Annotated in this window: 122 protein-coding genes, 2 pseudogenes and 2 riboswitches (2 of these 126 running past the window's edge); of the genes and pseudogenes, 99 read left to right on the top strand and 25 right to left on the bottom strand. The window is 44.7% G+C overall.

The features are described from left to right. The 3 genes and pseudogenes from adhP to HUG20_RS16890 form a co-directional block, all read left to right on the top strand. A protein-coding gene (gene adhP / locus HUG20_RS16900) for an alcohol dehydrogenase AdhP (protein ID WP_200085846.1) crosses the window boundary here: on the top strand, positions 1 to 768 show its 3' portion. The gene continues 249 nt to the left of window position 1, outside the view; 768 of the gene's 1,017 nt are visible here — the last part of the coding sequence; its start codon lies beyond the left edge, outside the window; its stop codon occupies positions 766 to 768. A gap of 40 nt (positions 769 to 808) precedes the next feature. Then, positions 809 to 2,329, top strand: coding sequence for an acetaldehyde dehydrogenase ExaC (exaC, locus tag HUG20_RS16895; RefSeq protein WP_200085845.1), 1,521 nt, complete (start codon positions 809 to 811; stop codon positions 2,327 to 2,329). Positions 2,330 to 2,416: 87 nt separating this feature from the next. After that, positions 2,417 to 2,554: pseudogene (locus HUG20_RS16890) on the top strand (DUF779 domain-containing protein); the annotation flags it as partial. Between the two features lie 777 nt (positions 2,555 to 3,331). On the opposite strand, the gene HUG20_RS16885 reads toward HUG20_RS16890, so the two are convergent. Then, positions 3,332 to 3,454, bottom strand: a complete 123-nt coding sequence (locus tag HUG20_RS16885) for a hypothetical protein (protein ID WP_343073217.1) — start codon at positions 3,452 to 3,454, stop codon at positions 3,332 to 3,334. Between HUG20_RS16885 and HUG20_RS19830 the strand changes: the two genes are divergently transcribed. The 11 genes from HUG20_RS19830 to HUG20_RS19675 all read left to right on the top strand — a co-directional run bounded on the left by HUG20_RS19830 (position 3,399) and on the right by HUG20_RS19675 (position 12,246). Next, complete coding sequence (locus HUG20_RS19830; RefSeq protein ID WP_343073220.1) at positions 3,399 to 3,761, top strand: hypothetical protein; 363 nt, start codon at positions 3,399 to 3,401, stop codon at positions 3,759 to 3,761. The genes HUG20_RS16885 and HUG20_RS19830 overlap by 56 nt on opposite strands. Before the next feature lie 191 nt (positions 3,762 to 3,952). Next, positions 3,953 to 4,276, top strand: coding sequence for a hypothetical protein (locus HUG20_RS16880; RefSeq protein ID WP_200085844.1), 324 nt, complete (start codon positions 3,953 to 3,955; stop codon positions 4,274 to 4,276). A gap of 696 nt (positions 4,277 to 4,972) precedes the next feature. Beyond that, on the top strand, positions 4,973 to 6,241 hold the full coding sequence (locus HUG20_RS16875) for a hypothetical protein (protein WP_200085843.1): 1,269 nt from the start codon (positions 4,973 to 4,975) through the stop codon (positions 6,239 to 6,241). Between the two features lie 120 nt (positions 6,242 to 6,361). Further along, entirely contained in the window at positions 6,362 to 7,033 is a 672-nt protein-coding gene (locus HUG20_RS16870; protein ID WP_200085842.1) for a hypothetical protein, read from the top strand. 60 nt (positions 7,034 to 7,093) lie between these two features. Continuing rightward, a complete protein-coding gene (locus HUG20_RS16865; protein WP_200085841.1) occupies positions 7,094 to 7,585 on the top strand; it encodes a TcaA second domain-containing protein in 492 nt (163 codons plus the stop codon). Between the two features lie 27 nt (positions 7,586 to 7,612). Then, positions 7,613 to 8,446, top strand: coding sequence for a TcaA 3rd/4th domain-containing protein (locus HUG20_RS16860; RefSeq protein ID WP_200085840.1), 834 nt, complete (start codon positions 7,613 to 7,615; stop codon positions 8,444 to 8,446). 492 nt (positions 8,447 to 8,938) lie between these two features. Continuing rightward, the gene (locus HUG20_RS16855) at positions 8,939 to 9,220 is read left to right on the top strand and encodes a hypothetical protein (RefSeq protein ID WP_200085839.1); all 282 of its coding nucleotides are present in this window, start codon (positions 8,939 to 8,941) and stop codon (positions 9,218 to 9,220) included. Positions 9,221 to 9,377: 157 nt separating this feature from the next. Continuing rightward, a complete protein-coding gene (locus HUG20_RS16850; RefSeq protein ID WP_200085838.1) occupies positions 9,378 to 9,752 on the top strand; it encodes a hypothetical protein in 375 nt (124 codons plus the stop codon). A gap of 48 nt (positions 9,753 to 9,800) precedes the next feature. Next, positions 9,801 to 11,096: a transposase gene (locus tag HUG20_RS16845; RefSeq protein ID WP_200085837.1), complete on the top strand. Its 1,296-nt coding sequence runs from the start codon at positions 9,801 to 9,803 to the stop codon at positions 11,094 to 11,096. Between the two features lie 220 nt (positions 11,097 to 11,316). Continuing rightward, positions 11,317 to 11,778 (top strand): DUF4328 domain-containing protein, encoded by a 462-nt coding sequence (locus HUG20_RS16840; protein WP_200085836.1) that lies wholly within the window; start codon positions 11,317 to 11,319, stop codon positions 11,776 to 11,778. Positions 11,779 to 12,114: 336 nt separating this feature from the next. Beyond that, positions 12,115 to 12,246: a hypothetical protein gene (locus tag HUG20_RS19675; protein ID WP_281392444.1), complete on the top strand. Its 132-nt coding sequence runs from the start codon at positions 12,115 to 12,117 to the stop codon at positions 12,244 to 12,246. Between the two features lie 878 nt (positions 12,247 to 13,124). Here the strand turns inward: HUG20_RS19675 and HUG20_RS16835 are convergent. Then, positions 13,125 to 13,977 (bottom strand): annotated as a pseudogene (locus HUG20_RS16835) (helix-turn-helix transcriptional regulator). Positions 13,978 to 14,393: 416 nt separating this feature from the next. Here HUG20_RS16835 and HUG20_RS16830 point away from each other — a divergent pair. From HUG20_RS16830 to HUG20_RS16805, 6 genes are all read left to right on the top strand, one after another. After that, positions 14,394 to 16,124 (top strand): DUF5011 domain-containing protein, encoded by a 1,731-nt coding sequence (locus HUG20_RS16830; RefSeq protein ID WP_200085835.1) that lies wholly within the window; start codon positions 14,394 to 14,396, stop codon positions 16,122 to 16,124. An 865-nt stretch (positions 16,125 to 16,989) separates the two neighbouring features. Beyond that, on the top strand, positions 16,990 to 17,703 hold the full coding sequence (locus HUG20_RS16825) for a CpaB family protein (protein ID WP_200085834.1): 714 nt from the start codon (positions 16,990 to 16,992) through the stop codon (positions 17,701 to 17,703). Positions 17,704 to 17,721: 18 nt separating this feature from the next. Then, positions 17,722 to 18,870, top strand: a complete 1,149-nt coding sequence (locus tag HUG20_RS16820; protein ID WP_200085833.1) for a CpaE/TadZ family protein — start codon at positions 17,722 to 17,724, stop codon at positions 18,868 to 18,870. Positions 18,871 to 18,897: 27 nt separating this feature from the next. Further along, complete coding sequence (locus tag HUG20_RS16815) at positions 18,898 to 20,271, top strand: TadA family conjugal transfer-associated ATPase (RefSeq protein WP_200085832.1); 1,374 nt, start codon at positions 18,898 to 18,900, stop codon at positions 20,269 to 20,271. After that, positions 20,249 to 21,175: a type II secretion system F family protein gene (locus tag HUG20_RS16810; protein ID WP_200085831.1), complete on the top strand. Its 927-nt coding sequence runs from the start codon at positions 20,249 to 20,251 to the stop codon at positions 21,173 to 21,175. Before HUG20_RS16815 ends, HUG20_RS16810 begins: the two co-directional genes overlap by 23 nt. 4 nt (positions 21,176 to 21,179) lie before the next feature. Beyond that, positions 21,180 to 22,112 (top strand): type II secretion system F family protein, encoded by a 933-nt coding sequence (locus HUG20_RS16805; RefSeq protein ID WP_200085830.1) that lies wholly within the window; start codon positions 21,180 to 21,182, stop codon positions 22,110 to 22,112. 158 nt (positions 22,113 to 22,270) lie between these two features. On the opposite strand, the gene HUG20_RS16800 is transcribed toward HUG20_RS16805, so the two are convergent. Then, a complete protein-coding gene (locus HUG20_RS16800; RefSeq protein WP_200084121.1) occupies positions 22,271 to 23,746 on the bottom strand; it encodes a transposase in 1,476 nt (491 codons plus the stop codon). Between the two features lie 262 nt (positions 23,747 to 24,008). Here HUG20_RS16800 and HUG20_RS16795 point away from each other — a divergent pair, with 262 nt between their 5' ends. The 19 genes from HUG20_RS16795 to HUG20_RS16705 all read left to right on the top strand — a co-directional run bounded on the left by HUG20_RS16795 (position 24,009) and on the right by HUG20_RS16705 (position 40,562). Then, positions 24,009 to 24,218: a hypothetical protein gene (locus HUG20_RS16795; protein ID WP_090399096.1), complete on the top strand. Its 210-nt coding sequence runs from the start codon at positions 24,009 to 24,011 to the stop codon at positions 24,216 to 24,218. A gap of 135 nt (positions 24,219 to 24,353) precedes the next feature. Beyond that, entirely contained in the window at positions 24,354 to 25,778 is a 1,425-nt protein-coding gene (locus HUG20_RS16790) for a VWA domain-containing protein (RefSeq protein WP_200085829.1), read from the top strand. A gap of 54 nt (positions 25,779 to 25,832) precedes the next feature. Next, a complete protein-coding gene (locus tag HUG20_RS16785; protein ID WP_200085828.1) occupies positions 25,833 to 27,524 on the top strand; it encodes a YtxH domain-containing protein in 1,692 nt (563 codons plus the stop codon). Positions 27,525 to 27,537: 13 nt separating this feature from the next. After that, complete coding sequence (locus tag HUG20_RS16780) at positions 27,538 to 28,146, top strand: YwiC-like family protein (RefSeq protein ID WP_200085827.1); 609 nt, start codon at positions 27,538 to 27,540, stop codon at positions 28,144 to 28,146. 28 nt (positions 28,147 to 28,174) lie between these two features. Continuing rightward, entirely contained in the window at positions 28,175 to 28,876 is a 702-nt protein-coding gene (locus tag HUG20_RS16775) for a hypothetical protein (protein ID WP_200085826.1), read from the top strand. Between the two features lie 25 nt (positions 28,877 to 28,901). Then, on the top strand, positions 28,902 to 29,366 hold the full coding sequence (locus HUG20_RS16770; RefSeq protein ID WP_200085825.1) for a DUF4234 domain-containing protein: 465 nt from the start codon (positions 28,902 to 28,904) through the stop codon (positions 29,364 to 29,366). Continuing rightward, the gene (locus tag HUG20_RS16765) at positions 29,350 to 29,733 is read left to right on the top strand and encodes a TadE/TadG family type IV pilus assembly protein (RefSeq protein WP_200085824.1); all 384 of its coding nucleotides are present in this window, start codon (positions 29,350 to 29,352) and stop codon (positions 29,731 to 29,733) included. The genes HUG20_RS16770 and HUG20_RS16765 overlap by 17 nt, the downstream gene beginning before the upstream one ends. After that, positions 29,730 to 30,383: a Tad domain-containing protein gene (locus tag HUG20_RS16760; protein ID WP_200085823.1), complete on the top strand. Its 654-nt coding sequence runs from the start codon at positions 29,730 to 29,732 to the stop codon at positions 30,381 to 30,383. Before HUG20_RS16765 ends, HUG20_RS16760 begins: the two co-directional genes overlap by 4 nt. 18 nt (positions 30,384 to 30,401) lie before the next feature. Beyond that, on the top strand, positions 30,402 to 30,908 hold the full coding sequence (locus tag HUG20_RS16755; protein ID WP_200085822.1) for a hypothetical protein: 507 nt from the start codon (positions 30,402 to 30,404) through the stop codon (positions 30,906 to 30,908). A 99-nt stretch (positions 30,909 to 31,007) separates the two neighbouring features. After that, positions 31,008 to 31,982, top strand: a complete 975-nt coding sequence (locus HUG20_RS16750; protein ID WP_200085821.1) for a DUF6612 family protein — start codon at positions 31,008 to 31,010, stop codon at positions 31,980 to 31,982. 131 nt (positions 31,983 to 32,113) lie between these two features. Next, a complete protein-coding gene (locus tag HUG20_RS16745) occupies positions 32,114 to 32,740 on the top strand; it encodes a hypothetical protein (protein WP_200085820.1) in 627 nt (208 codons plus the stop codon). Between the two features lie 473 nt (positions 32,741 to 33,213). Beyond that, positions 33,214 to 34,476, top strand: coding sequence for a hypothetical protein (locus tag HUG20_RS16740; protein ID WP_200085819.1), 1,263 nt, complete (start codon positions 33,214 to 33,216; stop codon positions 34,474 to 34,476). Positions 34,477 to 34,728: 252 nt separating this feature from the next. After that, entirely contained in the window at positions 34,729 to 35,832 is a 1,104-nt protein-coding gene (locus tag HUG20_RS16735) for a hypothetical protein (RefSeq protein ID WP_200085818.1), read from the top strand. Positions 35,833 to 35,848: 16 nt separating this feature from the next. After that, positions 35,849 to 36,127, top strand: coding sequence for a hypothetical protein (locus HUG20_RS16730; RefSeq protein ID WP_200085817.1), 279 nt, complete (start codon positions 35,849 to 35,851; stop codon positions 36,125 to 36,127). A 105-nt stretch (positions 36,128 to 36,232) separates the two neighbouring features. Further along, positions 36,233 to 37,321: an IS630 family transposase gene (locus HUG20_RS16725; RefSeq protein ID WP_200085816.1), complete on the top strand. Its 1,089-nt coding sequence runs from the start codon at positions 36,233 to 36,235 to the stop codon at positions 37,319 to 37,321. A 1-nt stretch (position 37,322) separates the two neighbouring features. Continuing rightward, positions 37,323 to 37,610 carry a LamG domain-containing protein gene (locus HUG20_RS16720; protein ID WP_200085815.1) on the top strand — a complete coding sequence of 96 codons (288 nt, stop codon included), beginning with the start codon at positions 37,323 to 37,325 and terminating at the stop codon, positions 37,608 to 37,610. A gap of 378 nt (positions 37,611 to 37,988) precedes the next feature. Next, positions 37,989 to 38,282 (top strand): hypothetical protein, encoded by a 294-nt coding sequence (locus tag HUG20_RS16715; protein WP_246476456.1) that lies wholly within the window; start codon positions 37,989 to 37,991, stop codon positions 38,280 to 38,282. Positions 38,283 to 38,425: 143 nt separating this feature from the next. Then, a complete protein-coding gene (locus HUG20_RS16710) occupies positions 38,426 to 39,799 on the top strand; it encodes a vWA domain-containing protein (protein ID WP_200085814.1) in 1,374 nt (457 codons plus the stop codon). 91 nt (positions 39,800 to 39,890) lie between these two features. After that, entirely contained in the window at positions 39,891 to 40,562 is a 672-nt protein-coding gene (locus tag HUG20_RS16705) for a DUF4328 domain-containing protein (RefSeq protein WP_200085813.1), read from the top strand. Positions 40,563 to 40,685: 123 nt separating this feature from the next. Here the strand turns inward: HUG20_RS16705 and HUG20_RS16700 are convergent, their stop codons facing one another. Together HUG20_RS16700 and HUG20_RS16695 are read right to left on the bottom strand one after the other, a co-directional pair. Then, entirely contained in the window at positions 40,686 to 42,005 is a 1,320-nt protein-coding gene (locus HUG20_RS16700) for a DUF5068 domain-containing protein (protein WP_246476455.1), read from the bottom strand. A 51-nt stretch (positions 42,006 to 42,056) separates the two neighbouring features. Further along, positions 42,057 to 42,509: a prepilin peptidase gene (locus tag HUG20_RS16695; protein ID WP_200085812.1), complete on the bottom strand. Its 453-nt coding sequence runs from the start codon at positions 42,507 to 42,509 to the stop codon at positions 42,057 to 42,059. Between the two features lie 141 nt (positions 42,510 to 42,650). Here HUG20_RS16695 and HUG20_RS16690 point away from each other — a divergent pair, with 141 nt between their 5' ends. From HUG20_RS16690 to HUG20_RS16675, 4 genes are all read left to right on the top strand, one after another. After that, the gene (locus HUG20_RS16690; RefSeq protein ID WP_200085811.1) at positions 42,651 to 43,088 is read left to right on the top strand and encodes a hypothetical protein; all 438 of its coding nucleotides are present in this window, start codon (positions 42,651 to 42,653) and stop codon (positions 43,086 to 43,088) included. 185 nt (positions 43,089 to 43,273) lie between these two features. Next, the gene (locus HUG20_RS16685; RefSeq protein WP_200085810.1) at positions 43,274 to 43,816 is read left to right on the top strand and encodes a hypothetical protein; all 543 of its coding nucleotides are present in this window, start codon (positions 43,274 to 43,276) and stop codon (positions 43,814 to 43,816) included. Positions 43,817 to 44,454: 638 nt separating this feature from the next. Further along, the gene (locus tag HUG20_RS16680; protein WP_200085809.1) at positions 44,455 to 46,788 is read left to right on the top strand and encodes a hypothetical protein; all 2,334 of its coding nucleotides are present in this window, start codon (positions 44,455 to 44,457) and stop codon (positions 46,786 to 46,788) included. Positions 46,789 to 47,272: 484 nt separating this feature from the next. Continuing rightward, the gene (locus HUG20_RS16675; protein WP_200085808.1) at positions 47,273 to 47,794 is read left to right on the top strand and encodes a hypothetical protein; all 522 of its coding nucleotides are present in this window, start codon (positions 47,273 to 47,275) and stop codon (positions 47,792 to 47,794) included. Between the two features lie 257 nt (positions 47,795 to 48,051). Here HUG20_RS16675 and HUG20_RS16670 read toward each other — a convergent pair whose 3' ends face one another. Continuing rightward, positions 48,052 to 49,527 (bottom strand): transposase, encoded by a 1,476-nt coding sequence (locus HUG20_RS16670; RefSeq protein WP_200084121.1) that lies wholly within the window; start codon positions 49,525 to 49,527, stop codon positions 48,052 to 48,054. 262 nt (positions 49,528 to 49,789) lie between these two features. Here HUG20_RS16670 and HUG20_RS16665 point away from each other — a divergent pair, with 262 nt between their 5' ends. Continuing rightward, positions 49,790 to 50,770 (top strand): DUF6612 family protein, encoded by a 981-nt coding sequence (locus HUG20_RS16665; protein ID WP_200085807.1) that lies wholly within the window; start codon positions 49,790 to 49,792, stop codon positions 50,768 to 50,770. A gap of 53 nt (positions 50,771 to 50,823) precedes the next feature. On the opposite strand, the gene HUG20_RS16660 is transcribed toward HUG20_RS16665, so the two are convergent. Both HUG20_RS16660 and HUG20_RS16655 read right to left on the bottom strand, forming a co-directional pair. After that, positions 50,824 to 51,654, bottom strand: a complete 831-nt coding sequence (locus tag HUG20_RS16660) for a DUF4352 domain-containing protein (protein ID WP_200085806.1) — start codon at positions 51,652 to 51,654, stop codon at positions 50,824 to 50,826. Positions 51,655 to 51,696: 42 nt separating this feature from the next. Then, on the bottom strand, positions 51,697 to 52,140 hold the full coding sequence (locus HUG20_RS16655; protein ID WP_200085805.1) for a DUF4064 domain-containing protein: 444 nt from the start codon (positions 52,138 to 52,140) through the stop codon (positions 51,697 to 51,699). Positions 52,141 to 52,824: 684 nt separating this feature from the next. On the opposite strand from HUG20_RS16655, the gene HUG20_RS16650 reads away from it, so the two are divergent. The 8 genes from HUG20_RS16650 (at position 52,825) to HUG20_RS16615 (ending at position 58,108) form a co-directional block, all read left to right on the top strand. Beyond that, a complete protein-coding gene (locus HUG20_RS16650) occupies positions 52,825 to 53,019 on the top strand; it encodes a hypothetical protein (protein ID WP_200085804.1) in 195 nt (64 codons plus the stop codon). Positions 53,020 to 53,096: 77 nt separating this feature from the next. Further along, entirely contained in the window at positions 53,097 to 53,396 is a 300-nt protein-coding gene (locus HUG20_RS16645; protein ID WP_200085803.1) for a hypothetical protein, read from the top strand. A 101-nt stretch (positions 53,397 to 53,497) separates the two neighbouring features. Next, positions 53,498 to 53,986: a DinB family protein gene (locus HUG20_RS16640; RefSeq protein ID WP_200085802.1), complete on the top strand. Its 489-nt coding sequence runs from the start codon at positions 53,498 to 53,500 to the stop codon at positions 53,984 to 53,986. 126 nt (positions 53,987 to 54,112) lie between these two features. Continuing rightward, positions 54,113 to 54,219, top strand: a riboswitch (TPP riboswitch). Positions 54,220 to 54,389: 170 nt separating this feature from the next. Beyond that, positions 54,390 to 55,004, top strand: a complete 615-nt coding sequence (locus HUG20_RS16635) for a thiamine phosphate synthase (protein WP_200085801.1) — start codon at positions 54,390 to 54,392, stop codon at positions 55,002 to 55,004. Beyond that, entirely contained in the window at positions 54,991 to 56,103 is a 1,113-nt protein-coding gene (gene thiO / locus HUG20_RS16630) for a glycine oxidase ThiO (protein ID WP_200085800.1), read from the top strand. The genes HUG20_RS16635 and thiO overlap by 14 nt, the downstream gene beginning before the upstream one ends. A 13-nt stretch (positions 56,104 to 56,116) precedes the next feature. Beyond that, positions 56,117 to 56,320: a sulfur carrier protein ThiS gene (gene thiS / locus HUG20_RS16625; RefSeq protein WP_200085799.1), complete on the top strand. Its 204-nt coding sequence runs from the start codon at positions 56,117 to 56,119 to the stop codon at positions 56,318 to 56,320. A 2-nt stretch (positions 56,321 to 56,322) separates the two neighbouring features. Then, complete coding sequence (locus tag HUG20_RS16620) at positions 56,323 to 57,087, top strand: thiazole synthase (protein ID WP_200085798.1); 765 nt, start codon at positions 56,323 to 56,325, stop codon at positions 57,085 to 57,087. Continuing rightward, positions 57,080 to 58,108 (top strand): ThiF family adenylyltransferase, encoded by a 1,029-nt coding sequence (locus tag HUG20_RS16615; protein WP_200085797.1) that lies wholly within the window; start codon positions 57,080 to 57,082, stop codon positions 58,106 to 58,108. The genes HUG20_RS16620 and HUG20_RS16615 overlap by 8 nt, the downstream gene beginning before the upstream one ends. Positions 58,109 to 58,132: 24 nt before the next feature. Here the strand turns inward: HUG20_RS16615 and HUG20_RS16610 are convergent, their stop codons facing one another. Beyond that, complete coding sequence (locus HUG20_RS16610; protein WP_200085796.1) at positions 58,133 to 58,441, bottom strand: hypothetical protein; 309 nt, start codon at positions 58,439 to 58,441, stop codon at positions 58,133 to 58,135. A gap of 150 nt (positions 58,442 to 58,591) precedes the next feature. Between HUG20_RS16610 and HUG20_RS16605 the strand changes: the two genes are divergently transcribed. Beyond that, entirely contained in the window at positions 58,592 to 59,494 is a 903-nt protein-coding gene (locus HUG20_RS16605; RefSeq protein WP_246476454.1) for an NAD(P)/FAD-dependent oxidoreductase, read from the top strand. Positions 59,495 to 59,596: 102 nt separating this feature from the next. On the opposite strand, the gene HUG20_RS16600 is transcribed toward HUG20_RS16605, so the two are convergent. The 3 genes from HUG20_RS16600 to HUG20_RS16590 are packed head-to-tail and all read right to left on the bottom strand — an operon-like array spanning position 59,597 to position 60,563. Then, on the bottom strand, positions 59,597 to 59,833 hold the full coding sequence (locus tag HUG20_RS16600) for a helix-turn-helix domain-containing protein (RefSeq protein WP_200085794.1): 237 nt from the start codon (positions 59,831 to 59,833) through the stop codon (positions 59,597 to 59,599). After that, a complete protein-coding gene (locus HUG20_RS16595) occupies positions 59,834 to 59,971 on the bottom strand; it encodes a hypothetical protein (protein WP_200085793.1) in 138 nt (45 codons plus the stop codon). After that, positions 59,961 to 60,563 carry a sigma-70 family RNA polymerase sigma factor gene (locus tag HUG20_RS16590; RefSeq protein WP_200085792.1) on the bottom strand — a complete coding sequence of 201 codons (603 nt, stop codon included), beginning with the start codon at positions 60,561 to 60,563 and terminating at the stop codon, positions 59,961 to 59,963. Before HUG20_RS16590 ends, HUG20_RS16595 begins: the two co-directional genes overlap by 11 nt. Before the next feature lie 380 nt (positions 60,564 to 60,943). Between HUG20_RS16590 and HUG20_RS16585 the strand changes: the two genes are divergently transcribed. Beyond that, positions 60,944 to 61,150, top strand: a complete 207-nt coding sequence (locus HUG20_RS16585) for a hypothetical protein (RefSeq protein WP_200085791.1) — start codon at positions 60,944 to 60,946, stop codon at positions 61,148 to 61,150. Positions 61,151 to 61,182: 32 nt separating this feature from the next. Here the strand turns inward: HUG20_RS16585 and HUG20_RS16580 are convergent, their stop codons facing one another. Continuing rightward, positions 61,183 to 61,461 (bottom strand): spore coat protein, encoded by a 279-nt coding sequence (locus HUG20_RS16580; protein WP_246476453.1) that lies wholly within the window; start codon positions 61,459 to 61,461, stop codon positions 61,183 to 61,185. A gap of 68 nt (positions 61,462 to 61,529) precedes the next feature. Further along, entirely contained in the window at positions 61,530 to 61,784 is a 255-nt protein-coding gene (locus HUG20_RS16575) for a hypothetical protein (RefSeq protein ID WP_343073186.1), read from the bottom strand. A 205-nt stretch (positions 61,785 to 61,989) separates the two neighbouring features. On the opposite strand from HUG20_RS16575, the gene HUG20_RS16570 reads away from it, so the two are divergent. The 3 genes from HUG20_RS16570 to HUG20_RS16560 are packed head-to-tail and all read left to right on the top strand — an operon-like array spanning position 61,990 to position 67,418. Continuing rightward, positions 61,990 to 64,380, top strand: a complete 2,391-nt coding sequence (locus HUG20_RS16570; protein ID WP_200085789.1) for a 3-hydroxyacyl-CoA dehydrogenase/enoyl-CoA hydratase family protein — start codon at positions 61,990 to 61,992, stop codon at positions 64,378 to 64,380. Between the two features lie 54 nt (positions 64,381 to 64,434). Next, positions 64,435 to 65,613: an acetyl-CoA C-acetyltransferase gene (locus HUG20_RS16565; protein ID WP_200085788.1), complete on the top strand. Its 1,179-nt coding sequence runs from the start codon at positions 64,435 to 64,437 to the stop codon at positions 65,611 to 65,613. Positions 65,614 to 65,633: 20 nt separating this feature from the next. Beyond that, positions 65,634 to 67,418: an acyl-CoA dehydrogenase family protein gene (locus HUG20_RS16560; protein WP_200085787.1), complete on the top strand. Its 1,785-nt coding sequence runs from the start codon at positions 65,634 to 65,636 to the stop codon at positions 67,416 to 67,418. An 87-nt stretch (positions 67,419 to 67,505) separates the two neighbouring features. Here the strand turns inward: HUG20_RS16560 and HUG20_RS16555 are convergent, their stop codons facing one another. Both HUG20_RS16555 and HUG20_RS16550 read right to left on the bottom strand, forming a co-directional pair. Continuing rightward, positions 67,506 to 67,805 carry a hypothetical protein gene (locus HUG20_RS16555; RefSeq protein WP_200085786.1) on the bottom strand — a complete coding sequence of 100 codons (300 nt, stop codon included), beginning with the start codon at positions 67,803 to 67,805 and terminating at the stop codon, positions 67,506 to 67,508. A 297-nt stretch (positions 67,806 to 68,102) separates the two neighbouring features. Next, a complete protein-coding gene (locus tag HUG20_RS16550) occupies positions 68,103 to 69,029 on the bottom strand; it encodes a prenyltransferase (RefSeq protein ID WP_200085785.1) in 927 nt (308 codons plus the stop codon). A gap of 153 nt (positions 69,030 to 69,182) precedes the next feature. On the opposite strand from HUG20_RS16550, the gene HUG20_RS16545 reads away from it, so the two are divergent. From HUG20_RS16545 to HUG20_RS16535, 3 genes are all read left to right on the top strand, one after another. Beyond that, entirely contained in the window at positions 69,183 to 69,536 is a 354-nt protein-coding gene (locus tag HUG20_RS16545; protein ID WP_200085784.1) for an arsenate reductase family protein, read from the top strand. A gap of 24 nt (positions 69,537 to 69,560) precedes the next feature. Next, on the top strand, positions 69,561 to 69,944 hold the full coding sequence (gcvH, locus tag HUG20_RS16540) for a glycine cleavage system protein GcvH (RefSeq protein WP_200085783.1): 384 nt from the start codon (positions 69,561 to 69,563) through the stop codon (positions 69,942 to 69,944). Between the two features lie 84 nt (positions 69,945 to 70,028). After that, on the top strand, positions 70,029 to 70,880 hold the full coding sequence (locus HUG20_RS16535) for a VOC family protein (protein WP_200085782.1): 852 nt from the start codon (positions 70,029 to 70,031) through the stop codon (positions 70,878 to 70,880). A gap of 45 nt (positions 70,881 to 70,925) precedes the next feature. Here HUG20_RS16535 and HUG20_RS16530 read toward each other — a convergent pair whose 3' ends face one another. After that, on the bottom strand, positions 70,926 to 71,837 hold the full coding sequence (locus HUG20_RS16530; RefSeq protein WP_200085781.1) for a DUF4349 domain-containing protein: 912 nt from the start codon (positions 71,835 to 71,837) through the stop codon (positions 70,926 to 70,928). Between the two features lie 570 nt (positions 71,838 to 72,407). Continuing rightward, positions 72,408 to 74,060: a M20/M25/M40 family metallo-hydrolase gene (locus tag HUG20_RS16525; RefSeq protein WP_200085780.1), complete on the bottom strand. Its 1,653-nt coding sequence runs from the start codon at positions 74,058 to 74,060 to the stop codon at positions 72,408 to 72,410. A gap of 206 nt (positions 74,061 to 74,266) precedes the next feature. Further along, a riboswitch (SAM riboswitch) is annotated at positions 74,267 to 74,375 on the top strand. Positions 74,376 to 74,580: 205 nt separating this feature from the next. Between HUG20_RS16525 and HUG20_RS16520 the strand changes: the two genes are divergently transcribed. The 3 genes from HUG20_RS16520 to HUG20_RS16510 are packed head-to-tail and all read left to right on the top strand — an operon-like array spanning position 74,581 to position 77,162. Then, entirely contained in the window at positions 74,581 to 75,603 is a 1,023-nt protein-coding gene (locus tag HUG20_RS16520; RefSeq protein WP_200090560.1) for a methionine ABC transporter ATP-binding protein, read from the top strand. Continuing rightward, the gene (locus HUG20_RS16515; protein WP_281392441.1) at positions 75,596 to 76,279 is read left to right on the top strand and encodes a methionine ABC transporter permease; all 684 of its coding nucleotides are present in this window, start codon (positions 75,596 to 75,598) and stop codon (positions 76,277 to 76,279) included. Before HUG20_RS16520 ends, HUG20_RS16515 begins: the two co-directional genes overlap by 8 nt. Positions 76,280 to 76,292: 13 nt before the next feature. Beyond that, the gene (locus tag HUG20_RS16510; RefSeq protein WP_200085779.1) at positions 76,293 to 77,162 is read left to right on the top strand and encodes a MetQ/NlpA family ABC transporter substrate-binding protein; all 870 of its coding nucleotides are present in this window, start codon (positions 76,293 to 76,295) and stop codon (positions 77,160 to 77,162) included. 462 nt (positions 77,163 to 77,624) lie between these two features. Here HUG20_RS16510 and HUG20_RS16505 read toward each other — a convergent pair whose 3' ends face one another. Continuing rightward, complete coding sequence (locus tag HUG20_RS16505; protein ID WP_200085778.1) at positions 77,625 to 77,870, bottom strand: hypothetical protein; 246 nt, start codon at positions 77,868 to 77,870, stop codon at positions 77,625 to 77,627. A 45-nt stretch (positions 77,871 to 77,915) separates the two neighbouring features. Between HUG20_RS16505 and HUG20_RS16500 the strand changes: the two genes are divergently transcribed. The 17 genes from HUG20_RS16500 (at position 77,916) to HUG20_RS16425 (ending at position 93,981) form a co-directional block, all read left to right on the top strand. Then, positions 77,916 to 78,275 carry a carboxymuconolactone decarboxylase family protein gene (locus HUG20_RS16500; protein WP_200085777.1) on the top strand — a complete coding sequence of 120 codons (360 nt, stop codon included), beginning with the start codon at positions 77,916 to 77,918 and terminating at the stop codon, positions 78,273 to 78,275. Between the two features lie 326 nt (positions 78,276 to 78,601). Further along, positions 78,602 to 79,393: a Fe-S cluster assembly ATPase SufC gene (gene sufC, locus HUG20_RS16495; protein WP_200085776.1), complete on the top strand. Its 792-nt coding sequence runs from the start codon at positions 78,602 to 78,604 to the stop codon at positions 79,391 to 79,393. A 19-nt stretch (positions 79,394 to 79,412) separates the two neighbouring features. Then, a complete protein-coding gene (sufD, locus tag HUG20_RS16490; RefSeq protein WP_200085775.1) occupies positions 79,413 to 80,720 on the top strand; it encodes a Fe-S cluster assembly protein SufD in 1,308 nt (435 codons plus the stop codon). A 2-nt stretch (positions 80,721 to 80,722) separates the two neighbouring features. Continuing rightward, entirely contained in the window at positions 80,723 to 81,955 is a 1,233-nt protein-coding gene (locus HUG20_RS16485) for a cysteine desulfurase (RefSeq protein WP_200090557.1), read from the top strand. Continuing rightward, entirely contained in the window at positions 81,945 to 82,379 is a 435-nt protein-coding gene (sufU, locus tag HUG20_RS16480; RefSeq protein ID WP_200090558.1) for a Fe-S cluster assembly sulfur transfer protein SufU, read from the top strand. Before HUG20_RS16485 ends, sufU begins: the two co-directional genes overlap by 11 nt. 50 nt (positions 82,380 to 82,429) lie before the next feature. Beyond that, positions 82,430 to 83,827 (top strand): Fe-S cluster assembly protein SufB, encoded by a 1,398-nt coding sequence (sufB, locus tag HUG20_RS16475; RefSeq protein WP_200085774.1) that lies wholly within the window; start codon positions 82,430 to 82,432, stop codon positions 83,825 to 83,827. A gap of 186 nt (positions 83,828 to 84,013) precedes the next feature. Continuing rightward, complete coding sequence (locus HUG20_RS16470; RefSeq protein ID WP_200085773.1) at positions 84,014 to 84,178, top strand: hypothetical protein; 165 nt, start codon at positions 84,014 to 84,016, stop codon at positions 84,176 to 84,178. Positions 84,179 to 84,504: 326 nt separating this feature from the next. Further along, the gene (locus HUG20_RS16465) at positions 84,505 to 84,951 is read left to right on the top strand and encodes a hypothetical protein (protein WP_200085772.1); all 447 of its coding nucleotides are present in this window, start codon (positions 84,505 to 84,507) and stop codon (positions 84,949 to 84,951) included. A gap of 723 nt (positions 84,952 to 85,674) precedes the next feature. Continuing rightward, positions 85,675 to 85,917, top strand: a complete 243-nt coding sequence (locus tag HUG20_RS16460; protein ID WP_200085771.1) for a hypothetical protein — start codon at positions 85,675 to 85,677, stop codon at positions 85,915 to 85,917. A 479-nt stretch (positions 85,918 to 86,396) separates the two neighbouring features. After that, positions 86,397 to 87,797 (top strand): bifunctional metallophosphatase/5'-nucleotidase, encoded by a 1,401-nt coding sequence (locus HUG20_RS16455; RefSeq protein ID WP_200085770.1) that lies wholly within the window; start codon positions 86,397 to 86,399, stop codon positions 87,795 to 87,797. A 274-nt stretch (positions 87,798 to 88,071) separates the two neighbouring features. Then, entirely contained in the window at positions 88,072 to 88,377 is a 306-nt protein-coding gene (locus HUG20_RS16450) for a YunC family protein (RefSeq protein WP_200085769.1), read from the top strand. Positions 88,378 to 88,430: 53 nt separating this feature from the next. Continuing rightward, positions 88,431 to 89,387 carry a thymidylate synthase gene (locus HUG20_RS16445; RefSeq protein WP_200085768.1) on the top strand — a complete coding sequence of 319 codons (957 nt, stop codon included), beginning with the start codon at positions 88,431 to 88,433 and terminating at the stop codon, positions 89,385 to 89,387. 13 nt (positions 89,388 to 89,400) lie between these two features. Further along, positions 89,401 to 89,889, top strand: coding sequence for a dihydrofolate reductase (locus HUG20_RS16440; RefSeq protein WP_200085767.1), 489 nt, complete (start codon positions 89,401 to 89,403; stop codon positions 89,887 to 89,889). Between the two features lie 71 nt (positions 89,890 to 89,960). Then, positions 89,961 to 90,821: a sporulation protein YunB gene (gene yunB / locus HUG20_RS16435; RefSeq protein ID WP_200085766.1), complete on the top strand. Its 861-nt coding sequence runs from the start codon at positions 89,961 to 89,963 to the stop codon at positions 90,819 to 90,821. Between the two features lie 69 nt (positions 90,822 to 90,890). Continuing rightward, positions 90,891 to 91,865 carry an Abi family protein gene (locus HUG20_RS16430; protein ID WP_200085765.1) on the top strand — a complete coding sequence of 325 codons (975 nt, stop codon included), beginning with the start codon at positions 90,891 to 90,893 and terminating at the stop codon, positions 91,863 to 91,865. Between the two features lie 518 nt (positions 91,866 to 92,383). After that, a complete protein-coding gene (locus HUG20_RS20035) occupies positions 92,384 to 92,470 on the top strand; it encodes a hypothetical protein (protein ID WP_425504125.1) in 87 nt (28 codons plus the stop codon). 155 nt (positions 92,471 to 92,625) lie between these two features. Next, positions 92,626 to 93,981 carry a sodium-dependent transporter gene (locus HUG20_RS16425; protein WP_200085764.1) on the top strand — a complete coding sequence of 452 codons (1,356 nt, stop codon included), beginning with the start codon at positions 92,626 to 92,628 and terminating at the stop codon, positions 93,979 to 93,981. Positions 93,982 to 94,550: 569 nt separating this feature from the next. On the opposite strand, the gene HUG20_RS16420 is transcribed toward HUG20_RS16425, so the two are convergent. Continuing rightward, positions 94,551 to 95,546, bottom strand: a complete 996-nt coding sequence (locus HUG20_RS16420; protein ID WP_200085763.1) for a M23 family metallopeptidase — start codon at positions 95,544 to 95,546, stop codon at positions 94,551 to 94,553. A gap of 209 nt (positions 95,547 to 95,755) precedes the next feature. Here HUG20_RS16420 and lipA point away from each other — a divergent pair, with 209 nt between their 5' ends. The 3 genes from lipA (at position 95,756) to HUG20_RS16405 (ending at position 98,205) form a co-directional block, all read left to right on the top strand. Further along, positions 95,756 to 96,676 (top strand): lipoyl synthase, encoded by a 921-nt coding sequence (gene lipA, locus HUG20_RS16415; RefSeq protein WP_200085762.1) that lies wholly within the window; start codon positions 95,756 to 95,758, stop codon positions 96,674 to 96,676. 15 nt (positions 96,677 to 96,691) lie between these two features. Continuing rightward, positions 96,692 to 96,964, top strand: coding sequence for a YutD family protein (locus HUG20_RS16410; protein WP_200085761.1), 273 nt, complete (start codon positions 96,692 to 96,694; stop codon positions 96,962 to 96,964). A gap of 179 nt (positions 96,965 to 97,143) precedes the next feature. Further along, positions 97,144 to 98,205: a tetraprenyl-beta-curcumene synthase family protein gene (locus HUG20_RS16405; RefSeq protein ID WP_200090556.1), complete on the top strand. Its 1,062-nt coding sequence runs from the start codon at positions 97,144 to 97,146 to the stop codon at positions 98,203 to 98,205. Positions 98,206 to 98,290: 85 nt separating this feature from the next. Here HUG20_RS16405 and HUG20_RS16400 read toward each other — a convergent pair whose 3' ends face one another. Then, positions 98,291 to 98,569 (bottom strand): hypothetical protein, encoded by a 279-nt coding sequence (locus HUG20_RS16400; protein WP_200085760.1) that lies wholly within the window; start codon positions 98,567 to 98,569, stop codon positions 98,291 to 98,293. A gap of 53 nt (positions 98,570 to 98,622) precedes the next feature. Beyond that, positions 98,623 to 99,609, bottom strand: a complete 987-nt coding sequence (gene glpX / locus HUG20_RS16395; protein WP_200085759.1) for a class II fructose-bisphosphatase — start codon at positions 99,607 to 99,609, stop codon at positions 98,623 to 98,625. 306 nt (positions 99,610 to 99,915) lie between these two features. Between glpX and HUG20_RS16390 the strand changes: the two genes are divergently transcribed. Next, positions 99,916 to 100,362, top strand: coding sequence for a DUF86 domain-containing protein (locus HUG20_RS16390; RefSeq protein ID WP_200085758.1), 447 nt, complete (start codon positions 99,916 to 99,918; stop codon positions 100,360 to 100,362). Continuing rightward, on the top strand, positions 100,362 to 101,144 hold the full coding sequence (locus HUG20_RS16385) for a TIGR01457 family HAD-type hydrolase (RefSeq protein WP_246476452.1): 783 nt from the start codon (positions 100,362 to 100,364) through the stop codon (positions 101,142 to 101,144). The genes HUG20_RS16390 and HUG20_RS16385 overlap by 1 nt, the downstream gene beginning before the upstream one ends. A 9-nt stretch (positions 101,145 to 101,153) precedes the next feature. On the opposite strand, the gene HUG20_RS16380 is transcribed toward HUG20_RS16385, so the two are convergent. Continuing rightward, positions 101,154 to 101,636: a phosphatidylglycerophosphatase A family protein gene (locus tag HUG20_RS16380; protein WP_200085757.1), complete on the bottom strand. Its 483-nt coding sequence runs from the start codon at positions 101,634 to 101,636 to the stop codon at positions 101,154 to 101,156. Positions 101,637 to 101,751: 115 nt separating this feature from the next. Between HUG20_RS16380 and yutH the strand changes: the two genes are divergently transcribed. The 4 genes from yutH to thrB all read left to right on the top strand — a co-directional run bounded on the left by yutH (position 101,752) and on the right by thrB (position 106,239). After that, entirely contained in the window at positions 101,752 to 102,765 is a 1,014-nt protein-coding gene (gene yutH / locus HUG20_RS16375) for a spore coat putative kinase YutH (RefSeq protein WP_200085756.1), read from the top strand. 181 nt (positions 102,766 to 102,946) lie between these two features. Continuing rightward, entirely contained in the window at positions 102,947 to 104,281 is a 1,335-nt protein-coding gene (locus HUG20_RS16370) for a homoserine dehydrogenase (RefSeq protein WP_200085755.1), read from the top strand. Beyond that, complete coding sequence (thrC, locus tag HUG20_RS16365; RefSeq protein ID WP_200085754.1) at positions 104,247 to 105,323, top strand: threonine synthase; 1,077 nt, start codon at positions 104,247 to 104,249, stop codon at positions 105,321 to 105,323. The genes HUG20_RS16370 and thrC overlap by 35 nt, the downstream gene beginning before the upstream one ends. Further along, positions 105,316 to 106,239 carry a homoserine kinase gene (thrB, locus tag HUG20_RS16360; RefSeq protein WP_246476451.1) on the top strand — a complete coding sequence of 308 codons (924 nt, stop codon included), beginning with the start codon at positions 105,316 to 105,318 and terminating at the stop codon, positions 106,237 to 106,239. Before thrC ends, thrB begins: the two co-directional genes overlap by 8 nt. 39 nt (positions 106,240 to 106,278) lie before the next feature. On the opposite strand, the gene HUG20_RS16355 is transcribed toward thrB, so the two are convergent. Next, positions 106,279 to 106,521, bottom strand: a complete 243-nt coding sequence (locus tag HUG20_RS16355; RefSeq protein WP_200085753.1) for a NifU family protein — start codon at positions 106,519 to 106,521, stop codon at positions 106,279 to 106,281. Positions 106,522 to 106,741: 220 nt separating this feature from the next. On the opposite strand from HUG20_RS16355, the gene HUG20_RS16350 reads away from it, so the two are divergent. Continuing rightward, the gene (locus tag HUG20_RS16350; protein WP_200085752.1) at positions 106,742 to 107,044 is read left to right on the top strand and encodes a DUF1462 family protein; all 303 of its coding nucleotides are present in this window, start codon (positions 106,742 to 106,744) and stop codon (positions 107,042 to 107,044) included. A gap of 33 nt (positions 107,045 to 107,077) precedes the next feature. Here HUG20_RS16350 and HUG20_RS16345 read toward each other — a convergent pair whose 3' ends face one another. Beyond that, positions 107,078 to 108,160, bottom strand: coding sequence for an NAD(P)/FAD-dependent oxidoreductase (locus tag HUG20_RS16345; RefSeq protein ID WP_200085751.1), 1,083 nt, complete (start codon positions 108,158 to 108,160; stop codon positions 107,078 to 107,080). Positions 108,161 to 108,972: 812 nt separating this feature from the next. Here HUG20_RS16345 and HUG20_RS16340 point away from each other — a divergent pair. From HUG20_RS16340 to HUG20_RS16305, 9 genes are all read left to right on the top strand, one after another. Then, a complete protein-coding gene (locus tag HUG20_RS16340; protein ID WP_114372651.1) occupies positions 108,973 to 109,209 on the top strand; it encodes a YuzB family protein in 237 nt (78 codons plus the stop codon). A gap of 224 nt (positions 109,210 to 109,433) precedes the next feature. Next, positions 109,434 to 109,673: a hypothetical protein gene (locus tag HUG20_RS16335; protein ID WP_200085750.1), complete on the top strand. Its 240-nt coding sequence runs from the start codon at positions 109,434 to 109,436 to the stop codon at positions 109,671 to 109,673. 28 nt (positions 109,674 to 109,701) lie between these two features. Continuing rightward, complete coding sequence (gene dapF / locus HUG20_RS16330) at positions 109,702 to 110,553, top strand: diaminopimelate epimerase (protein ID WP_200090553.1); 852 nt, start codon at positions 109,702 to 109,704, stop codon at positions 110,551 to 110,553. Between the two features lie 214 nt (positions 110,554 to 110,767). Beyond that, positions 110,768 to 111,964 carry an acyl-CoA dehydrogenase family protein gene (locus HUG20_RS16325; protein ID WP_200085749.1) on the top strand — a complete coding sequence of 399 codons (1,197 nt, stop codon included), beginning with the start codon at positions 110,768 to 110,770 and terminating at the stop codon, positions 111,962 to 111,964. A gap of 187 nt (positions 111,965 to 112,151) precedes the next feature. Further along, complete coding sequence (locus HUG20_RS16320; RefSeq protein ID WP_200085748.1) at positions 112,152 to 112,400, top strand: hypothetical protein; 249 nt, start codon at positions 112,152 to 112,154, stop codon at positions 112,398 to 112,400. 22 nt (positions 112,401 to 112,422) lie between these two features. After that, positions 112,423 to 112,971, top strand: coding sequence for a CaiB/BaiF CoA transferase family protein (locus HUG20_RS19670; RefSeq protein ID WP_281392440.1), 549 nt, complete (start codon positions 112,423 to 112,425; stop codon positions 112,969 to 112,971). A gap of 2 nt (positions 112,972 to 112,973) precedes the next feature. Then, entirely contained in the window at positions 112,974 to 113,609 is a 636-nt protein-coding gene (locus tag HUG20_RS19665) for a CaiB/BaiF CoA transferase family protein (RefSeq protein WP_281392439.1), read from the top strand. A gap of 61 nt (positions 113,610 to 113,670) precedes the next feature. Beyond that, the gene (locus HUG20_RS16310) at positions 113,671 to 115,176 is read left to right on the top strand and encodes a leucyl aminopeptidase (RefSeq protein WP_200085747.1); all 1,506 of its coding nucleotides are present in this window, start codon (positions 113,671 to 113,673) and stop codon (positions 115,174 to 115,176) included. Positions 115,177 to 115,282: 106 nt separating this feature from the next. Beyond that, on the top strand, positions 115,283 to 115,343 hold the 5' end (the start) of the coding sequence (locus HUG20_RS16305; protein WP_200085746.1) for a DUF3870 domain-containing protein. Its footprint extends 263 nt past the window's final position; 61 of the gene's 324 nt are visible here — the first part of the coding sequence; it begins with the start codon at positions 115,283 to 115,285; its stop codon lies off the right edge, out of view.

Raw genomic sequence — 115,343 nt, 5'->3', positions numbered from 1 at the left:
GGGGTCCCTTGGCTTTATTCAGCATGTGGTGAATGCGAATATTGCCTTGTAGGTAAAGAAACACTTTGTCCAGACAGGCTATACTCCGGTTATTTGGTAGATGGGGCTTATGCGGAATACTGTAAGGCTCCGGGGAACTATGTTGTTAAAATTCCAGACGAACTTGACGCTGTTGAAGCTGCGCCAATTTTATGTGCCGGAGTGACGACTTACAAAGCGTTGAAAGTATCAGGTGCCCAACCTGGAGATTGGGTAGCTATTTATGGTATTGGCGGACTTGGGCATATTGCAGTGCAATATGCAAAGGTGATGGGATTTAACGTTTATGCGGTTGATATTCAGGATGATAAGCTTTCCCTTGCAAAAAAATTAGGAGCAGATAAAACGGTTAATAGTGCAAAAACGAATCCGGATGAGTCTATTCAAAATGATATTGGGGGTGTCCAGGCTGCGATCAGTGTAGCAGTTGCCCAGAAACCGTTTGAACAAGCCTATCATTCTATAAAAAATGGCGGGACATTGGTAGCTGTTGGTTTGCCCAGCGATGAACTTCCTGTGCCCATTTTTGATACGGTTGCCAATGAAATCACAGTAAAAGGCTCCTTTGTTGGAACGCGAAAGGATCAACAAGAAGCGTTAGCATTAGCGGCTCAAGGAAAAATTAAGGCTAACATTTCAACAGAATCTCTAGATAATATAAATGAAATATTTGAGCGAATGGAACAAGGGAAGATTGATGGAAGAGTTGTACTAAAAATTAGTGAATAGAGAAAGAAATTTGTGTGAACGTCATCAAGGAGGTTTTTATATGCATTACGCAAAACCGGGAACGGCCAATGCAATTGTTGATTTCAAGTCGCGCTATGATAATTTTATCGGCGGGGAGTGGGTCGCGCCTGCGGATGGGGAATATTTTGAAAATGTTAGTCCCGTCAACGGTCAGGTTTTCACGGAGGTTGCACGTTCAAAAGAAGCGGATGTCAGCCGAGCGCTGGATGCCGGCCATGAAGTGAAAGCCGGATGGGCCGCTACTTCCGTGGCGGATCGTTCTCGTATCTTGAACAAAATCGCGGATCGCATGGAAGAGAATATGGAAAAACTCGCTGTTGCGGAAACATGGGATAACGGCAAGCCGGTTCGTGAGGCGTTAGCGGCGGATATTCCCAACGCGATTGACCATTTTCGGTATTTTGCCGGTGTGATACGTGCTCAGGAAGGCGGCGTATCGCAAATTGATGAGGATACGGTGGCGTATCATTTTCACGAGCCCCTCGGGGTAACCGGGCAGATTATTCCCTGGAATTTTCCCCTCCTCATGATGTCTTGGAAAGTGGCGCCAGCGCTAGCCGCCGGAAACTGTACGGTTTTAAAGCCTGCTGAACAGACCCCCGCCTCCATCAATATTTGGCTTGAGATTGTGCAGGATCTGCTCCCGCCCGGTGTGCTCAATGTCGTGCAAGGCTTTGGCCTGGAAGCCGGAAAGCCGCTCGCCCAAAGCGATAAAGTCGATAAAGTGGCGTTCACCGGCGAAACGACGACGGGACGAATGATTATGCAATACGCGTCCGAAAACATTATTCCGGTCACGCTTGAGCTTGGTGGGAAATCACCGAACATTTTCTTCGCCGATGTCATGGACAAGGACGATGGCTATCTTGATAAAGCGCTGGAAGGATTCGTCATGTTTGCCCTCAATAACGGGGAGGTCTGCACGTGCCCGTCACGCGCGCTCATCGATGAATCCATCTACGACGCATTCATGGACCGTGCTTTGAAAAAGGTAAAAGAAATCAAGGGCGGCGATCCCCTGGATACGAATACGATGATCGGGGCACAGGTATCTGAAGAACAGTTGGAAAAAATCCTTTCCTATTTTGATATCGCCAAGCAAGAAGGTGCCGAAGTCATCACCGGTGCCAATCGCAAAAAATATGAAGGCGATCAGGCTGATGGCTATTATGTCGAGCCGACGATTTTCAAAGGTCATAACAACATGCGCGTCTTCCAGGAAGAAATTTTTGGCCCTGTCGTTTCCGTGACAACGTTCAACGGCCACGATGAAGCACTAGAGATTGCGAACGATACACTGTACGGCCTTGGCGCGGGTGTTTGGTCACGCAACATCAACACGGCCTATCGCTTCGGCCGCGCGATTCAGTCCGGGCGCGTCTGGACGAATTGCTTCCACGCGTACCCGGCGCACGCGGCCTTTGGCGGCTATAAAAAATCTGGGATCGGGCGCGAAAACCATCTCATGATGCTTGATCACTATCAACAAACGAAAAACTTGCTCGTCAGCTATAGTGAAGAACCGCAAGGATTGTTTTAAAAAGGAGGAATCCCTATGGTGGAAAGCGTCCGTGCCGCTGACGAGACGATCTGGTAGCTACACTCTCGAAAAGAAGCACGGACTGCTTTTCACCTATCAGGTGAATGCTGTGACGGCCGTTCTCTGATGTGTTTTCCAAAAGATGAATAAAGTGACATTTATCGCTGTGATATTGGCGGCATGTCCTTCTATATCGCGAAGGATCAGTATGAGTATTGGAAACACATGTAAGTTTAAAATATAGTCGTGAGGCTTTCCCCTACACCAAGTGTAGATCAAACCATCGAGGAAACAGGGGAAGCCGTCCGTCATTTCCGAAAACGTCGAGATGATGAATTTGAATATAATAAAAGTTTTGGTACAATCTTTCTTCCACAAAAGCGCTCGATTCAGGAAGATTTATCTCTTTCATGATCACGATTTGGCTTTTTTCCAGATCGTACGACCAACCAGATGATAAAACTAACGAAGGATACAAAAGTAAAAAGAGCAATATTGGCAGTACCTATAATACCCACTTTATCCCTCATTCACTGTTCCAGATTTGTCCCTGATTGCTTAAGACATGATTAATTTTCACGGGAAGAGTCCGAGGTTTTAAGTTTTTTCTTTCTTATAACCTCTGTCACAGCAATACCTATCACAATATAGCCTGTCATCAGCCATCGATTAGTTCGGTCTGTGAATCCCGGATCGTATACGAACAAAAACAAAGTAAGAACAACGCCGATAAGAAGAAAAATGTCTCGATACCATATTTTTCCTTCCCGCCAGTTGCCTGATAATAATTCAAAACCCTTTATCAAAAAGAAAAGACCAAAAAGGATCGTTACCATTAACCAAATCGGCATAGAATTTGGAGGGAGTGCGATGAGAAGAATAACTGCGTATACGAGCGTTGCACCCCTGAGCCATTTTAAAGTCGTTTTGTAATACTTTTTATTTTTTTGAACATCGATAGTAACACCTCAACAACCACGCCTGCATACACTATCAAAATTATTATAATGAGGGCGATTTCTCAGAAAGTGTAGCCCCAAGGATTATATATATAACTGGAGCAGCAGGCGTGATCAAAAATATGAGCCTAACTGCAATAGAAGGCATACCTATATATTCAGCTATTCCCCCGCAAACGCCTACGATCGCTTTATCTGTACTCGATTTTTGCAGCTTTTTCAATATGGACCCTCCACAAGGTTTATTTACAAAATCATTTAGTCAAGTATTTCCCCTACTTAAGAATGGAATAAACCCTTTTTTCAACTTAAATGGAGGTAATGATGATGTAGCCGGGGTGGAACACAATGGCCTATGGGATCCGATTCTGTCCGTTATACTGTTCACCCACTCCCTCCTTGCAGAAACATGTTTGAGGCTGGTTGGGACATCGATCCTGCATAACAAGCGAAACTATGATGAGGGAATATGAGGCGTATGTTTGTGCGATTCATGATTTCATGAAGGAGCAAAAAAAGAAGATGCCCACGGATAAACCGGATCATCTCCATGCTTTTTTGGTCCGCAATTTTGGTAATTGAAGCGTAGAAGTGGACTTATCATTTACATATCGATTAGCAGAACGCCTTTGGTTTTACTAATGGGGCATCCTGCTAGTGCAGCGTGTCGGAAATAAGCGATTACAACGACGACCGGGAGACCGGATTAGGGCTTCAACCTGGGATTAGTGATCGATTGGATGAAATGTCCACAGCCCGAGATAAGGTATCAAAGGCTATCGTCAATGATCGAATGTCTTCTTGCGAAGCAGGATTCCCCGGTCCCCATGAAACGGTTCATGGGGACCGAAAACGAAAGCCAATCGCTCGTTCGGTCGCCATGAGGCAGCCATGCCAACCGAATTCTTTCGATACAAGCCTTTTTGGCAATCATGAAGCGGCTATGGCGCCCGAACGTTTTCGGTTCAGGCCATTACAGTCGTCATAAAACGGTTATGGCGACCGAACACGAGAACCGACCGCTTTTTCGGTCGCCATGAAGCGGTCAATGGTCCGCTAGGGAGCCAGAAGCGTTGACGCCGAACTTCTTCCAAGTGTCCCCGTGATCAGGTCATTCAGCCACCTTGCATAGGGCAATGATGATTGGCAATGACCGCTACGGAAAAACACGACGCTTTCCGTGGGCCCCAAGCTCAGCCTCCCCGGAAAAAAGACGTTCGCTTTTTTCCTGCGGGGTCTTCGCTCTGCGCTTTCCCACAGGCGTCTACGTGTTTTTCCTTCGCTCGCTAGTGTTATTCCCATATTTAATCACGACTATCACCCATTGATGTTAGTGTTGACCTCGGTTTAATTTGAAAAATTCTTCATTACTATTTAAAAAAAGTATCATAGGTTATATCATGATTTTTCCACAAAAACGCATGAGCGAATTATTTACAATCTAAACCTGGATGATGAAAAAAGCATTAGTGTCAAAAGCCGTAGAGTTTTTACAAAGTATTCGTGTTGCGAATGGCTTTCCGTGCTGATTACTTCCAATTATTGTTGCTTATTCCTGTATATTTAAGCTATCATTTAAATATATACTGCCATTAAATTGAAGCATTGCTTGCTCGAGTGAACGCGACGTTGAGTGAGGAGTAACACTTTAAAAAGAAATACAATCGAAAGGGCATAGAGTCAAATGGACAATCACGAAGATATGAATTTTTATTGGTCAAAAAGAAGAGGAATTCTCATCATTGCCGCATCACTTTTTTTCGCAGCACTGATGGGCGTGGTAACTTACCTTTTATATTCAACGCCGGGTTTTTTATTTACTCTTTTTGCGCTACTTGGCTCAGCGTTAACTTTGTTCTTTTTATTTGGAACTGTGGCAGTATTGAAACGCATAATCTTCAACTTTGATCCTGTGATGACCATTTATGAACATTCATTTCTTCATTATGTTGGCAGCGAAGTGATCGAAATACCATTTAGGGATGTTTGTACAATATATTATATGAAAGATCATGGAAATAACGCTGTAGGCTTTATCTTTTTTGACAACCAATATTACTATGAAAGGCTTCCCAAATCACTGAAGGCGGCAAGATCCATTAATAAAGCGACAAACCATAGCGATGTGCCATTGGTAAATTTTAAATGGGGTCAGGTCAAGCATGGGAAGAAGTTGACTAAAGAGCTAGAGAAAAGGATGCCACATGCTGAAATTAAAAATGAAGGTATATCCAGGGAATCGAAGCCGAGATCGAACCCGAAAATTTATTTATTTGGATTCTTGAAAAGGCTTTTGGCCCTGTTTATAGCAAGTGTTGCCTTAATTATGTATGAGATAATGATCAATGATGTACAAGCGAGTACATTGGATGATTATAATCCTATATATATTAACGTATCTGATGAACCGATTTTTTTGTTCTCGCAGATTTTGGTTTTCTTCATTGTTTTTTTATGGTTGGAGACCATTTTTCAAAAGAACCATCCTTCAACCGTTCGTATATTATCGCTTGCTTCTACCGTGATTTTTATTTTTTCCCTTCCGTTCATATACTTGGGGATCCATTCATATGATCTCGTTTCGGAAGAGGGCGTTTATGCATCTGAATATTGGTCGTTTGCTGACCCCGTATTTAGAGGTTGGGAAGAGGTTTCCAGTCTAACGGTGGATTATAACGTTACGACGAATGATGTAGACGAACCGGATAACGTTTATCCCCGGATCTCTTTCAATTATGATGATGGCTCTTACACGGAATTTATAAACACCGGCAACAGTGCAGAGGTCAATGACTTTACCGGTTTTGTTGCGGCGCTTGAGATAGCTGAAGAACAGAACATCCCGATGTCAGTTGAACAACCCTTGAATGATGAACTCGTGGAAGTCATTGAAGATGAAGTCGGTTGGTCTGATGAGGAAAAAGAAGAAATTTACAACCTTTATTCTCCCTAACGCGTAATTCACGTACGGAATGTTTTTGCTCCATGAGCCACTAATATGCTTGCATATATCTTATGAAAAGTCTATCTTAGACGATAGAATAGTAATTATTTACATATTGGAGGTTTATCAATGAAACAGTATCGGTACATATTGTTCGTGGTTTCTGCGTTATTGTTGGCGGCATGCGGGGATTCCGAGGAAACCGATGCCGAGCCGGAGAATGGCAATGATGAAACGGCAACAGAGGGTAGTGAGAACGAGAGGGAGGACACCGGCAATGAGGAAGAAGATGCTGCCAATGAAGAAGGGGAAAATGGTGAAGGTGTAGAGGCCTCTGATCCTGATGTGTCGGTTGATGAGGATAATGCAACTGAGGAAGATGAAGGGGGAAATGGTCAGGGGGTAGAACCAGGCGATCCCAATGATACAAATTTGGTCGAATTTCAACGCATCAATTGGATGATGGGATCCCCTGAACGAGAACCAGAGCCGGGCATTTGGCTATATACAGAAGACGATCATACCGAAGGCGATGAAGATACGTTTGATTTTGACGAGCATGATGTTTTGCACTATCAAACCGATGATTATATGGGGCATACCCTTCGGGCGCAGCAAATCATCCTTGAAGATGACGACACAGCCAGAATTATTGTTGATATCCACAGTGAACCGAATGACAGTGACGATGAAGAAGATTACGAAATGCCAAGGCAACATCTGAATGTAGAAAAAGATGTGCTAAGAGATAAAAGCTTTATCGTGGAAGTGGAAGATGGGGAAGAGCTAAACATTGAATAAAACAGTCAAATTCCATGACTGTTTTTTCATTTCGCATTTATTTGGAGGGGAGGAGATCCTGTGACAAAAAAGAATGTTTTTATCATTAGTGGCGGTGTTGCACTTTTTTTAATCATTGGTATTGGTATAGCGATTGGTGTTTCCGGGTCGAATGATCCGCAACAACTCACCGAAGATTTTCATGATGCCATCCAGGAAAACGATGTAGATGCTTTTAAAGATGTGGTCGAGGTTGATTCGGATATGGCATGGCCAGACGAGCAAATCGAAACCACGTTAGAGATGATGCATGAACCTGAATATTTTGAGGAAACGATGCAAATTCTCAATATTCAAGCCAGTTATTATGAAGATGAAGACATGATGCCTGCGGGAGAGGTTAATATCCATGAGCTCTTAAATATGGGGGCATTTTATATTGAAGAGGAGGATAATGTTTTAGGTAACAGCTATAACCTTCGTGTTCGTCCTTATCACCTACAGGTTTCCGCTGATGCCGATGCCGACATCCATTTTTTAGGCGATGCATATAAGATCGAAGAAGATGGATAGGAAACATTAGGGACGTATGGTCCGGGCGTGTATTCGATTCAGGGTGAATCGGAATCGGCGTACGCGTCAAATCAAGAGGAAAGCGAAATCACGCTCTTTGATCAAGAGAATTTTGAAGTGGAACATTCGATGAATTTATCCGGTGATCCTATATCCGTTGAATCGACGATGCCGAATACGGTGGTTTTTATTGATGGCGATGAGGTTGACCAGATTGAAGAGGAGGACCTGGAGGATTCTGAAGGGATGCTTCAAAGTGATGAAGGAAAAGAGATTGGCGATGTCAGCGCCGGTCACGAGATCCATGGAGAAGTAGAACTCCCTTGGGCAACAGCCACATCTGACCCTGTGGAAGTCGAAGAGGATACGAATACCTATACGATTACACCTGACCCTGTTTCGGAAGAAGAGACCGAAGAAGCTCTCACTCAAGTGATCAATGACTACATGACGGATCGTATGGAAGCGCTCACCGAGCAAGATATGGACGTTTTGGATACCGATGCCATATCCGAAGAAATTGAATCAGATATTGAATCGGATGTTCAGGACTATGATGACGAGAATTATTTAGAAGGGGACGTGTTAGGCACCCGTATTGATTTTGGTGACGTAGACTATCGATATGCTGATGGCGGCACTCATACGCTTTCGATACCTGTAGAAAGTCATGAAGACACGAGACAAAACCGGGAAATCGGAGGCGATGAGGATTTCAGCGAGGATCATCAGCAACTTATTGTCCAAATGATCTATGAGGATGATACATGGATCGTAGATGAAGTAGATTATGACAACACAGTCATGCCTGACGAGCCATACATGACCGGTGATCGAGTGGTAGAAACGGAATTCGACTAAACCTTATTGGAAGAACCCTTCTCTTTGGTATTGAATAACACCAAGCGCCGCATTCCTCTTCTATCTCCATTGAGTAAGAAGGGAGGGGGCTAGGCGCTTTTTTCCTTCTTTTTCGATATATTGCTTCACAACGTCGAGTGTGGCACCACCCGTGCAAAAAATTATATAATTTTTCCTCGTCTCAGCAGCGTTATTTCCTGTTTTTGGTTGGCTAGGAGCAAAAGGAGCTAGTGCTACATGGAACGGCATCGTTAGTTCTGTTGATAATATTGTACAGGGTAAGACGATTCAATGGCTAACGACGCAATCTGAAAAAGCTTATAATGGATTCAGGAATATCGCGCAAAATGCAGGTCAATACGTTGGCCACAAATATAATGAATTCCAGTTCCGCTGGAATAATTTTAAAAATAATGTCATAAAAAATATATTAAGGTTGATATTTAGAATATAGGTAATGTTGACCTTTCATACAAGTCAGAGGTGTCTAGGGTGAACAAGTTTTGGGATGTCATGGCAATACTATCTAGTATATTCTTGGGTGTATTTATCTTTCTAGGGTTTGTTACTCCCGACGTGCTTAATGATATTGCACAGAATAATCTTCTATTTTTTGTAGGTAGTATAACGTTAATGTTATTTGGACTTTTGGGGGTAAATAGAAGGTACACTGAAGATAAAAAAGTGACATTTAAAATGGCTGTAAAATCATTGATAGGGTTAGCTTTTGTAATTACTGTTGCATCAATTGTGCACTGGATTTTTGGGTTATGATAAGAAGAGCAGAGTAAGGAAACTTTATGGTATTTTAACGTTCCAATCATACTCTGTAATGTTATTTTATTGATGGTTGAAAATTTATCTGTTTTGTAACCTCCTGTTCGGCAATAGCATTTGGAAAGAGTGGAAGGGGTTAGAGAAAGGATTATCTATGAAAGCTTTAAAAAATGTTTTAGTCACCTCACTTAGTGTGACCCTTTTCGCCATACTGTTGACAATTATGGCGGATGTATATCAATGGTGGGCTCTAGCCTCGTACTCACCTACGGCTACCGAAGAAGTCATTGATGAAGGTATATTAATCAGCGTTGGTGTTTTCAGTCTGATAACTACCGTATTTATGCTCTTAGAGCTAATTGCGCTGTTTCAAAACCGTTGCCGCACAAGGGGTGCGAGTGACGTAAAAAAATATTTTCTCCCAAAATCAAACGGAATTAAAGGCTTGGCGAAGGTCAAAAGCACGGATCCTGATACATCGACCCCAAATCATAAAAAAACAGGTGAAACCGCTCCACTAGTGGGTTAGAATAGTTATAGACAAAAAACCAACTATTACCCTGGAGGGTCACCTGTTATGGCTATTATACCACAAATGAGCTTGTTTTCATGGGAAGATCTTGCGGATCTTGGAGATTTGGAACGCTTACGTTTGGTGCTCGATTATTTACCGGATGAAGCGTTGATGCGAACGTTGGAGAAAAAACGATATAAAGGGCGAAATGAATACCCTGTTCGCGCGATGTGGAATACGATGCTTGCAGGGGTTGTCTTTGAGCACACATCGATTGAATCATTGCGTCGGGAATTGAGCCGCAATGGACAGCTACGCGAATTGTGTGGCCTCACCGTGATCGTGCCCCCTGCTTATGTATATACGCGCTTTTTAAAAAAGCTGCGGGCGCACGAATCAAAGGTTGAAGCGATTTTTGAAACGATGGTGGAACAATTGAGCGAGCTCCTCCCTGATTTCGGGAAGGCCCTTGCGATCGATGGTAAGGCAGTAGACTCTTTTGCGAAGGGAAAACATAAGGATGAGGATCCTGACGGACGCCGTGATACCGATGCCGATTATGGGAAGAAAGAATATAAGGGGAAACACAAAGACGGGACGATCTGGAACAAAGTGATCAAATGGTTCGGCTATAAAATCCACCTGATCGTCGACGCGGCCTATGAATTGCCTGTGGCTTATTCAGTTACGAAAGCATCGGTGCCCGATATTAACGCCGGTCATGATATGATCAATGAGCTTGAAAAAGAACGCCCTTGGCTTTTGGGACAAGCAGAAACACTCGCCGGTGATCGCGGTTACGATGACACCAAAATGCTTGAGCGGCTGTGGGATGACCATCAAACCAAGCCTGTCATTGATATCCGGGACATGTGGAAAGATGGCGAGGACACGCGCCAACTGATGGACATTGAAAATGTCACGCATGACTATAAAGGCACCGTGTACTGTCACTGCCCGCTGACCGGGAAAGAGCGCGAAATGGCGAATGGGGGCTTTGAGAAAGATCGAGCCACCCTCAAAAAGCGTTGTCCGGCCAAACAATATGGCATCACCTGTGAAGGACAAGCGGAGTGTCCGATTGCCCAAGGAATTCGGATTCCGCTCAAGGAGGACCGCCGGATCTTCACGCCGATCGATCGAGCCAGTTACACATGGGCGAAGGCATACGCGAAACGAACGGCCGTGGAACGTGTGAACAGCCGGCTTGACGTCTCCTTTGGCTTCGAACAGCATACCACACGCGGGCAAAAGAAGATGAAAATGAAAACTGGGTTGGCTCTGTGCACGATGTTGGCGATGGCTTTAGGCCATATCCAAGAAGGCCGCCCGGAAAAAATGCGAAGCTTGGTTTCCTGAAAGCATCCACATGTGGGAAACCGAATTTTAAAACAGTTTTTGTGGATAACAGGGTACGTGTGTCTTTTTTGAGGTATAAAAACGAATGATATTCGAATAGTAGCGATTTTGGTTCGTGGAAGGAAATTTTAAGGCGTTTTCAACAAAAAACCAGGAGTGAACCTGGTCCCGTTTTTACGCCTAAAGCGCAAAAATCGTTACAACGCAAAAAGCTCTCTTAATGTTATTGTTGACAACTGTTTTATATTTTATTTGGCTTTATCAATTATTTAAACGGGCGCGGTTGGTTCATTCAAGGGATACCCTTTATCATCCGGGATGGGCTATTGGCTACCATTTCATACCGGTTCTAAACTGGATTATGCCCGCCTCTATCATATGGCGGCTTAATAAAGAGCAGGTGAAACGGTTAAATGTCCCTTCCTTGCATCTAGGCATTATTATATGGTGGGGGTTTATTCTGTTATCCGGTTTCATTACATTCACATTTAGTTTTAACCTGGATGGGGAGGCAGCGATGACAGTCGGAGATATGCGTTTCGATGCCATCATCCGTGCGATTTCTGATCTGATTAGAGTCATATCAGGTGCTACTTTATTGGTTCTTATTCAGATGTTGACAAAACGCTTATTTATGAGTGAAGTTGTTGAAACACGAAAAACTTCTGTGGCAGAACGATAATAAGGCTGTTAGTAGCAGTATGCCTAGCATTTAAATATTCTTTATAGGTCTCTGGGTGGGGAAAGTTGTTGTAGCTGTTAGTTAGCCAAGGCAAGTCCGTCTCAAGGAACCCGGAGACAACTCTTCTCCCTGAGGGGACACGGCCCTGTTTTGGTCAGCTCACTTGATGCCGACAGCGAAAGCCTTAAAAATCTTCTTTCAAGCTATAGAGTGTAGGGTTAGAAGGGTGAAATGAAATGAAGCACATAAATGTTTGAGTTTAATGCTGCTAATGGTCCTCTACTTTTGTACGAATGATGACCTGCGGAAGAAGATGATGAGCAAGCGGAAGAATACTTGAAGGAAAAGGTTGTCGAAACAGACGGATCGGAGGACGATGACATTCAGTTAGGTGATCTCGGTCGTTTTGCCGGGGATGACTTGGAAGAGTGGATGCGCGCGGAACCGGGAACTTATCACGAAGATTAGTGGTCTATATCAGAAGTTTCTTCCAAAACTCCTGTTCACATTTCGCCGATAGATTGATAAAGCGGACTAGCACCCATCGCACCTCCGAGCCAGTGGTTACGGTCTTTTTAAAGTTCACAACGTCCCCTGAATTGGCAAAAACTGCTGATATGGAGTACATTGCAAGATCCAACGTCCTCCGAAGTGGCAGAAACTGTTGATCTGAAGGACGTTGAAAGGTCCAACGTCCCCCGAATTGGAAAAAATTTTTGATCCGAGGGACATTGAAAGGTCCGACGTCCCCTGAACCGGTAGAAAACGCTGATCCGGGTGCATTGAAAGAGTCGATCGGGGATGGAATAAAATCCTTTATCACACCCCGGAGTAGCGCTTTTTTGTATATGAGTGTACATTGTGGTTTTTTAGCCTCTAATAATGGACCCGTTACCGCCTTCCGGAAGGAACTTTTGAAACACTAGGATGATTATGAAGAAGAAATTCTTCAGACGTTACAAGATGTGGTTGCTGATGGATCTGAGGAAGGGGAACTGTTTTATGTCATTTTGATTTAACGGCGGAAGATTATGAATAGGATGTTAAATCGCATCCTATAGCAAAGTTCCACGCGAGTGGGATGTTTTTTAGTAGGTAAGAAAGTATAAATCAACTTTATTACCTACATCAGTGCAACCGGAAAATATTCAACGATTCTCGTTATTGAGTTGTTGTTTTGTACTTTACTTGGCTTTTTAGTTACATAAACGGATCTTCATTTCAAAGAGACAATCGATCACCCTGAAAAAGAGAAGCGTTCGACCGCATGAAACGCGGCCGAAGAGGATGTTTATTTTCAGGTGTTCAAAACGATCTATACTTATCAACCACTGCTCAGTCCAACTTTATCTCTCTTCAAAGGAAAGATTCAGCGGTTGATCCGGCAATTCCGATTGATCTTCCGCGTTAGTCGTTGGAACGCTTAAGTCTACTTCCTCAAAGGCAAGGGAATCGACCCATACGTCCCCGGCGCCTATTAACAGAAAACCGAATGAGATGACATGGCTGTCTTTCGGAATATCAAGGACGATAGAGTAACAGTTCCAATTGGTTGTGCCATTAATGGGGCGTTCCCCCATATTATCGAACTGAGAAACTTCACCTCTCTCATTGTCTACGCGCATCCATAAACCTGCCATGGATGCTACGTCTTTCGTTTTTACGAATCCGCTTAGTCGCATTCTTTTTTCAATATAGGCTTCAGCGTTAAATTCCTGCATCATCGTTGCGAATTCGTGTCCGGCCAATGCCTCGATCGATTTTAAATAGCCTGATGCTTTTCCTTCGTGAAATACGCGATGGTCGGGGATGTGTGCCACCTTTAATCCAGCCCGGAACTGTTGACATCTGCTCTTCCTCCCTTTTGATCACGTATGGTTGCATCAATTTTCGGTATTTTGCCGGTGGAAATTGATAATAATGCTTGAACGCGCGAGTGAACGCTTCCTGCGATTCAAAACCGACGGTATGCGCGATGTCAATCACTTTCATATCAGTATTAATTAACATTTCGGAACCGACAGCTGCACGCCTTCGGCGAATATATTCAGATACTGACAGATGATAGGCATGACGGAATAATCGTTGGAAATGGTATGCGGAATATCCCGCAATTGCCGCGAGGTGTTCTAACGAAAGTCTGGCCGATAAATTTCTTTCCACATACTCAATCACTTCTTGAAAAGACTCGCTCCGCAATCCCTTCACCTCTTTCCCTGATTTTATTATAGCGAAAAGATGGCCCAAAAACTTGATCGATCTTGCGAAGATGACTGGCAAAGGATCGATGTGAAGCTATGCCGCGAATCGTTGGTTTCTTTAGTTTTTCGGTGTGTGTAACCGTTGAAAAGAATAACCGGGAGGACAATAATGAGCATAACAGTTGGTTGAATAAGCACGGATTGTTCTTTTCCAGGTATTCTTCAAGATCATCCTGATTCGAAGCAATGCCTGTTCATAAGATAAAGATTCTTCCATTTTTTCATCACTTGTTTTTAATCGAAATGTAAAAATCCAATTGGAATTTCTATTCATTATTTGACAATTAATATTGAGATATGATTCTATAAAGAGGATTGATTTTAATTCATAGTATATAAGGAGGATTTTAGGAGATGGAAGTCAATCATAGTAACATTCGTAACAGGAAAAATCGTAAAAAAATTGCAAAGCGTGTATCAGGGTTATCCCTTGCAACTACGCTAGCTGTAGGAACTGCCCTTTTTTCGTCACAACATGATGTTGGACACGCACAGTCGGAAAACATTATGGATTCTGATGAAGCGCTCACAGAGTTTCATAGCAACTACAACGATGAATATGATTACACGGTTCATAGCCTTCATAATTCGGGTACAGGCAATATTGATTATGATGATATTGATGCGTTAACGTACATAGTCCAAGTGCCCGATGAATTATCGCATCTTTTAGAAGATGGATCGGCAGACAGACTGACGGACCCCAGTGACACACTATCCTTTATGGTAACAGGGAATGTGATCGAAGGGGATGGCGAGGAAACAACGATCAATCGATCTGAGCATCAACCCGGGAACTTTGTTGACATCAACCCTGACACAAACACTGTCGCGTTTGATTTTTATAGTTTTTTTGAAGACAATGACTTAGAACCGACCGAGTCTGACGCTTATCAATCATACGGGTTTGAAACACCGTTCACCGTTGATTCAGAAAATGCCATCCCGATTGGTGAGTATGAGTTCGAAACGGCATTGGTCACAGGCGGTAACGTGGACTTAGATTCCGTATCCGGTACGGAAACCGTTACCCTGTCGGTAGATGAAGGACCAGAACCTGAGGACCCCGACGACGGTACTGAAGATCCAGTTCCGGAGCCCGAGATTGATCTGCTCGGCGAAGATCCAATGGAGATAGACGTAGGCACGGATTTCGAGGATGTTGATCCGGGAGTAGAGGCGACGGATGAAGAAGACGGCGACTTGACGGACGCGATCGACGTGGACACGAGCGAGCTTGACACGAGTGAGCCTGGCGAATATACGGTGACCTATAGTGTCGAAAACAGCGGAGGCGAAAGCGCGTCGGTAGAGCGTGACGTTATCGTTATCGTTATCGAAGACGAAGACGAAGACGGCGAATGGGTCTTTGATGCCACAGGTCAAATTGTTACAGGTGTTCCTGGATTAGAAGCCTCTGAATTCGTCATGAACTTTGGGTTTGATGCATCAAACTTCACATCTGAAGACGTTGATAGTGTAAATATTGAATTTGATGTTCCGAGTGACATCACCGTCCATGAACCCGATGAGTACATTGAAGGCGAGATCCCTGAATCCCTTGAGGATTTCTTTGAAGAAGAAGGCATTGAAGGGTTTGAATCCCTTGATATCGAATGGGATGGCAATACAGCGACTATTGACTTAGACACGATGGCATCAGATGAAGGGTATCATGGATTTTTCAATGGCTTTGGGGAAAGCAACCAAGCGCTTGAAGAACTTGGTGATGTTACAGTAACCCTTTTTGGAGACGATGACGAAGAAATAACACAAATAGACGTCCCGTTTGAAATCGTTGAATTCGATGGCGATGTTGATGAGCCAGTGACACCGGGTAACGGCGGCACTGAAAATGGCGATAGTGCTGATGGTGAAGACGGCACTGGAAACGGCGGCAGCACCGATGAAAGTGATGACACTAGCGGCGACAGTGAACGTACTGATGATGAAAGTGCTGATGAAGTAGGCGGTGCGTTGCCAGACACGGCAAGCAATAATCCATTAATGGCATTAATCGGCTTGGGAATTGCTGCTTTGGGTGCTGCATCCATTTTCGTTCGTAAAAAATTGTTAACTGCATAAGGGTAACTCTATATGGAAGCGTAGGGGCGGGTGAAACCGTCCCTTTATTTATTTAATCGCACAATGAGCATGAAATAGGCTATTCGCAAATATCAAGCATCCATGTGGATAAGAGGGCTCCAAGGTTTAGAAATAAAAAATTGATTTATAGCAAACGGAACGTGACTTTGTAACAATACGTTCCGTTTCGTTTATTGTATTTATCTTAAATGAGTATCCTTTGCTAACAGGAACATATCACCAAATGATTTATCGTTAGGAGCAATATTAACATTCTTTTTATCAGTACACGAAAGAAAGTATTTCTCGTTAAATCAACTAAAATACTATAAATATTCATTCACAAAGGTGTTATCTAAGCCATTTTGATTATAAATAAAAATACGTACCTAGAACTAAAGCTTCATTTTACAAGAATATGAAAAATATCCCCATTAAAATATTTAATCCCACAAATAAGGATGGTAGACTTAGCAAATATAAGCTAAGTTTTGGTACTAAAAATATAGAAACCGAGCTAAAGGTAGGTATGAAGCAAGGGGAAAATAAATATGAATATTCTATTGGATGAGAGTCTTGGGTTGAATGAAATAAATCCCGAAATATCCTCTCACTTTACAATTAAAACTAAATCAATGACTTTCGGTAAAAAGAGGCAGCAACTTACAGGTACAAAAGCATAAAAGATTTAAGGAGGATCTGTAAATGTTTGACTGAATTCGAATATTTTATCTTATTGGGAATCTCCCACAAGTATTTTTAGATAATACTATGAAGTGAATTGGGAATATATTTCTATTTGAAAGTTTGATTGTTGCTAGTAAACTAAGAAAGTTAAAAAGATGGAAAAGAGGTCAAAGTTCGGATGTTGGAATCTAGACGAAGAGCGTTAATATTTCTAGGACTAGCATTAATTATTGCACTCATTGCAGGTTTATTATTTTTTCAACAAGTACAAAGTTTACAAACAGAATTGGGAGGATCAACGGAAGTCTATGTAGCTGATTCAAACGTTCCATCTCGAGAAATGATTACAGAGAATAATATATCTACTATGGAAATCCCGAATCGCTTTATAACATCTTCTCATATCACTGATCCCTCAGAATTGGAAGATATGGTATCAGTAGTACCGTTAAACGAAGGGGATCTGCTTGTTCAAAACATACTGAGACCTTATTCGGATGTTACAGATGAAAATCACCGTCTGGTTGCCTTGCACCAAGGGGACGGGGTCCAATTTGATCAGGAGCTTGAAGCGCTTGACAGAGTAGATATCGTTGTCTCTCATTCGTTTGAAGGTGAAGACGAGACAGAAGTTCTGATGAGTGATGTCCCTGTCGCTATGGTTATGCATGGAGGTGAAGAAAATGCAATGACTGGGGCTGCCCTGGAAATTCCCACAGATGATGCGACAGAAATCATTCATATGCAAAATTATGCTGATTCTATACGTGTCTTAAAAGCAAATTTAGGTGAAGGTGATGTGGATTTACAGGAAATGTTAGAGGAGACAGAAATACCTGAAGATGAAGGCGATCCAGATGAGGAGGATGAGGATGAAGATGAAGATGATTAATGAAGGATGTAGACAGCAATGGACGCTAAAATTTTATTAATCACAGATGAAGTTGGGGCTTTTAGAGATCAATTAATGGATATTTTGGAAGAATACCCTAATACGGAGAGTGTCACTTTTTCTGAAGTAAAAATGGAGATTGATCGCATTTCACCCGACATTATAATCATGACTGAAACTGATGGTGAACATGAAATTGATTTACTTCAGTATATTCAAAGAGAAATAAATTCATCAATTATTTTGTTCATTAGCCAGAGTCATGACTTTTTCTCGCTTCGTGAAACGGTACGCGCTGGCGTTGATGATTTTTTTGTCATCCCTGATGAAGTTGCTCAATTCAAGGATCGTTTACAAAAGAGTGTTAAGTTTTTTAGCGAAGATAGTGAAAAAACGAGTAATATTTCGCTAAGGCGAGGAAGAGGTAGTGTTGTTTCGTTTTTTAGTGGTAAGGGCGGAGTTGGAAAAACACTGGTAGCTTCAACTTACGCACAGACATTGCAGCTGGATTCAAATTCAGAAGTGGTTCTTCTGGATCTAAACCTCCAATATGGCGGGGTTGAAACCTACATGAACATAGACAGTAATCGCTCGATTGTTGATTTACAGCCGGTTATTAATGAGCTAAATGAGAATCATATTCGAAATGTAACAGAGGCCGAGGAACACTCAAAAATTGAGGTGTTGTTAAGTCCGAGGGATGCAGAAAAGGCGGAGAATATTACAGATGCAGATATCGCAAGGATCATCCGAGCATGTCGCAGAAGTTATGACTTTGTTGTTATCGACCTTCCAGCTGAAATGAATGCCAACACACATGCTGCTTTGGAAGAATCTGAAAAAATTTACTACGTTATGAATCTTGACACGATATCATTACGCATCTTCAGCCAGGTAGAGGAATTGTTCACAAGATTGGGTATGGATACCAGCGATCGGCTGGAATTAATCGTGAATATGAAGAACAATACGAATGAGTTGAAACTAGATGATTTGAAAAACTTCATTGCAGCTAACATCTCATCCGTACAACTTAGAAGAGATGAGAAAGGAGTACAACCCTTGCTCAATCAAGGGGAACCCTTGCGAAAATCAGCAGAAGAAAAGAAACTATCTGCTCTTGCGAAGGATATTAGAAAATGGGTACATACCCAACATAAGAGTTAACATTTTGTCGAAGGAGGAGGATACCTGATGTCGTCGCTATTTAAAAATAAAGGTAATAATACATCTACTTCGACTCGCCAGCTGTCCTATTCTTCGTATGATGAAGCCTATACTGAACGGCTATTGGAACATTACAAAGATCGCTTATTAAATGAAACGAACTTAGACCACTTAACAAGTATGGAAGCGTCTGAAATGCGTGTCACCATAGAGCGCCTTGTGAATCAATTCATGAGTGAAGAGAAAGTCGTGCTTTCAAAAAGAGGTAAGGATTCACTTATCGATCAATTGGTAAACGACTCTGTGGGATTCGGTCCGCTTGAACCTTTACTTAATGACAGTGAAATCACTGAAATTCTCATCAATGGTCATGAGGAAGTCTACATCGAAAAGAACGGGCAGCTGACTTTAACCGAATTGAAATTTCGTGATGAGGCCCACTTAAGGCATATCATTGATCGTGTCGTCGCACCACTTGGAAGGCGAATTGATGAAAGTTCACCGATGGTAGATGCTCGATTGGAAGATGGGAGCCGTGTGAATGCAGTCATCCCCCCTGTGAGTCTTGACGGAACATTAATTTCGATACGTAAATTTCGCAAAGATCCCTTTGAAATGGAAGACTTGATTGACTTGGGGACTTTAAATGACCCAATTAATGAGTTTTTAACAGCAATAGTTACTGCGAAGTTAAATGTTCTTATTTCTGGCGGGACAGGTAGTGGTAAAACTACCCTGTTAAATTCACTATCGAAATCAATTCCGGAACAGGAACGCGTGGTTACGATCGAAGATTCTGCGGAATTACAATTAAATCGAAGTAACGTCGTAGGTATGGAGGCGCGCCCGCCTAACGTAGAGGGTACAGGTGAGATTAGTATCCGACAACTGGTGAAGAATTCGCTCCGAATGCGACCTGACCGCATTATTGTTGGGGAAGTTCGCGGTCCTGAAGCGTTTGATATGTTGCAGGCGATGAATACAGGACATGAAGGGTCATTAACAACTGTCCACGCCAATTCACCCTTTGATGCATTTAGGCGTGTCGAGGGTATGATTATTATGGCAGGTATGGAATTACCAGCTCATGTCATCCGAGAGTATATCGTTGGTGCCGTTGATATCATTATTCAAGGTGAAAGACTTACGGATGGAAAGAGAAGAATTGTTTCTGTCTCAGAGGTGAACGTGCAAGATTCTGGTCAAGTAGAAATCCGTGATATCTTTCGTTTTAGACGTGAAGGATTAGATTCTAATGGAGAGGTTCTGGGGGTCTTTGAAGCGACGGGCAATATCCCGAATTGTTTAGATCGTTTGAAAGTGCATGGTGCCGAAATAGATGAACGAATATTTCAGCCGGAAAGTGTGGTGGGTACCCGTGACGCCAGCTATATTATTTAGTATTGCCGTGCTTTTGGCACTTTTAGGTCTCTACAATTTTTTGGGTCATCGAGCTTCAAAGAAAGAATGGAAAAAGAAAATAGGAGGCTGGTTTGATAAAAATCAGGAAAGAGAGAGCTTTATTGTTGTACTAGGCGAAAAATTTGACCGTACGGTGCATGCTCAAAAGGTTAAAGACCAATTAATTAGAGCCAATGTACCTCTTAATGCATCGGAATTCTATGCATTCCTCATTGTGGGTGGACTTGGCGTCGCATTTCTGGCTTCGAATTTTTTTAACATCGGAGTATTTATCAGCGTATTGCTCGGTGCGGTTGTCATGGAAATCAGCCGTCGATCATTATTCTATTTTCGAAGGCATAAGTACCAGGAACGTTTGAATGCTCAACTCCCGGATATTTGTCGGATACTTGCCAACGGTACCCGTTCCGGTATGACATTGAACCAAGCTATCAGCCTGGCGGCTAGGGAGCTCCCTGAACCTGCGAAAAGTGAATTTCGGCGTATGAATAACGAGTTGGCTCTCGGCGTTGATTTTAACCATGTCCTGGAACAGTTACAGGTGAGGGTCCCCAGTAGAGATTTTCAAATATTCGTTGCTACATTGATCATCCAGAAGAAAGCGGGTAGTGACCTTTTTGCTGTACTTGATGAGATGGCTAATACTTTGGATGAGCGTAAAATGTTGGCTCAGGAAATTAAGTCTATGACAGCTGAACAAAAATATATCGCGTATATTTTACCCGCTATGCCGATTGCGCTCGTTTTGATGATGAACATCGTTATGGACGGATTTATTGATCCCTTGTTTTCCGGTGTTGGTTTAATACTCCTTGCCTTATTCGTCGCAGGAACAGTGCTAACCTTTTTCCTCGTACGAAAAGTAACAGATATAAGGGTGTAATCTTATGGATGGCTTGATTTTTGTAACACTCGTTTTCTTTTATTTATTTTTGATTATGGGTTTAATCTCTTTTTATCGATATCTCGAGCAACGAAGAGAATTGAAACAGCATGTTCATGAAATTGCTGAACTAGAAACTAGTTTAAAGAATGTAGCCACGCGTAAAGAGAAGGTATTATCCAAAGTATTCAAGTTCTCCGATGATTTATCTGCATTAGGCCATAGAATTAATTTTTTCAGTGAAACGATCGATGTAGAAAAGTGGTTAATGCTGTCTGGTTATCCGTTAGGGCTGAGTGTTGATCGTTTTCAGGGGCTTAAGATTTTTTCACTCCTTTTCGGAGCTGTAGTCGGTATATTTCTATTCGTATTAGGATTCCCATTCGGGTCACTTTTGCTGATTACTCTACCGGTTCTCGGTTATTTTTCAGTTATTTATTGGTTACGTTCGAAAGTCAAAAAAAGGCAAGAAGATTTGAGCAGAAATTTGCCGGATTTCATGGATACCGTCAGTGTAACGTTACAAGCAGGTGTGGGATTAGATAATGCCTTACGTCAAATCAGTCCATATTTCAAAGGACCGATTCAAGAAGAGTTTAACCGGTTTAATCAGAAAATCAGTTTAGGGGTTCCGCGTGAACAAGCATATAATGAGCTCCTGGAGCGGAATGATAGTTATGAGTTTCAAAAATTAATAAAAGGTTTGATTCAGGGTGCACAACTAGGCGTCCCCGTGTCAAAGACTTTTAAAATTCAATCAGAGGAAATGCGCAAAATTAAGAAGGAACAAATCAAAGAACAAGCCTCAAAAGCATCTCCGAAAGTGACGTTAATAACAACCTTTGTTGTCCTGCCAACAGCAATGATCCTTATAGGCGGATTAATGGTCCTAAATCTTCTATTCGGAGATCATGGCGTCTTTGATGTGTTGCTATAAATATTACTAATAGCCTCTCGGAATTAGAAGGCGACGGGGGTGGTTCGAGGCAAGAAACGGATAGACAATAGGCCTAAAATGGTTTGAAGCATATGGAAATGAAAACCATTTTCAAAAAAGGGCATACGTGCAGAATTTTGGATGTCGTTTTTTAAAACTTAAGCAGCGGCAGGGCAGATAGTCGTTTTGAGCTGGTTCCAGTCGTCTTTTTGGCTTTCATACCAGGCGTCTATGTGTTGGCAGATCATAATGCCATAAATACGCATGTACCACATCATCGTTGATCGGTGTCGACCGGCTTCCAGTTGATAATCATTCTTCTCGCGTTTGTTTGTCCGTTCGCTTGAAGTGCGGCGTTTGTAGATGTCTTTCCACGCTTGAGAATCGCGTGGCGTTTTGGGAAACAAACGCAGGTTGTCACTTGATTTCGTGTGATAGGTCCGGCCGTATGTCGCGTCCGAACACCCGCAGGATGGCGTGCAGCGCCACTTCCTGCGATTCTGGGATTTGTCGAAGCCATTTGGTTTCATTTCACGACCGTTGGGGCAGATGGGAATGCCCTCGGGTGAAATCTGAATATCACTGTTCGTTTCGATATTCTTTTTGCTTCTGTTGTTCAAATCGATGAAAGGCTCGGTACCTTGCTTATCCAAGAGCTCATAGATAGCCTCGGCGTCATGAGCGGCATCGAGAAGCATACGATTCACGGATCCCAAGGTGTAGCGTTGGTTGAATTCAACCGCGCTCGCGACCAAACTGACGGCATCATGCCGGGATGCCGGATGCAGACGTGGATACAATGGCAGGTCATGCGGGCTGTCCGCGGCCGCTAACATATAGAGATGATAGCCGTTAAAGTACTTCTCACGGGAGCTGTCCCATCCACCGTCACAATCCGGCTGGGAATAGATGCGATGATGATGGCAGCCATAAATCCCGTTCGCGCGACAATCACAGGTCGGTTTGCTTCGCCGGTAAGCTTGCGTGACAACAGGCGTACCATCCCCGGCGACACTGAGCGCATCAGGATCTCCGATCAGGCCTAGGTCCGCAGAAACCTTTAAGATATTCTGTTCGAAAAACTGAAAAAGTGGGTCGCCGGGCAATGGTTTGACGATGTCCATATGGCGTTCCGACCATCGTGCGAAGCGTTCGACTTTACCCGGTTTGTAATTGGCTTTTTGGCCTTTCTTTCCTTTTTGGCCCTTCTTCTTGTTCTTTTTCGGTTTTTGCTTCTTGGGTTTTAAGTTTTTGGTCGCCTCGGGCCAGAGGCGCTCGATAAACTCATAGAACGTGCCAACCCCGGGGATATCATCAGGAGAAAAGCCGCTCAAGATCGCGTAAATAGGTGTGCGTTTCATTTCGTTGATCCATTGGGTGATCCCGATGCCGGGATTTGTGAACAAAAAGACGAGATAGGAACGCAACATGGAAGCCGGATCGCGGGGTTCTGGCCCTTGATCCGCATACTGCTCCATCAGTTGGCCGGTAATGCCTGAAAGGTCGGCTTGCCAACATTTGAGGATGAGCGGCCAATCCTGACTCAAATGGATAATGGAGCGTCCGTAGTGTTCCTGAAGTTGTTCAAGGACAAAGGTTTGATACGTGTCATGAGGAAAAACCGTTGGTTTCAAAAGAAAACCCCCAAAAATCGTAGTAAAGGAAAATACATTCCCTTCACCGGCGATTATGAGGGTGATTTGAAAAAGTCAAGGGCTTACAGACCCAATTATAAAAGAAATTTTCGTGATTCACATGACTGGATTTAAAATTGAAAAGATAAAAATCTCCTACCGAAGGTAGGAGGATAGCAAAATGGGTGCGACAAGGAATCCCTTGCCGCGCCAGCCTTGGCGAATGCCGAGAGGCTATTACTAAATTAAGGAGGTGAGTGACATGAAAAAATTGTGCCAACAAACATATGTAAAGCTCTCATCACACCTAAATAATCAAAAAGGTGCGCAATCACTTGAATGGTTAGGTATAGCAGCCGTTATCATCATTCTTCTAGGATTGCTATCTACAGCATTGTCTGAAAGCGGAGATACGGTTGGCGAAATCGTGGATGATATCTTGGAACAAATCCAACAAATGGTTGGTGGCTAAAGTAAAGTTTTAGTTGATGCATTTAATAGAGGTGTAACTGAGTTGCACCTCTTAATCTAAAGGATCCGACGATTACATACTACCTTATGATAATACTATTTATACATATTATTAGCTTATAAGGAGGCTTCCGCTATGGATAGGGTAAACCACTTTGTAATAATTCCTATTATCGCTTTAATTATTGCTGCTACCGGTTGTTCAGGCGAGGAGGATACTGAACAGGAAGAGGAAAACGAAGTAGAAGATGAACCAAGTGAAGAAGAACAGGATGAAGAAAATGATGCAACTGAACAGCAGCAGGATCCCAATGAAGTATTGGATGAACTTGTAGCGGATGTCAATTCTCCTCCTGAAAACTTGGATGAAATACTGGAACAAGATCCCGGACCTTTGTCAGGACAACGAATGGATGATTATGAAGAAGAGTTTCTGGAGGTCATGGAACCGTTAATGGAGTTTGAAGCTGATGAATGGGAGGAAACGGAAGAAACTTACGAGAAACTTTGGACACTCATTCATTCCTGGGTCGCGACGGATTTCCCTGATCCTGACAATATTATACAGCAAATCCGTCAAACACAAATTGGTCACCCCGACTTTGAAGATGAAGGGCAGTTTTCGTTTGAAGATCAATTTAATGCTCAGATCATCCTCGATGCCAGCGGCAGCATGGCCGAAGAGATAGATGGCACATCGAAAATGGACATCGCTAAAGATTCAATAGCATCCTTTGTTGAAACATTACCTGAAGATGCCCAAATCGGTTTACGTGTGTATGGTCATGAAGGGGATAACACAAATGAAGGAAGAGAAGAGTCTTGTAATAGTTCAGAGCTTGTTTATGACATCCAGGAGTATGAGGAAGACGAATTTGCCGACGAATTAGACGACGTGGAACCTACCGGCTGGACGCCTATCTCGTATTCTTTGCAAGAAGCGGAACAAGATTTCGAAGACTATCCGGGAGAAGAAAACACAAATATCATCTATCTCGTCAGTGATGGCATTGAAACGTGCGATGGCGACCCGGTTGAAGCAGCCGAACAACTGAGCTCTTCAGAGGTGGAACCTTTTCTCAATATCATCGGCTTTGATATCGATCCTGAAGGGCAAGAAGAACTGCGTGAATTGGCCGAAATGACGGAAGGGACGTATACGAATGCGGCAAATGAAGACGAATTAACCCAGCAACTTGAGCAATCGGAAGAGCTTTCGGAGCGCTGGGAGGACTGGTTGAGTGGGGCTGAGGTTGATGCAAGCAGAGACTGGTATAGTATGAAGCATTCAACAATTGCAGGTTATAGAAATGATTGGACAGATTTAATGCGTGCTCAGGATTATGCAGCTCGCTCTGATATCGCTCGTTTTCTTAGAGATGAGGAGATCATTTCAAATGAGGCAAGTCAGTACATTCAGTCTGAATCAAGTGACCTGCAAAGCATGAAATGGGATATCGCCGATGAGATTCAAGACGATCTGCAGGACATTAATGAAGAAAATTATGAGGAAATGGTCGAAGACATAGAAGAATTACAAGATGAATATGTCAATGATTAACACATCAAGAATGAAACATAGAGCCAAATAGCAAAGTTTTGGAGGTTAAATCTCATGAATAAAACATTTCGCAGGCTCTTTGCTGGCGTAATAGCGATTTTTCTAACGTTTTCACCTTTATTTTCATTGACTGGTTTAGCGTTCACACCGATTAATCCCGGTAGTCCTATAGAGCCGGGAGACCCCATTACTCCCGGTGATCCGATAGAGCCGGGCGATCCAATTATACCTGGGGATCCGCCTGAAACGGGAGATCCACCGGAATCCGGGGATCAACCGAACCCCGGTGATCCCATTGAACCAGGGAGCCCAATTACACCCGCTACACCGATAGCACCCGGTAACCCGATTACACCTGGTGATATACCTGAAGGATCCGCTCCTGGCGAAGGAGACGGTTCTGGCGGAGGTGACCTTCCAGGAGGTGGAGACAGCCCTGGCGGCGATGGCCCCGGCGGGGGAGACGATCCCGGTGGAGATGGAACTGAAGGAGGCGATGGCCCCGGCGGGGGAGACGATCCCGGCGGAGATGGAACTGAAGGAGGCGATGGCCCCGGCGGGGGAGACGATCCCGGCGGAGATGGAACTGAAGGAGGCGATGGCCCCGGCGGGGGAGACGATCCCGGCGGAGATGGAACTGAAGGAGGCGATGGCCCCGGCGGGGGAGACGATCCCGGCGGAGATGGAACTGAAGGAGGCGATGGCCCCGGCGGGGGAGACGATCCCGGCGGAGATGGAACTGAAGGAGGCGATGGTCCCGGCGGGGGAGACGGTCCTGGCGGAGATGGAACCGAAGGAGGCGATGGCCCCGGCGAGGGAGACGGTCCCGGCGGAGATGGAACTGAAGGAGGCGATGGTTCAGGCACGGGAGAAGGCCCTGAAGGAGATGGCTCAGGGTACGACGATCCATATGGCAATAACCCATACGCAGCAGATAGAGAAATTGGAGATCGTTATGGAGCAAATGACGGAGAAGCGGTAGCAAGTGCAGAATTAGACGATTCTCCAGCGTCTGATATGCTATCAATGCCGGGTGAAGTTTGGGATATTATGAATCCGGCAAATGAAGGGGATGTAATGTCCTTATCAAATACTGTTATGGGAGCAGCAGATGAAGGATTAAGCTTAGTTGATGATGCACTGGATCTTGGACGTGGAGGTCTTCATGCGTATTTCGGCGATGATATAGTTGGTGCGTTTACAGGTACCCAGGCACCTTATACTAATTTTACGGACAGCATGAGAGGTTGGTTTAATAACAATTTAAATCCTGCGTCCGATGGATTTAGGTCTTTAACCACTAATTTACGAGGTGCTGGCTTTGTTGGAGCGGGGTTAAGTGTAGGCCAGCATGTTTGGGATTATACGGTAGGTGATAAATCTGGTGGTACTGCATTTGCTTCTGAAGTCATTACCGATGTAGGAATCGTTGGTGGTGGAACTGCAGCGGCAAGTATTGGTACGGGTGTTGCTGCAGGTGCTGCTGCAGGATCTATAGTGCCGGGTATAGGAACCATCGTTGGAGCAGGAGTAGGTATAGGTGCATCTCTATTTATGATGAGTTCTACAGGACAAAGGTTAAGAGATAATATACAGTCCGGGGTGCAGTGGACTCTTGATAAAGGTGCAGAAGGAGTAAATAAATTAAGAGAGATTCGAAATGATGCTGCTAAAGCTGTAGGAGATACTGTAAAAAATACAGCTAGTAAAGCTTGGGATGGCGTGAAAGGAATCTTTGGAGGTTAAAGGTGTTGATAGGATGCAGAATCAACGGGAAGTAGTAAGCGAACGGGAGCGCACAGAGAGGAAAGGAGCGTTAGGACTTATAAGTATCCCAGTTCTATTGAGCATTTTTGCAATTGCAACACCTGAATTTGATTGGTTCTATGCATGGTTCCTTTCAATCATAGTCGGTCTTTTGATCATCTATGGAGTAATCAATGTTATAACAAAGAGACATCATGACAGGAAACAAAGATTTATCTATAATATAGTTGTTCTCAATGTTAGTGCGCTCGTTATGCTCATCATGGCATGGAGAGTCTATGATGAGGCTTTATGGTTAGGGCTAACGCTATTTATTGTTTATGTCCTTGTGTTAGCCCTCGCTATTATAAAAAGAAAATATTTATTGGGTGTTATAAGACAACCGAGAAAAAACCCTGTTGGAGGGAAAATTTATGCGACTGTTTTGTTAGTGTCTGCAGTTATTGGACCTTCAAGCTATCTTTATGCAGTAGCGATTAGTTCTCAACATGGAACAGGAGTAGCCATGACAGTTTTAGCTTCAATGCTTGTTCCTTTCGCTTATCTAATTGTATTAGTAATAGTTCCATCATATGAAGGTGTAAAACAAGCCAGTGAATAGTAATTCCCACGGAAGGTTGCGATTACGAATGGATGTAGTAAAAGATGCGTTTCGTTTATATAACCAAAATTTGATAAATGTACTTATTTTATCAGTGGTGATCGTCCTTCCCTTGTATATTTTAGAATTTTTTATTCGTGTAGGAGCTACTCAATATTTCGGTATTAATAACCTTGAAGTGGTAGGCACATTTGTGACAATCGTTATAGCAATCACGATTTTGATTCTAGCTCAGCTACCCTTTATTTCTATGTGTGCAACATCTCTCGTTCATGAAAAAGTGAAAGTTTCAGATAGTATCAAAGTCTTTTTCAAATATTTACTTCCTGTCATTGGTAGTACCATATTGTTTATTTTTGTATCGATTGCTGGGTTGTTTGCATTTGTGTTGCCGGGAGTGTTTTTGCTCATTATGACGGTTCTCCATCCATATGTTGCGATCATTCACAATAAACATGGACGTGATCTTCTAAGGGAATTACTTCAATGGTTTAGAACTTCCTTAGTTGATGTTGGGATTTTTGTGCTCATGTTCATTTCCCTTAACGTGTTTTTGACTGCCATTTTAACTTTTAGCACCTCGCTTGTGACAGAGTTACCGCTTGCGATGACCATTATGCAGTTATCTGTAAATATTCTGATCATACCGTTATTCGTTTGCGTTATTTCAATTATTTATCTTAATCGGCACCAGGAGAGCTTTGAAGTATATGAAGCCGCCAATTTCTAAGTGAATTTGAAAAGGAAGGGTAATCATGGAAGCGACTCAGCCACAAGACACGCATAAACCGAAAAAGTCCCAGGTATGGTTAATCGTTGCGATTACGATCTTAACAGTGGGAATGTATTCTCCTTATTGGTTTCTAACGAGAAGGAAAGCATTGAACCAATTCGACTATTTCCGTTTCATTCCTATGGGGCTTCCATTCCTAGTTTTAATTTCTTTTGGAGCTCTTACTGCTGTGTTACTTTTAAGTTTTTGGGTGTATATCTTAACCCCTTATTTTCTCATTTATAATGCTTTTGAGAGTTGGGTCAGTTGGTTCGGTTTTATATCATTAATTTATTTATCCTTGGTGACAAGGTATATTTTCAAAAAAAATGTAGAGGGAAAAGAGCCAAATATAGTCCTTACGATTTTGTTTATGCACGTCTATTTGCAGTATTATATAAATCGTGCTTTTCACAAGAGAGGTGAGACAGATGCTAAAGCATTGTAAAAAAGAAAGCGGATCAGCAACCATTGAATTACTTGGTGTCCTCCCCTTTATTTTCATGTTTTTCCTTATCCTGTGGCAGGCGGTCGCTTCGGGTTATGCCGTTATGAGTTCGCAATCGGCCGTGAACGAAGCTGCGAAAGTATATTCTGTAACAGAAGAAATTGATGAAGCGGAAGCTATTGCCCGAGAAGTTGTCGGGGATAGTAGCGCACTTAGCGTTCAAAACTTTTCTATAGCGCCCGATGGTTCCGGTTATTTTGAAGCGTCAATATCGGTAGATCACGGATTAATCTTTGTACCGTCACAATGGCGAAATGAAGCTTCTGTTACCCTTGATCATTCAGTGACTAGCAGAGTGATCCCATGAATATGAATTGCATTAAGCACTTGAAAAACGAAAAAGGCAATGTAACTTATCTCACGATCGGGTTAATCATGATTATCGCTTTGATGCTTGCATTCATCGTCAATTTCGGGAAAATATTTGCGACTAACGAACAAGCCGGGACAGCTGCAGAACAAGCCAGTCTCGCAGCGACGAGCATTATATACGAAGAAATGCTTGATGTCATTGGTGATTATGAACGTGAGGAAGACGACGAGGATGAAGACGAAGAGTTAGAAGAGTTTGTTGAGGAAAGAAAAGACGAGCTTATGGATGCGGAAGACTATAGTGAAAATGAAGCTGAAATTCAGGCGATCAACCAAATTCTCGAAGAAGAAATTCCCGAGGATCAAGATTTACAGGAGGAAATTGAAGAAGCACTCGTTGATGCGAGCCAGCAGATTTCAAACGAAGTTTCTGAAATCATTACAAGAAATAACGGAAGCTTAGACGAGACGACGATAACGATGTTTAATGAAGAAAATCGAATTGAGGTTACTACGGCTGTCACTTATGATCAAGTCGCATTTGGCGGTATGATCGATGAAGGAAGTGAAGAAATCCACCAAAGAGGGATTGGTTTGGATATATCTTTTGTTGAAGTATTATCGTGGAACAATCGGAGTTTATAAGATGAAGAGGTTGAGAAAATGGCAAAGATGATGTTGTTTTCGCTATTGGGTATATTCCTGTTAACGGCTTGTAACGAAACGGGTGAAGAAGAATTCCTTGAATATGTACATGGCCCACATGCTGAATATCGTAATATAGAAGAAGACTTGACGATAATGTATGACGAATATCAGGCGGCAGCTAATTTAGGCGATGAGGAAGAAATGTTTTCCATTATTATAAACGACTTACAACCGCAGATTGAACTCATGAATAATTACCTTCATGACGTAGAATTATCTCATACGGACAATCAAGACCTTCATGCTATGCTACAAGCGGAAGCACAATATTACCTAGCAGCTATAAATGTTGAAGAAGAGGCTTTTATAGTCGCGATTGAGGAAGAGGATGAAGATAGAGCTGAAGAGCTATTTCAGGAACGAGATGAATATTATGAACGTGCTTATGAGCAATCGTTGCTTTTTCAAACAAGGATGGATGTCCTTTTACAGCGACATGAAATTTCTGAAGAAGAGTCATGATTTATCGTAGTCTGGTTATGAAGCATTCAAAGAGTGAATAATTTGAGATAAGAAGTATGCTTTAGAGGTAAAGTAATACATATCGAGGAGGTAGCCTTAATGACGAAAATGAAAGGATTTTTAACAGCATCCGCCTGTATGCTGATGTTGGCAGCTTGTGGAGATGAAGACACGGATACTGAAGAAGTTGAAAACGACGCTGAATCAGCAGAGGAGGAAGAGGAGACAGTAGAGACGGAGGGAACAGAAGAGACAGACGAAAATGGTATGGATGAAGGCACAGAAGAGGCAGACGCGACGGAAGAAGAGATGGATGCAGAAGAGGTATTGAGCGAGTCCATGGAGGCCATGGATGAAATAAATAGTTACAGTGGAGAAATGGATATAGACCAGACCATAAGCGTAGACGGTGAAGAAATGCCGATGGATATGACGATGAGCATAGATGCTGTTTTAGATCCGATGTCGTTTTCACAAACAATGGTTACGCCTGATCCCATGACGGGAGAAGAAATGGAAATCGAACAATACATGGATGCAGAGGGCACGATTTATATGCTGGATCCGGAAATGGATGAATGGATCATGATGGACAGCAGTGACTTGGGTCTGGAAAACATTGAGGATCTGGAGATGTCCCCGCAAGAACAGCTTGAGATGATGAAAGCATTTGCAAGTGATCTCGATGTGGAAGAAGAAGAGGACCGTTATGCTTTAAATGTTGAAGGTTCCGGTGATGAGTTCATGGAGCTCATCCAGGAATTTGCAGCGATCGGAGATCCCCAGATGCAGGAAGAAATGGACCAAGTCGAGATGGACATCAACGCTCTGGATTATGTGATGTATATTGACAAAGAAACCTTCTATCAAGATGAAATAGAGATGAATATGGAAATGGAGATGGAAGAAGGAGGACAATCGATGGAGATGTCTCAAGAAATGCAAGGGACTTTCTCCGACTTCGATGAAATCGATGACATTGACATACCAGAAGAAGCCATCGACGAAGCGATTGATATCGAGGATCTAGAAGGTGAAATGGAAGAGCCAGAAGAGGATGATCTGGATATTTAATATCGGTACCCTTTGTCAAAGTCAAAGGGGGCATGCTTAAAGTGTGCTCCCTGTTTTTGCGTAGTTTACTGAATCTAAATCCGCTGAAATAACTTTAAAAATAAGTATTTATTTACGAGGGGGGATTAGCATTGAAACATTTTCGCTACATATTGTTTTTGACTTTTGCATTGATGCTAACGGCATGTGGTGAGGGTGAGGAAACGGCATCTGAACCGAACGACAGTGATGAAACTAAAGAGGAAACAGACAGTGAAGAAGCCAGTACGGAGAGCGAAGGCACTACACAAGAGGATGAAGAAGATAATGCGACTAACGAAGATGATACAAATGAGGAGAATACTGAAGGTGTAGCTCCATCAGATCCCGACGATACAATTGATACCGTCGATTTTCAGCGTGTTACTTGGATTGGATATGGTTATCCCGATCGTCAGCCAGAAGCCGGCGTTTGGCTTTATACCGAAGATAACCAACCTGATGATGACGACAAAGAATTTGATGACCTTGACCAGCAGGACGTTTTGCTTTATCAAACGGATGATTACATGGGGCATGAACTACGAGCCCAACAAATCGTCCTTGAAGATGATGACACAGCTAGAGTCATTGTTGATATTCATCGTGAACCTCATGAAAGTGACGATGAAGAAGATTATGAAATGCCGAGACAATATCTGTCTGTGGAAAAAGATGAGCTTAGAGACAAAGAGATTATCGTTGAAACAGAAGATGGTGATACATTAAACGTCCAATGAAAATAAGCAAGGATAGTGTCATTTCATTCATCTTATTAAGGGGGTACATCCAGGGTACATGTTATGTACATTTTATGCCATTTTCGATGTAGATAATTTACGTGTCACGGAGTTATCCCCTATTCATTTGAAAAGATGTATAAGTAATGAAGAACTATTACTATATTTTTGCAACAATAGCAGAGGTGATTATTATGGCAGAATCATGTCCAACTTGTTATTCGAAGAATCTAAGAATAATGACGAAACAGAAGAAGCTATTGAGCATGATTATTCTAGGGGTTGCATTTTTATTAATTGGTTTATTAATACCGGATGCGTATATACAAGGGCTTACCTTGATGTTCGGAGTGCTATTTATCGTGATTTCCCCGATATTTTTATTAGAAAAGACAACGTATATCTGTCGGGATTGTAGAAAAAGTTTTAAAATAAAGAACAAATAGTGGCTTGTAAATTCGTAGGTGATTATAATGAAAAGATACTTATTATCCGTTACAAGTGCGAGTTTGCTGCTGGTCTCTTGCAGCAGCAACTCCGCAGCTGATGAGTTAGAAGACTATCATACAGGTGAATGGCAAACATATAACGACATGGCAAAAGAACATGATGAAAATTCTGATCAAGCAGAGCAAATGGTATATCAAGATGCAGATGATCAAGAATTTATAGATTTTATGGAAGAGGAAATGCTGCCTCATCTGGAGGAAATGTTGGCTTTTCTTGAAGATATAGAACTGGAGCACGAAGAGGTGGACGATTTAAACCAAATACAAATTGAATCGACCGAACAAGTAAAAGCCGGAATGGAAAAGCAGTATGAAGGTTTGCTCCTTTTGGAAGAAGGTCAAGAGGCTGAAGCTGATGTCGTTGCTGAGGAAGCAGCTGACTACTTACAGCAATCCGGTGAAACATTGGAGGAATTCGAAGATCGAAGAGAAGCGTTGTTCGAGCAGTATGACCTTATGCACTATTTGGACGACGACGAAAATGGTAATGAGAGCGTGGAAGAAGATGAAAATACACCGTTGCCGGAAGCTGATCGAGAAGCGCTTCAAATTGATACCATGTCGATGGATTCCCCCTATGGAGATGACGGAAACCTCAGGGAACATACCGAACAGGAGACAGAAGAAGAATTTATGGATGAGGATGGTCGGATATATTTTGAGCTCGATGATGATCCGGTTCGTAGTATTATGAGTGAGGATGGATCCACCATCCATGTGACCAATTATCATGATGCTTTTATTGCCTTAACCGACGAAGAAGCTTACAAGTTATCAGATACAGCCACCAAGGATGAAGTTTATGACCTCTTTATTTCAACCCCGCCGGAAGAATTTGACGATCTGGATCGAGAAGATTACCGCACGTGGGAAGAAGCAACGAATTTGGAAAGAGGCATCATGCAGATGTTTGAATTAACGGCGCCTGCGCTGAATGACTTGGAATATTTCATGGAAAATGACATGTATGATCACGAAGCTTTTTCATTAGTGCTTGCCGAATTTGAAAAACTTGGTCAGCCAACTTTGCTTATACCAGCGCCACAATCCGAGTTGGATATGCAATTGTATGAAAATATGGAAATGGTGAAAAGCCTCTGGGGGCAGTTGGGACAATTTGAAGATCCAGGACAGAATAAAGAAGAGTTTGAGGAGCTCTATTCCGAACTCAGACAGGAAACAAACAACCTGCTTGGCCGGGTGAACGCGACGTTGAGTGAGGAGTAGCTTAGAAGGACAATTATAGGCAGTAGACTCTTATTCGTTCATGACAATAAATGAATGGGGAAAATAATATCATACGATGGAAGTCGGGTGACCTTATCCATTTTGAACCGCGGATGCCATTGATCGCCTTCTTGATGGAGAGTCTTTTAGCTCCATAGCTGGGGATTTGTTATCTTCTCCCGAGGGTTTCTTAGCATTGATTCCGTTTGCTGCTATCTCTGATCATTATGGTCCTGGGAAACCGGTGCGAGTATGTGGGAAGGAATCACGGATTGGTTAAATAATCTCCCAGATTGGGCTCAAGGATTAATTAAAGGTCTTTTAACAGCAATCGCAGTGGTTGCTGCTGTTGCATTAGTGATCGTACTTATAAAGCCTATTCTGTTGACATCGGCTGTCGTTATTGGAGGAGCCGCTCTTGCAGTGTTGGGGGGAAGTCTCTATGGATTAATCGTTGGTGGAGAAAACTTCAATTTTCTACATGCGGTACTCGCATCTGCAGGAGGCTTTTTGGCGCCCGTTGTTGGTAAATTAGCAGGGATGGTCCTGATGTCTAGTCCTGTGTTGGCGCTTGGTTCCCAATATGCTTTATTGCAAGCGAAAATTGGTTCTGTCCTTGGTGGAGCTGCAGCCTGGATCAAAGGGGCCGGAGGTATCTTTGGTGCTCTTAGGCTAGGAGCGAGCAATTTGGGCGGTGCCATAAGCGGATGGTTGTCTACGGCATGGGCAGCGCTAAAAGGATCTAAAGTTGGCGGTTGGATAACTAGTATGGGGACTACTATTAGTGGATGGTTATCGACGGCATGGACTGCATTTAAAGGTACAACATTTGGAAAGGCGGCTATTGCTTTTGTTAAGAGTAAATTTTTTATAGGTTTAGCCCTCCCATCAGTGATGACATCTATATTTGGTGAAATCATAAATTTACTTAATGGCGGAAGTATGAGTTTGACAAACTTTTTAACAAACACAGTTTTTGGTATTGCTACAGGTGGATTTTTAAGAAATGCCTACGTTATTTTCAAGTCAACTGGATTTCTTGGGAAAATGGCTACATGGTTGGGTTCATCCGTAACACTTGGAACGGTTTATACTGCGCTTTCAGATAATCTGAGTTTAACTACATTCATAGCATCCACATTAATATCTGGCGGACTATTAGCGACATACCCGCTGGTGACCACGTTAGGACCGGTTCTTAGTAGTTTATATAACACGACTGAAAATGTTGTGAAAGATAAAATTATGCCTACTGTAAAGGAGAACATAAATAACGGAATTGATTGGATGAAAGATCAGTATAAAACGTTCAGAGAGAATACTATAAAATTTTGGATAGAAAAATACTTTCGCTAATTTTGAGGTGTGAGTAATGAATCGTTTCTTAAATGTGGTAACCTTTCTTGGTATATTATATATGGCTACCTTTTTAATTTTAGGTCTTTCTTCAACCAGTTTTGAAAACTGGATTGTTGGAAATGAACCATTGTCCACTATATTATTGGTGATAGCATTTGCGCTAACATATGGAACAATTTTAAACTGTATGCGTTTGGTGCAAGAAAATAAAACTGTATCAGGTAAACTAGCTTTTCAATCACTTCTGTATATGGGAGTTTTGCTTTTAGTGATGAGGCTTGCGACAGGCTAGTGGTCTGTATCAGAAATTCTTTCCAAAACTCCTGTTCACATATCTCCCGATAGATTGATAGAATGGAAATAACATCCATTTTAATATTTTACGGGGGTGAACGACATGGCTTCTCTAACCAAGAAGGAGAAACGGCTATTGCAGGAGAAGAAAAATGGCCAACGAGTCGAATATCGACAAAAATTTCGCGCGCATGTGGTTTACGAGACGATTTATCGAAAGAAGCCCGACCGTCAAGTTGCCGAAGAACTAAACACCACGGAAAAAACCGTGAAGAAATGGCGCAAGCGCTTTAAGAAACACAGAATGAAGGGGCTCCATGATGAGCCTCGTTCCGGAGCGCCTCGGAAGTTTGACATCGAACAACGTTGCGAAGTGATTGCCATTGCCTGTGACAAGCCGCAAGCGTATGGCTTCACCATCCGACCCTACTGGAACCTGGATAATCTCGCCGAAGCAACCATTCAACATACCCAAGGGCCGGCGATGAGTCGTTCAAGTGTTCAGCGTACGCTCCAACGCAATGACCTCCGGCCTCATCGTCAAGAGATGTGGCTCCACAGCAAAGATCCGATGTTTCGGGAAAAGGTGAATGATATCGTCTCGCTCTACCTTGATCCGCCCAAAGATACGGTGGTCATTTGCGTGGATGAAAAAACAGGGATGCAGGCGCTGGAGCGAACATTCGAACCGGCATCGGCATCGCCCGGGAAACCGGGTCGTTATGAGCATGAATACATTCGCCACGGGACAACGTCACTGATTGCAGGGTTTGAAATCACGACCGGGGATGTCGTTGCTCAATGCCGCCCCACTCGAAAGGCTGATGACCTATTGGCCTTTATGGAACAACTGGCTGAAGCGTATCCGCATCAAGACGTCATTATTGTGTGGGATAACTTAAACATTCATCATGACGGGCCGTCCGAGCGATGGACCCAATTCAACAAGAGGCACGGCAACCGATTCACCTTTTATTATACGCCGAAGCATGCCTCTTGGATGAACCAGATCGAGATCTTTTTCTCCATCTTGCACCGCCGATGCTTGAAATGGAGCAGCTTCCATTCCACCCAGGAATTAGAAGCCGTCGTCCTGAGATTCATTCAGCATTGGAATCAAGACGAAGGCCATCCGTTTAACTGGACATTTGGCGGTTATCCGATGCAACATGAACCCAAGGAGGCTGGTTAGCATGCCAAACCCGGATGAACGGGATCAATTTGCGTTAGAGCAAGATTTAGAACAAAATGGATGGACCCACCTAAACGTCCGCAAACATGGGAAACACTTGGTCATTTACTCGGTGGAAGACGGTGAAAAGGTCAACCGAGCACGATTAACAAAAGTCACAGGTCAGTATTACCAACTCGGCATGGCCAATCACCGAGGAAAATGGGAGTCCACCCCTTTCAGAGGGACGATGGATGAAATCGTTGCTTTATTGGCCAATGATTTTGCCTTTGCGATTGCGCCCATGTAACGTTTTGACCAACAGATCCCAAATGTTTCGAAGCTTCTCAGGCATAAATGGGATATGTGTATCTTTTTTTAAAGCCTAAAAACGAACGATAATCAAGTAATAATCATTTTTCGTTCGGCAAAAGGAAATGAACGACATTTTACAGGTAAAAAACATCAGTTTCATTCAGATTGAATGAAAAAATGCCGATTTCGGAAGCTTTTACTTGAAAGGACTTTTGAGATACGGCACTAGGGAACGAAACTGGGATTATATGGTTCATCAGTGATCGGATTAATTAATATAGCAGAGTAAGGGTGGAAAAACATATCAAGAAAGACCATCGACCATCCCGGCTGGGCGATAGGTTATTACTTTATACCAGTTGTAAGCTTCATTATGCCGGCGGTTAGTATGTGGAAATTGAATCAAGAACAAAGCAAACGATTACATGCCCAATCTTTGAGCTCATGGATTATGATGTGGTGGGGATTTCTGCTCGTGAGAATGGCTTCCGCCCTCTTTCTTGATATCGATGTTGAAGGGGAAAGGACGATCGCTGAAATGCAATCCGATGCGATCATACAAACCGTGGCCGATATCGCACTCATTATTGCCGGGATTGCACTAATTGTCCTCATTCATCTTATGACGAAACGATTATTTATGATTGAGGTAGAGCATCGGGAATAAAACGTGAATGGGAATGATACTCAGGTTGAATAAGGGGGGTAGAACAGATTATAATGCTCCCCTATTATAATATCTATCTGTGTTCTAGCATAAAATAAGTGACAGCTGTATTTGCCGTGCCATAGCGGAAAGGGTTGATGGTTATGAAACTTAGATTTGTTAGTACTTTTCTTTTGATCATGCTCGTTGCCTGCTCAGATGAAGAGGCACCTGAGGAGGATGATCCTACAGTAGAAGAGACTTCAGGGGAAGAAACTTCGGGTGAAGAAGTTAGCTCTGATGAACCTGAGCTTGAATTTAATGATCCGGAACGCTTTTCAGGTGATGATGCGGAAGAATGGATGCGTGCGGAACCTGGAACATATTATGATGAAGATCAAGAAGCGGCTGTGGTTGAAACCTTAGTGGCGGCTGCGGAGGATGGTGCAGATGAATCAGAACTTCTCCCTATGATGCTTGATTTAGTGGCCGAGGATTATCGGGATTACCAAGATTATTTCGATGGAGAATCCTTTGAATATGATAGCACGGATGAAAATCCTGATGAACTGGAAACCGATGGTGAAGATGGTGGTCAGATGAACGTGCAAGTGCTGTTTGATGCCAGTGGCAGCATGGCTGAAGAAATGGACGGAGGCACAAAGATGGACTTGGCGAAAGACGCTGTTGAGGATTTCGTAAGTCAGGTTCCTGAGGAAGCAAACATCTCCCTTCGCGTTTATGGGCATGAAGGCAGCAACCAACAAGAAGACAAGGAAGAATCGTGCGCGGGAACGGAAGAAGTCTATCCGCTTGGTTCTTATGATGAAGAAACCTTCACGGATGCCTTAGATCAATTTGAACCAACAGGCTATACACCGTTGGGCGCTTCCATCGAAGCAGCTCAAGAGGATTTGGCAGGCGAAGAAGGCGAGGACGTTGAAAATATCGTTTATGTGGTTAGCGATGGGGAAGAAACCTGTGGTGGTGATCCGGCTCAAGCTGCTGAGGACTTAAACGAGAGTGGCATCGAAGCCATGGTAAATATTATCGGTTTCGATGTGCCCGACGATGAACAGGATGCGTTAATGGAAATTGCCGATGCCGGTAATGGTGAATATTTGCCTGCAGACACAGGTGAGCAGTTGCGTGAAGCTTTTGAAGAAGAACGGGATGAATTAATCAATGAATGGCGGGAATGGGAATCAGAGGGTTATTCGGAAAGTCGAGAGCAGTATTCGGATTTTTCCGATGAAGTCAGTGATGTGGAAGGGCAAGCCAGGGACCTTACGGGAGAAGAAGCATCTTACTTAAGAAACCTTACGGAACAGCTAGGATCGCAGGTGGAAGAAGTGGATGAGCGTTCAATTCGGTCGTCTATTAGAGAACGGGCACGTACTCTTCGTTCCCATATAAGAAGCGAAGGCAGGGATTTACGGCAAGAAGCAAGAGAAGGGGGAAGAGAGGATCGTCGGGATATCAGACAAGAAAGCCGAGAGGAAAGGCAAGAACTGAGGAATGAAGATATTGATGATTGATAATCAAGAGTGTAAGGATATATCCCACGTAAGTAAAAGCGTGGGATATTTACATTCGAGTGAATGTCTGTAATACAAGGGAGAACTTATAATGCGAATGTTAAAAAATGCTTTAATCATTTCACTTAGTGTCAGTCTCTTTGCCATCATTCTTACGATAACGGCAGATCTACTCGAATGGTACACGCTGGGTTCTTATCCACCTGCGGAAACGCTAGATGCGATTGACGTTGATTTGGGGGTGCAATTGACTGTTGATGTATTTATCCTCCTCTCCACATTATTCATGTTTTTAACGTTGGTTGTGACTGCTGTTTTATTTTTAATATGGGTCTTTCAATTACATAAACGGACAAGGTTGATGGAATCGAAGGACTCGATCTATCATCCGGGTTTGGTTTTAGCGATTTATTTTGTCCCGTTTGTCAGTTTAGTAATGCCGCCTGTTGCCATGTGGCAAATCAACCGGGCACAGGTCAAGCGATTGAAGGTGCATACGTTAAATAGCTGGATTATTGCGTGGTGGTTATTTTTCCTTCTCGTATGGGCAATCTCGACAGTTTTTATGGACTTTGACACGAATTGGGAAACAATGACAATTGGAGAGATCCGGTCCAACGCCTTGGTTTATGCTCTTGGCGAATTCAGTTTATTAATTGCGGGGGTTGCGTTGCTTCGGATCATTCACTTGATGACGAAACGATTATTTGAGATGGAAAAGGCTTATAGTGACGATAATACGAAACGTTATGCAGCGGAATAGAAATAAAGGTAAACCATGAATACAAGCCATTTTAATGCCATTACGTTTATAGCTATTTGAAGGAATGATTACTGATGTGTTAAGAAAGAAGCCTCCGCCCAAAAAGGACGGAGGTTTTCCTTGTTATTCAGGTAAAACAAATTCTGCAGTGTGACCTTTGGAAATATCTTGTGCGTCTTCATCGCGTATAGGACCGAATTCAACTTCGAATTCTTTGTCTTTCCATATTTTTTCGTATTGTTCTTGATCCAAGGTATAAACTTGTAATACTTCTCCTGATTCTCCGCTTTCGATTACATCATCGACACTGTAATCGAGCAACATGCCTTCGCCGGTAAGCCATTGATTTCCATCATTGACGGTTAGTGTTGAGGAAAGGGGTGATAATCCGATCGTCTCTGAGCCTTGATTATCAACATTGAATTTAACGGTAAGAAGGACAACGCCGTTGTCAAAGTCCGCAAATCGAGGTTCTTCATCGGAATTTGGGGTGAACTCAGTGAATTGGTATCCTTCGAGTTCAACCGTATAATCTTCTAATTCTTCGCTTTCACCGATGCCCTCTGCTTCCTTTACCATCTCTTTGTCTCCCATGTTCGTAGCTGTTGCTCCATCTTCATAGAAATCCCCGCCGTTCTCCGATTCGTCCCCGCTTTCTTCTTCGTTTAAATCGACATTCATTTGTCCGTTTGAGCCGATCGTTGAGTCATATGCTTCGGGTTCAGAGAGAGCAGAGGGCATTTCTATCTCGATGGTTCCCTCGTCCATCAGATCCTCGAGTTCATCTTCTCCGAAAGGATAGGCGTAAAAACCGGTAACGGATTCCCCTGCTTCAATATGGTAATCATTGTCAGGAGCTAAATGGGTTGCGATTTGCTCCTCTTCCGGAAGCAGATCTCTATTGCCGCTATGAGCCTTTTGTGCACCTGTATAAGAAATGTCAAAGGTTGGCATGTAGTAAGCATCATCATCCAGGTCATTGGTTACCGTATATTCTGCGATTAAAACCCCGCCGTCAGTCTGGTCATTGAATGGAATTTCAAAATTTGTATGAATGCCGTTGAGTTCCACCAATTGGAAAGCATCCAAAGAAACAGTGAAATCGTCATCTACATCAAAGGTTTGATCCTCTTCATTTTCAAGGATTAAATCGGCTGTTCCTTCCGTAGCATCTTCCATATATGTAATCAATTCGTCAAAATCACCGCTACCGCTACTGTCTGTGTCTGGCTCGTCACTTTCGTCATCTAATTCAGCGTCAGCCGTTTCACTTTCTTTCCGGACTTCTGTTGGTTCTTCGGTCCCTTCTTCAGTATTTTCTTCGTTCATATTTTCCTGATCTTCCGCTTCGGTTACTTGCTCTGAACCTGTATCCTCATCACCGCAAGCAGTCACAAGAACTAAGGTGAGCAATAATAAAATTGGCAACTTTAATTTTTCCATAATTTTCACCCTCCTAAAACATATAATAAATGATTCATTTACATTAGGCAATTAGAAACTTTCGCCTAGATAAAATGTTATAACCCCTAATGCGATAAATGGTGCCATAGGCATCATGACAGCTTTTTCTCTCTTACGAAAGAACTTAATGTAAATAAGAAAAGGTAGTGCCAACAACCCCGCGATTAAATAGGTGTAAATGAAAATGGAAAAGCCACCATCCCAACCTATGGCAAAACCAATAAGTGTAAATAATTTGATGTCCCCGCCGCCGATTTGCCCTTTGCTGACAATAGCCAGTAAAAGATGGATACCTCCTAACACCAGCCCGGCCAATACATACATGTGCCATTGGGGAAGGTTAAAAATAGCGTGAAAAAGAAGGAAATAAAGCATTCCCGGAAGCGTTACTTTATCATAAATCAGTCTTTTTTTTAGGTCGGTAACCACCGAAAAAAGAATAATAAGTACAAATGGGGCATGTAAAAGTAATAAAGATAGCATAATGTCATTCCTTCCTGAGTATGATTGTAGCATTTTCAGGATACTTTTATAAATCTGGCATTGTTCTTTTACATGTTGCAAATAACGTTGATAAAAAAATAGATAAAAACCGCATAACACTGGGACCATTGATATAATTAATTGCCCATTCTCCTTCTTTTTATCTTAATCGGGTGTAGTTCAACGGAAATCACAGAAATCGTTGATAAAAAAGATATTTTGCAAGAAGATGTGGACTGTGGTGACCCGGAAGAAGACTTAGAGAGTAACGTACATACTATCGCCGGTCAATTTAGCGAGGGCGATATGAATGAGCTAAAAGAACGGCTGAATGGCAGTGTGCTTGATTCTCAAGATGCGCTGGAGCAGGAAATGGAAATGATGAGTGCTCATATATGCGTAGATAAGGAAGATGATAATCTTGACGATAAAGCGAAAATGTACGTGTCCATGCTGGAATATTACTATATGATGATGCAGGGTGAGGAAGAATTAATGGTCGACATCATCGCGCTTGTGTTTACCGAACCGGTCTCACGCGCTACCAAGCAGATATCCGGATATCCCCTATCCCGATGAACTCATTTCTTCCGGGGAGTGGCCTGAGATTGGGGAGTATTTATCGAGACTTGATACCGAGGTAGATGATGAACTATCCGCGACGACCCGACAGTGGAAGAGATCGCCAATGGGGTGAGATGACCTTATAAGAGGAAGGGGTTCATCAAATCTCAACATTTATTTTTGTAGACGATATTCATTGGATGATCGCTTTAGGGTGGGCGATTGTGTTCCCGCTTATTGTTCGGCTTTTTAATCTTCTTTTTTCTATTTTTTACAAAGGTTGGACAGGCGATGCCCAGTCTCGTGTGAATGCACGCACCGTGTTAAGTTTTGTGGGCGCAGCAGGTTTAACGGGTATTTCGTTTGTGACGCTCATCGTTACCTTGGCATTCAGCCTTCCGGGGGGATCGGTCGTTATTAATGCTTCGAGCAATATGACGGCTAATGATGAATATGAATTATCGATTGGAACGTTACAAGGCTCCTACGACGATATACCGGAGATTGATGTTCCGGCCCAGAATCCGAACAATATTCTTCCCGTCTACTATGAAGCGTCCGTGGATGCAGGCACATTTGACATCATCGTTGAGCGCCGGGGCGACAATGAAGTCGTGTGGAACGAAGAGGTTTCGGGCGACATGGACGGCATCATCGAAATACAGGCGATCGAAGGCGTTTATGATGTTCGAATTGAGACAGAAGAGGCAAGTGGCATCGAGTATCGATTTGCGATTCAATAATGGGCACTGCATTTGTCATTCGTAGAGGCGTGACTGCTTCTCATCGCGAGGCGGTGGGGAGTTAGCCACATTATTTGATTACGTGGTTTGTGCAAGTCACATTTTAAATCATAAACAGAGTGTAAAAATAATTTGTTGAAAATATCAAATTAGTAAAAACAAATAGATTTTCCTTCCAAGCGTTGTTTCTATATTTTGGAAATGGGACAAAGTTGCCTTCAAAAATTTTGGATAACAATTTCGCCTCATTTCATTAGTCCTTATTTATTAGATGTAGGAGATAATAGAATTTTTACCCTATACGAAAGTAATTACTCATTATGACAACTGGGAATTATTGATGAAACAAAGGTAATTATTTTGAAATAACATAGAACAATAGCTGCACATTACTCCCATTTATTAGTATTTAAAATTATTAGCCTTATATTCTCAGAATGATTCAATTTATTCATGCATTTAGGTAAATAATTTTGGTAATATTTTAGTGTATTATCCATTTCTCTAGTCTGCAAGGCTGATGGGATTCAACACATTTATTAATCTGAACAGCTTAGACATTACATAGGGTATCGTGTCGGATCTTGATTCTTTGTATGATTAGGAGGAAAATCTTACATTTCTATAGGAGGTTTTTTATGCTTAGGCAAGCGTCTATATTGATGCTGGCTGTCATCCTTCTTTTTTACCCGGGGAACGCTATAGCCGTCGGTAATGGCGGACAGTCAGACGACGTAGAAGACGTTGCCGGCGAAGAAGATGCTGGCGGTGACGAAGAAGAAGGAGAAGAGAGCAGCAACGAGGAGTCTGATGAAGCTGATCAGGCTAGCCATGAAGACGAAGATGGCACTGAAGATTCAGAAGAAGGAAACAATGAAGACGAAGACGGAGCTGAAGAATCTGAAGAAGGTACCAATGAAGATGGTGATTCCGAGGAAGGAAACGAAGAAGACGAAGTAGAAGATGATGGTTCCGAAGAAGCCACTAATGACGAAGAAACGGAAGACGGTTCTGGAGAATCCGATGAAGTGAACAACGAAGACGATGCGGAAGAAGGAACTGAGGAAGATGAAGAAGGCAACAATGACGAACAAGATGGTACGGAAAACGAAGAAGCCGGCGGTTCTGAAGAATCCGAAGAAAGTAATAATGAAGTTGAAGAAGGCACGGAAGATTCAGAAGAGGCGACAGAAGAAGACGACGGGGATGCTACAACTGAAGGTGAAGACGATGATGTCAACACATTAAATGAAGAATTTGGTCTTGAAAACCTCAATGGAGTGGTAAATCAAAGAAGCAGCAGTGGTTATGATGATGAAATTGGCTACTATGTTCTCGAGTTACAAGCTGGCGTGCACAACTACTCAGATGACGATTTGGATGATATGTGGATTGCATTTGAGTTGCCAGCTGATGTAGACGTTCCTGACGGCCATATGCCGGATGGTGTTTACCCGATTACTTTAGACAATGGTAATGATGGACTTGCCGTGAAATTACCGGATATACCATCGGGGTCGAATGAATATGGATTTTCATATCCTGATATTCCGTTAGAAGGGGATCCTGCTGATCCTGATCCGAACTACAGTCTATATCTTTTTGATATCAACGTAGAGGAAGATGATGCTCAAAATCTTGGAGCAATCCAAAATGAAAGAAACATTGATTTTTCAGAGATGGATGAAGAAGAACCTGGAGATCCTGAAGATCCAGAGGATCCCGAGCTTCCGGAATTAGACATTGAAGGTTCCGTAGATGGATCTGTATCTGCGTTCGACAGTGATGAACGACAGTATACCCTTGACGTAACCGTAGACACAGCCAATAATACAGAGGAAGAAATCGAAAGTCTTTACACCGGATTTGAGCTCCCGGAAGGGGTTAGCTTAGCTGACGATACGATCGAAGGCGTGGAGCTCCTTGATGATGAAGGTGTTGAAATCCTTGGTCTTCAGCTACCCGAAGGAGACGGTGAGGTAACATACGAGATTCCGGTATACGGGCAAACATCTGAATCTGTAAACGAAGAAAATCTAAATGCCTATGTTGTTGATGGCCTATTTGAAGATCTTGGCCCAACCGATGTCTCAGCCAGTGTTGATTTCTCGGAAATGGGGGATGAATGGTATTTTGACGCGGCAAGCCAAATTGTTCCGGATTTCCCAGGTTTAAATGAGGATGAATTTGGAATGAACTTTGGTTTCGATGTGCAAAATATAACATGGGACAATGTTGATGGTGTAAACATTGAATTTGATGTTCCGGACGAGATTACCGTATATGAACCGGATGAGTACGAAGAAGGCGAGATTCCTGAGGACCTTGAGGACTTTTTTGACGATGAAGGTTTTGGCATGGGTGAATCCCTTGATATTGAATGGGATGGCAATACAGCGTCCATAGATTTAGACACACTTGAAGGTGGTGTCGGCTATCAAGGGTTTTTCAACGCCATCGGGGAAAGTAGCCAAGCGCTCGAAGAACTAGAAAATTTGACGGCGACCGTTACGCTTTTTAGAGATGGTGACGAAGAAGTAATGGAAATTGATGTGCCATTTGAGTTGGTGGGTTATGATGGCGGAGAGCCAGCCCCTGAACCAGAACCAGACCCGGATCCTGAGCCAGATCCGGACCCTGAACCGGAACCAGATCCGGGTAACGGAGAGAATGGTAACGGCGATGGAGACGGAGACGGAGAAAACGGCACGGGCAATGGAGAAAATGGTACAGATAACGGAAATGGAACCGATGACGACAACGGTACGAAAGACACTGACCCGTCTGAAGACAGAGATGCAAGCGATGATACGTCCACTGGTACCGATGACCGCGGAACTGGTGACGAAGTAGGCGGCGAACTGCCGGATACTGCAGGCAACAGCATGCTTATGGTACTCATTGGTACTTTGATTGCTGCAGCTGGTGTGACGGCGTTGGCTTTACGTAAGAAATTCGTCATGACTAGTTAAAAGGATTGGGGCGGTTTTAACCGTCCCTCTTTTAAATTGAGGTGGATTTCTGTGTTTATTCAAGGACTGCTGAATAACGGAAAAAGACTAGCACATAAGCATTTTCTGTGGATTTTGTCAAAGCTAGATGCAAGAAGATCAGTCCTATAAACAGAAAAACCCTTATACTTCTGGCAAAAAACGAGGCAGTTTTAAAAATAACCTGTTGTACCTCTCACTTTCGCAGCATATGCACGAAGGGAATCTCTTACAATTTCAGCTTCGGACATCCCTTTTATTTAAGCCAATTCTTTTAATATTTTTTCATCATCTGTCATATGAAATTGTTTTCTTTTCATGTTGTATTCCATAACGAACACCTCCCTACATATATAGTATCGAATAAGTGTGTAGGTGAATCGAATTTTCAAAAATAAAAATAAAACTACTGAGTCTAATGACGATACGAATGGAGCAGAAGCAACAAAGGGAAATAGAGGCATATATGAAATTACTATGGAAAGTAGAGAGAATGAATATGAATCGATTGATGCCAAGCTTATTATTATCATCCTTTTTATTTATGGTCGTGAGTGCTTGCAGCAATCCCGAACTAGAAACGATGACATCATTGGAATTTTCCAAAGGGGGATATGATGCAAATGATCATCAGATATACATTGATGCCGGCAACAAAAGTATAAAGTATGGGTATAGTGAGCTCGGAAGCCTCCCATTTGATATTCATGACACACCCGAAGATGAGCTTGAGTCGGGTCAGGAAATAACAGAGATTATTTTGACTTCCGAAGAATGGGATCGTTTGTTAGAAGCGTTGACAGCGTTGAGCATTGATCAATGGGATGATAGTTATCATGATCTTGACATCATGGACGGAATACAATGGTATGTAACCATTCAATTTCCTGAAGATCGGGAGATGCATAAGGGTGGCAGTAATGATTTCCCACCGAATTGGGATGATTTTTTAGTCGTATTGGAAAAATATACTGGTGAAACGTTGTAACTCGTGCGATAATCACAATCACACTACTAATTTTCGTATATGAAATGATTTGAGATTATAAGTATTTTCCGCTATGATTTAGAGAGTCTTAGAAAAAAGAAACTTACAATAGCCTCTCGGAATTAGAAGGCGACGGGGGTGGTTCGAGGCAAGAAACGGATAGACAATAGGCCTAAAATGGTTTGAAGCATATGGAAATGAAAACCATTTTCAAAAAAGGGCATACGTGCAGAATTTTGGATGTCGTTTTTTAAAACTTAAGCAGCGGCAGGGCAGATAGTCGTTTTGAGCTGGTTCCAGTCGTCTTTTTGGCTTTCATACCAGGCGTCTATGTGTTGGCAGATCATAATGCCATAAATACGCATGTACCACATCATCGTTGATCGGTGTCGACCGGCTTCCAGTTGATAATCATTCTTCTCGCGTTTGTTTGTCCGTTCGCTTGAAGTGCGGCGTTTGTAGATGTCTTTCCACGCTTGAGAATCGCGTGGCGTTTTGGGAAACAAACGCAGGTTGTCACTTGATTTCGTGTGATAGGTCCGGCCGTATGTCGCGTCCGAACACCCGCAGGATGGCGTGCAGCGCCACTTCCTGCGATTCTGGGATTTGTCGAAGCCATTTGGTTTCATTTCACGACCGTTGGGGCAGATGGGAATGCCCTCGGGTGAAATCTGAATATCACTGTTCGTTTCGATATTCTTTTTGCTTCTGTTGTTCAAATCGATGAAAGGCTCGGTACCTTGCTTATCCAAGAGCTCATAGATAGCCTCGGCGTCATGAGCGGCATCGAGAAGCATACGATTCACGGATCCCAAGGTGTAGCGTTGGTTGAATTCAACCGCGCTCGCGACCAAACTGACGGCATCATGCCGGGATGCCGGATGCAGACGTGGATACAATGGCAGGTCATGCGGGCTGTCCGCGGCCGCTAACATATAGAGATGATAGCCGTTAAAGTACTTCTCACGGGAGCTGTCCCATCCACCGTCACAATCCGGCTGGGAATAGATGCGATGATGATGGCAGCCATAAATCCCGTTCGCGCGACAATCACAGGTCGGTTTGCTTCGCCGGTAAGCTTGCGTGACAACAGGCGTACCATCCCCGGCGACACTGAGCGCATCAGGATCTCCGATCAGGCCTAGGTCCGCAGAAACCTTTAAGATATTCTGTTCGAAAAACTGAAAAAGTGGGTCGCCGGGCAATGGTTTGACGATGTCCATATGGCGTTCCGACCATCGTGCGAAGCGTTCGACTTTACCCGGTTTGTAATTGGCTTTTTGGCCTTTCTTTCCTTTTTGGCCCTTCTTCTTGTTCTTTTTCGGTTTTTGCTTCTTGGGTTTTAAGTTTTTGGTCGCCTCGGGCCAGAGGCGCTCGATAAACTCATAGAACGTGCCAACCCCGGGGATATCATCAGGAGAAAAGCCGCTCAAGATCGCGTAAATAGGTGTGCGTTTCATTTCGTTGATCCATTGGGTGATCCCGATGCCGGGATTTGTGAACAAAAAGACGAGATAGGAACGCAACATGGAAGCCGGATCGCGGGGTTCTGGCCCTTGATCCGCATACTGCTCCATCAGTTGGCCGGTAATGCCTGAAAGGTCGGCTTGCCAACATTTGAGGATGAGCGGCCAATCCTGACTCAAATGGATAATGGAGCGTCCGTAGTGTTCCTGAAGTTGTTCAAGGACAAAGGTTTGATACGTGTCATGAGGAAAAACCGTTGGTTTCAAAAGAAAACCCCCAAAAATCGTAGTAAAGGAAAATACATTCCCTTCACCGGCGATTATGAGGGTGATTTGAAAAAGTCAAGGGCTTACAGACCCAATTATAAAAGAAATTTTCGTGATTCACATGACTGGATTTAAAATTGAAAAGATAAAAATCTCCTACCGAAGGTAGGAGGATAGCAAAATGGGTGCGACAAGGAATCCCTTGCCGCGCCAGCCTTGGCGAATGCCGAGAGGCTATTTACATATCAAGGAGGATTTATTCATGTTGAAAACGAAAGGATTTGTAGCGGTCTCTGCCTGTATGCTGATGTTAGCAGCTTGTGGAGAAGGAGACGCGGATACCGAGGAAGCGGAGAACGATACGGAAGAAGTTGAGGAAGGCGAGACGGCGGACTCGGAAGCTGCAGATGAAAATGGCGAGGAAGATGGTACCGACGACAGTGCTGAAGGAGACGCAACGGAAGAAGAATTGAGTGCAGAAGAAGTATTAAGCCAGTCTATAGAAGCGATGGATCAACTAAACAGTTACAGCTCGGAAATGGATATAAATCAGTCCATAAACGTAGACGGTGAAGAAATGCCCATGGATATGACGATGAGTATGGATGTTGTATTGGATCCGATGGCTTTTTCGCAAACAATGACAACACCTGATCCAGTAACGGAAGAAGATATGGAGATCGAACAATACATGGACGAAGATGGCACGATTTATATGTTAGAACCGGAAGACGATGAATGGATCATGATGGATGGAGGTTCCATGGGAATGGAGGACATTCAAGATTTGGAAATGTCCCCGCAAGAACAGCTTGAAATGCTCCAGGAATTTTCGAGTGAACTCACCGTGGAAGAAGAAGAGGACCACTATGCTTTAACGATTGAAGGTTCCGGTGATGAGCTAATTGAGCTCAGTAGAGAATTTGCAACGATGCAGGGAGATCCTCAGATGGAGGCCGAAATGGATCAAGTATTAGGGCAGATGGAAATCAATGCCCTGGACTATGTCATGCATATTGACAAGGAAACATTCTATCAAGACGAACTGGAAATGAATATGGAGATGGAAATGGAAGAAGAAGGACAGACCATGGAACTATCTCAAGAAATGCAAGGGACTTTCTCCGACTTTGATGAAATCGATGAAATTGAAATTCCGCAAGAGGCCATCGATGATGCGATCGACTTGGAAAGTGAAATGGAAGAGTTAGAAGATCTGGAAGAGGAAGATTTGGATCTTTAAATTTATACCATGCAAAAACAACCCAGGCTATAAAATGCCTGGGTTGTTTTTGCTTAAACCGACTCTTCGGTTTCCAAATCGATGTCTGCTCCTTCTTCTGTCTGATACCAAACTCCATCAAGGTCCCGGAGAAACACGACATAAGGGGATGGATCGTCTTCGTCGACTTGGAAAACGACGTGCCCTTCACTGCCTGCCCCTTCATATAAATCGGCATCAATCGGATCATCTAGACCTGTAACATATGTGTCATCATTGTATACGTTCCCTTCTGATGACACGAGATCAAACTCAAATGAACTGAGATTAAACGGGTCTTCTTCAATCTGGTTCAAATCAATGTCAAAATAGGCGATGAAATATTCCATGCCATCTTCGGGTGGTTCGTTATATTCATCGGCTTCTTCGATCATTTCCCATGCTTCTTCGCCGCGGATGGTATCAAGCAGTGTTACATCCACTTCCATAAGGCCATAAGTATAGTGCTCCAACACAAATGTAATCATTTCACCCGGATAAGCGGGGTTGTCACGGGAAGCGACTTCTTCCTCATCAAAATTTTCTTCTTCTTCATCCAACTCAAGCGGATCTTCCTCTTCCAACGGAGGTGTTTCAGAGTCCATCGGAGGTTCTTCCTCTTCAATCGGAGGCTCCTCCACAGATTCGATCTCTTCTGAAGCTGTCGGCTCTGCATTCATAATAGCCATAACGATCATTACTATTGGACCGATAACGCCAATGGCCAAAATCGGGGCAAAAATCGCATAAACGGGCCCTCTACTTTTCATCATGGCCCATTTCGGATTAATGGACCCTAATATGATGAATACAAGACCCACTAACGCTAAAAAGATAAACCCTATAATACCTAAAACCGTCCACATATGTTCCACCTCATATTAATTTTTTCAACATGTGTCACCTGACTACAATGGTGTTTCCACATGCTTTTCCTCTTCCAAAGATACCGGTGGTTTTCGTACAAGGCACATGATGCCCGCGATGATCAAAAGTACCGATTGAATAATGGATGTGCCAAAGGTCAAAATGAGCATAGCTCCTCCCGATACGAGAAATAAAATTCCGGCCAATTTTGCGTTACTGTTGAGCTTGATAACGGCGATGATTCCTATGACAAGCCCAATGATGTGCATCACAAAGATCCACCAACCGAAGGAACCGAACATTCCTAAGGCCCATGCACCTGCTTCTGCCTCCTGGGCGGACAATGTCGGATCCTGCATCATTTCTTGTTCTACCATTCCCATGAATGACTGAAATCCAATGGTGCCGATAACCACTAATAAGCCTATGACAAAAGTGATAACTACTCCAATGATCCCTAATGCCATTTCGCCTGTTCGTTTCAAAATTATTCCCCTTCCCAAATCTTTCTATATATAAGACTAATAGTTATAATATATCATAATTAGAAGTCATTTTTAGCCAAAAAAAATGAATCCGTCGTTTAGTCATGATTTAAAAGAATAAATAAGGGAAAAAAGACGAAAAGCTACATCCAATCCACAATAAAAAATAGGATAATAAGCCCATAAATTCACAATGTAAACACGTTCATGCCCTCGCTGCCAGGCGTGTTAATTATCCGTATTTTTCCAATGAAAGGGTTTAGACGAAAAGGATATTAAACATACCGTGTTATGTTACATACATTTGCGGACTAATTTGGCATTCGACAGCCATTACGGCTCCCCAAAACCCGGACCTGAGGACTCCATTGACTTCTGAGCGGCGATTTGAGTCCGCAGATCATGTTCCAGAGGACTCCATTGGCTCCTGAGCGGCGATTTGAGTCCGCAGATCATGTTCGAAAGGACTTATCTGATACTAAACAGTTTTCTTTTCCATGCCAGAAGGTATTTTAAGGTAAATCAACGCGCCTGCCTCGCTGCAATTATTACAGCTTGTTCGGGGTGTAGAACAGCATATGTACATGTAAATCTACATAAGTAAAAGGAGTAATAAGTAGGGACTGCTGAATAATAGAAAAAGACTGGCACATAAGCATTTTCCGTTGGTGTTGTCAAAACTGGATGCAAGGAAATCCATCCTATAAGCAAAAAACCCTTGCACTTCTGGAAACGTACGGAGGGATGGTGCTGCAATGGCGAGACTCCAGCGGAAAAACGGACGCGTCAAGCCCCCGCAGCGCCGGTTTTGCGCGAGGAGGCTTGACCGTTCGTCCGCGGAAAGCGAAGCCATGGAAGCGACATCCCGGCTTCAGCTGATAGCTGCAAGTTGTTCAGCAATCCCTAAGTAATGAAAATATGTTCGAAATGAAGATTATGTGAGGGAGAGGGATTAAGTGAAAAAGACCTTCTGTCTGTTGTTCGTCGTGGCATTATGTTTGGCCGGTTGTTTTGGGGTGAATGCGGACGTTGCGTATGAGGATGCGGAGGAAGTGTTGACGCGTGAACTTCAAGCCGAAGGAGTGACAGGAATCGATATTGCTTCACAAGAAGCCACTTCTATCATGGAGGAGGGCGAAGATCACTATTTGGTGCAAGGGCAAATGGAAACCGACGATGGACCCGGAGAATATCAATTGGATTTGGAATATGACTCCGATGGATATTGGTACGAGATCCATTGGGTGATTTACTAAAAAATGTGGCCGGTGTTGGCTGCATTTTTTTATTTTTTTGCAGGATTTTTGTTTTAAATGGCGAAGCCATAATCATTAAGCATAAACGGGGAGGATCATTGATGGGGGTAAAACAAGTTTTTTATCGGCAATTATCCGCTTGTCATGATGAGAACCATTGGTTTGCATGCCTTCAGCAGGCGCTCGCGGGGGTCACGGATGAGCAGGCGAATTGGAAACGGGAGGCAGCCGACCATAGTATCCATGAAATCGTCAATCATCTTATTGTATATAATAATCGTTGTCTGGAGCGCTTCAAAGGAGAACCAGTCCCTCCAATTGAAGAAGGAAATGAAGCTACTTTTCGAAGCGGTGAAAATCGGGATTGGTCTGTCACCGTGGCCCAGTTAACAACGATGATGGATGAATGGCTGCACATCATTGATGGAACAACGGAATCTGATTGGAGAGCGCCCGTCCATGGAGAAAGCGGGGAGACGTGGGGGACGGTGCTTGCAAATATGATGATCCATACGAGCTATCATATTGGACAAATTGTATTTATTCGCAAACAGCAGGGGGCTTGGGACATGGAGGAAGAGGTGCGTTGACGGTATTTGGCTGATAAATCGTCAGTTTCGGCTGATATCCCGTTGTTTTTCGCTGATAAACGCCCGGTTTCGACTGCTAAAAATTGACGTATTTTCTCGGCTGCGTGTATAATATAATTAAATAAGTATTTCTACTGGGGGTGCCCTGCCGGGGCTGAGATGAGGAGAACCTCGAACCCTTGGAACCTGATCTGGACGATAAAGCCAGCGGAGGAAAGTAGATGAAGAACGGATACCATTCTTTCTGCTGTCCTTTGCTGTCTTAGGGCGGCTTTTTGTCGTTGCTTGGCAGGTAAGAAAGTACAAATCAACTTTCTTACCTGCATAAGTGCAACTAAGGCTTTTCGCTATAAAAGCTTGGCGAAAAGCCACGTTTTCTAAAAGATTGGTAGGGAGGCTAACCGTGACCTGGCATTTAATCACGACGAACAACTGCCCGTTTCACATTCAAGTAAGGCAGTTGCGACACGCATTGAAAAATATTGACATCGTTCATATTCGCGATAAGGAAGCTTCGCTGCAACGGTTAAAACAACAAATTGACCAGCTTTGTAAAATTGGACTACGACGCGAGCGAATTGTTCTTAATGAACATGCGGAAGCAGCGGCCGCGTGGGACTTGGGGGGTGTTCACTTGCCGAGCAATTCCTCGCTGACGGCAAAAGACGTGAAAAACAAGGCGCCGAATCTGCAAGTGGGGGCGTCGGTGCACAACCTCGAGGAAGCAAAAGCCCGGGCTGAAGAAGGGGTGGACTACCTTTATTATGGACATATATATCCGAGCGCGAGTAAACCCGACGTCCCGCCCCGTGGGACTGCGGCACTGCAATCGGTTGTGCAATCGGTTCGCATCCCCGTGCTTGCGATCGGAGGCATCACCCGGGACCGTTTAGGCGAAATATCCCGCACCGGTGCTTCGGGCATTGCGCTAATTTCAGGTTTTTGGGAAGCGGAAAAACCGGAAGAAGAGGCCATCCAATTTAATCGTTTTGGGCAGATGAATTATGAAACGACATGAATCGTATGATCTCATTATTGTCGGCGCAGGGATCATAGGGCTCGCGATCGCGTATTACGGAACACGGGCAGGGTTAAAAACACTTATTCTTGACCGTGGGGATGCAGGAAACGGCACGACATCGGCCGCCGCCGGTATGTTGGGGGTCCAAGTGGAACTGCAATCCCGAACGCCTCTGTATCCTCTCGCGAAAAAGAGCCGGGAATTGTACGCGCAATTGGCTGAGGAGTTGATGGCGCAAACGGGGACATCCATCGGCCGAACGGTTTCCGGCGCGATTAAACCGGCTTTTTCATCGGAAGAATGGAAAAAATTAAATGAAATTGAACGATGGCAAACGGCAGCCGGGGAATCGGTGCAATGTTTAACGGCTGCACAATTGTACGAACACCTTCCCTTCCTCGCCGATGGGGCAGAGGGTGCCCTTTATTTTCCTGAAGAAGCGCACGTGGAACCTGTGCAAACAGCTTCTGCCTTCCGACAAGCAGCGGTGCTTCAAGGCGCTGAATTGAAAACGTATACCGGCGTGCGCGCTCTGCTTCAAAATGGCGATCATTGCGAAGGGGTCCTTTCGGCGAGCGGCGAGGAATTTTATAGCGAACATGTCGTTCTGGCAACCGGTTCTGATTTGTTTGAGCTTTCCGCGGATCGAAGTGTGCTACCGATTGAAGGGATAAAAGGAGAGGCGATTCGCGTGCAAGGGAAGCATCCGCTCGTCACGAAGACGCTCTATCATGAACATTTCTATTTCGTGCCGAAGCCAAATGGCGAAACACTAATCGGGGCGACGTCCGAGTTATCGCGGGATCGGAGAACAACGGTGCAAGGCATCGGCGAAGTACTCCAGCGTGCGCAACAGTTGCTCCCTGAAGTTGCGCACGCGAAAATCTCGAAAATGTGGGCGGGTATTCGTCCGCAAACGACGGATGGCCTTCCCTTGATGGGGCCTCATCCTTCGATCCGCGGATGTTGGCTCTGTGGCGGTCACGGACGCAATGGTATTTTATTGGCGCCGGCTTCCGGGAAGGAAATGGTTGCCACGATCACGAGTGGAAAGATGGAAGCTTTACAGGCGTTTCGGCCTAATCGAAATCATTAAGGGGGAATAAATCATGCATATCAAAGTAAACGAAGAAACGATGGACGTCCCTGCAGATGTGAAAACGATTGAAGATTTCCGTGTGCATGCTAATTTGGCAGATAAAAAGGCAATGATCGAACACAACGAGGTCGCGCTCAAGCCCGACGAATATAAAAAAACGGCGCTCGCCGAGGGCGATCAGATATTCGTTGTCCGTTTTGTGGGAGGAGGGTAAAAATGTTGAGAATAGGGGATCGAACGTTCCGTTCAAGATTGTTATTGGGAACCGGAACGTTTCCGGATGTTGATGTGCAACGTAAAGCCGTGCAAGCGTCGGAGACGGAAATTTTGACGTTTGCCGTTGCCAAAATGAATTTGGATGACAGTGATGATGATCTCGTTTCGGAATTTCAACCGGATACATTTTCCATGTTACCGAACACGGCTGGGGCAAAAACGGCGGAAGAAGCCGTTCGCATTGCAAAACTAGCTCGCACGTCTGGATTGAGTGACATGGTGAAGGTTGAAGTGATTGGGGATGATCAAACCCTTTTGCCTGATGCCGTTGAAACGTATCGGGCGACAGAAATGCTTTTGGAAGAAGGGTTTATCACTCTGCCGTATATTGCTGATGACCCCGTGCTTGCCCGCAAGTTGGAAGAGTTGGGTGCGCATGCGGTGATGCCGGGGGCTGCGCCCATCGGTACAGGGCGCGGGATATTGAACCCGCTTCATTTATCCTACATTGTGGAACAAGCGAACGTTCCGGTTATTGTCGATGCCGGAATCGGTGCGCCTTCCCATGCTTCATTGGCGATGGAAATGGGTGCGGATGCCGTGCTATTGAATCGTGCGGTTTCGCAAGCAGATGATCCTGTAAAAATGGCGGAGGCGATGAAATTAGCCATTCAAGCCGGGCGCTTAAGTTACGAAGCCGGACGTATTCCGGTGAAGCGTTTTGCGAAGGCAAGCAGTCCTCAGGAAGGTGTGTTTCATGGTTGATCGCTATGATCGGCAAACACGTTTTGAGCCGCTAGGAACAGAAGGGCAAGACCGCATTCGCACGGCGCATGTGCTGCTCGTCGGTTGCGGCGCGCTCGGCACGTCCATTGCGGACACCCTTGTGAGAGCGGGAATAGGCAAAATCACCATCATTGACCGTGATTACGTGGAGCTTCATAATCTCCACCGCCAGCGGCTTTTCACAGAAGAAGATGCACAATACAAAGTGGCCAAAGCCAAGGCTGTCGCCCGTTATCTTAAGAAAGTGAATACGGATGTGGAGATAGACGCCTACGTCCTTGATTTTCAGGTGGAAGAAGCGGCCAAGTTTGTGCCCGAGGTTGACTTGGTCATGGATGGCTCCGACAATTTTGAAGTTCGGATGCTAGTAAATGATGCGGCTTATCGTTACGGTGTTCCTTGGATTTACGGTGGCGTTGTCGGCAGCTATGGGCTGTCGCGTTCCTTTATGTTGGATGACGGTCCTTGCCTCCGGTGTTTGAGTCCGTATCTATCTTTAGATGAAACGTGTGATAACGATGGGGTGATCGCACCTGCTGTCCAAATGGTGACGGCGATGCAAAGTGCGGAAGCGATAAAAATCGTTAGCGGAAACAAAGAAGCGGTTTCCGAACGGTTGCGGTCGTTTGATCTTTGGAAAAATGAAACTGCGGCGATCGATGCCGGCCGCTTAAAAGACGAACATTGTCCCACCTGTGGGCCCAATCCGACTTATCCTGCCCTTTTTGGTGAGAAAAAAGGGAAGCAAATTCGAGTGTTGTGCGGTGGTGACACCGTACATGTCCGACCGCGGGAGCGAAAAGAAGTGCAGGTGGAAAAGCTGCAAAACGTAAAGCATTCAACGCTCTCTTCCGTACGTTTGCACGAAGATGTCGCGACCCTTAATTATGAAGGTTGTCGGGTCGTCTTGTTCAAAGACGGTCGGGCGCTCTTGCACGGCATTGACGAAGGAGATCGGGCAGAGAGGGTGTACGAACACGTTTTGGCATTGATCGATTAAGATATGCCTGATGCGTTGTTTGGCTCAACGTTTTTGCCTGTCTCTTTTCTCGATTTCTTCGGTCACGGCCATTGCCAGGTCGCTGTTTCCAAACATGGAGAGGACGCCGAGGATGGTCTCGTCTTCGATTTCACCGGCTTCTTTTTTTGGAACGGTTAATTCCAGTGTTTTTTCCAATTCTCCGTTTATCGGTTGGTCCGGGTGGGCGCGTTTGTATAAGTTGTGCGGGTCCAGGTCTTGGTTGACGCACCATTGGGCGAAGACGAGGATCATCATGTTTTCATCTTGCCGGTATTGGTCAACGACTTGTTTTTCGATGTCTGTTTGATCCAATTTGAGGTCTCCTTTTTTTAATCAGTGTAACAGTGTTGAGAAGTGATGCATAGCGCTTGCCATCGGGATAAAATTGCTTGGGTTCCAGCTGCGAACCTGGGCATTTTTTTGTTGGTTTGACGAATGCTATTGGCATGGAGGTGTTTTGGTGTGCAAGCAGATGTCATGATTATCGGCGGGGGGATCGCGGGGTTGCAAGCAGCGATTCAATTAGGGCGTTATGAGCGCAAGGTGACGGTGATTGATGAGGGGAGCGGCCGTTCTATGCTTTGCCGGCAATATCGAAATCTTCTCGGTTGGCCGGACGGGATCAGCGGAAGGGAACTTCGCAAAGCAGGACGGAAACATGCGAGCAACTATGATGTTGATTTTATGGATGAAAAAGTTATCCGATTGGGAAAGGAGCGATCGGGATTTCGAGCAGAAACGGAAGACGGGGGTACGTATCACGGAAAGAAGCTGATACTGGCTACGGGGGTGACTGACGCTAACCCATTTCCGGAACTTGAGCCTTGTTTCGGCATGAGTGTATACATCTGTCCGGATTGTGATGGTTATGAAATTAAAGAAAAACGTACCCTTGTGCTTGGGTCCGGGCGTGCAGGTGTGCGGATGGCGTTCGATCTTGTGCGTTGGACGGATCGGTTGACGTATGTGAGCCATGGAAGTCAGTCGCCTGTTGCCGAAGAGGAAAAAAGACAATTGTCGGAAGCCGGCATTGGCCTTCATGAAGGAAGGATTGAGCGCGTTCATCTGGAAGGGGATCAATTTGCCGGAGTGACGCTTGATGATGGCACAGCGTTGCAGGCAGAAAAAGCGTTTATTGCTTTTCCCGGCAATGTTGTTCATTCGGATTTAGGGAAGCAAATTGGAGTCGAACGCTTGGAAAATCATCACGTTCTTAATGATACCCGTACAAAAATGACGAACATTCCGGGGGTATGGGCTGCCGGTGATCTCGCCGTGCATTCCGAACAGGTGGCCATTGCCATGGGGGAAGGGGCGCAGGCAGCCGTTTGGGTTCAACGGTCGCTAATGCAAGAAGAATCTTGAAAAAAGCCGTCGTTCACGGCTTTTTTTGCAGGTAAGAAAGTATAAATCAACTTTCTCACCTGCATAAGTGCAACTAACACTTTCGCCATTTTTGGCGAGAAGTCAAGTTTTTTTAACGTGGAGGGATGTGTTGAATTCGGTGAAGGTGGGAGCTTTTTCCGGATCGTAATGGAGCGTGATTTCGATTAGCTTGAGCATCAATTCTTGGCGCAGGTCGTCTCTTTCCCCGGGAGTCGTTTGCCATAGGCAATTTCTTATTTTCGGTTCAAACTGATGGATCAACGTTGCGAGTTTTTCCCGGTCGCCGCGTTGTGCTTCTTTTACATAGTGACGGATCATTTAGCGATTTCTCCTTTCTTGTGCTGCCTCGTTGTGGAGGATATTTTCCAATCGCTCAATACGCCTTTCAAATCGATAAAAGAGATAAACGGCGAACAAAAATGGCAAACCGAATTGTCCTAAAAATTCAAGCATCATTTTCCCACTTCCTTTGCAAAATAGTGCGAAGACGTTTAAGCGCGTGCGAATGCGTTCGGGAAATGGCTTGCGGGCTTACGTTCAATAAGCGCGCGATTTCATTGTTTGTTCGCTCGTAGCCATATCGTTCAATAATAACGATTTGTTGTTTAGCTGTTAATTGGCGCAATGCGTTCGTCAGTTCAACGTCTTCACTCCATGTGCCAAGGTCGCTCGTTTCGGTGATGATATCGGGCATATTTTCACATGGATACCAAATGGTTCCGGTTTCGTGGAGGTTGTCCATCATGAGACGCTGGTTATCCCTTTGTTCCCGTCGGCGTTGGTCATATTGGACGGAAGTCCAATACAGTGTTTTTGTTAAATAGTACGTAAACTGCACATTCGCATAATGGTCCTTGAATGCTTCGTTCAGTGCCCGGAATGCACCGTGATTGGGAAAACAAACCGCTTGTATGAAAATGTGCTGATATTCATCGTATTCAAGAAAACCTTGAAAGATTTGCTGTTTGGCCAGTTGAGGATTGTTGTCGAAAAATATGGCCATCCGAGGGCATTCTTTTTTGAGTTGCTCTATCGTGTCGTGATTCATTGACTCACCCTCCCTTTTGTCTATAGTGCAGAAAGGAAAATTGAGGAGCTTTTTTCAACATGAAACGAACATTTGTTCTAAAATTATAATTCCTAGAAGAAAAAATTGCAAGCCGGGAAGACATACGACTGAGCTACCTATGGAGCCCGAAATCAATGGAGGTAGGTCATTTTGGTCGCCATGACCACCGTCACCTCCATTCGCGCACAAATTGAAGCAAAAAAAGCTTGACAAATAACCTATTCAATGGTTTAATAATAAAACTAACATCCTTTTGATCTCTCCCTCTATATTTATTCAATATTGAAAATTATTAAAAATGAATAGGAAGCGTGTGATGCACATAAGGATAATGATAGAAATATTGGAAGGTGACAAATATGAAAATGCAACGTTTGTTGTTGATATTGAGCGCGATGACTGCCTCAATATTCTTTTTCTTTTTCGGTCTCATTACTTCTGTGGAAGCCATTAGTACGATCGCCCAGGTTCTAGGTTTTTGTGGGATTGTTTTTACAAGCTTGTATGGTTTGTTGAGCAAGAGAACGAAAAAGGAATTGTATGAAGAAGAAAAATTGCAAATGTAAAAAAAGGCCCCTTTATCCGGGGCCTTTCATCATTAGTGCGGCATGCTTCCGGAAGGAAGTTGACTTGTCATGCCCGAATATTCCTGGAACGTTTGTTGAATCGTTTGTTGTGGAGCTCCTTCAAGGGCATACCATCCCTTTTGAAACATGGTGTTGAATAAATCACGCGCGCATTGATCGGTGTCGTTACAGATGGAATTGATTTCTTGGTATAGTTGCATATGGCTAGCTTCATTCATGGCTGTGCCATACGAAGAAGTCATGTATTTTTCTGTGGACAAAAGATCGGTAATAAAATCTTTATCGTTCATTTGTTGTGTTTTTGGGACGTTTGTTTGGGGGTTTTGTATTTTTTGCCCTGAAATGGTTCTCATCTCCTTTATTGCGTGTGTTGTTGTAAGAGAGAAAGAAGCGTTTGATAATGGTTTTCATGCATTTGCGCAACACGTTGGCAAGCACTTTTAATATCGTTGTCGTTGCACTGCCCTGCATAAAAGTTTGCCTTCTTTGTGGCGGTAAGGTTCCAGTTCAACATATCGGACAGATAAAGCTGATCTTTTGTGGAAAGCACTTTAGGCGGTTCCATCATCATGTTTTGCTGCCCTGATTGCCCGGGTTGTTGTTGCATATCCATTCTCCGTTCCTCCTTTATCCTAGACTAGTTGCTAGCTTCACCAAACGAAAAGGAAATATGCAATATGTGTTGCTAAGTCAGGAAAAATCTTTTATAGTATAGACAGATACTGATTTCATGTTTATCACAAAAAGCAAATGCGCTGTTTGTGAATCCTTATTGAGCTTTAATGAATGAACATTCATTCAAAAAAGGGAGGCTAATGATGAAGAAAAATATCCAACGTGCAGCAGTACTGGGTTCCGGTGTGATGGGCTCCGGTATTGCCGCGCATCTTGCTAACGTAGGCATTCCGGTATTGCTCCTTGATATTGTCCCTAATGAATTAACCGATGATGAAAAAGCAAAAGGATTAACCTTAGACGATCGCGCTGTCCGCAATAGGCTCGCGGCCGAGAACAAGAAAAAATTGTTCAAACAAAACCCCGCACCGCTTGCATCAAAAAAGAATGCAAACAAAATTGAAGTCGGGAATTTTGAAGATGACATTGGACGTCTTGCCGACGTGGACTGGATTATTGAAGTCGTCGTGGAAAAATTGGAGGTCAAACAGCAACTTTTTGAAAAAGTGGAGCAACATCGCTCGCCCGGCACCATCGTGACGTCAAATACATCCGGGATTTCAGTCAATGCCATGTCTGAAGGACGGAGTGAAGAATTCCGGCGCCATTTCATGGGCACTCATTTTTTCAACCCGCCTCGTTACCTTCACTTGCTTGAGGTTATCCCGACAAAAGATACCGATGCCGATGTGCTGGCTAATATGAAAACGTTTGCGGAAGAAGTGCTTGGGAAAGGTGTTGTGGAGGCGAAAGACACGCCAAATTTCATCGGCAACCGTATCGGGACCTACGGCCTTCTCGTCAGTGCCCGGAAAATGAAGGGAATGGGGCTGTCCATCACCGAGGTTGACTCCATTACGGGCCCGTTGATCGGCCGTCCGAAAAGCGCCACGTTCCGAACGCTTGATGTCGTTGGTCTGGACACATTTGTGCATGTAGCCCGCAATGTCTACGAGCAAGTGGAAGGCGAAGAACGAGACATTTTTGATCCTCCCCAATTTTTAAAAGACATGGCGGAAAAGGGTTGGATCGGCGCAAAAGCAGGGCAAGGCTTTTATTTGAAAAAAGGGAAGGGCGAAAACAAAGAAATTTTGGAACTTGATCCTGAAACAATGGAGTACCGCCAAGGCCAAAAATTAAAAGCACCCTCTGTCCAAGCGGCGGAACAAGCAAAGGGAAAAGCGGCGAAAATTCAAGCACTCGCGTATGCTGATGATAAAGCCGGGGAATTTACGTGGGACACATTAAAGGCCTCGTTGATTTATTCGGCGGAAAAAAGCGATGAAATCGCCAATGACATCGCGTCGATTGATAACGCCATGAAATGGGGATTCGGTTGGGATCTAGGCCCCTTCGAAGTTTGGGATGCCCTTGATGTCGAACGTTCTGTTAAAAAGATGGAAGAAGAAGGCGAAAATATGCCCGCGTGGGTAAAAAACATGCTCAACGCCGGCTATAAAAGCTTTTACAACGCCGCCGGTGACTTTTATCACAAAGGCGCTTATCAAAAACCGGACATTAATGAGAAAGAGATTGACGTAGCAACGCTTCTGAAAAACGAAGCGAACGTCATCACGAAAAACGCGGGAGCTGTTCTTACCGACCTCGGTGATGATGTAGCAGCCCTGACCTTCACATCCCCGAACAATTCAATTGGGTTAGACGTTATCCAAATGGTGAATAAAGCACTTGATGAAGTGGAGAAAAATTACAAAGGACTCGTCATTGCCAACAAAGGAAAGAATTTCTGTGTCGGCGCAAATCTTATGATGATGCTCATGGAAGCGCAAGATGATGCATTTGATGAGCTCGATATGGTTATTCGACGCTTCCAAGGCATGACATCGCGTATTCGTTACAGCAAAAAACCGGTCATTGCCGCACCTTTCCAAATGACCCTCGGCGGCGGAGCGGAAATTTGCTTGCCTTCGGCGAGTATCCAGGCTTCAACGGAAACGTACATGGGCTTGGTGGAAACCGGCGTAGGACTTATTCCCGGGGGAGGCGGAAATAAAGAATTATACATTCGCGAACTTGAAAAAATCCCCGAGGATGCCGACATTGACTTGCAACCGGTAGCGAATGCCGTCTTTGAAAAAATCGCTATGGCCAAAGTGGGGACATCGGCACAAGAATCAGCGGAAAACGGATTTATGAGCGATCGTGATGCCATTATCGCCAATAGCAACCACACGGTTTGGTACGCGAAACAAAAGGTACAGGAACTGCATGAAAAAGGATATCAGCCTCCGGTTCGCCAAGCCATTCCGGTTGTCGGCGAAACCGGATATGCAACGATGTTGCTTGGTGCCAAGTCTATGCGGACCGGCGGCCAAATCAGTGACCACGACTTAAAAATCGCCGGTAAACTTGCGTTTCTAATCGCCGGCGGACGTGTGCCTAAAGGAACGAACGTTGATGAGGATTATTTGTTAGACCTTGAAAGGGAAGCATTTTTAAGTTTAATTGCCGAACCAAAAACGCAACAGCGTATGCAGCATATGTTAAAAACCGGAAAGCCTTTGCGTAATTAATCGGAAAATACTTGGTCTATGAAAGAAAGGTACAAAGATTGGGAGGGGAAGCTGTTGAAAGAAGCGGTTATTGTAGCTGGAGCACGGACACCCGTAGGAAAAGCGAAAAAAGGAACGCTTGCGAATACAAGGCCGGATGACTATGCAGCGGCCACGATTAAAGAAACGTTAAAACGGGCAGGGGATTATGACGCCTCAAAGATCGATGATGTCGTGATCGGGTGCGCCATGCCTGAAGCAGAACAAGGGATGAACGTGGCACGGAGTATTTCCGCGTTGGCAGAATTGCCGCATACCGTACCTGCCGCAACGATTAATCGTTACTGCGCTTCGGGTTTGCAAAGCATCAGTTACGCGGCAGAACGCATTATGCTCGGACACTCGAAAGCGGCGATTGCCGGCGGGACGGAATCGATGAGTCTTATTCCGATGGGCGGACACGTGATCGCTCCAAACCCGAAACTTGTGGAAGAGGCTCCGGAATATTACATGCAAATGGGCCATACCGCTGAACAAGTAGCGCAAGAATTTGATGTGAGTCGCGAGGATCAAGATGCGTTTGCGGCAGAAAGTCATAAGCGGGCAGCGGCAGCGATTGATGCAGGTCGATTCGACGACGAAATCGTTCCGGTGGAGGTCAAACAACGCTCGGTCGGAAGTGACAATAAGTTGCAGGAGAACACGATTACGTTTTCCCGTGATGAAGGGGTTCGCCCGGATACGACGGCAGAAAAACTGAGCGGCTTGCGTCCGGTGTTTCATCCGAAAGGGAGCGTGACCGCGGGGAACGCCTCGCAAACGAGTGATGGCGCTGCTTCCGTCCTTGTCATGGACCGAGAGATGGCTGAAACCGATGGCCTCAAACCCCTTGCCAAGTTTCGCGGGATGGCTGTTTCCGGTGTACGTCCCGAAGTGATGGGCATCGGCCCCGTAGAAGCGATTCCGAAAGTGCTTGATATTGTCGGATTGGAAAAAGGTGATATTGGCCTTTTCGAATTAAATGAAGCGTTTGCTTCCCAATCCTTGCAAGTGATTCGCGAACTGGGCATTGATCACGACAAAGTGAATGTCAATGGCGGAGCGATTGCGCTTGGACATCCGCTCGGTTGCACGGGCACGAAGCTCACGCTTTCATTGATTCATGAAATGAAGCGTAGGAATGAACAGTTTGGCATCGTCACGATGTGCATCGGCGGCGGCATGGGTGCAGCAGGCGTGTTTGAATTACTATAATTGTAAGGGAGCGATTACAAATGGCAGAAACCATGAAAACAAGCATTAAAGGCGGCGGCTTTTTACTGGATGAAGTGGACAAGGAGGATGTGTTTACACCGGAGGAATTTACGGAAGAACACACTATGATCGCGAAAACGACGGAAGACTTCGTTGTAGGAGATGTGGGTCCACAGATTGATCGCATTGAAAACCATGAATTTGACGTTTCCCGGGATCTTTTAACGAAAGCCGGAGAACTTGGGCTGCTCGGTGCGGATGTACCTGAGAAATATGAAGGGCTGAGCCTCGATAAAATCAGTTCAACCCTCATTACCGAGAAGTTTTTCCGAGCCGGTGGTTTCTCGCTCAGTCACGGCGCCCACGTTGGCATTGGTTCCCAACCGATTGTATTTTTCGGGAATGAAGAACAAAAGAAAAGGTATCTTCCGGATCTCGCGAGCGGAAGAAAAATTGCGGCTTATGCGTTGACCGAACCAAGTTCCGGTTCCGATGCGCTTAGTGCGAAAACAACGGCCGTTCTGAACGATGCAGGAACCCACTACGTTTTGAACGGGGAAAAACAATGGATCACAAACTCCGCTTTCGCTGATGTATTCGTCGTTTACGCGCAACTCGATGGCGACAAATTTACTGCATTTATTGTGGAGCGTGAATATGACGGCGTCTCGACCGGTCCTGAAGAGAAGAAAATGGGCATCAAAGGATCCTCGACGCGGACGCTTATTCTTGAAGATGTTCAGGTGCCGAAAGAGAATGTGCTCGGTGAAATCGGGCGCGGGCATATCATTGCTTTTAATATTCTGAACATGGGCCGTTACAAACTTGGTGTCGGCTGTCTCGGGGGGAGCAAACGCGCAATTGAATTAGCGGCGAGCTACGCCACTGAGCGGAAGCAATTTAATACGCCAATTGCCCGTTTTACAACGATCCAGGAAAAATTGGCTTCGATGGCGGCGAAAACGTATGCCCTTGAAAGTTCCATCTACCGCACCGGCGGACTGTTCGAGAAGCAATTGGGCGAGCTGACGGAAGAAGAACAAGAGGATGGTTCACGAATCGCAAAAGGCATTGCCGAGTACGCCATTGAGTGTTCATTAACGAAAGTCGCCGGTTCGGAAACCTTGGATTATACGACGGATGAAGCCGTTCAAATCCATGGCGGCTACGGCTTTATGGCGGAATATGAAGTAGAGCGTATGTATCGTGACTCCCGTATTAACCGTATTTTTGAAGGAACGAACGAAATTAACCGCCTCCTTGTTCCCGGGACGTTAATCCGGAAAACGATGAAAGGGGAACTTCCTTTCCTCGATAAGGCAAAAGGCCTTCAAGAAGAACTCATGGCTTTCATGCCGGAAGAACCTGGAGATGAGCCGCTGGAAAAAGAGAAATATCTTCTCGCCAATGCGAAGAAATTATTTCTCATGGGAACGGGAAATGCCATGCAAAAATACGGAGAGAAAATCGAAGATGAACAAGAACTTCTTTTGAATACGGCGGATATTGTAAATGAGATTTACAACATGGAATCGGCAATCGCGCGTACGGAAAAAGCGATTGAGCAAAATGGCGTGGAAAACGAAGCGATGAAACTTTCGCTTACCCAAGTTATTTGCGAAGAAGGGTTGCAAAACATTGAAGCAGATGTCAAAGAATCCCTCATCCACATGGAAGAAGGAGACAATTTGCGCACCATGCTTTCCATGGTAAGAAAACTTACCCGCCGCACACCGGTCAACGTGATTGGCGTAAAGCGGGAAATCGCCGACAGAGTCATCGACAAGAAAAGGTATGAGGTATAAGAAAATCAACCCGCGCCGTTCGGATGGCGCGGGTTTTTGAGGTTGTCGGTGTTTAAGCCTCGTTTATGGCGAAGTCAAAGTTTATTGTTATGTCCCTCGTTTAAGCTTAAGGTTATACAATGCAGATCCAACTGCAATCGTTGCTATAAAGTAAGGGCCAATGAATATAAGTAATAAATAAGCCACAGACGCACAGTTAAACCCATGATCCTCACAGTGAATGAAATCTGCCGTCCCCCATTCATAACCCCCCAAAAGAATTAGCAAGAAGATAATTCCTGATGTAACTAACATGGGGATATAAACGAACCAGTCTGTTTTAAAAAATTTATAAAAAATATAGCTTGGAATAAACGCAAGTAACAGATAACCCAGTATCCAAGACATAACTTCTTCATTCGCTCCAATCTTAAATAGGGACTGCTGAATAACGGAAAAAGACTGGCACATAAGCATTTTCCGTTGGTGTTGTCAAAACTGGATGCAAGGAAATCCATCCTATAAGCAACAAAACCCTTGCATTTCTGGCGTCCCTGAAAAGCAAAAAACTTTCAATTTGGGGGATGCAGTTTCCCCTTCCCCATACAGGTAACGCCGGAAACTCACTTGGTTAGCACTTATACCTTTTATTTGTTGCCTCTTAGGCACCCAAAATTAATCAAAAGTGTTCCTGGGACATCGTCGTTACATAAAAACACCCAGCCAGATCGCGTTAACGATCGCGAGCAGCAGCATTATTTTTTCACATGTAGAAACTTGCTGATTATCATCGATGTTCATTTTAGTAACAAGAATGGCGGAAGCGGCGACAAATACGAGCACCCCTAAGGCTGCCCATAGCCGTTCCGTTCCCATCCAAAAAATGCATACTCCGGTTAAAAAAAGATAAAACAGAGCCGGCAAACGGCTAAACGATTGGCCGAATGTTTCCATTGCCCATACGACAGATGTTCGTTTCTTTGGCGCAGCGTGCTGGTCGGCAATCCGGTCAGGGATATGGTGAACCATGACCCATGACACGCAAAAGAGGGCGTTGATCGTAGCGTTTTGCCATGCCCACAAGGGAATGGCATCCAATGCTAGCCACGCGCCGGCTAATCCAAGCGCCAGCATAGATGGAAACAAACTAAATACTTCACCTGCAAACGGGCGGTAACTGAGTTGGAGGGGAACCCGTGAATAGGAGGCGGCAGCCCATACACCGATTAATAACAACATGGAAATTTCATAGAATCCAAGGAAAACAAGCGCGATACAGGCAAAAATAATGGCATAAATCAGGCGGTCGCCGAGCTTTTCCAGGTCCTCAACAGAAAAATACCCATCTTGCGTGACGCGGCTTCCGCCCGAGAGAATTGCCGGACTGTGTGCATCCGTGCCTGATTTATAATCGGATACATCATTTAACATATGGGTGAGCACACCGTGGAAGAAGAGCGCACCGACGGTTAGCATCATAAAAAGAGAGAGGACGGTATCCGTTGAGATCGAGTAAAATAAGATGAGTGGAAGCATGGTAGATAGAATAGTCGAAAAACTTGAAGAGGCGACAGCCATAAGTCGCAACAATTGCCAACTTCCTTGGATGATGGTTAGCGCTCGGGTTGCCATGATAGGAAAAGCTCCTTTTTGTTGAGAGGTGTTCCTATTATAATATATTTACTCGCTGAAACGGGGAAATTTTTCAATCTCTATAGTATAAACGTTTTCAAAAATATCGTATAATGATGAGTGAACCTTACGGTACATAAAGGGGGTTAAGATTTGCTTACCGTTTTTAGTTATCCGCCATGCGGCACTTGCCAAAAAGCAAAGAAATGGTTGGATGCCCATGACGTACCTTATGAAGAGAGACATATTGTTAAGGAACCGCCGACACGTGAGGAACTCAAGGACCTAAAGGAAAAGAGTGGCCTGGAATGGAAGAAGTTCTTTAATACGAGCGGAAAAAAATATCGTGAAATGGGTTTAAAGGACAAGCTTCCGGAAGCAAATGAAGAAACAATCATCGATTGGTTATCGTCGGATGGCATGCTTATTAAACGGCCGATTGTGACCGATGGAAAAACCGTCACACTTGGGTTTAAGGAAGCAACGTTTCTCGATAACTGGAAGTAAACTATTTGATAAGGAGGAGATATTATGGCGTCACCAAAAGAATTAAAGTATTCGGAAGAACATGAATGGGTAAAAGAAGAAGGGGACAAGGTTCGAATTGGGATTACATCCTTCGCGCAAGACGAACTTGGCGACATCGTATTCGTTGAACTTCCGGAAGTGGGCGATCAAATTGAAGTGAATGAGCCATTTGGCAGTGTGGAATCGGTAAAAACCGTCTCCGAACTTTACGCGCCGATAAGCGGCAAAGTGGTGGAAATCAACGAAGAACTTGAAGATTCTCCGGAATTCGTCAATGAATCTCCATACGACAAAGCTTGGATGGTCGTCGTCGAGCCTGCCGATAAAGCTGAATTGGACGAATTGATGAGTGCTGAGGCGTATGATGAAATGGTTGGTGAAGAATAAAAAAGGAGCTACTCCCAATGGGGAGTGGCTTTTTGTACAATGCTGAGTATACAATATAGGCTTTTTTTACAAGGAGAAGAGAATATGGGTTTTCATAACAAACCGACAACGTTTGTTGAGCACGTGACGATTAAAGTAGAAAATTTGGCACGTTCCATTCAATTTTATAAAGAGGTCATTGGCTTTAAGGTTCTAGAACAAACAAAAACAACCGCTCAGTTAACGGCAGATGGAAAAACCAGTCTTGTCTCAATCGAACAACTTAAAAAAGCACTACCAAAACCAAGCAGATCGACAGGGTTGTATCACTTCGCTTTACTGTTACCTCGTCGTGCCGATTTGGCGAATATCATTAACTACTTTATTGAAAAAGGCGTCCGTGTCGGTTCCTCGGACCATTGGGTCAGTGAATCTCTTTATTTATCGGATCCGGATGGAAATGGGATAGAAATTTATGCAGACCGTGATTCGTCGGAATGGGATTGGGAGAACGGGCAAGTAGCGATGGCCGTGGACCCGCTCAATGTTCCCGGTATTCTTTCCGAAAAGAAAGAAGGAGAGTTATGGAAAGGATTGCCTGCCGGCACTGTTATGGGCCATATCCATTTACATGTGGCAGATTTGCAAAAGACGAAGCCTTTTTATACCGAAGGGCTCGGTTTTGATATTGTGAGCAAACTCGGGGATCAAGCCCTTTTCATCTCCAGTGGTAACTATCATCATCATATAGGCTTGAATACTTGGACTGGGGTGGGTGCGCCCGCGCCACCGGATAAAAGCCCCGGCTTGAAATTTTTCACGATAAATTTGCCGGATGAAGCAACGAGGGAACGCGTCGTAGCAAATGTTGAAAAAATCGGAGCTGCTGTGACAAAAGAAAATGGGGTTTTTGTCACGACGGACCCTTCAGGGAATCGTATTCATTTAGAGGTTTGAACGTCTCCGATGGTTTCTCGGATGGGCGCGAGGTTGAATGATAACTTAACGCTTCTGTCTTCTTTTCAGGAAAAACAAGACGGCTGCTCCTATCACCAGCAAGGGTATAATCACAGGGGACAAACCGATCATGAATATGACCAATCCGGAGAAGAGGGAAACCAGCACATTCACTGTATCCGTGAAAAGACTTGTTGCTTGCCCCCATATATTCAATGATTCCCGATCTTGTAAGGTGGAAGCGGCAACCTCTTGTATATCAATGTTCACCGTAGAATATGCGACGTGATTTTCCAAATAATTCATACGTCCCTCGATTTGTTCGATTTCTTCTTGGGTGGAAGCTAGATCATCGGAAATATCGAGAAGATCTTCTGTGTTTTCTGCTTCTTCCATAAACGCAAGCAGGCGTTCTTCAACCGTCTCCTTGGATTGGAGGCGTGATTCTAAATCGACGTATTCCTCTGTGACATCATCTCCGTAAGTGGAACGTTCCAACACTTCCGTCCCTATGGCTTCCAATTCATCCAAAAACGAGGTGAAGTTTTCCTGTGGGATCCGCACCGAAAACGTTCCGCTCCGGTTTCCTGCTTCATCATCACGGTCATGAACGTTGGATTCAACGACATAGCCGTCCATTTGTTCCGCGTGCTCTTCAATTTGACGTTGGGCATCATCGAATTGATCCACTTCAATAGAAATATCCCCGTTGTAAATAATCATTTGATCCGACACATCAACGTCTGTTATGTCTTCCGTGCTGTCGTTCGTTTCTTCGTCAGTCGTTGAAACCTCACCTTCGGAGTCTCCCGTGTCGTCGGCTTCTTCGACTGCAAACTCGGCTTCATCATTACTGTGCGTGTCCGCTCGCTCGTGCTGGGCCGTTTCATCATCGCTGCATCCCGCGACCGCGAATCCTATAAGAAAAACGAAAGAATAAAAAAATCGACGAACCACGCTCCCCCTCCTTTAATGCACTCTTTTTAAATGTGACGTATTCCAGTTGTAAGTGTTACATATTTTCAATCTGGTTCCACTCGAATTAAAAACATCGATAACAACGGATAAATGATTGCCGGGATTAATCCGAGATAAAAGCTAAACAGTGGATCCGCTATCCAATTACTCATGAAACCGTAAACAAGGGTAGCAAGAAAAAAACTTACCGTCACATAAAAGATCAATCGACTCAAGTTGATCAGTGCTTTATCAAGCTCATTCTCCCGATAGCAGTTGGGACAAATGAGCTCGGTGTCTTTTAATCGTTTCTTGGCGCGTGTTCGGTACGGTATTTTTTTCTTGGTAGGTAAGAAAGTATAAATCAACTTTCTTACCTACATAGGGATTGCTGAATAGCGGAAAGCGAAGCCATGGAAGCGGCATCCCGGCTTCAGCTGATAGCTGCAAGTTGTTCAGCATTCCCTACATAAGTTGGGCGAAGGCTTTTCGCGATAAAAGCTTGGCGAAAAGCCAAGTTTTCTAACAATAATTACAATTTAAACCCGCCAACATGATCGCCTCCATGGTTCAGGATGAGTTGCCAAATGCCCGTGCGGTCACGTCTCGAATCAACCCCGGTAAAACCCGGAAACTAAATGGTTTATACAACCGTTCGCTCCATTGATGAGCGTCTTTGCCATATACCCCCATGTTGAGGGCGGGGATGCTCAGTTTGCGTATCTCGGAAAGGGGCACCTCGTAATCTTTGCCCCATCTGGGAAAGTTATCAATAAGCGCTGCCAGTTCGTCATCGCTTTCTTGGATTGCAAGATAACTGCTATCGGATATAAAAGGAAAAAAACGGCGGATGCGATAGGTTTCACCGCTTATCTTTTCAGATGCGGCAAGCGCTTCGTCAAGTGTTTTTAATAAGTGGTCATGGTCTTTCGCCCCTTCCTGCAAGTGATTATGGGGTAGGAACGGAGGAGCGTAAAAAAGAACGACTCTCGGTTTGCGGGCAGGATCCAACATTTGCATGGCTTCCACGATTTTGAAAAAACGTTCGCGGATGTCGAGGTGCCGAAAGGTGTGTGCGGTTTGTTCGATCGTATCGGCAACGGGAGCGTTCAATGCTTCCAATTCCTTTTTGAAAGCTTCAAACGTAGTGACTTCGACGGACCAATCGAGGTTTTTCGGATCCCTGCCCATTTGTTTTGTAAAAGCTTGATAGCGGCTTTCGTATTCTTTTGACACTTCTTCTGCCGATCTTCGCGCGATTTCCAACAACCGTGTCGTTGCTTCGTGTACAGTACGTTCATATAAACAAAAATTAAAATAGATGTAAGCGCTCGTTGCTGTTTGCACGTCATACGTTTGCTTGTTATCCCGTTGATATAAGCATGTCGGCGGCAAAATGAATTCCTCTTTCATTTGTTCGGCGATCTCAACATTGTTATGAAGTTCCAAGTTTAATTTGGAGGCTATCGATGTTGGATTCACCGTCGTCATCGTGTCGCCGACATGGCTTTCTTTTCCGGCTACATAAAAACACGGCAAAACTTTCCCGCATGTGCCCGTGTACATATAGCGCGTGCTGTCCCCTTCATATTGCGGAGAAATATAATCATTGTTGATGGCCGCCTTGTAGTGGATCCTCCATTCGTTTCGGAGATATTGCAACTCTGTGATTGCAGCCTTCATCCCTGCGTGTTCGCTTTCTTCGTCAGCGGTGATGAGCAGGAGGATATTGCCTGTCGGCCGTTCGTGTTCCGCGAATCGGAGCAGGTTCACGAGGTGAACCGCAATGCCGCTTTTCATATCCGCTGATCCGCGAGCGAACAACCAATCGCCGGTTGCAGCATCTTCCCTGATTTCTGTATTTGTCACATCATCGGAAAAATAGGCGAGCAACGCCTCCGGATCGAAAGCATGCGCACTCAGTGTCCCATAATCTTCAATGCCCACGGTGTCATAATGGGCATGAAAAAGGATCGTTTCTTTTGCGTTCGCCTTTCCCGGTAAAAAAGCAAACACATTCTTGCGCTTGTCATTTGGGATCGTCTGTAACCATATGTGCTCGGGATGTTTTTGGAAATATGGGAAGGAACGAATAAGCTTATGTAGATAATCGGATATTTCAATTTCGCCCGCGCTCCCGTTCGTGCTATCGAGAGCAACGAGCTTCATCGTTAACCATTCCGCCTGCTCTGCTTCACACAGCGTTGCCAACTGCTCATACATGATAGGAAAACTCCTCTCGGTGACATAGCTACATATATCTATTGTAACGCGCCAAACTTGACTATTGCTATATTGGGATTCGGAAACGAGACCATAAGATGCCCGAAACCGGTCCATGCCGCATGACAACAACGCATGCCCGATGAATCGTATACGTTGACAGCATAGGGGGCCGGTGCTAAAATAAACGCATTCATAGAATACTATTCTTATCTGGAGCGGTGGAGGGACTGGCCCGATGAAGCCCGGCAACCGGTAATGGCGAATTACAAAGGTGCCAATTCCTGCAAGGTGTTCATCCTTGGAAGATGAGACAGAAATGATGCGTAACCTTTCTGCTCATCGTAGGGCTAAAGGGTTATTTTTTTGGTAGGAAAGAAAGTATAAATCAACTTTCTTTCCTACATAAGTGCAACTAGGGCTTTTCGCCATAAAAGCTTGGCGAAAAGCCAAGTTTTCTAAACGAAAAAACACTGAGCCTATCAGGATAGTAGGAATAAAAAGAAAGGAGGTCCATCCACTGATACATCTGAATAACATCTCGAAAACGTTTCAATTAAAAGGACAATCCATCGAAGCGGTAAAAGAGATTAATTTAGATATTGAAAAGGGAGAGATTTTCGGAATTGTCGGTTACAGCGGTGCGGGGAAAAGCACGCTCGTACGTCTCCTTAATCGATTGGAAACGCCCACGACCGGCACATTAAAAATTGCAGATCGTGACATTTTGGATCTATCCAATCGAGACTTAAGGGGCGCAAGGCAAGAAATCAGCATGATCTTTCAACATTTTAACCTCCTATGGTCGCGAACCGTTCGGGAAAACATTGCTTTCCCCCTTGAAGTTGCCGGTATTGCAAAAGCAAAACGTAACGAGCGTGTGGAAGAGTTGATCGAACTCGTTGGTTTGAAAGGGCGGGAAGCGTCTTATCCATCGCAACTGAGCGGCGGGCAGAAGCAACGGGTCGGCATTGCCCGGGCGCTTGCCAATGAACCGAAAGTGCTCTTGTGTGATGAGGCGACCTCCGCGCTTGACCCGCGAACGACTGGCGCGATTCTTGATTTGCTCCACGATATCAACCAAAAATTAGGGCTCACGATTGTCATCATTACCCACGAAATGCAAGTGGTGCAAAAAATTTGTTCGCGTGTTGCCGTGATGGAAGATGGCAAAATTGTTGAGTTGGGAAATGTGTTGGATGTCTTTAGAGATCCTCAACAAGAGATTACGAAAACATTCGTCAAGCAAGTCACCGACCCGGAAGATTCCAATGAAGCCATTGAAGAGCAGCTCAAGCGAGAAAAGGGGACCGTCATTCGCTTAACGTTTGTCGGGGATGACGCGGAAAAACCGGTCGTATCCGAATTAATCCGTTCGTTTGGCGTAACGGTGAATATTTTACAAGGAAATATTGCCAAAACGCAGCACGGGAGCTATGGCAGTTTATACGTTTCCATCGAAGGGGATGGAGCGCAATTAAAAGAAGCCATTCAATTTCTTTACGGCCACCGGGTGGAAGCAGAGGTGATTGCCGATGCTTGATGAAATCGATCGGGAAAACATGCTAGAAAACGTTGATTGGGGAAACATGCTGGAAGCCACGTGGGAGACCCTCTATATGAGTGGGGTCGCGATCTTGTTTACTTTTTTCTTAGGTATCATTCTTGGTCTCATTCTTTTCTTATCTTCAAAAGGACAGCTCTGGGAAAATAAAATTGTAAACATTGTTACCACTGGATTTGTAAATATTTTTCGTTCCGTGCCATTCATCATTTTAATTATTTTGCTCATTCCGTTTACGAATGTTGTGATGGGAACAATGCTTGGCCCGAACGCAGCTTTACCGGCACTCGTGATCGGTTCCGCGGCTTTTTATGCCCGCCTTGTGGAAATCGGCTTGCGTGAGGTGGATAAAGGTGTCGTGGAAGCAGCCAGGTCTATGGGCGCGAACCAAAAGCAAATCATTTTCAAGGTATTTATTCCCGAGTCGTTGCCTGCGCTCGTGTCCGGCGTTACGGTCACTGCGATATTGCTCGTCAGCTATACGGCGATGGCAGGCGTCATCGGCGCCGGCGGGTTAGGGGATCTGGCGTTTCGTGACGGTTTTCAGCGTAACAGCTCGGATGTGACGATCGTTGCGACGGTCATCATCTCGGTCATCGTGTTTATTATTCAAGGAATCGGTGATGTTATCACACGAAAAATTGATAAAAGATAAGGGGAGAATTGAAATGAATAAGTTTTATAAACTGATTGCTTTAGGGACACTGACAACCGTACTTGTCGCCTGCGGAGCAGATGATGAAGAAGCAGGTGATGAAGCGGAAGAAGGTGAAAGTACCGAAGCCGCAGATGATGAAGAGCCATCTGAATTAGTCGTTGGTGCCACAAACGTACCTCACGCTGAAATTCTTGAGTTTGCGGAAGACCTACTCGAAGAAGAGGGAGTTGATATGCAAATCGAAACATTCAATGACTATGTCATTCCTAACGAGGCGTTGGATAACGGCGATTTAGACGCCAATTTTTATCAACATATCCCATTTCTTGAAGATCACATTGACGAGTTTGGGTTTGATTTCGTTGATGTTGGCGGTGTTCATATCGAACCGATCGGCGTATACAGCCAAGATTACGATAGCCTCGATGAATTGCCGGAAGGCGCGACCATCCTTATGAGTGACTCCGTTGCGGATCATGGCCGTGTCTTGACGATGTTCGAAGAGGAAGGGCTGATCGAATTGGCGGAAGGTGAAGGGGTCGAAGCGACGTTGGACGATATTGAAGAAAACCCCCATGACTTCGATTTCGAGCCGCAGTATGAACCGGCTTTGTTGCCGCAGGCTTACGAAAATGGTGAAGGAGACGCGGTTTTGATTAATTCCAACTTTGCCATCGACCATGACTTGTTACCTCTTGAAGATTCGATCGCATCAGAATCAGCGGGTGCCGATAACCCGTATGTGAATGTGGTTGTGGTAAATAGCGAGGATGAAGATGATGAAGCTATTGCTACCCTTGTGGACGTTTTACAATCGCCGGAAGTTCAGGATTTTATGGAAGAAGAGTATGATGGAGCAGTCGTTCCCGTCGAAGAGTAATTGTTTAATAGCGTCCCTTCGAAGGCGGCAAACCCTTCGGAGGGACGTTTTTTTCAGTAGGTAAGAAACAACGAGAGCAGCGGAACATTACTGAGAAGTGTGTGTATCCCCCATATATGTCAGCTTGCAATCGTTTGAGTGCCATGAATCTACAGAAACTTACATATCATGGCGTCATCGGATAGTGATGACGCCATAAAACAACTCAATTTATACATTTAATGGCGTCCATTGACGACAATGACACCATAAAAGGTCCAACTTTTGATTAGGATGGCGTCAACCGACATTCGTCCGCTTGCATCGGGCGCTTATTTCACAAATGTGTCTGGACTGCATCAAAACGGTTTTTTTCCCAGACATCCGTGGATATCCGTTATTAATGCACCGAGAATTTTATTCATATACTTACACAACCCCTTGTGGAATCATGGCGTCGGCAACTTTTAGGAAGCCGGAAATTTATACGCCGATGACCAAGTCGCCGGCACAATTATACGTTTCGGCAGCTTCTGTGCTGTTACCATGGATATTTTTCAAAATTTCACGAATTCTTCCGTCCACTTCTTCAAAGGACCGTGAGAAACCCATGTTATCCAGGGCCATTTCTAGCGATGAAACTGCTACATCGCCGGCGTTTGCTGCTTTTTCCGGGGCGAAATGGACGTTGTTTTTCTTGATATGTATTTTTTTCCTTTTCCTGCACATGCTAATCGGGAAAAACAACTTAGCTGCAAAAAGGGAGATGAACCGATGGCACAGGACGAGACATTCATCGAGGAAGCCTTGCAGGAATATAAAGATGGTATGAACTATTTATCGGGGCAACTGCCGAAACTTACACGAAAATTCAATGCGTTTACAGACGCGTGCTTTGCGGAAGGGGAATTAAAAGCGAAAGACAAATATCTCATTGCGCTTGCAATTAGTGTCTGTATGAATGAAGAATATTCGATCATTAACCATGCGAAAAATTGTATCGATGAAGATTGCAGTGAAGAGGAAATCATGGAGGCTGTTGCGGTGGCGGTTTCCTTTCGGGGAGACGCGGCTTTAAGCCAAGCGGTCACGGTGGTGCGAGACGCCATCGAAACGTTCGACACCGGTTCATGAAACAGAAACAGATAATTGATAATGAATGAGAATTAGAAAACGCGTCTGGTAACCTTTGGGTCAGACGTTTTATTTTTTGCCATTACAGCGGTTATTGTTTGAAACGTAACTTAAAAACCTTCATACTAGGGGAACGGCAGTCTAATAATATGTTAGGGGCTGTTTTATTTTAAAACATTGGCTGTAAAGAAAGGAGATGTGATCTGTTGAAGATATAGGCGAAATCCCTTGAACGAAGATTGAATTTGTTATAAACTAATAATGATGATAGATTGAGAAACATTCGCAACGGAATTCGTTGCAGTACGATAAACGGAGGTTTTAGAATGGCTGGATCAACGTTGAAAATTAAAGATCTACACGTTGAAATTGAAGGAACTGAAATCATTAAAGGTTTCGATTTAGAAATAAATGGCGGTGAAATTCATGCCATTATGGGTCCGAACGGCACGGGGAAATCAACCCTTGCTTCGGCTATCATGGGCCATCCAAGTTATGAAATTACACAGGGAAGTGTCGAACTCGATGGCGAAGACGTCCTTGAAATGGAAGTGGACGAGCGTGCGCGGGCCGGCATGTTCCTTGCCATGCAATATCCAAGTGAAGTGACAGGTGTTACAACATCTGATTTCCTGCGTACATCGATTAACGCGAATCGCGAAGAAGGCGATCAAATTCCATTGATGAAGTTTATTAAAAAGATGGATAAACAAATGCAAACGCTCGATATGGATGAATCCTTCTCTACCCGTTATTTAAACGAAGGCTTCTCCGGCGGGGAGAAAAAGCGGAATGAAATTTTACAGCTTCTTATGTTGGAGCCGAAAATTGCGATTTTGGACGAAGTGGACTCCGGCCTTGACATTGACGCTTTGAAAGTTGTTTCGAAAGGCGTAAACAGCATGCGTTCGGATAACTTCGGTTGCTTAATTATTACCCACTATCAGCGTTTGCTTAACTACATCGAACCAGATTACGTACACGTTATCATGCAAGGGCGCATTGTTAAGTCTGGGGATGCAACGCTTGCCCAACGTCTTGAAAATGAAGGCTACGACTGGATCAAGGAAGAACTCGGCATTGAAGATGAGCGTGTAGGGCACAGTCAAGAAGCGTAAAGGTAGGAGGTGACAAACGATGGCAGTTGAAACAAAATGGACGTTTGACAGTGAAACCGTTAAAAAATGGTCGGAAAAAAGAGGAGAGCCCGCTTGGTTAGCGGATAAAAGAATAGAAGCACTGACCGAGGCAGAGGATCTTCCGATGCCGAATCCGGATAAAACAAGTTTAAAAAGATGGAAATTTACGGGCTTTGAAAAGATTGAAGCCGACGAGCCGGAAAGTCAACGTTTTTCCGATCTTCCTGCAGAGGTGACCCGTCTGGCGGGAGAAGAAAAAGATGTGCAAAATCTGATTGTCCAGCGGGACGGAAAGACGACTTTTAACAAAGTTGCACAGGAACTTGTCGATAACGGCGTTATTTTCACGGATATCGAAACGGCAGTAAAAGAGCATGGCGATCTCGTTGAGAAATACTTGATGAGCGGCGCCGTGAAAACAAACGAAAATCGCTTGACAGCGCTGAATACAGCATTGATGAACGGCGGGATTTTCATCTATGTGCCGAAAAACGTGGAACTGCAGTCCCCGATTCAAACGATCTTCTGGCAAGATGATGTAAAGACAGGTCTTTTTAACCACGTGCTAATGGTTGCTGAAGCGAACAGCAGTCTGACGTACTTGGAAAACTATGTGTCGTTCACCGAAGATGAAGCGTATGGCAATATTGTATCGGAAGTGTACGGTGCCCAGGGATCAAAGATTAAATACGGAGCGGTCGATAATCTCGAAAGTGGTGTAACCACGTATGTCGTTCGACGTGCAACATTGGATAAGGACGCTCGGATTGAATGGGCACTCGGCCAAATGAACGAAGGGAATACTATTTCCGAAAATACCACTTATCTTATGGGAGAAGGTTCATACGGTGATACGAAAACCGTTCATGTAGGTCGCGGAAATCAAACGCAAAACTTTACGAGCGACGTCGTGGCGCACGGGAAACAAACCGAAGGTTATATCCTTACCCACGGGGTTATGAAAGATAGTTCGACATCGATTTTTAACGGGATTAACAAGATTGAAAAAGGTGGAACGAACTCTCACAGTGAACAAACGGGCCGTGTGCTCATGCTTTCACCGAAAGCACGAGGAGACGCCAACCCGATTTTGTTGATCGATGAAGATGAAGTAACGGCCGGCCATGCGGCTTCTGTTGGTAAAATTGATCCGATCCAAATGTTTTATATGAAAAGCCGGGGGCTGTCACAGGCAGAAGCCGAGCGGCTAATTATTCACGGATTTTTGGAGCCGGTTGTCGGGGCGCTTCCAATTGAAGCTGTTAAAACACGGCTTTCGGAAGTCATTGAAGGGAAAGTTTATTAATGTTGAACGTACAAGATGTGCGTGAACACTTCCCTATTTTAGACCAAGAGATAAATGGCAGCCCGCTTGTTTACCTGGATAATGCGGCTACGTCCCAAAAACCGATTTCGGTCATTGAAGCAATGGAGGATTATTACCGCCGTTACAACTCGAATGTTCATCGAGGTGTGCATACGCTCAGTTCGGTGGCGACCGACGGCTACGAAGGAGCCCGTGACAAAGTCCAAACATTTATCAATGCCGGCAGGAGAGAGGAAGTTGTATTTACGCGCGGGACGACGACCGCGATCAATACTGTTGCTGCAAGTTACGGGCGAGCCAACTTGCAAGAAGGGGATGAAATCGTTCTTACCCCCATGGAACACCACAGCAATTTAATCCCTTGGCAGCAGATCGCGAAGGCAACCGGAGCAGACTTGAAATACATTCCGTTGCAACCGGATGGCACGGTTTCCGTAGAGGCGGCGCGGTCCACCATCAGCGAGCGCACGAAAATCGTCGCAATGGTGCACGTGTCCAATGTGCTCGGCACCATGAACCCGATCAAAGAAGTAACGAAAATTGCCCATGAACATCAAGCCATTATGGTCGTTGACGGTGCACAAAGCACGCCACACACGCCTGTGAATGTTCAAGACCTTGACTGCGATTTTTTCGCATTCTCCGCCCATAAAATGTGTGGACCCACCGGCATAGGCGTTTTATATGGAAAAAAAGCATTGCTGGAAGAAATGGAGCCATTTGAATTTGGCGGAGAAATGATTGACGAAGTCGGCCTTTATGATGCAACATGGAAGGAAGTCCCTCATAAGTTTGAGGGCGGCACTCCGATTATTGCCGGAGCGATTGGACTAAATGCAGCAATTGATTTTCTAAATGATATAGGTTTAGATGCTATAAAAACCCATGAACAGCAGCTGGCCCGCTATGCGATGGATCAGCTCGGCCGCCATGATGATATTGAGGTTTACGGTCCACCAGCAAACGAGCGGGCAGGGATTATCACTTTCAATATCGATGGCGTTCATCCTCATGATACGGCCACAGTTCTCGATACGAAAGGCGTAGCCATACGCGCCGGCCATCATTGTGCACGACCTCTCATGAATTGGCTGGATGTTGCTGCTACAGCTAGGGCAAGTTTTTATCTTTACAACACAGAAGCAGATGTAGACGCGCTCGTAGACGCGCTTGTTACCACAAAGGAGTATTTCGGCGATGTCTATGCAGAATAATAATCTTGATGCGCTGTATCGACAAGTAATCATGGATCATTATAAACACCCACGCAATCGCGGCGAAATGACTGCTGATGCGCTGACGGTCAATATGAATAACCCTTCCTGCGGGGATAAAATACAACTGCACCTGAAAGTGGATGACGGTGTTGTAAATGATGCATCATTCACCGGGGAAGGATGTTCCATTAGTCTTTCGTCAGCATCAATGATGACCGAGACAGTTAAAGGCAAAACGATTGCGGAAGCACTGGAGCTATCCGATATATTTTCGGAGATGGTTCAGGGGAACGATTATGATGATGAAAAATATGAACTTGGCGATATTGAAGCGTTGCAAGGCGTTACAAAGTTTCCTGCCCGCATTAAATGCGCAACATTAGCCTGGAAGGCAATGGAAAAAGGGTTAGATAAAGAATGATTTGGGGTAAAGGATGTTTCATCCTGCACTACTAAAAGGAGGTCATTCACATGGCAAAGAAAATGCCTGAACTAGAAGAATACCAATACGGTTTTCATGATAAGGATGTTTCTGTATACCGTTCAGAACGTGGCCTGACTGAAGATATTGTAAGGGATATCTCCAAGATGAAAGAAGAGCCGGAATGGATGCTTGAATACCGGTTGAAAGCATTGGAGCAATTTTATAAAAAGCCGATGCCTCAATGGGGCGGTGACCTGTCAGAACTGAACTTCGATGACATTACGTATTACGTGAAGCCGTCGGAACGCACGGAAAAATCTTGGGATGAAGTTCCGGAAGAGATAAAAAACACGTTCGACAAATTGGGCATTCCGGAAGCAGAACAAAAATATTTGGCCGGTGTTTCCGCTCAATATGAATCCGAAGTTGTTTACCATAACATGCAGGAAGACCTTGAAGAACAAGGGATCATTTTTAAAGATACAGACACGGCGTTAAAAGAAAACGAAGATCTTTTCCGCAAACACTTCGGAACGGTCATACCGCCAAGTGATAACAAATTTTCAGCCTTAAATGCAGCGGTATGGTCCGGCGGTTCGTTTATCTACATGCCAAAAGGTGTAAAAGCCGATTCGCCGCTTCAGGCGTATTTCCGTATCAACTCCGAAAATATGGGACAATTTGAGCGTACGCTGATTATTGCCGATGAGGGAAGCTCCGTGCATTACGTTGAAGGTTGCACTGCGCCTATTTTTTCAACGGATTCCCTTCATAGTGCAGTAGTTGAGATCATCGTGAAAAAAGATGCTTATTGCCGCTATACAACGATCCAGAATTGGGCACCAAACATTTACAACCTTGTAACGAAACGTGCCACCGCTGATGAAAACGCGACGATGGAATGGGTTGATGGAAACCTTGGTTCTAAGCTAACGATGAAATATCCTTCGATCCTCATGAAAGGCGAAGGGGCGCGTGGCAATGTTCTTTCCATTGCTATTGCTGGGAAAAATCAACACCAAGATGCAGGCGCTAAGGCGTACCATTTGGCACCAAATTGTTCGTCAACGCTTGTTTCCAAATCGATTTCCAAGCATGGCGGAAAAGTTTCGTATCGCGGACTTTCCCACTTCGGACGTAAAGCGCAAGGATCGAAATCCAAGATTGAATGCGACACGTTGATTATGGATAAAGATTCTACGTCAGACACGATTCCGTACAATGAGATCATGAGCGATGATATCGCACTCGAACACGAAGCAACGGTATCAAAAGTATCCGAAGAACAACTCTTCTATTTGATGAGCCGTGGCTTGAACGAGGAAGAAGCGACAGAAATGATCGTCATGGGCTTCATTGAACCGTTCACAAAAGAGCTGCCGATGGAATATGCCGTCGAAATGAACCGTTTGATTAGGTTTGAGATGGAAGGTTCGATCGGTTAAGGAAACAGATAAAAAACCTCTCGCTGTCATTGGCGAGAGGTTTTTTATTGGTAACTAGGGACTGCTGAATAACGGAAAAAGACTGGTACATAAGCATTTTCCGTTGATGTTGTCAAAGCTGGATGCAAGGAAATCCATCCTATAAGCAAAAAAACCCTTGCACTTCTGGCAATGTAAGGAGGGACGGTGCTGCAATGGCGAGACTCCAGCGGAAAAACGGACGCGTCCAAGACCCCGCAGCGCCGGTTTTGCGCGAGGAGGCTTGACCGTTCGTCCGCGGAAAGCGAAGCCATGGAAGCGGCATCCCGGCTTCAGCTGATAGCTGCATGTTGTTCGACAATCCCTACATAAGTTGGGCGAAGGCTTTTCGCCTGTATTTTAAAAACGTCAAATACTTGCGCGGGAAAACAAAAAGGTGAAAACCCTTGTCTGAAAAAGATTAGAGACTGCTATTATAAATGAAGCGATGCGTTCGGCCAAAAACCCGTATCATTAATAGGTGAACGGTTGAACGAAATGATGATGGTTATGAGTTATAGGGAGCGGTTTGGTGAGGGAACTAAATAAAATATATGAATAAGATGCAGGAACATTGTTCATTGCTAAGAGAATATAGTATATAATGAAAACAAGAACTTGTATGTGTGAAAAATAGAAGGGATAAGGGAGGAGCAATGATGGAGGATCGAAAAATGTTGGAAATGATATTGGAAAAAGTGACCGATACGGAGAAAAGAATGTCGGGCATGGAAAGCAGGGTAACAGGCATTGAAACAAAGGTAGACAGGGTAGAAACAAGGATAGGAGGGGTTGAAGCGAAGGTAGACAAAATTGAAACGAGGGTAGCAGGGGTTGAAGCAAAGGTAGATAAGGTTGAAACAAGGGTAGCAGGGGTTGAAACAAAAATTGAGAGTCTTGAAACGGAAGTGAATGGGATTAAAAAGGATGTGAGCGAAATAAAAGAAGAATATCCTTATATGAAGAAATCCATTCTGGATATGAGCAACTTGTTGAGAGGAACAGATCAAAAGGTTGACCACCTTTTAACGGAACAAAAATCCATCCATGAGGTTTTAGGCGACCATGAAGTAGCAATACGAACATTAAGACGTGAATCTGTATAATTTTTCATGTACCTAAAGAAAATATTTTCAAGTACGTCAAAGAAAACTATGCTACATCGCCTGATTACCCGTTCAAATTTCCAACCTATGCTTTGAGACATGCATTCAATCGAAACTGGTGTGGTCTTGTAATGAAAGTACCCCCCTGAAAAATTAGGATTAGATTGGAAGAAATAGATATTCTGAATCTAAAATGTCCTCCTGAATTAATCGGGGTTTAAGAAACAGACGAAATATTTTGCCTGGGTATTATATGGACAAGGGACACTAAATTTCGTTTGTTTTAGATCGTACCGATTAAGAAGAAGAAACTTATAACTTAATTGAGCAAAGCTTTAACTTAACCAAGTGGAAAAATTTACGGATAAGTCTGAATTTAACATTAACATTAATATTAATATTGATCCGACGTGCGAGATATTTTGAACCATTGATTCCCCCGCTTAGAGATGGAAGGTTCGATCGGTTAAATAACAGATGAAAAGTCCTCTTGCTATTTATGTGCGAAATGTCTTTCGCTGGTATCACCGGAGCAGCCGTGTGGCGGTCAAACAGCTAATGATTTGTTATTCACTCGTCAATGATGTGTTTTGTTTTGCAAATAAACGGGAAAGTATATTTTTGGAAGAAGATAGATGAACCCGATTGTTTAGCAGCTAAACGATAATTGCTTATAAAAAGATGACAGAGCGGGAAGGACAAGTTATTTGCGGGGGATGGTTCATGAATGATTTTTCAAGAAAAGATTGTATGCATGCCATTCAATTGGTATGCGAAGAACTTGGTGAAACGACAATCGATCAGGGTACTTACGATCATTTTAGGAACATGGTTCAGGAATGTGAAATCATCGCTTCTGTACTCCCTGCTATTTCTGAAATAGAGGGTAAATGCGGGAGTTTTGAGCGAGCAATGCAAAAATTAAGGTTGGCTTCAGCGGATAAAAGGTTAGGGCGATCGTCATAATCTCATCACGTTTGAAAGACCTCTCGCCAATGATAGTGAGAGGTCTTTTCGATGTCTTTCGCCATAAAAGCTTAGCGAAAAGCCAAGTTTTCAAAGAAATTGCATAAGCCGATCCATTCAAGAAGAGGCTATGGCCTACCCCGCACCAATGTGATGAAACATAATCCCGTTGCTTTCCGGTTATTTTATTTAGCCTTATTTGCCTTTCCGTGATAAAATCACTGTAGAGTTTCAAGAGACGCTAGAATTCTCCCGTTGACAAAGGGAAGATGAACGCTGTCAAACTGGCGACGAACAATTTTGATCACGATGTACAGGAGTTTCTGCGTTATCATCTTCAACATTAATTCCGGCGGCAGGCAATGCGCATTCATTTTTCAAGCTTGCAGATATCTATTTTAAGTTTTAGCGCCGCGCCGGCCGAGTCTGTGTGAATGGAAGGTTAATCGTGTGCCTGCAAGGGACGGTGATGGCAATTCATGGTCGAACAAAAACAACTGTACATTTATCATACGAACGATTTGCATAGCCAGCTGAACCAATGGCCGAAAATCGTGCATTATCTGGAACAACAAAAACAGCATCACCTATCGCGTGGAGAACATGCTTTGTTTTTTGATATCGGCGATCATGCCGATCGAGTGAATCCAATAACAGAAGCGACGTTGGGGAGAGGGAATATCGATGTGATTAATGCCTCTCCCATTCAATATGCAACGATAGGGAATAACGAAGGGGTTACATTTGCGAAAAATACATTGGAACATCTGTACTTGCCTGCCAATTTTGATGTCCTTCTGAGCAATTTATATAATGAACAAGGGGAGCTGCCATCATGGGCCAAGCCGGCCATGACGGTGAAAACGCATGGCCTTGTCATCGGAATGATCGGGCTGACAGCTTCCTTTTACCCTTTTTATTATGCAATGGGCTGGGATATCCAAGACCCGCTTATGATTTTGGACGAAGAATTGCCGATGATCCGGGAACAGGCGGATATCGTCGTACTCCTTTCCCACCTGGGGTTATTTCGTGATGAACAAATCGCTGCTTCCCGTGATATTGATGTTATTCTGGGATCGCATACCCACCATCGCTTAGACCCCGCTCCTGTGGTTAACGATACGCTGATTGCACAAGCCGGTAAGTTAGGCACGCATGTAGGAAAAATACAGCTCACGTATGACACCGGGAAAAAAGAAATGGCCGAGGCTTCCGGAACGCTTGTATCCTTGGGAAGGGATGCCCCAAAGGCAGGGCATATCACAAAGAAATTGCAGGAATTGCAAACGGAAGCGGATCGAAACCTAAATGAAGTGGTTGCGAACCGGGAAGAACCGCTTGCCGTATCATGGACCGAACCGTCCGCTTTTTCCACATTCCTCGCCCGGCAATTAAGAAGTTGGTGTCGGACGGAGATCGCTATGGTCCATTCGGGCTTGCTGTTGGCATCGTTACGGGAAGGCAATGTCACAAAACATGATCTGCACCGACTTTGCCCTCATCCGATCAACCCTTGTGTCGTCCATGTCAAAGGGCATCAACTTACGGAAGCCATTCATCAATCGTTTACGGAAAAAATGATTCATCTCCCATTAAAAGGGTACGGTTTTCGTGGGCATAAACTTGGCCGTTTAGCGTTTGCGGGGTTGGACGTTGATGTTGAAAAGTCAACGACAGGCTTCTATCGAGTGAACGGGGTTTATTTCAAAGACAGGAAAATTGATGAAAACGAAGATTATGAAGTGGCTACGGCTGATATGTTAACCTTTGGTACATTATATCCTTCGATTGCCGCAGCTAAAGATAAACGTTACTTCACACCGGAATTTATCCGAGATCTCATTACTTGGGGCTTGAAAAATGAAAATCCGGTCTAAAACGTTGGGTCTCAACACTAAAACATACAGTTGACAAATAGGTGCATTTGATGATAAACGCTACGGAAAAACACGACGCTTTCCGTGGGCCGCGCTTTCCCACAGGAGTCTCCGTGGGTTTCCTCCGCTAGGCTAGTATAATTACCATAATCATCCACTTATATCAACCATAAATTTTGGTGAAGAGCTAAAACGTTTGGTTAAATCATCCTTACATTTGATGGCATTCGCACATACACTGGAGGGAGTATCCAGAAAGGATGGTTGTTGAACGATGTTGAGTATGGAACCGGTGAATATTGATGGTGTAGGCTTTCAGGTGGTGACGATGAAACTGCCGAAAACGAATTTCATGGCGGTGACCAACGATGTTGGTTACATTATGTGCGGCGCTTTAGATGTGCAGTTGTTGAATGAAAAATTGGCCGATCGTGAAATTGTTGCGGGCCGAGCGGTTGGTGTGCGAACGGTGGACCAACTGTTGGAGGCTCCTTTGGAATCGGTGACGATTGCAGCTGAAGCCCGGGGCATTCACGCAGGGATGAGTGGTCGTGAAGCTTTGTTAAGGATGCAGGAATGATCGAATGCTTCCGTGCTTTGCACGGGAGCATTCATTCAAGGAGGAAAAATAGGATGAGTCGAAGTGAACAGCAATACCTCGATCTTCTCACGGATATTCTTGAAAACGGGGATCACAAAATGGATCGGACAGGCACAGGCACGCGTTCGACCTTTGGCCGTCAAATGCGATTCGACTTGAGCGAAGGCTTTCCGTTGATCACGACAAAACGCGTTCCTTTTTCGTTAATTAAAAGTGAACTGTTGTGGTTTATAAAAGGGGACACCAACATTCGATACTTACTAAAGCATAATAATAATATTTGGAATGAGTGGGCGTTCCAACGTTATGTGGAAAGTGATGATTACCAAGGGCCGGATATGACGGATTTCGGCCGCCGTTCTTTGCAGGATGATGAATTTCGTAGGCGCTATGAAAAAGAAATGAACACGTTTAAACAACGCATCCTCAATGAACATGCTTTTGCCGAAAAGCATGGCGATCTGGGCAATATCTACGGCCGTCAGTGGCGCACTTGGAAAACGTCGAGAGGAGAAATGATTGATCAACTTGCAGATGTGATCGAGATGATTAAAAAGAATCCTGATTCCCGGCGTCTGATCGTTTCCGCCTGGAATCCCGAAGACGTTCCAACGATGGCTCTTCCACCTTGCCATACATTATTTCAATTCTATGTGGCAGACGGGAAACTTTCCTGTCAGCTATATCAGCGGAGCGCAGACATGTTTTTAGGCGTTCCATTCAACATTGCGAGTTACGCGCTTCTCACCCAGTTAATCGCCCGAGAATGCGGGCTTGCCGTCGGCACATTCGTCCATACGTTGGGAGATGCCCACCTTTATCAAAACCATCTCGAGCAAGCGCGAACCCAAATTTCACGCGAGCCGCGCACATTGCCGACTGTTTCTGTTTCCGGCCGGCCACAATCGATTTTCGACCTGGAGGCAGATGACATTACGTTAAAAGATTACGAGCCACATTCGGCGATTCGCGCACCAATCGCAGTATAAAGGGGGAAGTCCGATGTTATCCATGATGGTTGCCCACGACCGGGACCGTGGAATTGGAAAAAACAATGCAATGCCTTGGCATTTGCCGGCAGATCTTTCTTTTTTAAAAAAAAATACAGTCGGCAAGACGATTGTGATGGGAAGAGCTACATTTGAAGCGATTGGGAGGCCATTGCCGAAGCGTAGGAACATCGTTTTAACGACGCAAAAAGATTTCGAAGTTGAAGGCATCGAAACGGTGCATGCGATTGAAACGGTTATTTCAGAAAATGACCGGGCAGATGAAGAATGGGTCATTCTCGGCGGGAGTCGCGTGTACGAACAAGCTTTTCCGTTTGTGGATCGGCTTTACGTTACTTATATTGATGAATCGTTTGAGGTGGATCGTTTTTTCCCCGCGTTTGCTCAAAATGACTGGGAGCTTATATGGCAAGAAAAAGGGATAAAAAATGATAAAAACCCGTATGACTATTGGTTTCAGATTTTTGAACGCAGGAATTAATACAATCGTAAACAATAAATAAGGTTAACCCGTCCTCTGTTGCATATGTATATAGCAGGGGAGGGGGAAGTATGGCTTTAAAATTGCCGAGCAATGGAAAAAAACAGCGCAGGGGCGGTCCGCTCCCTTTTCGCTATGTTTTGCTTATTTCATTTGTGATTTTTATTTTTTTAACGGCACAAGGGCTCTATTTCATTGACCAACATGTTCGACCGGCTTTAATGACGATTGCTACTATCGAAACGCAGAGGATCTCAACGCAAGCGATCAATCAAGCAGTATCACGGGATTTGACGGATCAGGAACATCTGGATGAGCTTGTGTTGATGGAAACGACGGAAGACGGCGATATTTCATCTTTGGCTTTTGATGCATCTATCTATAATCAAGTCCTTGAAGATGCGATCGATCTCATTCATTCCTATTTGCAAGAAGTGGAATCGGGGATGACGGAAGGGGAACTCCCTAGTGAATTGGAAGCGGAGATTGAGGACGCGGGGGTTGGTCGTGTGGAAGACGGCGGGATTTACAATATTCCGCTCGGTATGGCGACAAATAACGCTTTGCTTGCACAGCTTGGCCCACAGGTGCCGGTCAGCTTTTCTGCCGTCGGTGATCCCCATGTGGACATGGAAGAACGGATAGAAAATGTTGGCATTAATAATACATGGTTGCGTATCGGCCTTTCCATTGAAATGGATATCCGTGTCGTGATCCCGTTTGGTACGGAACAAGAAACGGCAACCACATTCGTTCCGGTAGGGATGGTGTTCGTGCCCGGAGATGTGCCCGATTATTATGGTGAAGGCGGCGGAATGCCGATTCCGGCCATAACCCCGAGCGGAGATGAAGAAGGGGTGGAGATGCAGGACCCGGATGCCGAAATCGAGGAAACGCCTTCCGATGAGGAGGACGAAGCAAATGTTCCGTGATTATAAGGTTTTTTAAAATTCTATACTTGGAACCAGTTGTTATTCTTAAATTTTTACAGGGGTTGTTGTATGGTTTACGGGAAAAGAACAAATGGTTTGATGAAACATTTAAGGGACGTTCATGGAATATCGATTGAGGGAAGTAAAAATAAGAAAGATCTTTTAAATATGGGTTATTATCACGGTTATAAAGGTTATCGGTTTATAAAAAAATCAAATGACAGAATTCCATATACTGATTTTGATGAAATTGTTGCGATTTATCAATTCGATGTCCAACTGAAAACATTATTTTATCCACATATTATGTTTATAGAAACTGCTTTAAAAAACCATACGCTCGATACTTTGATCGGTTATGGGCAGGCTGATTTTGATTATATTTATCGACAGCTATTAAATGATTATAAAAAACATGATGTAGGTAGTTCAAAATACAGGAAAGCTGTAAAAAGGAAGCTAGACCTTCGTAATGCCGTTAACAATAGTATCGCTTATCATTATAATAATAAGCGTGATGTAATTGAGCACTTCTTTCATACAAATAAACCTATTCCTTTATGGGCAATTTTTGAGATCATTAACTTTGGTGACTTTGGATTCTTTGTCATGTGTTTAAATGAGGAAGTTCGAAAGACAATTGCACAGGATTTAAATGTGCATTCTACAAATTATAATCAAAATGGAAGAATCGTTGAAGATATGATATTTCTGATCAAAGAATTACGAAATTCAGTCGCTCACAATTCTGTTATATTTGATTGTCGGTTTCAAAAAACAAGTCCTCCAGCTAGATTAAAAGGATATATTGAGAATGAAACAAATATCTCAGGAATCACTTTCGAGAATATAATAGATTATCTTGTGGTAACCATTTTTTTATTGAAGAATTTAGGCGTTTCAAAAGCAGAGATAAGAAAAGTGATCAAGCAGTTTAGTATGGAATCAGAAAAATTGCGTAATGCTATTCCGGTTAACGCTCATACCTCAATTATGGGCTCAGACATGAAAACAAAGCTAGGGAAGTTAAGAGTGTTTGTTTAATCTTACTCTTTACGAATAATTCATGTTGTGATAACATAATATATAATAATCGCGGTGTATTGCTTCGGCATACACTTAAGGGGACTGGATGCGTCTGGTTCTCTTTTAATTTTACAAGAACGAATAGGTTGCATCTCCATGGATACATAAAAGTGCCGATGATGTTTGAAAACATTGAAATGCTTTAAAAGTATAAAATTATAAATGAAATAATCGGAATTTTAAGAAATAATTTCATCTGGTGCAGTAGTTCCCGAAGGGAACTACGAGATATTGAGTCGTATTTAAGATAAGGAATGCCCCATCAAAATCTTCAATTTAGTTGTAGAGGTTCAATTGTATCTTCCGAATGGAGTGGGGAACTTATTTCGTTCAAAGTGAATCCAAGATGCGGTGATTCGTAATTTAGAGATCATTGGAAAAGCTACAAAACGTGTTTCAAAAGGCTTTTTGAGAGCAACATTCACACATGCCTTAGCGAAAAATGGCAGGAATCAGAGACGCACGAATATTTTGGGGTGGATAACGATATCGTTTGGAATGCGGTTGAAAACGAGATGCCACTATTAAAAGAAAAAATCACGAATTTGCTAAATCAATTATAGAACGTAAATTATAGAAAACGAAGCAGGAAAAGTTGATGACAACAAACCAATATGAAAAATGTCTAAAGTCCTTAACAAAAAGCATTCATATTTTTGACATTTGAACATATTTTAATTATAATTTTATAAATATTCCTTTTTGAGGAGGTCTTTCGATGCAAGGGAGAGAACAATGGGCGACGCGTGTCGGTTTCATGCTAGCAGCTGTAGGCTCGGCCGTCGGTCTGGGGAACATATGGCGTTTCCCCTACATCGCCGGGGAGTATGGGGGCGCTTCTTTTTTAATCGTGTACCTCGTCTGTATTTTCATTATCGGTTTGCCTACAATGATTGCGGAGTTTTCCATTGGGAAACGGGGGCAACTTGATGCCGTTGGCTCATTTTCCAAAACCGCACCTGCTAAACCATGGGTCATTGGCGGTTGGCTGGGCGTTATCACGTCCTTTTTAATTGTCTCATTTTACGCTGTTATTACCGGTTGGGTTTTGTATTACATGTTCAGTTATTTAACGGGAAGCATACAGCAAGTGGAGACCGGGGGAGTCGAAGAATATTTCGGCGGGTTCACCGGAGATGCAATCCTCCCCGTGATTTGGCAATTGATTGTAATGGCTATTATTGTTGGTATTTTGTATTTCGGGGTTCAAAAAGGGATTGAACTTAGCAGTAAAATTTTCATGCCCTTGCTTGCCGTTGTCCTTTTGATTTTGGCAGGATACGGGCTAACATTGGATGGCGCAGGAGAGGGTATGTCATTTTTGTTCGTTCCCGACTGGAGCGCATTAGGCGATCCTTCCCTTTATCTGGCAGCTATCGGCCAGGCGTTTTTTACGCTATCCCTGGGAATGGGGATTATGGTCACATATGGCGGTTATCTCTCAAAACAAACAGGCAACCGTTTGCCGAGCACTGCAACGGGCATCGTGCTTCTGGACACGCTGTTCGCGATTTTGGTCGCAGTGGTGATTTTTACAGCTGTATTTACGATAGGCGCCGATACGGATCAAGGGCCGGCGTTAATCTTTGTCGTCTTGCCGGAAGTGTTTAATCAGATGGCGGCAGGCGGAACATTCTTTGCCGTATTTTTCTTCTTCCTTGTTTTTATCGCCGGATTGTCTTCGGCCATTTCATTGGCGGAAGTCAGCATATCGTTTGCGATACGGCAAGTGAAATTAACCAGAAAAAAAGCGGTGCTTATTGTCGGGGGTTTGATCACACTATTGGGGATTCCTTCAACGTTGAGCCAAGGCGGCCCGCTCAGTGATTTCACAATCGCCGGTCTGCCATTCCTTGATTTTATCGATGTTCTTACTGATAGCTATTTCCTTCCGATTGGCGGTTTAATTGTTGTTCTTTTCGTCGGCTGGGGATGGAAAAGCAAAGCGGCGTTTGAAGAAGCGGACTTTAAAAATGAGGCTGTGGCAAAGACATGGCTTTTCTTGATCCGGTTTGTCGCGCCGCTCATGATCATCGTTATTCTCCTTGCGAACTTTTTCGGTATCGAAGCATAGCAAACAAAGATAGAAAACATCCGCCGTGATAAACAATATCACGGCGGATGTTTTTTGGCAGGTAAGAAAGTAGAAATCACCTTTCTTACCTGTATAAGTGTAACTAAGGCTTTCGGCCATCAAAGCTTGGCGAAAGCCAAGTTTTCTAATGCGAGTCCATAGCGCCCGAACTTGATCGAGTCCGGCTTCCACGGGCGCCATGAAGCGGTCATGGTTCCCGAAGGCGAGAACCAATGGCTTTTTCGGTCCTCATGAATGCCTTAGTGCCAATGCCAAAATCATAAATCCCAGCCATGACAGTTTAAAATCTAATGACATTTATCGTCCTTTTTTCCGTTAAAGCAAAATGATGGACATGTGTCTTCATCTGTCAATGTTCAAATTCGGTGATTGGCCGTCATTTGACGTGGTTTTCTTCTGAGCAGGGCACGCGTAATTTCATGGAAATATATGGTGAACGAAAGCCATTGTCTTTTCATTTTTGACGCCATCATAATCAGGCGTAGGAACTTTCATGGTGTCATTGTTGCCCAGTCAACGCCAACCATTTTCTCCCGTATCCAAATTGGTCAATTCTTTTGCCGCTCTTTCTTTTCCCAGGAGTTCAAGAATGGAAACGGGTCAAACGACCATTCGGAATACCCGTTGTCCCGATAAAGCCCATAGTGGAGGTGGGGCGGAAATTTTCCTTCCGTTCCGGGTTTTCCATAGCCGGAGCTTCCGACCTTTCCGATTTCCATCCCGGGCTCAACAATGCTACCTTCATCAATGCCTTCTGCAAAGCTGCTGAGATGGGCGTAATAATGATACACATTATCTAAATCACGAATGCCGATCCGCCAACCGCCGTAGGTGTTCCACCCTTTTAATTCAACGACCCCGTACTTCGTTGCCCGCACGGGGGTGCTATGGCCCGCAAAAATATCCGTTCCTTCATGAATTCTTTTGCCTCCCCATCCTCGCGTGTCGCCCCATGTACTATGGTACGTGTAATTATATTCGAGAGGAACGGGAAAAGCTGTTTCATCCAAAGCAATCGTTCCGTATTCCTTGAAAAGTTGCGCATGGCCACTAATAATACGAACAGCTTGATCGCGTTGATAATGCTCCCATAATGCGATGCGAATGTTCTCATCATCATAACCATAAGTAGAAATTTGCCGTGCCATTGTGTACAGGACATCCCGATCTTCTTGGCGATTTGCTTCTCCATCATCATCTCCGTCAAGACCAACACCGCCAAATACGCTGATACGCGCCGCGTCATTATCTTCAAGATCCGGATTTAATGCTCCTACCCAGTCACGCGGGGAATAGTAGATATCAATCAGACCTTCGTTTTTGCTTCGATCGTTACGGGCTACATTCAATCCGCGTTCATGCGCATCGATGGCCGCAAGCCAATACCAGGGAACATGGGTGATTCCATCCATTTCTTTGTAAATCATCATCCGCTCATGATCAACGTCAACGGTATCCCTATCTTCAGCGGCATCCATTTCCGGTAAAAATGTTAGTGAAAAGCTGATAACGAGTAAAAGGAGGGGTAGCGTTCGTTTGTTCATTGCACTTCTCCTCTCTCTGGCGTTTTCGAGTGCGAAAGTGTAAATGGACAATCTCAGTTGTTCCATTCGATCAGCGGCTTTCTTTTAACTTGCAACAATTTCGCAGAATTATAAGCGCCAATGTTGTCTTTTATAGGGAATATCCACCATCTGTTACATTTGGAACCGTACCGGCGGTGTGTTAAAGTAAAGGGAAAGGATGTGATCAAATGGGGAAAAAAGAAGCGCATGTTCGCAAACCGGATTGGCTAAAAATAAAATTAAATACAAATGAATCCTATAAAGGCCTTAAGAAGATGATGCGCGAAAAGAAATTACATACGGTCTGTGAAGAAGCGCGCTGTCCAAATATTCATGAATGCTGGGCAGTAAGAAAAACGGCCACATTTATGATCCTCGGGGATGTATGCACGCGCGGGTGCCGATTTTGTGCGGTGAAAACCGGACTTCCCAATGAACTTGATTGGGGCGAGCCGGAACGAGTTGCCGAGTCCGTGGAACAAATGGGCTTGAAACACGTCGTTATTACGGCTGTTGCCCGTGATGACCTTAAAGACGGAGGTTCACGGGTGTACGCAGAAACAGTTCGCGCCGTCCGTCGCCGCAATCCGCTTACGACGATTGAAGTATTGCCTTCGGATATGATGGGGTTGCACGACAATTTACAAACGCTCATGGAGGCTCGCCCGAATATATTGAACCACAATATTGAAACGGTCCGGCGCTTAACGAAGAAAGTTCGTGCACGCGCGACGTATGATCGTTCTTTGGAATTTCTTCGCTATTCCAAGGAATTGCATCCCGATATTCCGACGAAATCAAGTCTTATGATCGGCCTCGGGGAAACGCCCGAAGAAATCGAAGAAGTCATGGATGATTTGCGTGCCCACGATGTGGATATTATGACGATCGGACAATATTTGCAGCCGACGAAGAAACATTTGGATGTGCAAAAATACTACACACCCGAGGAATTTGCGCGGTTTAAAGAAATTGCTATGCAAAAAGGGTTCCGTCATTGTGAGGCAGGACCCCTCGTTCGTTCTTCTTATCACGCCGATGAACAGGTTAATAAAGCACAGGTATGGCAAGAAGCCGCCAAATACCAAGGCAACGAGGCATCTGTGTGAGCGAGGTGATGCTTGATGGTCCAAACCCATCATCAACGGTTTGAGCTCGTCGAAGAATCAAAGTCCGGTTGGGATGAAGAGGCTTTTTTAAAGCGATATAGCGAAATCCTTGATAAGTATGACTACATTGTTGGCGACTGGGGACATGAGCAGTTGCGTCTTCGCGGTTTTTTTCATGACAACAACAAAAAAGCAAGCGTTGACGCCAAAGTAAGCACCATCTATGACTACCTGTATGAATACTGTAATTTCGGTTGCCCATATTTTATCGTGAAAAAAGTCACATAAAAACCATCAGCGTTTGTGCTGGTGGTTTTTAAACCGTTTGGGCGCCTGTCGATCTTTAATCATTTCAATGACTAGAGATTCATAATAGTCAGCTGATTTTGTCCTTGCCCACTTATTTGTTGTTAGGTATGCTATACGTAGAAGATGATCAGACTTAGTGCGTAGAAGGGGTGTTAATGGTGAAGGTGCCGACAAAACCGTGGACATTGTTATATAAAATTAAACAGGAGACACTTCCTGTTGCGCATGAGTTTTTAAATGAATGGACGAAAAAAGCCGATGAAATTCCGAATGCGGAATTGCGGGAGCAAGCGCTGGCGAGTATTAAGGCAAAAACCTTCCACTGTGAAGGCGGCACAATTTTTGGATTAGTGGCTACTGATGCCCGCCGTCGCGATGTGATACGTTTTATCGTCGCTTATCAGACGATCAGTGATTATCTGGACAACCTTTGCGATCGAAGCACATCTTTGGAAGAACGGGATTTTCGCTCCCTGCATCGTTCCATGTACCATGCCTTAACACCGGGAGAAACGCCGGATAACTATTATGAGTTTCGTGATGAGCAGGAGGATGGCGGATACTTAGCTTCCCTCGTTATGACGTGCCAGAATGTTTTGGAAAAGCTGCCCGGATTTATGGATGCGCAGGCTGCCATGCGGGACTTATCCGCTGTTTATTGTGACTTGCAAGTTTACAAACATATTGATGAAAGCAAGCGGGAGGAAAAATTAGAAGATTGGTTTGCAGGACATAAGCAGGAATTCCCACCCATGACTTGGTATGAATTTTCCGCTTGTGCCGGATCCACGCTCGGGATATTTTGCCTTTCCGCTTATGCTTCCAAGCGGAAAATGATCGCTCAAGAAGTGGAAGAAATCAAGGATGCCTATTTTCCTTGGGTTCAAGGTCTCCATATTATGCTCGATTATTTTATCGATCAAGTAGAGGATCGGCAAGAAGGGGACTTGAACTTTGTTTTTTACTATGAGAGCGAAGAACAAATGGTGAAACGTTTTCGGTATATTAAAGAGCATGCCGAGCACAGCGTTCAGAAACTGCCGGACGCAAAATTTCACCAGATGGTTACCAAAGGGCTGCCCGCCTTGTATCTTTCGGATAAAAAAGTGCAGGAAAATAAGGAATTGAAAAGAACGGCAAAACGGTTTATCCGTTTTGGCGGATTGCCGACGGCTTTCTTTTATTTAAACCGGGGCAAAGTGGCCAAGCAACCGTCTTGAGCGTCTGAGATGTAACGTCTTTTCCTGAATAAAATAGCCTCACCGGATTTGGTGAGGGCTCAAGCTTGGCGAAAAGCCAAGTTTTCTAACGATGAGCGTCGTTATCATCGTCTTCGCTAGAGTGGACCTTGTGGGTTTGAGTATTTGGAAAAAGGCGGCCGCCTCCTGCGTGCAATTCGCGGTTTTCATACGTAAACGCGGAGATCATATGTTGTTCGGGTTTCCATGGGGAAGATTTGCCGAGTGTTCCCTTGAAGGGTGATCCATAGGAGCCTTCCGTTAATTCTTCTGCCGTTTGTTCATTTTCTTGTGATTCCACCGATTCAAAGTCACGATATCTCTGTTTGTTCTTTTTTTCCACCATTATTTTCACTCCCTAAAGCCCGTTTGTAATACTATGGTCGGGGAGCAGCTGGACTATTCATCGCCCATCGGTTCAATTCTTGGAAACGATGGCTTGTGTTGCAAATGATGACGGGCGTTTACGGAGCGGACGGTGCGCGTCTTTGCCCGCATGACGATGGAGTCTGTCTCGGCAATATCATCCCCGAGAAAACGAACGCCGTTGAGCAGCTCTCCCGTAGAAACGCCGGTTGCTGCGAAGATAGCATCGTCTCCACGAACAAGCTCGTTTAGCTGTAAAGGAGCGTTCGGGTCTTCGATGCCCATTTCTTTACACCGTCTTGTTTCTTCTTCCTCTCGGGGAGCAAGGCGCGCTTGCATGTCGCCTGCGAGTGCTTTCACGGCTGCGGCTGATATCACGCCTTCGGCAGCCCCTCCCGTTCCGATAAACAGATCGACCCCGGTACCGGTGGTCGCGGTTGCCAGGCATGCACTTACGTCTCCGTCGCCGAAAAGCTGTACCCGAGCACCTTTCTGGCGAACGCGTTCGATGAGTGCTTCGTGACGTGCCCGTTCCTGAATCATAACCGTTACATCACGTACCCGTTTGTTCATCATTTTGGCGACGGTTCCAATGGAAGTTTCGATGGGATCATCCAAATGTATGTGTCCGGCCGCCTCGGGACCGACGACGATTTTCTCCATGTACATGTCCGGCGCGTGCAAAAGTGTTCCTTTATCCCCAATGGCAATGACCGCCATCGCGTTCGGATGTCCCTTGGCCACAATGCTCGTCCCTTCCAATGGATCGACGGCTATGTCCACTTCCGGGCCCTGCCCGTTCCCCACTTTTTCACCAATATAGAGCATGGGTGCTTCGTCCATTTCTCCTTCTCCGATAACGACCGTCCCATCGCAATGGATGGATCGGAACATCGATTGCATCGCGGTTGTTGCCGCATCATCCGCTTCGTTTTTTTGGCCGCGTCCAAGCCATTGGGCACTTGCCAGTGCGGCCGCCTCGGTGACGCGAACCAATTCCAACGCTAATTCTCGCTCCATATCTAATCTCCTCCATTTTGATCACCTTTTATCCCGGTGGTAAGCGCCCGCTGTTTCGGAAGTCAGTGATCAGAAGCCGGAAATCGGAAGATCCTGAAAAAACCTTTTCCGACCTCTGGAATCTGAAATCCGACTTCCGTCTATGCGGGCGACCAGCATCTCTTATCCAGAGAGGGGTGAAAATAACTCGCTCTAGTGGAAACTTCACTTCATCCTAACACTATTGATAGTGGCTTTGAAATGTTTCCTTTTCACGGTTCGACATTGTGTTAAACTAGGCATAATAATGGTAAGAGGTGAATCGGTATGTATTTCGTCGACCGGACGTTGCTTGAAAAACGGCTCCAATATATGGAAAAATTGTTGAAGACATTTCGCGACCAAAACGAATGGGTCGAGCCCTTGGAAAAAATGGCGCTGGAACGCATGGCCCATTGTTGGTTGGAAGCGATGATTGATGTTGGCAATCAAATGATTGACGGTTTTATTATGAGAGACCCCGGAGGGTATAGCGATATTATAGATATTCTTGAGGATGAGCAAGTGATCGGGAAACAAACGGCAAACGCATTACAAAGCGTGCTCCGTTGGCGAAAAACGCTCGTGAACGATTACCTGAATGTCAATCATGAGGAGATAGAGGCAACAATACGGGCGCATCAACGGGAGATGGAACATTTTCCGAATGCGGTACGGGTTTATTTAGAGGAAGAGCTTGGACCGGTATCAGCATTTTTGCCGGATGAAAGGTGATGGGCATGTTAGCATCTTATCGAGGATTTATCATTGATTTGGACGGAACGATCTATAAGGGAAAAGAGGTTATAGAGGAAAGTGCCGCTTTTGTGCATGCCCTTGTCGATCGGCAAATCCCCTATGTATTTTTGACGAACAATTCCTCCCGAACACCGGCAGAAATCGCTGAAAAGCTCAAGCGAATGAATGTGCCGTCGACTTCCGGGCATATCTATACGAGCAGTCTGGCCATGGCTGCTTACGTGCGTGAACATTGGCATTGGCCCGTACGTGCCTATGTGATTGGGTCACGGGGACTTGTCCGCGCGTTGGAAGAGATTGGAGTGCATTTTACGGACCGTAACCCCCATGTTGTGATTGCCGGGATTGATCGATTCTTCACCTATGACAAACTGGCAAAAGCACAGACTGCCCTTCTTAATGGCGCGACGTTGCTCGCCACCAATGCAGATAATGCCATTCCAACGGAAAATGGCTATATGCCGGGGAATGGGTCAATAGTGGCCGCGATTGCAAAAGCGAGCGACTCCGCACCGACGTTTGTCGGGAAACCGGAGCAGTGGATCGTAGAACAATCATTATCCATCTTAAAAACCACAAAAGCCGAAACACTGCTCATCGGTGACAACTATGATACGGACATGCTTGCGGGCCTTCAAGCCGGCGTTCCAACGTTGCATGTGGATACCGGGGTAACGAGAGCTGCAGCACTTGCCGGAAAAGAGGAAAAGCCTACGTTTTCCATTGAGAAACTGGACGCCTCGCTGCTCGAACGATAAAGGTGAAGCTTAACCCTCAACGCCTTTGCTGGAATGGGCAAGGCGGCTGGAAGCAGCTGCCGCGATCGCGCCCACGATATCATCGAGAAACGTGTGGCACTTCGTTTGTTCATGATCGTTAAGTTCGGCGATGATTCCCGGCTTTATTTTATCGACATAACCGAAATTGGTGAGCCCGATTGAACCATATACGTTTACGATGGCCAAAGCAATGATTTCATCGATGCCGTATAGCCCCTCATCTGCAGCGATGATTTCCTGAAGCGGGGAACTCAATTTTTTTTCTTCGGCAAGGCGGTCAAGTTCGATTCCTGTTAATAAAGCGTTTTGCACCTCGCGCTTACCAAGCACGGCTTTGATGTTGGCTGCACACGTATCTTTTGTTAAGTCATGGATGTAAGGGGATTGCAATTCATAGACGAGTTCGGCGATATCTTTAATGGTAACGCCTCTCTCCTCCAACGTATGGATAGCTATCTCCGTTGATATCATTTTATTTTCTCCCTTCCTGTCTTCAATATTTTATTCAACGTTTCTTGGCAAGGAACTGCGATGACTAGATCGCCCCCATTTGCCATACACTGATAGGAAGATGGGGGTGCCTGGAATGTTTGAAAAAAATATTTATGACCAATATGGACTTTATTGTGACGAAAAGTATCAATTTGGTCAATACGAAGGGTTTCGGTCAGGCAATCGATATTATGTCCTTATGCCTTCGTTGCGCCGGCATGATCACTTATGGGTACAATTGGAATGGGCAGAACGGTTGAAAGTCAAGGGGGTTCCCCAAATTGCCGAACTAGTGACTGATATGGGCGGCAACGCAGTGACCCGTGTCGATGGGGTGCAACAGCTCCTTTTTCAATTTCCCGAGGAAGAGGACCGCTCAGGTTTATCCGAAGGAGAGACGTTGGCAATGATGCATGAATCGGGAAAGGGATGGGTTCCCGAGGTGAATGACCTGCATTTATATGGACACTGGCTTGACTTTTGGGAAACGAGAATCGAGCAATTGGAAGCATATCATCGAACTGTTGATCAACGATTCCAAAAGACGGCTTTTGACCAACAATTTTTGTACACGTTTCCCTATTATCTCGGAAGGGCGGAAACGGCTATGCAATGGCTCGTCGAGGAGGGGCACGAGCATACCCTGTCTCCATACCTTGGCACGGTGAACCATACGCGATTCAAGCCGGGAGCTTGGATGGTTGCCGATGAAAATCGAACGCAAGTGAAACTTCCTTTGTCATTTGTTTACGATCATCCTGCCCGGGATGTAGGAGAGTGCCTCCGCCATTGTTATGAACAAGATGATTTAGCCTTAGCGACGGAGTTTCTGGAAGCGTACACCCGCGGCCAATCGATACAGCCCCAAATGTGGGCGCTCGTTGGAGCAAGGTTGTTATTCCCGTTAACTTATGTGGAACTGATGGAAGAACACTATTTGAATGAAGGAACAAATGAAGGTCGTTCGGAAGTGGAAGAAGCACAATTTGAACAGTTATTGGAACGTGAGGAACGGTACATGAAACGTATGTCGCAATGTTTGCTCGATACACTCCCGGGAGCATCGGAAGGCCATTGGTTTATGAGAGACCGTGCATTCATTTACTAAGGGCGGATCATCTTTTCCGTTTATTCGTTGCCGTTTCTAAATTTTTTTATGTAAAAACGTTTGAATAAAGGATTTTCCCTTGTTATTTTTGCAAAGAACAACTATAATGTCCGTAGTAAAAAGACATTTGTTTTTCACGGATAAACAAATAACAACGGTGTGGGTAAAGGGGTAGATATTGATGAAAAATAACATCGAAATCGGGTTATTAGGACTCGGAACGGTAGGAAACGGAATTATTCATATACTAAACCATCATAAAAAAGAATTGATCGCAAAGACGGGCGCCACGGACGTATCCGTTCGGAAGGTGCTCGTTCGTGATTTGGAAAAACAACGCGGCGAGAACGTCAACAAAGAAATGGTAACAACAAAGGCGGAGGATGTGCTGGATGATCCGAACATCGATCTTGTCATTGAAGTGATGGGCGGGATCGATGAAGCCAAACAATACATTGAAAAGGCATTAAGAAACAAAAAGCATATCGTAAGTGCAAATAAAGATTTAATTGCGCTGCATGGGGATGAGCTCTTGAGCCTGGCCGAAGAGAATAACGCGGAATTTCTTTACGAAGCCAGCGTTGCCGGAGGCATCCCGATTTTGCGGTCACTAACGGAAGGATTGGCATCGGACCGAATTACGAAAATGATTGGGATTGTAAACGGCACGACGAATTATATGCTCACGAAGATGACGAAAGAAGAACTTGGCTATGATGAAGCGTTGCAACAGGCGAAGGATCAAGGCTTTGCCGAAAGTGATCCTACTGCTGACCTGGAAGGATTGGATGCGGCCAGAAAAATGGTGATTTTGGCACGGCTGGGTTTTTCTGCTTCCGTCCGGCTGGATGACGTTTACCTTAAAGGGATGAACGCAGTCACTGCCGAAGATATTGATTTCGGCCAACAATTGGGATATACGTTAAAATTGATCGGGATTGCCCACAGAAATGAAGAAGGGATCGAGGTGTCTGTGGAGCCTGTGTTTATTCCGGAAGACCATCCCCTTGCTTCTGTTCACGATGAATACAATGCCGTTTACGTCTACGGGGAAGCGGTCGGAGAGACGATGTTTTATGGGCCGGGCGCGGGTTCGCTCCCTACCGCTACAGCGGTTGTTTCCGATGTGATGAGTGTTATCCGCCAGATTCGTTTGGGGGCCGCGACACAGGTGAACGTGGCAGACAAATCGGAAACCGTTTTGAAAAAAGAAGAAGACATCCGCGCAAAATATTTCATTCGTCTTCATGTCCGCGATGTAGCGGGAGCGTTTAAATCACTCACTTCCGTTTTCACGTCGAACAAAGTAAGTTTTGAAAAACTCATCCAGCTGCCAATGGAATCGGAAGAATTGGCGGAAGTCGTCATGGTCACCCACGAAACAAGCCGTACGAACTTTGAACAAATTATCAACGATATAGAGAACCTGGACGTCGTTGAGACGGTAAAAAGCCGTTATCGCGTAGAAGGAGGAGAAGCTGATGTCCCCGAACAAAGGGATCTTGCACTCGTATAAAAACTATCTGCCGGTGACATCGGCGACGCCAATGCTTACTCTGCACGAGGGGGATACGCCTTTGATCCATCTTCCGGCATTGTCGGAAGAATGGGGGGTAAATATATATGTGAAAACCGAAGGTGTAAATCCAACCGGGTCTTTTAAAGACCGCGGCATGGTAATGGCGGTTGCAAAAGCGAAACAAGCGGGAAGCAAAGCCATCATTTGCGCCTCGACAGGCAACACATCTGCGGCGGCCGCGGCCTACGGAACCCGCGCGGGGTTACGTACGATCGTTGTGATACCGAAAGGAAAAGTTGCGCTCGGGAAGTTGGCGCAAGCAAGCATGTACGGGGCGGAAGTATTTGAAATCGAAGGGAATTTTGACCAGGCATTGGACATGGTTCGCGATGTAAGCGAAAAAGAAGATGTTACGCTCGTCAATTCCGTCAACCCTTACCGGGTCGAAGGACAAAAAACAGGCGCATTTGAGATCTGTGACGCACTGGGCAAAGCGCCGGATGTGTTGTGCATCCCGGTTGGGAATGCGGGAAATATCACTTCTTACGGGAAGGGATTTAAGGAATACGATGAAGCTAATGGCACCGGCCAACCTCAATTGTTCGGCTTTGAAGCAGAAGGGGCAGCTGCGATTGTGCAAAATAAAGCGGTTCGGGATCCGGAGACGTTGGCGACGGCGATACGGATTGGCAACCCCGCCAGTTGGTCGGCAGCGCTCGAATCGGTGAAGCAAGCGGGCGGAGGGTTTGATGCCGTTACGGATAAGGAAATTGTTGCTGCTTATCGCGGCCTCGCAAAAACCGAAGGTGTTTTCGCGGAACCCGCTTCCTGTGCTTCGCTCGCAGGTTTGCAGAAAAAAATCGCAACCGGGGAGATTAAAAAAGGAAGCACGGTCGCTTGTGTGCTCACGGGCAATGGCCTGAAAGACCCGTCGACCGCACTTGACACGAATGATATAGCCCCGATTCGAATCCCGAATGAAACCGGAGCGTTTCTTTCCCATTTGCAACAGAAAGAGGGGGCGGGATCTCATGGATGAAAAGCGAATGACGATCCATGTGCCGGCCAGTTCCGCAAACCTTGGGCCGGGGTTTGATTCGGTCGGCTTGGCCGTCGATCGCTACTTGACATTAGAGGTGTATGACGCAGATAGTTGGATGTTCACAACTTCTTCCTCTCAGCTTGAAGGGATCCCGACAGGGAAGGGGAACATGGTTTACCAAGTAGCGCGTGCAATGGCAGCAACGAGAAAAAAGGCGCTCCCCCCATGCCACATCCATATGACGTCAGACATCCCTTTGGCACGCGGACTTGGCAGCAGTGCTGCTGCCATTATCGCGGCGATTGAACTTGCTGATCGTCTGTTGGAGCTGGATTTGGCAAAAGAAGAAAAGCTACGTTTTGCAAGCATTTTGGAAGGACATCCGGACAACGTGGGCGCTTGCCTGTATGGCGGTTTGACCATTGGGATGCACACCGATAGCAAGACGCGGATCGTTGAGCAGTCGAATCCGAACGTGGATCTTGTTTTAATGATACCCGGTGATGAATTGCTCACATCGGAAGCCAGGCAAGTGTTGCCGGAAACGTTAAAGTATCGGGACGCAGTAAAGGCGGGCGCATGTGGGAATGTGCTTGTGGCCGCCTTGTTAACCGGAAACTGGTCCCTCGTCGGGGAAATGATGGGCGATGACCGTTACCATCATCCATATCGGGGCTCGTTAATTCCCGGCCTTTTTGAAGCTCTCCGAGATGTTAAACATTATGGTGTTTACGGAGCTGCTTTAAGTGGGGCAGGACCAACGGTATTATGTCTGGCTCCTTTGGGGCGTGGAAAGGAAATTGCGGCCGCGATACAGACGGATTATGTCCAATATCATGTAGAAGCGGCCCATCCGGCAACCGCCGGCGTTGAGGTCTATGGTGCTACCGAAAAATCCGTCGCTTCACTTTAAAAAAAGCTCCGACACTGTCGGAGCTTTTTTACATAAAGTCTAAAAGACCTGTTCGATTTCCGTGACACCGGGAACCTCTTCTGTGAGTGCCCGTTCAATTCCGGCTTTTAATGTAATCGTTGAGGATGGGCAAGTGCCGCACGCACCCATTAAACGTAGTTTTACAATGCCATCTTCCACTTCGACCAGTTCGACGTCGCCGCCGTCCCGAAGAAGGAATGGACGAAGTTTTTCGAGTACTTCCCGTACTTGGCCAGTGATGTCTCCTACAGCTTCTGTCATTGCAAACACTCCTTTCTTAACACCTATTATAATACCCAGAACGTTAAAAATCTATGATGGGGACTTATCTTTATGGAAAAAGTGCTTATTCCAAAGATCAGATTTCAGAAGCCAGAGGTCAGAAATCTGAAGATGAAGCTTCGCTTGCTGAAAACAATCTGCCTGAGTTTCACTTTATCCTAAATCGTTGTACAATGATTATAAGGAAGGGGGCATGGATATGTCAATCACCATTACCGTATACGGTGCTGAGAAAAAATGTGCAAGTTGTGTGAATTTACCCTCGGCTTTGGAAACGAAAGATTGGTTGGAGGCGTTGCTCAACAGGAAATATGAGAACCAAGCCTTGGCTTTTGAATATATTGACATTGAGGATCCGAAAGCAGGGCATGAAGAATTTGCTTACCAAATTATTGAAGATGATCGAATGTACCCGTTGGTTGCCATTAATGGAGATGTTGTTGCCGAAGGGAATCCGAAATTGAAGGATATATACTCAAAAATCGATCATTTGGCGAAATAAAAGCAGCTCACCTCCCAGAGGTAAGCTGCTGTATTAAACACCGGAATGGTACTTGTACATCCATAAAACACCACTTTTTAAGAGGCGGGCAACACGTCCGGTGACGGCAGCCTTTTCTCCCATCATCGTGCCGAATCCTTTTTTCTTTCCAAGAGATCCAAGCGTGCCTTTCAATTTTAAGTCAGGCATTGTGTCCGGAAGTTTTTCACCTTTCCATTGCAGTTTCAGGATGTCAACAATTTGCTCGCCCTGTTTTTCCGCAAGTTGTGCGCTTGGGGCGTGGGGAAGGCTCGCACAGTCTCCAACGACAAAGGCATCGGGATAATCCGGAATATGATGATGCTTGGTGAGGATAATTTGTTTTTTATCGTCTTTTTCAACGTCCAATTCGCGGGTGACGTTAGAGGGTTGTACACCGGCGGTCCAGATCACTGCATCTGCTTTGATTCGCTCGTCATGGTTGTAGAGCGCATCGGCAGAAACACGTGTAATGTCGGAATTGCTAACGATTTCTACGTCATGTTTTTGAAACCAAGAAGTTACGTATGTACTCAGCCGCCTTGGGAACATCGGCAAAATCGTTTCCCCGCGGTCAAAAAGACGGATGTTAAGGTCATGCCTGCTTTCCCGTAACTCGGCAGCTAATTCTACCCCTGACAAACCCGCCCCGACAACGGAAACACTGGAATGGGGAGGAAGATTGCTGATGGCTTCATATGTACGACGGGTATTTTCCATGCTTTGGATGCTAAATGTATGTTCTTTCGCACCCGGAACGCCATGATACTTGTCTGTTGCCCCGAGACCGATCACGATTTTATCGTACTCCAGAACTTCACTCTTCGCTTGATCGGTAGTTATACTTATTTTTTTCTCTGCGAGATCAATGTTTTGCACTGTCCCGAATTGGTGGCGAACATGTTTTGGAAAAGGTACACGGATTTCATGATCCGATTCGGTGCCTGCAGCTAACGCATAATATTCGGTTTTAAAGCAGTGATAGGGCAGTTTATCTACAAGGATAATCTCGTAGTCGTGGGGCAAATCTTTAGTGCTCAATTGTTGCATGACTTTCATCCCGCCGTAGCCGCCGCCTACTATTACAAGTTTTCGCATGCTTAAGGACTCCTTTGGTAAAAATGCACGAGTTCGCTTAGTGTTACAAAATATACCCAAAAGCAAATGTACTGATATGAGACGTTCATGAACACACTCTTTAAATTATAACGATTAAGTGGATAGAAGACAACAATCGCGTGCACTTACGAAAAAAGAAAGAGTGTTGTGAAGAAAAGGGTAGAAAGGTTTGGATGGATATAGTTATTCACGGCACCTTGACACAACAGTTCCTTTTAAGCGATCTTAACATACCTATGAAGGGGAAAAAACGAGGGTTCGGGGTACGATGTGGAGTGCCAATGCATTCCTGATAGGTGAAATAATACACCGGGGTTGTAATAAACGTTTCAGATGGAGGTAAATAGTTTCGATTATTTTGATTTCCATACACTGCGGTGAATGGGTGTAGAAGAAACGGTGCAAGTTCGGTGTAAGTAGGGACTGCTGAATAACGAAAAAAAACTGGCACATAAGCATTTTTCGTTGGTGTTGTCAAAGCTGGATGCAAGGAAATCCATCCTATAAGCAAAAAAACCTTGCACTTCTGGCATCCCGGCTTCAGCTGATAGCTGCAAGTTGTTCAACAATCCCTAAGTAGGGTAAAGTCAAAGTGCAACAATTTATTGATCGAAGTAAGGTGCGTCTTTCTCGGAAACGAGAAGCACCGGACGCACTGCTTATATTTGGATTTTTGATGAGACCGTTTTGGTGTAAGCCTGTTCGATTGACGGTGAAACGGAAAGAAGCTACCATAACAATGGAATGAGTCATACAAGTTGATGGGAGTTTGAACAGGAAAGGTGAGAGAAATGTTTCCCATTGTCGAGTTCTGTGTCAGTAACTTGGCTAGCGGAACCCATCCTGTGCTGGAAGCATTAGAAAAAGATCCGGGCTTGGAAGTCGTCGAATATGGATGTCTCGGATTTTGCACGACTTGTGCCGAAAATGACTACGCACTTGTGGACGGTGAAGTGATTACCGGCGCAGATAGTGATGATCTGCTCGCCAATATTTATGCGTTTCTTGAAGAAGAAGGCATGATATAGAAATGAAGGCACGTGTGTTCAGAGTGGGAATTCCTGAACATGCGTGCCTTTATATTCCGTTGGTTTATTACAAAGCGTGATCGGGAATGCCTCTTTCATAAGGAAAAAGCAGATATAAAACTAGACGCATTGATACAAATTCCTACTATTTCCCGGGAAATAAGACACGGAATGATTGACGTCAGCGAAGATTTCGCTATACTGTCAGAAAGGAGGAAATCGTGATGAAATTGCTTCCTTTCGAAAATACATGGCCTTATGAACGGATTCAGGATGATATTTATTTTGATGAATGTCCGAATTGCGGCGCTGAAAATGTGCTTACTTATATGAAAAAAGAACAATTAGACGATGCATTTGATGGGGTGAAAACTGACATCATCATGCCTTGTTGCCATTATAAATTAACGATCGCCGAGGCGGATAACGATTATTTTTGGGCTACGGAGCGATTGCGAAAGTGAGGATGGACCAACGGTGAAGTTTACGAAAATGCACGGGCTTGGAAATAGCTATATTTATGTAGATGGCTTCAGAGACCCCCTTCCGAATGAAGAGCGTTTGCCCAACTTAGCGTCCGAAGTTGCCAATCCCTACACCGGCATTGGCTCGGACGGACTGATTCTTATTCTTCCCTCGAACGTTGCGGATGTGCGAATGCGGGTGTTTAACAGCGATGGTTCTGAAGCAAAAAATTGCGGAAATGGTTTGCGCTGCGTCTCCAAATACGCATATGAGCATCAATATGTTGAGCACGAGAATTTTTCCATTGAGACACTCGGAGGGATCGTTGAATCCCAGGTCCATCTTGATGAAGAGGGAAAGGTCTCTGAAGTCACGGTAGATATGGGCGTCCCCCGCCTTAAACGAAAAGACGTACCGATGCGCGGCAAGGGCGGGGCTCTCGAGGAGAATGCCATCGGTGTGACGGAAACTATTAATGGGATCGATTACACATTCACCGCCGTTTCCATGGGGAATCCTCATGCTGTTTTTTTCGTGGATAAACTTGCGGATGCCATGATTGAAACGGTAGGTCCTCTCATAGAGAAAGCGGATCTTTTCCCGGATGGTACAAATGTGGAGTTTATTTCCACACTGAACGCGTCGGAAATAGATTTTGCCGTGTGGGAACGTGGCAGCGGTATAACGCAAGCGTGCGGCACCGGTGCTTGCGCGGCAGTTGTAGCGGCTGTGTTGAATGGGGAGACAAAAAAAGACGAAGCGATTACTGTCCACCTGCCGGGAGGTGACTTAACGATCCATTGGTCGTCAAAAGATGATCATGTGTGGATGAAAGGGACGGCAGTCACCGTTTGTACGGGGATATACTTCCAAGCGTGACGTTTAATTAAACGTTTGATGAATCCTCCCCTCTGTATTGACGGAAACCGTTTTCAATGATAAACTTTTGATTAAGAACTGTTAAAATCTTATCCTGTCCACGCCCGGATGGGTTCTAAGGTTAAAAGCCAGTTTGCTCGCAGGGAGTAGACTGGCTTTTTTTATGCTATTTTTTAAGGTTCTGCATGACTATCAAGGGAGAGGGGTATTTGTTTTGGATTTTTCATTAACGGAAGAGCAGCAAATGGTACAAAAAACCGTCCGCCAATTTGTCGATGACGAGATTATGCCGAATATTGCCGAGTGGGATGCAAACGGACATTTTGAACATAGCATTTTGGATAAGATGGCAGAACTCGGCTTAATGGGTATTTGTATTCCGGAAAAATACGGCGGCAGCGGCATGGATTATAATACGCTTGCCATCGTTTGTGAAGAACTGGAGCGGGGGGATACAACCTTTCGGACAGCAGCATCGGTCCACACCGGTTTGAACAGCATGACAATTCTGCAATGGGGATCGGAAGAACAAAAACAAAAATACTTGACCCCCCTTGCTTCCGGGAAAAAAGTCGGAGCATTCGGGCTAACGGAACCGAACGCGGGCTCAGATGTGGCCGCGATGAACAGCACTGCCAGGAAAGAAGGCGATTATTACATCCTGAACGGTTCCAAAACGTGGATTTCCTTATGTGACGTGGCCGATTATTTCCTCGTTTTTGCTTATACAGGGGGAAAAGAAGGGAAACACAACAGCATTTCCGCCTTTATCGTGGAACGGGAGTGGGAAGGATTTAGTTCGAAAGCAATCAAAGGGAAGCTGGGCATTCGCGCAGGAAACACCGGAGAAATTTTCTTCGATGATGTGAAAGTCCCGAAAGAAAATTTGCTCGGGGAAGAAGGTGAAGGGTTTAAGATTGCCATGTCTGCCTTGGATAACGGCCGTTTCACGGTAGCTGCAGGCGCATGCGGATTAATCATGGCAAGTCTGGAAGCATCTGTTGCGTACTGTCATGAACGAAAAACGTTTGGAAAAGAAATCGGCAAGCACCAGCTTGTTCAACAAATGATTGCAAAAATGGAAGCCGGTCTGCAAATGAGCCGGTTGCTCGTATTCAAAGCCGGCGAGCTTAAAAACAAAGGGGTCCGCAATACGCGGGAGACATCGCTGGCAAAATGGCAAGCTTGCAATTATGCCAATGAAGCAGCCAATGACGCGGTGCAAGTTCATGGGGCATATGGGTATTCCAATGAATATCCGGTCGAGCGTTACTTGCGAAATTCCAAAGCCCCGGTGATCTATGAAGGGACAAGAGAAATTCATACCGTGATGCAGGCCCGTTATGCCCTTGGGGAAACGGAAGATAAGCCATTAAGAAAAATGCTGCCTGCGTGGCCTTTTGAGGAATAATTTAAAAGGAAAAAGCGCCGGCCGTTCGCGATGAGAGCCGGCGCTTTCTTTAGTAGGTAGGGACTGCTGAATAATGGAAAAAGACTGGCACATAAGCATTTTCCGTTGCTGTTGTCAAAACTGGATGCAAGAAAATCTATCCTAAAAGCAGAAAACCCTTGCACGTCTGGCAACGCACGGAGGGACGGTGCTGCAATGGCGAGACTCCAGCGGAAAAACGGACGCGTCAAGCCCCCGCAGCGCCGGTTTTGCGCGAGGAGGCTTGACCGTTCGTTCGCGGAAAGCGAAGCCATGGAAGGCGGCATCCCGGCTCCAACTAATATATGTAAGTTGTTCAGCAATCCCTAGGTATGAAAGTATAAATCAACTTTCTTACCTACATCAGTGCAACGAAGGCTTTCGCCATAAAAGCTTGGCGAAAAGCCATGTTTTCTAAATATGGGGAAGGAGAAATCAAAATGGAAAACGCATTAAAAGGGGTAAAAGTACTGGATCTTTCGCGTGTGCTTGCCGGTCCGCTGGGAACGATGCTGCTTGCCGATATGGGTGCCGATGTTTTGCGGGTGGAACAACCTGGCGGAAGCGATGATATTCGTCATTGGTATCCGTTTGTCGGTGAAGAAAGTACCTACTATATGGCTGCCAACCGGAATAAACGCTCGATGACACTGCACTTAAAAACAGAAAAAGGCAGGGAAATTTTCGAAGCGCTTGTCAAGAATGCCGATATTGTTGTAGAAAATTTTAAAGCCGGAACCCTCGATCGCCTTGGGCTTGGTTATGAGCGGTTAAAAGCGATTAAGCCGGACATCATTCTTTGTTCCATTACCGGATACGGCCAGACCGGGCCTATGCATAAGCATCCGGGATATGACCCTGTTATTCAAGCGGTCAGTGGATTAATGGATGTCACGGGGCAGCAGGATGGTGATCCGACGCGGGTAGGGATTCCTGTCGCGGATATTATGACGTCCCATTATGTGGCGATTAGTTTGTTGGGGCATTGAGGGTGCGCGACCGGGAAAAAAAGGCACAACACGTTGACCTTTCTCTTTTAGATGTGCAAGTCAGTTCCCTTGCCAATGTTGCAAGCAGTTACCTTTTGAAAAACCATGTCACCGAACGGATGGGTAACGCCCACGGGAATATAACACCGTATGAAACATTCCGGTGCGCCGATGACCCAATTATGATCGCAGCCGGAAATGACCGGATGTTCGCGGAAGTGGCAAAGGTGGTGGAGCATCCGGAGTGGGCGGACGACGAGCGCTTTAAGACGAATCGTGACCGCATCGAGCATCGTGACGAACTCCGCTCCCTGCTAGAAGATGTATTTTTACAAAAAACAGCGGCGGAATGGGAGGAGCGATTAACGGAACACGGTGTTCCATGCGGCGCTGTGAATAACATTGAGCAGGTATTCGACCATCCTCAAGTCCGACACCGTGAAATGGTTCAGACGGGGGAGCATGAAACGCTGGGGGAAACGACATTCGTACGAAATCCCATCCGGGCAAACGGGGAAACGTTGTCCATCGATCAAGCGCCTCCCGTACTGGGCGCAAATACAGAAGAAGTATTGGCAGGAGAACTGGGTTTGGACGAAGAAAGTTTACAGGTGCTCAGAAAAGAAGGTATTATTTAAGAGAGAGCTAATCGATTGTAATGATTGGCGAACAGGAATGGGAAAGGACGGAGGCGGGAACATGTTAGCTGTCGAAAAGAAATGGTCAAAAAAAAGCAGTGATCAGGTTCTTGTTGTCGGTGTGCGCGAAGATGATAACGGGCTCCCGGAAGAGCTGGAAAAAGGAAACAAATCAATGTTCGCGGCATTGAACAGACAATGGACCGATGGAGCCATCGCGACAAAAAAAGCAAGAGTAACCAACATGGCTGTTTTGGATGAAGATGAAACACTCCAACAGTTGATTTTCGTTGGCCTTGGTACACGCAGCAGCCTCACATTGGCTGGCTTAAAGGAAGCGTTTGGCGCCGCGGTGAAAGCCGTGCATGAGCAAAAAGCAACGAAGATCGGTGTACTACTGGACACCTTTTGCGATGAATCTGTAAGTTTAGGAGAGGAAGTTGCCACGCAGGCGTTGTCGGACGCAGTATTAACAGCCTCTTACCGTTTTGACACCTATAAAACGAAAAAAGAAGAGCAACGCAATTATGCGTATACGATTTACGCACAAAATGGTGAGTCGGAAGCAGTGCGAGCAGGTATCCATCGAGGACGGGCGTTTGGCCAAGGGGTAAACCTGGCACGGACGCTCGTCAACCTCCCTGCCAATGACTTGCCGCCTGTCGCATTAGCAGAGGAAGCAGAGGCATTGGCTCACCGCTATGAAAAGATTTCGTCTGAGATCCTCGACATTAATGAACTGCGTTCCTTGGGAATGCATGCGCTACTCGCGGTAAATCGCGGATCGGATCATCCGGCGCAAATGATTATCTTGCGCTATCAAGGAGAAGAAACGTGGGAGAATCCACTGGCACTTGTGGGGAAAGGGATCACCTTTGATTCCGGCGGGTACTCGATTAAACCCGGCCACGGGATGAAAACGATGAAATCGGATATGGGCGGAGCGGCAGCCGTGCTCGGTGCTTTTGAAGCGATTGGACAAATGCAACCGCAAAAAAACGTGATCGCAATCATTCCCGCGACCGAAAACCTCATCAATGGATCGGCTATGAAGCCGGGGGATGTGCTACAGACGTTTGATGGCCAGACGATCGAGGTGAACAATACAGATGCGGAAGGACGGTTGATCCTTGCGGATGGTGTGGCTTATGCAAGGCATCTGGGTGCGGATAAAATCGTGGATATATCAACACTGACCGGTGCATGTGTCGTGGCATTGGGGGATGTTATAACCGGGGCACTTTCCAATAACGATGCGCTGTATGAAGCGTTTGAAAAGAGTGCGGAAGAAGCAGGGGAGCCGGTTTGGCGTTTTCCGACACATCCGCGTTACGAAGAAATGGTGCGTTCGAGCGATGTGGCCGATTTAAACAATTCCCCCGGACGGGAAGCAGGAACCATTACAGCCGGACTTTTTATTGGCGCTTTTATTCATGAGACGCCGTGGATCCATTTGGATGTTGCCGGTACCGCATTTGTAGAACGCGAGACACCAATGGGCCCTAAAGGTGGCACCGGGGTCATGGTTCGAACACTGGCAACACTCGCCCGGCAATCAAATTTTTAGTAGGAAAGAAAGTATAAACCAACTTTCTTTCCTACATAAGTGCAACGAAGGCTTTTCGCCATAAAAACTTGGCGAAAAGCCAAGTTTTCCAAGGGGGCTGTGAACGATGGCTACTGAACATACGTGCTTTATTGCCGGACACGCGAATCTTCCGCAAGGGATGGCGG

It is taken from the genome of Salicibibacter cibi, assembly GCF_016495865.1.
GTDB lineage: Bacteria > Bacillota > Bacilli > Bacillales > Marinococcaceae > Salicibibacter > Salicibibacter cibi.
This window is presented reverse-complemented; position numbering and strand designations above follow the sequence as displayed.

Excerpts from the sequence above, each read along its gene's own strand:
- HUG20_RS16830 (WP_200085835.1), top strand. The coding sequence starts at position 14,394 with ATGGAAGTCAATCATAGTAACATTCGTAACAGGAAAAATCGTAAAAAA.
- HUG20_RS16440 (WP_200085767.1), top strand. The coding sequence starts at position 89,401 with ATGTTATCCATGATGGTTGCCCACGACCGGGACCGTGGAATTGGAAAA.
- HUG20_RS16755 (WP_200085822.1), top strand. The coding sequence starts at position 30,402 with ATGGCAAAGATGATGTTGTTTTCGCTATTGGGTATATTCCTGTTAACG.
- HUG20_RS16650 (WP_200085804.1), top strand. The coding sequence starts at position 52,825 with ATGCAAGGAAATCCATCCTATAAGCAAAAAACCCTTGCACTTCTGGAA.
- sufD (WP_200085775.1), top strand. The coding sequence starts at position 79,413 with ATGGCAGTTGAAACAAAATGGACGTTTGACAGTGAAACCGTTAAAAAA.
- HUG20_RS16420 (WP_200085763.1), bottom strand. The coding sequence starts at position 95,546 with ATGAACAAACGAACGCTACCCCTCCTTTTACTCGTTATCAGCTTTTCA.
- HUG20_RS16825 (WP_200085834.1), top strand. The coding sequence starts at position 16,990 with ATGTTGGAATCTAGACGAAGAGCGTTAATATTTCTAGGACTAGCATTA.
- exaC (WP_200085845.1), top strand. The coding sequence starts at position 809 with ATGCATTACGCAAAACCGGGAACGGCCAATGCAATTGTTGATTTCAAG.
- HUG20_RS16355 (WP_200085753.1), bottom strand. The coding sequence starts at position 106,521 with ATGACAGAAGCTGTAGGAGACATCACTGGCCAAGTACGGGAAGTACTC.
- HUG20_RS16820 (WP_200085833.1), top strand. The coding sequence starts at position 17,722 with ATGGACGCTAAAATTTTATTAATCACAGATGAAGTTGGGGCTTTTAGA.
- HUG20_RS16740 (WP_200085819.1), top strand. The coding sequence starts at position 33,214 with ATGAAAAGATACTTATTATCCGTTACAAGTGCGAGTTTGCTGCTGGTC.
- thrB (WP_246476451.1), top strand. The coding sequence starts at position 105,316 with ATGGATGAAAAGCGAATGACGATCCATGTGCCGGCCAGTTCCGCAAAC.
- HUG20_RS16805 (WP_200085830.1), top strand. The coding sequence starts at position 21,180 with ATGGATGGCTTGATTTTTGTAACACTCGTTTTCTTTTATTTATTTTTG.
- HUG20_RS16695 (WP_200085812.1), bottom strand. The coding sequence starts at position 42,509 with ATGCTATCTTTATTACTTTTACATGCCCCATTTGTACTTATTATTCTT.
- HUG20_RS16585 (WP_200085791.1), top strand. The coding sequence starts at position 60,944 with ATGAAAATGCAACGTTTGTTGTTGATATTGAGCGCGATGACTGCCTCA.
- sufB (WP_200085774.1), top strand. The coding sequence starts at position 82,430 with ATGGCAAAGAAAATGCCTGAACTAGAAGAATACCAATACGGTTTTCAT.
- glpX (WP_200085759.1), bottom strand. The coding sequence starts at position 99,609 with ATGGAGCGAGAATTAGCGTTGGAATTGGTTCGCGTCACCGAGGCGGCC.
- HUG20_RS16590 (WP_200085792.1), bottom strand. The coding sequence starts at position 60,563 with ATGAATCACGACACGATAGAGCAACTCAAAAAAGAATGCCCTCGGATG.
- HUG20_RS16430 (WP_200085765.1), top strand. The coding sequence starts at position 90,891 with ATGGTTTACGGGAAAAGAACAAATGGTTTGATGAAACATTTAAGGGAC.
- HUG20_RS16400 (WP_200085760.1), bottom strand. The coding sequence starts at position 98,569 with ATGGTGGAAAAAAAGAACAAACAGAGATATCGTGACTTTGAATCGGTG.
- HUG20_RS16705 (WP_200085813.1), top strand. The coding sequence starts at position 39,891 with ATGCGAATGTTAAAAAATGCTTTAATCATTTCACTTAGTGTCAGTCTC.
- HUG20_RS16515 (WP_281392441.1), top strand. The coding sequence starts at position 75,596 with ATGCTTGATGAAATCGATCGGGAAAACATGCTAGAAAACGTTGATTGG.
- HUG20_RS16640 (WP_200085802.1), top strand. The coding sequence starts at position 53,498 with ATGGGGGTAAAACAAGTTTTTTATCGGCAATTATCCGCTTGTCATGAT.
- HUG20_RS16710 (WP_200085814.1), top strand. The coding sequence starts at position 38,426 with ATGAAACTTAGATTTGTTAGTACTTTTCTTTTGATCATGCTCGTTGCC.
- HUG20_RS16730 (WP_200085817.1), top strand. The coding sequence starts at position 35,849 with ATGAATCGTTTCTTAAATGTGGTAACCTTTCTTGGTATATTATATATG.
- HUG20_RS16715 (WP_246476456.1), top strand. The coding sequence starts at position 37,989 with ATGCCGGCGGTTAGTATGTGGAAATTGAATCAAGAACAAAGCAAACGA.
- HUG20_RS16845 (WP_200085837.1), top strand. The coding sequence starts at position 9,801 with ATGGCTATTATACCACAAATGAGCTTGTTTTCATGGGAAGATCTTGCG.
- HUG20_RS16680 (WP_200085809.1), top strand. The coding sequence starts at position 44,455 with ATGCTTAGGCAAGCGTCTATATTGATGCTGGCTGTCATCCTTCTTTTT.
- yunB (WP_200085766.1), top strand. The coding sequence starts at position 89,961 with ATGGCTTTAAAATTGCCGAGCAATGGAAAAAAACAGCGCAGGGGCGGT.
- sufU (WP_200090558.1), top strand. The coding sequence starts at position 81,945 with ATGCAGAATAATAATCTTGATGCGCTGTATCGACAAGTAATCATGGAT.
- HUG20_RS16765 (WP_200085824.1), top strand. The coding sequence starts at position 29,350 with ATGCTAAAGCATTGTAAAAAAGAAAGCGGATCAGCAACCATTGAATTA.
- HUG20_RS16750 (WP_200085821.1), top strand. The coding sequence starts at position 31,008 with ATGACGAAAATGAAAGGATTTTTAACAGCATCCGCCTGTATGCTGATG.
- HUG20_RS16795 (WP_090399096.1), top strand. The coding sequence starts at position 24,009 with ATGAAAAAATTGTGCCAACAAACATATGTAAAGCTCTCATCACACCTA.
- HUG20_RS16850 (WP_200085838.1), top strand. The coding sequence starts at position 9,378 with ATGAAAGCTTTAAAAAATGTTTTAGTCACCTCACTTAGTGTGACCCTT.
- HUG20_RS16570 (WP_200085789.1), top strand. The coding sequence starts at position 61,990 with ATGAAGAAAAATATCCAACGTGCAGCAGTACTGGGTTCCGGTGTGATG.
- sufC (WP_200085776.1), top strand. The coding sequence starts at position 78,602 with ATGGCTGGATCAACGTTGAAAATTAAAGATCTACACGTTGAAATTGAA.
- HUG20_RS16450 (WP_200085769.1), top strand. The coding sequence starts at position 88,072 with ATGTTGAGTATGGAACCGGTGAATATTGATGGTGTAGGCTTTCAGGTG.
- HUG20_RS16505 (WP_200085778.1), bottom strand. The coding sequence starts at position 77,870 with ATGTGCAGGAAAAGGAAAAAAATACATATCAAGAAAAACAACGTCCAT.
- HUG20_RS16370 (WP_200085755.1), top strand. The coding sequence starts at position 102,947 with ATGAAAAATAACATCGAAATCGGGTTATTAGGACTCGGAACGGTAGGA.
- HUG20_RS19670 (WP_281392440.1), top strand. The coding sequence starts at position 112,423 with ATGGAAAACGCATTAAAAGGGGTAAAAGTACTGGATCTTTCGCGTGTG.
- HUG20_RS16510 (WP_200085779.1), top strand. The coding sequence starts at position 76,293 with ATGAATAAGTTTTATAAACTGATTGCTTTAGGGACACTGACAACCGTA.
- HUG20_RS16700 (WP_246476455.1), bottom strand. The coding sequence starts at position 42,005 with ATGGAAAAATTAAAGTTGCCAATTTTATTATTGCTCACCTTAGTTCTT.
- HUG20_RS16550 (WP_200085785.1), bottom strand. The coding sequence starts at position 69,029 with ATGGCAACCCGAGCGCTAACCATCATCCAAGGAAGTTGGCAATTGTTG.
- HUG20_RS16445 (WP_200085768.1), top strand. The coding sequence starts at position 88,431 with ATGAGTCGAAGTGAACAGCAATACCTCGATCTTCTCACGGATATTCTT.
- HUG20_RS16455 (WP_200085770.1), top strand. The coding sequence starts at position 86,397 with ATGGTCGAACAAAAACAACTGTACATTTATCATACGAACGATTTGCAT.
- gcvH (WP_200085783.1), top strand. The coding sequence starts at position 69,561 with ATGGCGTCACCAAAAGAATTAAAGTATTCGGAAGAACATGAATGGGTA.
- HUG20_RS16735 (WP_200085818.1), top strand. The coding sequence starts at position 34,729 with ATGTGGGAAGGAATCACGGATTGGTTAAATAATCTCCCAGATTGGGCT.
- HUG20_RS16390 (WP_200085758.1), top strand. The coding sequence starts at position 99,916 with ATGTATTTCGTCGACCGGACGTTGCTTGAAAAACGGCTCCAATATATG.
- HUG20_RS16460 (WP_200085771.1), top strand. The coding sequence starts at position 85,675 with ATGAATGATTTTTCAAGAAAAGATTGTATGCATGCCATTCAATTGGTA.
- HUG20_RS16350 (WP_200085752.1), top strand. The coding sequence starts at position 106,742 with ATGTCAATCACCATTACCGTATACGGTGCTGAGAAAAAATGTGCAAGT.
- HUG20_RS16345 (WP_200085751.1), bottom strand. The coding sequence starts at position 108,160 with ATGCGAAAACTTGTAATAGTAGGCGGCGGCTACGGCGGGATGAAAGTC.
- HUG20_RS16725 (WP_200085816.1), top strand. The coding sequence starts at position 36,233 with ATGGCTTCTCTAACCAAGAAGGAGAAACGGCTATTGCAGGAGAAGAAA.
- HUG20_RS16875 (WP_200085843.1), top strand. The coding sequence starts at position 4,973 with ATGGACAATCACGAAGATATGAATTTTTATTGGTCAAAAAGAAGAGGA.
- HUG20_RS16575 (WP_343073186.1), bottom strand. The coding sequence starts at position 61,784 with ATGGATATGCAACAACAACCCGGGCAATCAGGGCAGCAAAACATGATG.
- thrC (WP_200085754.1), top strand. The coding sequence starts at position 104,247 with ATGTCCCCGAACAAAGGGATCTTGCACTCGTATAAAAACTATCTGCCG.
- HUG20_RS16720 (WP_200085815.1), top strand. The coding sequence starts at position 37,323 with ATGCCAAACCCGGATGAACGGGATCAATTTGCGTTAGAGCAAGATTTA.
- HUG20_RS16555 (WP_200085786.1), bottom strand. The coding sequence starts at position 67,805 with ATGTCTTGGATACTGGGTTATCTGTTACTTGCGTTTATTCCAAGCTAT.
- HUG20_RS16815 (WP_200085832.1), top strand. The coding sequence starts at position 18,898 with ATGTCGTCGCTATTTAAAAATAAAGGTAATAATACATCTACTTCGACT.
- HUG20_RS16380 (WP_200085757.1), bottom strand. The coding sequence starts at position 101,636 with ATGATATCAACGGAGATAGCTATCCATACGTTGGAGGAGAGAGGCGTT.
- HUG20_RS16535 (WP_200085782.1), top strand. The coding sequence starts at position 70,029 with ATGGGTTTTCATAACAAACCGACAACGTTTGTTGAGCACGTGACGATT.
- HUG20_RS16615 (WP_200085797.1), top strand. The coding sequence starts at position 57,080 with ATGGTTGATCGCTATGATCGGCAAACACGTTTTGAGCCGCTAGGAACA.
- HUG20_RS16785 (WP_200085828.1), top strand. The coding sequence starts at position 25,833 with ATGAATAAAACATTTCGCAGGCTCTTTGCTGGCGTAATAGCGATTTTT.
- HUG20_RS16840 (WP_200085836.1), top strand. The coding sequence starts at position 11,317 with ATGTTATTGTTGACAACTGTTTTATATTTTATTTGGCTTTATCAATTA.
- HUG20_RS16580 (WP_246476453.1), bottom strand. The coding sequence starts at position 61,461 with ATGAACGATAAAGATTTTATTACCGATCTTTTGTCCACAGAAAAATAC.
- HUG20_RS16425 (WP_200085764.1), top strand. The coding sequence starts at position 92,626 with ATGCAAGGGAGAGAACAATGGGCGACGCGTGTCGGTTTCATGCTAGCA.
- HUG20_RS16760 (WP_200085823.1), top strand. The coding sequence starts at position 29,730 with ATGAATATGAATTGCATTAAGCACTTGAAAAACGAAAAAGGCAATGTA.
- HUG20_RS16775 (WP_200085826.1), top strand. The coding sequence starts at position 28,175 with ATGGATGTAGTAAAAGATGCGTTTCGTTTATATAACCAAAATTTGATA.
- HUG20_RS16685 (WP_200085810.1), top strand. The coding sequence starts at position 43,274 with ATGATCGCTTTAGGGTGGGCGATTGTGTTCCCGCTTATTGTTCGGCTT.
- thiO (WP_200085800.1), top strand. The coding sequence starts at position 54,991 with ATGAAACGACATGAATCGTATGATCTCATTATTGTCGGCGCAGGGATC.
- lipA (WP_200085762.1), top strand. The coding sequence starts at position 95,756 with ATGGGGAAAAAAGAAGCGCATGTTCGCAAACCGGATTGGCTAAAAATA.
- HUG20_RS16870 (WP_200085842.1), top strand. The coding sequence starts at position 6,362 with ATGAAACAGTATCGGTACATATTGTTCGTGGTTTCTGCGTTATTGTTG.
- HUG20_RS16780 (WP_200085827.1), top strand. The coding sequence starts at position 27,538 with ATGCAGAATCAACGGGAAGTAGTAAGCGAACGGGAGCGCACAGAGAGG.
- HUG20_RS16620 (WP_200085798.1), top strand. The coding sequence starts at position 56,323 with ATGTTGAGAATAGGGGATCGAACGTTCCGTTCAAGATTGTTATTGGGA.
- HUG20_RS16660 (WP_200085806.1), bottom strand. The coding sequence starts at position 51,654 with ATGTGGACGGTTTTAGGTATTATAGGGTTTATCTTTTTAGCGTTAGTG.
- HUG20_RS16335 (WP_200085750.1), top strand. The coding sequence starts at position 109,434 with ATGAAATTGCTTCCTTTCGAAAATACATGGCCTTATGAACGGATTCAG.
- HUG20_RS16500 (WP_200085777.1), top strand. The coding sequence starts at position 77,916 with ATGGCACAGGACGAGACATTCATCGAGGAAGCCTTGCAGGAATATAAA.
- HUG20_RS16595 (WP_200085793.1), bottom strand. The coding sequence starts at position 59,971 with ATGATGCTTGAATTTTTAGGACAATTCGGTTTGCCATTTTTGTTCGCC.
- HUG20_RS16525 (WP_200085780.1), bottom strand. The coding sequence starts at position 74,060 with ATGTATGAGCAGTTGGCAACGCTGTGTGAAGCAGAGCAGGCGGAATGG.
- HUG20_RS16665 (WP_200085807.1), top strand. The coding sequence starts at position 49,790 with ATGTTGAAAACGAAAGGATTTGTAGCGGTCTCTGCCTGTATGCTGATG.
- dapF (WP_200090553.1), top strand. The coding sequence starts at position 109,702 with ATGCACGGGCTTGGAAATAGCTATATTTATGTAGATGGCTTCAGAGAC.
- HUG20_RS16560 (WP_200085787.1), top strand. The coding sequence starts at position 65,634 with ATGGCAGAAACCATGAAAACAAGCATTAAAGGCGGCGGCTTTTTACTG.
- HUG20_RS16790 (WP_200085829.1), top strand. The coding sequence starts at position 24,354 with ATGGATAGGGTAAACCACTTTGTAATAATTCCTATTATCGCTTTAATT.
- HUG20_RS16600 (WP_200085794.1), bottom strand. The coding sequence starts at position 59,833 with ATGATCCGTCACTATGTAAAAGAAGCACAACGCGGCGACCGGGAAAAA.
- HUG20_RS16410 (WP_200085761.1), top strand. The coding sequence starts at position 96,692 with ATGGTCCAAACCCATCATCAACGGTTTGAGCTCGTCGAAGAATCAAAG.
- HUG20_RS16385 (WP_246476452.1), top strand. The coding sequence starts at position 100,362 with ATGGGCATGTTAGCATCTTATCGAGGATTTATCATTGATTTGGACGGA.
- HUG20_RS16770 (WP_200085825.1), top strand. The coding sequence starts at position 28,902 with ATGGAAGCGACTCAGCCACAAGACACGCATAAACCGAAAAAGTCCCAG.
- thiS (WP_200085799.1), top strand. The coding sequence starts at position 56,117 with ATGCATATCAAAGTAAACGAAGAAACGATGGACGTCCCTGCAGATGTG.
- HUG20_RS16465 (WP_200085772.1), top strand. The coding sequence starts at position 84,505 with ATGGAGGATCGAAAAATGTTGGAAATGATATTGGAAAAAGTGACCGAT.
- HUG20_RS16310 (WP_200085747.1), top strand. The coding sequence starts at position 113,671 with ATGTTAGCTGTCGAAAAGAAATGGTCAAAAAAAAGCAGTGATCAGGTT.
- yutH (WP_200085756.1), top strand. The coding sequence starts at position 101,752 with ATGTTTGAAAAAAATATTTATGACCAATATGGACTTTATTGTGACGAA.
- HUG20_RS16675 (WP_200085808.1), top strand. The coding sequence starts at position 47,273 with ATGAAATTACTATGGAAAGTAGAGAGAATGAATATGAATCGATTGATG.
- HUG20_RS16340 (WP_114372651.1), top strand. The coding sequence starts at position 108,973 with ATGTTTCCCATTGTCGAGTTCTGTGTCAGTAACTTGGCTAGCGGAACC.